105 protein-coding genes, 1 tRNA gene, 2 pseudogenes, 1 riboswitch and 3 other annotated features (2 of these 112 only partly in view) are annotated in these 115343 nt (G+C 37.8%); of the genes and pseudogenes, 98 read left to right on the top strand and 10 right to left on the bottom strand.

What is annotated here, in order from left to right:
- From argH to ACFFIX_RS02295, 7 genes and pseudogenes are all read left to right on the top strand, one after another.
- Positions 1 to 1175: pseudogene (gene argH, locus ACFFIX_RS02325) on the top strand (argininosuccinate lyase) (it extends 203 nt beyond the left edge of the window).
- A 74-nt stretch (positions 1176 to 1249) separates the two neighbouring features.
- Positions 1250 to 1411, top strand: a complete 162-nt coding sequence (locus ACFFIX_RS02320) for a hypothetical protein (RefSeq protein WP_378930081.1) — start codon at positions 1250 to 1252, stop codon at positions 1409 to 1411.
- Positions 1412 to 1714: 303 nt separating this feature from the next.
- Positions 1715 to 2476, top strand: coding sequence for an SDR family oxidoreductase (locus tag ACFFIX_RS02315; protein ID WP_378930079.1), 762 nt, complete (start codon positions 1715 to 1717; stop codon positions 2474 to 2476).
- A gap of 140 nt (positions 2477 to 2616) precedes the next feature.
- Positions 2617 to 3738 carry an alanine dehydrogenase gene (gene ald / locus ACFFIX_RS02310; protein WP_378930077.1) on the top strand — a complete coding sequence of 374 codons (1122 nt, stop codon included), beginning with the start codon at positions 2617 to 2619 and terminating at the stop codon, positions 3736 to 3738.
- Positions 3739 to 3867: 129 nt separating this feature from the next.
- Positions 3868 to 4548 carry a metal-dependent hydrolase gene (locus tag ACFFIX_RS02305; RefSeq protein WP_378930075.1) on the top strand — a complete coding sequence of 227 codons (681 nt, stop codon included), beginning with the start codon at positions 3868 to 3870 and terminating at the stop codon, positions 4546 to 4548.
- A gap of 99 nt (positions 4549 to 4647) precedes the next feature.
- Positions 4648 to 4887 carry a hypothetical protein gene (locus ACFFIX_RS02300; protein WP_378930073.1) on the top strand — a complete coding sequence of 80 codons (240 nt, stop codon included), beginning with the start codon at positions 4648 to 4650 and terminating at the stop codon, positions 4885 to 4887.
- Between the two features lie 128 nt (positions 4888 to 5015).
- Entirely contained in the window at positions 5016 to 6332 is a 1317-nt protein-coding gene (locus ACFFIX_RS02295; RefSeq protein WP_378930071.1) for a DRTGG domain-containing protein, read from the top strand.
- A 76-nt stretch (positions 6333 to 6408) separates the two neighbouring features.
- On the opposite strand, the gene ACFFIX_RS02290 is transcribed toward ACFFIX_RS02295, so the two are convergent.
- Positions 6409 to 6708, bottom strand: coding sequence for a YtpI family protein (locus ACFFIX_RS02290; protein ID WP_378930364.1), 300 nt, complete (start codon positions 6706 to 6708; stop codon positions 6409 to 6411).
- A gap of 146 nt (positions 6709 to 6854) precedes the next feature.
- On the opposite strand from ACFFIX_RS02290, the gene ACFFIX_RS02285 reads away from it, so the two are divergent.
- On the top strand, positions 6855 to 7790 hold the full coding sequence (locus tag ACFFIX_RS02285) for a DHH family phosphoesterase (RefSeq protein ID WP_378930069.1): 936 nt from the start codon (positions 6855 to 6857) through the stop codon (positions 7788 to 7790).
- A gap of 115 nt (positions 7791 to 7905) precedes the next feature.
- On the opposite strand, the gene ACFFIX_RS02280 is transcribed toward ACFFIX_RS02285, so the two are convergent.
- The 3 genes from ACFFIX_RS02280 to ytrH all read right to left on the bottom strand — a co-directional run bounded on the left by ACFFIX_RS02280 (position 7906) and on the right by ytrH (position 9050).
- Positions 7906 to 8097, bottom strand: a complete 192-nt coding sequence (locus ACFFIX_RS02280; protein ID WP_378930067.1) for a YtzJ family protein — start codon at positions 8095 to 8097, stop codon at positions 7906 to 7908.
- Positions 8098 to 8214: 117 nt separating this feature from the next.
- A complete protein-coding gene (ytrI, locus tag ACFFIX_RS02275; RefSeq protein ID WP_378930065.1) occupies positions 8215 to 8718 on the bottom strand; it encodes a sporulation membrane protein YtrI in 504 nt (167 codons plus the stop codon).
- Positions 8715 to 9050 (bottom strand): sporulation membrane protein YtrH, encoded by a 336-nt coding sequence (gene ytrH / locus ACFFIX_RS02270; RefSeq protein ID WP_378930063.1) that lies wholly within the window; start codon positions 9048 to 9050, stop codon positions 8715 to 8717. The genes ytrI and ytrH overlap by 4 nt, the downstream gene beginning before the upstream one ends.
- 184 nt (positions 9051 to 9234) lie before the next feature.
- Here ytrH and dnaE point away from each other — a divergent pair, with 184 nt between their 5' ends.
- From dnaE to ACFFIX_RS02230, 8 genes are all read left to right on the top strand, one after another.
- The gene (gene dnaE, locus ACFFIX_RS02265; protein WP_378930061.1) at positions 9235 to 12603 is read left to right on the top strand and encodes a DNA polymerase III subunit alpha; all 3369 of its coding nucleotides are present in this window, start codon (positions 9235 to 9237) and stop codon (positions 12601 to 12603) included.
- A 134-nt stretch (positions 12604 to 12737) separates the two neighbouring features.
- Complete coding sequence (gene ystJ, locus ACFFIX_RS02260) at positions 12738 to 13973, top strand: NADP-dependent malic enzyme (protein ID WP_378930059.1); 1236 nt, start codon at positions 12738 to 12740, stop codon at positions 13971 to 13973.
- Between the two features lie 12 nt (positions 13974 to 13985).
- On the top strand, positions 13986 to 14606 hold the full coding sequence (locus ACFFIX_RS02255) for a FadR/GntR family transcriptional regulator (protein ID WP_378930057.1): 621 nt from the start codon (positions 13986 to 13988) through the stop codon (positions 14604 to 14606).
- 141 nt (positions 14607 to 14747) lie between these two features.
- Positions 14748 to 15611, top strand: coding sequence for an acetyl-CoA carboxylase, carboxyltransferase subunit beta (gene accD / locus ACFFIX_RS02250; protein WP_378930362.1), 864 nt, complete (start codon positions 14748 to 14750; stop codon positions 15609 to 15611).
- A complete protein-coding gene (gene accA, locus ACFFIX_RS02245; protein ID WP_378930055.1) occupies positions 15605 to 16582 on the top strand; it encodes an acetyl-CoA carboxylase carboxyl transferase subunit alpha in 978 nt (325 codons plus the stop codon). Before accD ends, accA begins: the two co-directional genes overlap by 7 nt.
- Before the next feature lie 210 nt (positions 16583 to 16792).
- Positions 16793 to 17752, top strand: coding sequence for a 6-phosphofructokinase (gene pfkA / locus ACFFIX_RS02240; protein WP_378930053.1), 960 nt, complete (start codon positions 16793 to 16795; stop codon positions 17750 to 17752).
- Between the two features lie 49 nt (positions 17753 to 17801).
- Positions 17802 to 19562: a pyruvate kinase gene (pyk, locus tag ACFFIX_RS02235; protein ID WP_378930051.1), complete on the top strand. Its 1761-nt coding sequence runs from the start codon at positions 17802 to 17804 to the stop codon at positions 19560 to 19562.
- 100 nt (positions 19563 to 19662) lie between these two features.
- Positions 19663 to 20049 (top strand): FxsA family protein, encoded by a 387-nt coding sequence (locus ACFFIX_RS02230; RefSeq protein ID WP_378930049.1) that lies wholly within the window; start codon positions 19663 to 19665, stop codon positions 20047 to 20049.
- A 21-nt stretch (positions 20050 to 20070) separates the two neighbouring features.
- Here the strand turns inward: ACFFIX_RS02230 and ytvI are convergent, their stop codons facing one another.
- A complete protein-coding gene (ytvI, locus tag ACFFIX_RS02225; protein WP_378930047.1) occupies positions 20071 to 21189 on the bottom strand; it encodes a sporulation integral membrane protein YtvI in 1119 nt (372 codons plus the stop codon).
- Between the two features lie 124 nt (positions 21190 to 21313).
- Here ytvI and ACFFIX_RS02220 point away from each other — a divergent pair, with 124 nt between their 5' ends.
- The 26 genes from ACFFIX_RS02220 (at position 21314) to ACFFIX_RS02095 (ending at position 47849) form a co-directional block, all read left to right on the top strand.
- A complete protein-coding gene (locus tag ACFFIX_RS02220; RefSeq protein ID WP_378930045.1) occupies positions 21314 to 21775 on the top strand; it encodes a DUF441 domain-containing protein in 462 nt (153 codons plus the stop codon).
- Positions 21776 to 22147: 372 nt separating this feature from the next.
- Complete coding sequence (gene citZ / locus ACFFIX_RS02215) at positions 22148 to 23269, top strand: citrate synthase (RefSeq protein ID WP_378930043.1); 1122 nt, start codon at positions 22148 to 22150, stop codon at positions 23267 to 23269.
- A gap of 155 nt (positions 23270 to 23424) precedes the next feature.
- On the top strand, positions 23425 to 24696 hold the full coding sequence (gene icd / locus ACFFIX_RS02210; RefSeq protein WP_378930041.1) for an NADP-dependent isocitrate dehydrogenase: 1272 nt from the start codon (positions 23425 to 23427) through the stop codon (positions 24694 to 24696).
- Positions 24697 to 24740: 44 nt separating this feature from the next.
- Positions 24741 to 25679, top strand: a complete 939-nt coding sequence (mdh, locus tag ACFFIX_RS02205) for a malate dehydrogenase (protein WP_378930039.1) — start codon at positions 24741 to 24743, stop codon at positions 25677 to 25679.
- A 91-nt stretch (positions 25680 to 25770) separates the two neighbouring features.
- Positions 25771 to 26247 carry a MaoC/PaaZ C-terminal domain-containing protein gene (locus ACFFIX_RS02200; protein WP_378930037.1) on the top strand — a complete coding sequence of 159 codons (477 nt, stop codon included), beginning with the start codon at positions 25771 to 25773 and terminating at the stop codon, positions 26245 to 26247.
- A 167-nt stretch (positions 26248 to 26414) separates the two neighbouring features.
- Positions 26415 to 27134, top strand: coding sequence for a winged helix-turn-helix domain-containing protein (locus tag ACFFIX_RS02195; RefSeq protein ID WP_378930035.1), 720 nt, complete (start codon positions 26415 to 26417; stop codon positions 27132 to 27134).
- Complete coding sequence (pnpS, locus tag ACFFIX_RS02190; protein ID WP_378930033.1) at positions 27127 to 28881, top strand: two-component system histidine kinase PnpS; 1755 nt, start codon at positions 27127 to 27129, stop codon at positions 28879 to 28881. Before ACFFIX_RS02195 ends, pnpS begins: the two co-directional genes overlap by 8 nt.
- A gap of 327 nt (positions 28882 to 29208) precedes the next feature.
- Positions 29209 to 30177: an FtsH protease activity modulator HflK gene (gene hflK / locus ACFFIX_RS02185; RefSeq protein WP_378930031.1), complete on the top strand. Its 969-nt coding sequence runs from the start codon at positions 29209 to 29211 to the stop codon at positions 30175 to 30177.
- On the top strand, positions 30167 to 31102 hold the full coding sequence (gene hflC / locus ACFFIX_RS02180; protein ID WP_378930029.1) for a protease modulator HflC: 936 nt from the start codon (positions 30167 to 30169) through the stop codon (positions 31100 to 31102). Before hflK ends, hflC begins: the two co-directional genes overlap by 11 nt.
- A gap of 126 nt (positions 31103 to 31228) precedes the next feature.
- Complete coding sequence (polA, locus tag ACFFIX_RS02175) at positions 31229 to 33859, top strand: DNA polymerase I (protein ID WP_378930027.1); 2631 nt, start codon at positions 31229 to 31231, stop codon at positions 33857 to 33859.
- 14 nt (positions 33860 to 33873) lie between these two features.
- Complete coding sequence (gene mutM / locus ACFFIX_RS02170; RefSeq protein WP_378930026.1) at positions 33874 to 34710, top strand: DNA-formamidopyrimidine glycosylase; 837 nt, start codon at positions 33874 to 33876, stop codon at positions 34708 to 34710.
- Positions 34711 to 34878: 168 nt separating this feature from the next.
- Complete coding sequence (gene ytaF / locus ACFFIX_RS02165) at positions 34879 to 35517, top strand: sporulation membrane protein YtaF (protein WP_378930025.1); 639 nt, start codon at positions 34879 to 34881, stop codon at positions 35515 to 35517.
- 27 nt (positions 35518 to 35544) lie between these two features.
- Positions 35545 to 36138: a dephospho-CoA kinase gene (gene coaE, locus ACFFIX_RS02160; RefSeq protein WP_378930024.1), complete on the top strand. Its 594-nt coding sequence runs from the start codon at positions 35545 to 35547 to the stop codon at positions 36136 to 36138.
- A gap of 164 nt (positions 36139 to 36302) precedes the next feature.
- A complete protein-coding gene (locus ACFFIX_RS02155; RefSeq protein ID WP_378930022.1) occupies positions 36303 to 37325 on the top strand; it encodes a glyceraldehyde-3-phosphate dehydrogenase in 1023 nt (340 codons plus the stop codon).
- A 261-nt stretch (positions 37326 to 37586) separates the two neighbouring features.
- On the top strand, positions 37587 to 37967 hold the full coding sequence (gene speD, locus ACFFIX_RS02150) for an adenosylmethionine decarboxylase (protein WP_378930020.1): 381 nt from the start codon (positions 37587 to 37589) through the stop codon (positions 37965 to 37967).
- A gap of 143 nt (positions 37968 to 38110) precedes the next feature.
- Entirely contained in the window at positions 38111 to 38512 is a 402-nt protein-coding gene (locus tag ACFFIX_RS02145) for a cytosolic protein (protein ID WP_378930018.1), read from the top strand.
- Between the two features lie 77 nt (positions 38513 to 38589).
- Positions 38590 to 39048, top strand: coding sequence for a transcriptional regulator NrdR (nrdR, locus tag ACFFIX_RS02140; protein WP_378930360.1), 459 nt, complete (start codon positions 38590 to 38592; stop codon positions 39046 to 39048).
- A 96-nt stretch (positions 39049 to 39144) separates the two neighbouring features.
- Positions 39145 to 40551, top strand: coding sequence for a replication initiation and membrane attachment family protein (locus tag ACFFIX_RS02135; protein ID WP_378930017.1), 1407 nt, complete (start codon positions 39145 to 39147; stop codon positions 40549 to 40551).
- 28 nt (positions 40552 to 40579) lie between these two features.
- Entirely contained in the window at positions 40580 to 41512 is a 933-nt protein-coding gene (gene dnaI / locus ACFFIX_RS02130; protein ID WP_378930358.1) for a primosomal protein DnaI, read from the top strand.
- Positions 41513 to 41784: 272 nt separating this feature from the next.
- Positions 41785 to 42186, top strand: coding sequence for a nuclease-related domain-containing protein (locus ACFFIX_RS02125; protein ID WP_378930015.1), 402 nt, complete (start codon positions 41785 to 41787; stop codon positions 42184 to 42186).
- Between the two features lie 667 nt (positions 42187 to 42853).
- Positions 42854 to 43657: a putative sporulation protein YtxC gene (ytxC, locus tag ACFFIX_RS02120; protein ID WP_378930013.1), complete on the top strand. Its 804-nt coding sequence runs from the start codon at positions 42854 to 42856 to the stop codon at positions 43655 to 43657.
- A gap of 440 nt (positions 43658 to 44097) precedes the next feature.
- A complete protein-coding gene (gene thrS / locus ACFFIX_RS02115) occupies positions 44098 to 46029 on the top strand; it encodes a threonine--tRNA ligase (protein ID WP_378930011.1) in 1932 nt (643 codons plus the stop codon).
- Positions 46030 to 46159: 130 nt separating this feature from the next.
- Positions 46160 to 46295: a sequence feature (ribosomal protein L20 leader region), on the top strand.
- Positions 46296 to 46382: 87 nt separating this feature from the next.
- Positions 46383 to 46901, top strand: a complete 519-nt coding sequence (infC, locus tag ACFFIX_RS02110; protein ID WP_378930356.1) for a translation initiation factor IF-3 — start codon at positions 46383 to 46385, stop codon at positions 46899 to 46901.
- A gap of 22 nt (positions 46902 to 46923) precedes the next feature.
- The gene (gene rpmI, locus ACFFIX_RS02105) at positions 46924 to 47124 is read left to right on the top strand and encodes a 50S ribosomal protein L35 (protein ID WP_378930009.1); all 201 of its coding nucleotides are present in this window, start codon (positions 46924 to 46926) and stop codon (positions 47122 to 47124) included.
- Positions 47125 to 47157: 33 nt separating this feature from the next.
- Positions 47158 to 47517: a 50S ribosomal protein L20 gene (gene rplT / locus ACFFIX_RS02100; RefSeq protein ID WP_378930007.1), complete on the top strand. Its 360-nt coding sequence runs from the start codon at positions 47158 to 47160 to the stop codon at positions 47515 to 47517.
- 62 nt (positions 47518 to 47579) lie between these two features.
- The gene (locus ACFFIX_RS02095; RefSeq protein WP_378930005.1) at positions 47580 to 47849 is read left to right on the top strand and encodes a DUF1294 domain-containing protein; all 270 of its coding nucleotides are present in this window, start codon (positions 47580 to 47582) and stop codon (positions 47847 to 47849) included.
- An 11-nt stretch (positions 47850 to 47860) separates the two neighbouring features.
- On the opposite strand, the gene ACFFIX_RS02090 is transcribed toward ACFFIX_RS02095, so the two are convergent.
- Positions 47861 to 48253, bottom strand: a complete 393-nt coding sequence (locus tag ACFFIX_RS02090) for a sigma-w pathway protein ysdB (protein WP_378930004.1) — start codon at positions 48251 to 48253, stop codon at positions 47861 to 47863.
- Positions 48254 to 48388: 135 nt separating this feature from the next.
- On the opposite strand from ACFFIX_RS02090, the gene ACFFIX_RS02085 reads away from it, so the two are divergent.
- A complete protein-coding gene (locus tag ACFFIX_RS02085; RefSeq protein WP_378930002.1) occupies positions 48389 to 48877 on the top strand; it encodes a dUTP diphosphatase in 489 nt (162 codons plus the stop codon).
- Positions 48878 to 48949: 72 nt separating this feature from the next.
- On the top strand, positions 48950 to 50035 hold the full coding sequence (locus ACFFIX_RS02080) for a M42 family metallopeptidase (protein WP_378930000.1): 1086 nt from the start codon (positions 48950 to 48952) through the stop codon (positions 50033 to 50035).
- Positions 50036 to 50152: 117 nt separating this feature from the next.
- Here ACFFIX_RS02080 and sspI read toward each other — a convergent pair whose 3' ends face one another.
- Complete coding sequence (gene sspI, locus ACFFIX_RS02075; protein WP_378929998.1) at positions 50153 to 50365, bottom strand: small acid-soluble spore protein SspI; 213 nt, start codon at positions 50363 to 50365, stop codon at positions 50153 to 50155.
- Positions 50366 to 50470: 105 nt separating this feature from the next.
- Between sspI and ACFFIX_RS02070 the strand changes: the two genes are divergently transcribed.
- The 6 genes from ACFFIX_RS02070 to ACFFIX_RS02045 all read left to right on the top strand — a co-directional run bounded on the left by ACFFIX_RS02070 (position 50471) and on the right by ACFFIX_RS02045 (position 60193).
- The gene (locus ACFFIX_RS02070; protein ID WP_378929996.1) at positions 50471 to 51223 is read left to right on the top strand and encodes a TrmH family RNA methyltransferase; all 753 of its coding nucleotides are present in this window, start codon (positions 50471 to 50473) and stop codon (positions 51221 to 51223) included.
- 54 nt (positions 51224 to 51277) lie between these two features.
- Positions 51278 to 51523 (top strand) — a binding site (T-box leader).
- A gap of 68 nt (positions 51524 to 51591) precedes the next feature.
- Positions 51592 to 52626 (top strand): phenylalanine--tRNA ligase subunit alpha, encoded by a 1035-nt coding sequence (pheS, locus tag ACFFIX_RS02065; RefSeq protein ID WP_378929994.1) that lies wholly within the window; start codon positions 51592 to 51594, stop codon positions 52624 to 52626.
- Between the two features lie 15 nt (positions 52627 to 52641).
- Complete coding sequence (gene pheT / locus ACFFIX_RS02060; RefSeq protein ID WP_378929992.1) at positions 52642 to 55056, top strand: phenylalanine--tRNA ligase subunit beta; 2415 nt, start codon at positions 52642 to 52644, stop codon at positions 55054 to 55056.
- Positions 55057 to 55602: 546 nt separating this feature from the next.
- Complete coding sequence (gene pbp4b / locus ACFFIX_RS02055) at positions 55603 to 56976, top strand: penicillin binding protein PBP4B (protein WP_378929990.1); 1374 nt, start codon at positions 55603 to 55605, stop codon at positions 56974 to 56976.
- Between the two features lie 21 nt (positions 56977 to 56997).
- Positions 56998 to 58938 carry a glycoside hydrolase family 3 protein gene (locus ACFFIX_RS02050; protein ID WP_378929988.1) on the top strand — a complete coding sequence of 647 codons (1941 nt, stop codon included), beginning with the start codon at positions 56998 to 57000 and terminating at the stop codon, positions 58936 to 58938.
- A 28-nt stretch (positions 58939 to 58966) separates the two neighbouring features.
- A complete protein-coding gene (locus ACFFIX_RS02045) occupies positions 58967 to 60193 on the top strand; it encodes an exo-beta-N-acetylmuramidase NamZ family protein (RefSeq protein ID WP_378930354.1) in 1227 nt (408 codons plus the stop codon).
- Between the two features lie 101 nt (positions 60194 to 60294).
- Here ACFFIX_RS02045 and ACFFIX_RS02040 read toward each other — a convergent pair whose 3' ends face one another.
- Both ACFFIX_RS02040 and rnhC read right to left on the bottom strand, forming a co-directional pair.
- Positions 60295 to 60603 carry a hypothetical protein gene (locus ACFFIX_RS02040; protein WP_378929986.1) on the bottom strand — a complete coding sequence of 103 codons (309 nt, stop codon included), beginning with the start codon at positions 60601 to 60603 and terminating at the stop codon, positions 60295 to 60297.
- A 19-nt stretch (positions 60604 to 60622) separates the two neighbouring features.
- Positions 60623 to 61552 (bottom strand): ribonuclease HIII, encoded by a 930-nt coding sequence (gene rnhC, locus ACFFIX_RS02035; RefSeq protein WP_378929984.1) that lies wholly within the window; start codon positions 61550 to 61552, stop codon positions 60623 to 60625.
- A 192-nt stretch (positions 61553 to 61744) separates the two neighbouring features.
- Here rnhC and zapA point away from each other — a divergent pair, with 192 nt between their 5' ends.
- The 13 genes from zapA to ACFFIX_RS01970 all read left to right on the top strand — a co-directional run bounded on the left by zapA (position 61745) and on the right by ACFFIX_RS01970 (position 77465).
- Positions 61745 to 62002, top strand: a complete 258-nt coding sequence (gene zapA / locus ACFFIX_RS02030) for a cell division protein ZapA (RefSeq protein ID WP_378929982.1) — start codon at positions 61745 to 61747, stop codon at positions 62000 to 62002.
- A 9-nt stretch (positions 62003 to 62011) separates the two neighbouring features.
- Entirely contained in the window at positions 62012 to 62563 is a 552-nt protein-coding gene (locus tag ACFFIX_RS02025) for a CvpA family protein (protein WP_378929980.1), read from the top strand.
- 103 nt (positions 62564 to 62666) lie between these two features.
- A complete protein-coding gene (gene polX / locus ACFFIX_RS02020; RefSeq protein WP_378929978.1) occupies positions 62667 to 64385 on the top strand; it encodes a DNA polymerase/3'-5' exonuclease PolX in 1719 nt (572 codons plus the stop codon).
- A 70-nt stretch (positions 64386 to 64455) separates the two neighbouring features.
- On the top strand, positions 64456 to 66813 hold the full coding sequence (locus ACFFIX_RS02015) for an endonuclease MutS2 (RefSeq protein ID WP_378929976.1): 2358 nt from the start codon (positions 64456 to 64458) through the stop codon (positions 66811 to 66813).
- 16 nt (positions 66814 to 66829) lie between these two features.
- Positions 66830 to 67234, top strand: coding sequence for a DUF350 domain-containing protein (locus tag ACFFIX_RS02010; protein ID WP_378929974.1), 405 nt, complete (start codon positions 66830 to 66832; stop codon positions 67232 to 67234).
- A 273-nt stretch (positions 67235 to 67507) separates the two neighbouring features.
- Positions 67508 to 69196, top strand: a complete 1689-nt coding sequence (locus ACFFIX_RS02005; RefSeq protein WP_378929972.1) for an AMP-binding protein — start codon at positions 67508 to 67510, stop codon at positions 69194 to 69196.
- A gap of 431 nt (positions 69197 to 69627) precedes the next feature.
- Positions 69628 to 70215, top strand: coding sequence for a fatty acid metabolism transcriptional regulator FadR (gene fadR, locus ACFFIX_RS02000; protein ID WP_378929970.1), 588 nt, complete (start codon positions 69628 to 69630; stop codon positions 70213 to 70215).
- A 71-nt stretch (positions 70216 to 70286) separates the two neighbouring features.
- The gene (locus ACFFIX_RS01995) at positions 70287 to 71057 is read left to right on the top strand and encodes an enoyl-CoA hydratase (RefSeq protein WP_378929968.1); all 771 of its coding nucleotides are present in this window, start codon (positions 70287 to 70289) and stop codon (positions 71055 to 71057) included.
- Positions 71058 to 71137: 80 nt separating this feature from the next.
- The gene (locus ACFFIX_RS01990) at positions 71138 to 71911 is read left to right on the top strand and encodes an electron transfer flavoprotein subunit beta/FixA family protein (RefSeq protein ID WP_378929966.1); all 774 of its coding nucleotides are present in this window, start codon (positions 71138 to 71140) and stop codon (positions 71909 to 71911) included.
- Positions 71912 to 71963: 52 nt separating this feature from the next.
- The gene (locus tag ACFFIX_RS01985; protein WP_378929964.1) at positions 71964 to 72941 is read left to right on the top strand and encodes an electron transfer flavoprotein subunit alpha/FixB family protein; all 978 of its coding nucleotides are present in this window, start codon (positions 71964 to 71966) and stop codon (positions 72939 to 72941) included.
- A gap of 322 nt (positions 72942 to 73263) precedes the next feature.
- Complete coding sequence (trxA, locus tag ACFFIX_RS01980) at positions 73264 to 73578, top strand: thioredoxin (RefSeq protein ID WP_378929962.1); 315 nt, start codon at positions 73264 to 73266, stop codon at positions 73576 to 73578.
- A 387-nt stretch (positions 73579 to 73965) separates the two neighbouring features.
- Positions 73966 to 75738 (top strand): excinuclease ABC subunit UvrC, encoded by a 1773-nt coding sequence (uvrC, locus tag ACFFIX_RS01975; RefSeq protein WP_378929960.1) that lies wholly within the window; start codon positions 73966 to 73968, stop codon positions 75736 to 75738.
- A gap of 175 nt (positions 75739 to 75913) precedes the next feature.
- Positions 75914 to 76092, top strand: a riboswitch (Lysine riboswitch).
- A 143-nt stretch (positions 76093 to 76235) separates the two neighbouring features.
- The gene (locus ACFFIX_RS01970; protein WP_378929958.1) at positions 76236 to 77465 is read left to right on the top strand and encodes an aspartate kinase; all 1230 of its coding nucleotides are present in this window, start codon (positions 76236 to 76238) and stop codon (positions 77463 to 77465) included.
- Between the two features lie 115 nt (positions 77466 to 77580).
- Here ACFFIX_RS01970 and ACFFIX_RS01965 read toward each other — a convergent pair whose 3' ends face one another.
- Positions 77581 to 78087, bottom strand: a complete 507-nt coding sequence (locus ACFFIX_RS01965) for a YslB family protein (protein ID WP_378929956.1) — start codon at positions 78085 to 78087, stop codon at positions 77581 to 77583.
- A gap of 289 nt (positions 78088 to 78376) precedes the next feature.
- On the opposite strand from ACFFIX_RS01965, the gene ACFFIX_RS01960 reads away from it, so the two are divergent.
- The 35 genes and pseudogenes from ACFFIX_RS01960 to ACFFIX_RS01790 all read left to right on the top strand — a co-directional run.
- The gene (locus ACFFIX_RS01960; protein WP_378929954.1) at positions 78377 to 78985 is read left to right on the top strand and encodes a succinate dehydrogenase cytochrome b558 subunit; all 609 of its coding nucleotides are present in this window, start codon (positions 78377 to 78379) and stop codon (positions 78983 to 78985) included.
- A 33-nt stretch (positions 78986 to 79018) separates the two neighbouring features.
- On the top strand, positions 79019 to 80779 hold the full coding sequence (sdhA, locus tag ACFFIX_RS01955) for a succinate dehydrogenase flavoprotein subunit (protein ID WP_378929952.1): 1761 nt from the start codon (positions 79019 to 79021) through the stop codon (positions 80777 to 80779).
- A gap of 2 nt (positions 80780 to 80781) precedes the next feature.
- Positions 80782 to 81543 carry a succinate dehydrogenase iron-sulfur subunit gene (gene sdhB, locus ACFFIX_RS01950; RefSeq protein ID WP_378929950.1) on the top strand — a complete coding sequence of 254 codons (762 nt, stop codon included), beginning with the start codon at positions 80782 to 80784 and terminating at the stop codon, positions 81541 to 81543.
- Positions 81544 to 81623: 80 nt separating this feature from the next.
- Positions 81624 to 81782, top strand: a complete 159-nt coding sequence (locus ACFFIX_RS01945; protein WP_378929948.1) for a hypothetical protein — start codon at positions 81624 to 81626, stop codon at positions 81780 to 81782.
- A 211-nt stretch (positions 81783 to 81993) separates the two neighbouring features.
- Positions 81994 to 82218 (top strand): spore germination transcription factor GerE, encoded by a 225-nt coding sequence (gene gerE / locus ACFFIX_RS01940; protein WP_029279253.1) that lies wholly within the window; start codon positions 81994 to 81996, stop codon positions 82216 to 82218.
- A 190-nt stretch (positions 82219 to 82408) separates the two neighbouring features.
- A complete protein-coding gene (locus ACFFIX_RS01935) occupies positions 82409 to 82867 on the top strand; it encodes a MarR family winged helix-turn-helix transcriptional regulator (protein WP_378929945.1) in 459 nt (152 codons plus the stop codon).
- Positions 82868 to 82876: 9 nt separating this feature from the next.
- Positions 82877 to 83677: a glutamate racemase gene (gene racE / locus ACFFIX_RS01930; RefSeq protein WP_378929943.1), complete on the top strand. Its 801-nt coding sequence runs from the start codon at positions 82877 to 82879 to the stop codon at positions 83675 to 83677.
- Positions 83678 to 83803: 126 nt separating this feature from the next.
- On the top strand, positions 83804 to 84895 hold the full coding sequence (locus ACFFIX_RS01925; RefSeq protein ID WP_378929941.1) for a GerMN domain-containing protein: 1092 nt from the start codon (positions 83804 to 83806) through the stop codon (positions 84893 to 84895).
- A 141-nt stretch (positions 84896 to 85036) separates the two neighbouring features.
- Positions 85037 to 85798, top strand: coding sequence for a ribonuclease PH (rph, locus tag ACFFIX_RS01920; protein ID WP_378929939.1), 762 nt, complete (start codon positions 85037 to 85039; stop codon positions 85796 to 85798).
- Between the two features lies 1 nt (position 85799).
- On the top strand, positions 85800 to 86393 hold the full coding sequence (locus tag ACFFIX_RS01915; RefSeq protein ID WP_378929937.1) for an XTP/dITP diphosphatase: 594 nt from the start codon (positions 85800 to 85802) through the stop codon (positions 86391 to 86393).
- A gap of 18 nt (positions 86394 to 86411) precedes the next feature.
- Positions 86412 to 86927, top strand: a complete 516-nt coding sequence (locus ACFFIX_RS01910) for a metallophosphoesterase (protein ID WP_378929935.1) — start codon at positions 86412 to 86414, stop codon at positions 86925 to 86927.
- Positions 86928 to 87050: 123 nt separating this feature from the next.
- Positions 87051 to 87124, top strand: a tRNA-Arg gene (locus ACFFIX_RS01905).
- Positions 87125 to 87536: 412 nt separating this feature from the next.
- Entirely contained in the window at positions 87537 to 88445 is a 909-nt protein-coding gene (ilvE, locus tag ACFFIX_RS01900; protein WP_378929933.1) for a branched-chain-amino-acid transaminase, read from the top strand.
- 31 nt (positions 88446 to 88476) lie between these two features.
- Positions 88477 to 88728, top strand: a binding site (T-box leader).
- 107 nt (positions 88729 to 88835) lie between these two features.
- Positions 88836 to 90554 (top strand): acetolactate synthase large subunit, encoded by a 1719-nt coding sequence (gene ilvB, locus ACFFIX_RS01895; protein ID WP_378929931.1) that lies wholly within the window; start codon positions 88836 to 88838, stop codon positions 90552 to 90554.
- Positions 90551 to 91069 carry an acetolactate synthase small subunit gene (gene ilvN, locus ACFFIX_RS01890; protein ID WP_378929929.1) on the top strand — a complete coding sequence of 173 codons (519 nt, stop codon included), beginning with the start codon at positions 90551 to 90553 and terminating at the stop codon, positions 91067 to 91069. Before ilvB ends, ilvN begins: the two co-directional genes overlap by 4 nt.
- 61 nt (positions 91070 to 91130) lie before the next feature.
- Entirely contained in the window at positions 91131 to 92156 is a 1026-nt protein-coding gene (gene ilvC / locus ACFFIX_RS01885) for a ketol-acid reductoisomerase (RefSeq protein ID WP_378929927.1), read from the top strand.
- Entirely contained in the window at positions 92143 to 93687 is a 1545-nt protein-coding gene (locus tag ACFFIX_RS01880) for a 2-isopropylmalate synthase (protein WP_378929925.1), read from the top strand. The genes ilvC and ACFFIX_RS01880 overlap by 14 nt, the downstream gene beginning before the upstream one ends.
- 84 nt (positions 93688 to 93771) lie before the next feature.
- On the top strand, positions 93772 to 94881 hold the full coding sequence (gene leuB / locus ACFFIX_RS01875; RefSeq protein ID WP_378929923.1) for a 3-isopropylmalate dehydrogenase: 1110 nt from the start codon (positions 93772 to 93774) through the stop codon (positions 94879 to 94881).
- 74 nt (positions 94882 to 94955) lie between these two features.
- Positions 94956 to 96383 (top strand): 3-isopropylmalate dehydratase large subunit, encoded by a 1428-nt coding sequence (gene leuC, locus ACFFIX_RS01870; RefSeq protein WP_378929921.1) that lies wholly within the window; start codon positions 94956 to 94958, stop codon positions 96381 to 96383.
- A 27-nt stretch (positions 96384 to 96410) separates the two neighbouring features.
- Positions 96411 to 97007, top strand: a complete 597-nt coding sequence (gene leuD, locus ACFFIX_RS01865; RefSeq protein ID WP_378929918.1) for a 3-isopropylmalate dehydratase small subunit — start codon at positions 96411 to 96413, stop codon at positions 97005 to 97007.
- A gap of 113 nt (positions 97008 to 97120) precedes the next feature.
- The gene (locus ACFFIX_RS01860) at positions 97121 to 98128 is read left to right on the top strand and encodes a tetratricopeptide repeat protein (protein ID WP_378929916.1); all 1008 of its coding nucleotides are present in this window, start codon (positions 97121 to 97123) and stop codon (positions 98126 to 98128) included.
- Between the two features lie 263 nt (positions 98129 to 98391).
- A complete protein-coding gene (gene tig / locus ACFFIX_RS01855; protein ID WP_378929914.1) occupies positions 98392 to 99681 on the top strand; it encodes a trigger factor in 1290 nt (429 codons plus the stop codon).
- Positions 99682 to 100200: 519 nt separating this feature from the next.
- Positions 100201 to 101466 carry an ATP-dependent protease ATP-binding subunit ClpX gene (gene clpX / locus ACFFIX_RS01850; RefSeq protein ID WP_378929912.1) on the top strand — a complete coding sequence of 422 codons (1266 nt, stop codon included), beginning with the start codon at positions 100201 to 100203 and terminating at the stop codon, positions 101464 to 101466.
- A 322-nt stretch (positions 101467 to 101788) separates the two neighbouring features.
- A pseudogene (lonB, locus tag ACFFIX_RS01845) lies at positions 101789 to 103472 on the top strand (ATP-dependent protease LonB).
- A 403-nt stretch (positions 103473 to 103875) separates the two neighbouring features.
- Positions 103876 to 106200: an endopeptidase La gene (lon, locus tag ACFFIX_RS01840; RefSeq protein WP_378929910.1), complete on the top strand. Its 2325-nt coding sequence runs from the start codon at positions 103876 to 103878 to the stop codon at positions 106198 to 106200.
- Positions 106197 to 106781: a ribosome biogenesis GTP-binding protein YihA/YsxC gene (yihA, locus tag ACFFIX_RS01835; protein WP_378929908.1), complete on the top strand. Its 585-nt coding sequence runs from the start codon at positions 106197 to 106199 to the stop codon at positions 106779 to 106781. The genes lon and yihA overlap by 4 nt, the downstream gene beginning before the upstream one ends.
- A 369-nt stretch (positions 106782 to 107150) precedes the next feature.
- Positions 107151 to 107939, top strand: a complete 789-nt coding sequence (locus ACFFIX_RS01830) for a transporter substrate-binding domain-containing protein (RefSeq protein WP_378929906.1) — start codon at positions 107151 to 107153, stop codon at positions 107937 to 107939.
- 85 nt (positions 107940 to 108024) lie between these two features.
- A complete protein-coding gene (locus ACFFIX_RS01825; protein ID WP_378929904.1) occupies positions 108025 to 108684 on the top strand; it encodes an amino acid ABC transporter permease in 660 nt (219 codons plus the stop codon).
- 18 nt (positions 108685 to 108702) lie between these two features.
- Positions 108703 to 109440, top strand: a complete 738-nt coding sequence (locus ACFFIX_RS01820) for an amino acid ABC transporter ATP-binding protein (protein ID WP_378929902.1) — start codon at positions 108703 to 108705, stop codon at positions 109438 to 109440.
- 353 nt (positions 109441 to 109793) lie between these two features.
- Positions 109794 to 110465, top strand: a complete 672-nt coding sequence (locus ACFFIX_RS01815) for a GntR family transcriptional regulator (protein WP_378929900.1) — start codon at positions 109794 to 109796, stop codon at positions 110463 to 110465.
- Positions 110466 to 110476: 11 nt separating this feature from the next.
- The gene (locus ACFFIX_RS01810; protein WP_378929898.1) at positions 110477 to 111679 is read left to right on the top strand and encodes a CaiB/BaiF CoA transferase family protein; all 1203 of its coding nucleotides are present in this window, start codon (positions 110477 to 110479) and stop codon (positions 111677 to 111679) included.
- Between the two features lie 9 nt (positions 111680 to 111688).
- The gene (locus ACFFIX_RS01805; protein WP_378930352.1) at positions 111689 to 112570 is read left to right on the top strand and encodes a hydroxymethylglutaryl-CoA lyase; all 882 of its coding nucleotides are present in this window, start codon (positions 111689 to 111691) and stop codon (positions 112568 to 112570) included.
- A gap of 14 nt (positions 112571 to 112584) precedes the next feature.
- Complete coding sequence (locus tag ACFFIX_RS01800) at positions 112585 to 113616, top strand: TRAP transporter substrate-binding protein (protein ID WP_378929896.1); 1032 nt, start codon at positions 112585 to 112587, stop codon at positions 113614 to 113616.
- Between the two features lie 15 nt (positions 113617 to 113631).
- Positions 113632 to 114129 (top strand): TRAP transporter small permease, encoded by a 498-nt coding sequence (locus tag ACFFIX_RS01795; RefSeq protein ID WP_378929894.1) that lies wholly within the window; start codon positions 113632 to 113634, stop codon positions 114127 to 114129.
- Positions 114126 to 115343 carry the 5' portion of a TRAP transporter large permease gene (locus ACFFIX_RS01790; protein ID WP_378929892.1) on the top strand. Its footprint extends 57 nt past the window's final position, so 1218 of the gene's 1275 nt are visible here — the first part of the coding sequence; its start codon is at positions 114126 to 114128; its stop codon lies beyond the right edge, outside the window. The genes ACFFIX_RS01795 and ACFFIX_RS01790 overlap by 4 nt, the downstream gene beginning before the upstream one ends.

Raw genomic sequence — 115343 nt, 5'->3', positions numbered from 1 at the left:
AAAAGCAAAACAAAACCAACTAACCTTTAAGATTGAATATGAGGATATTCATTTAAATCTTGAAAAATTACTCATTGACGAAATTGGACCTGTTGGAGGAAAGCTTCATACAGCAAGAAGCCGGAATGATCAGGTTGCAACAGATATGCACTTGTATTTACGGGAGCACGTCCATTCAATTGTTGAGCGAATAGAGGGACTTCAGCAAATTCTTTTAACAAAAGCTGAGAGTCATATCGAAACAATTTTACCCGGATATACTCATTTACAAAGAGCTCAGCCAATCTCATTTGCACACCATTTATTAGCCTACTTCTGGATGCTAAATCGTGATAAACAGCGTTTTACAGAATCATTAAAGCGAATCAATATCTCGCCACTAGGTTGTGGTGCTCTTGCAGGAACCACGTTTCCAATTGATCGCCACTATACGGCAGAACTGCTTAATTTTGAAGGAATTTATGAAAACAGTTTAGATGGTGTAAGTGACCGAGATTTTATTGCAGAATTTCTTAGCAATAGCTCACTCGTTATGATGCACCTTTCGCGTTTTTGCGAGGAACTGATTTTATGGTGTTCACAAGAATTTAAGTTTATTGAATTAGATGACACCTATGCAACGGGAAGTAGCATGATGCCACAAAAGAAAAATCCAGATATGGCAGAGTTAATTCGTGGGAAAACTGGAAGAGTATACGGTAATTTAGTTTCTTTACTTACAATATTAAAAGGACTGCCGTTAGCCTACAACAAAGACCTTCAGGAAGATAAAGAGGGAATGTTCGATACGGTCAAAACGGTAGAGGGAAGCTTGCAAATCTTTACGGGAATGATTGAAACTTTAACGGTAAACAAAGACACGATGAAAAAGGCAACAACAGAGGACTTTTCAAATGCAACCGAATTAGCAGATTACCTTTCTAAAAAGGGTATGCCTTTTCGCGAAGCACATGAGGTGGTCGGAACACTTGTTTATGAATGTATCAAAAAAAGATATGTACTTAAAAGATCTGTCTTTAGCTGAGTACCAGCAAGCATCCTCCTTATTTGAAGAAGACTTATTTGTAGTGATTGATCCGTATGAAGCAGTAAGAAAACGTATGAGTGAAGGTGGCACTGGATTTGAGATGATAGAAGTAGCCATTAAGAAAGCGAAAGCAACTCTTACTAATTAAAAAGTATAAGCTCCTCACTTTAACGAGAAAATAGAAATGAATAAACTTCGCCGTTAAAGAGAGGAGAAAATAATTTGCAAGAAAGAAGAATCAACAGACAAACGTATTACTACGATCATGAGGGCGATATGGAAACCATGCAACAAATCACTGATTCTTATTCAAGTGGAGTAGTTGAACAACAAAACGAGCAAAACTTTCTTCAAGAGCATTTTCAAGTAAGAAAAGATAGTTAGAGTAGACTTACGTTGCTTAAAGAAATGTAAGAGAGGGTGGAAACGATAGGATATAGTCCTTATCGCTTCACCCTTTTTTTGTCGTTTAGATGATCAGGAACTCTGTCAAGTAAAGTATTCATAATGTCCGCCTTTTAAGATGCATTACTCTTATTTTAATTATTTTTAAACAAGTTTATTGTAAATTTGATTTGAAATCAGCACAATAGAAGTAGTGAAAATAATAGATATAGAATATAGATTAAATAGGAATATAAATGTTTTTATTTTATTTTGAGCAAGTAGTTGGGGAGGATCCATATTGTGAGACATGCCTTTATTACGGCAGGTGCAAAGGGATTGGGTAGAAAAGTGACAGAAGAGTTTTTACAAAGGGGATATTCGGTCACAATTAATTACCGAAGTGATTCAGAAACTGTTGAAGAAATGAGAAGCAACTTTTCACAACTTAGTGAACGAATGCTGTTCATCCAGGGAGATGTTACGAAGAAAGAGGACTTAGTCAGAATGATTGATGTGACGATGGAGCGATTTGGACGCATCGATTGCTTAATTAATAATGCAGGACCGTATATTTTTGAGAGAAAAAAACTTTCAGACTACACTGATGAAGAATGGTATGAGATGATCGAGGGTAATTTGAGTTCAGTGTTTCATTTGTTTAAAAAGGTTGTTCCAATCATGCGTTCGCAACATTTTGGCAGAATTATTACATATGGTTTTCAAGGCGCAGAGTCTTCGCCTGGTTGGTTGCATCGATCTGGATTTAGTGCGGCGAAAGTAGGGTTAGTTTCTCTTACTAAATCAATTAGCATTGAAGAAGCAGAATTTGGAATTACTGCAAACATGATCTGCCCAGGAAATATAGTCGGGGAGATGAAAGAAGCAACCATCCAATTATCTAGAGAAATAAGAGATTCACAAACACCAATTGGTCGTTCTGGCACTGGGGAAGATATCGCTAGAACGATAGCCTTTTTATGTGAAGATAATTCAGATATGATTACTGGTTCTGTTATTGAAGTGACAGGGGGAGCGAATGTCATTCACCGATTCCACTCCTAATAAGTGAAATTTTGTTAAAAGTGACCAATAGCCTACATTTTAAGCTTTCCTTCTAACTTAAGTTTTCATAAGATACATTACGGTAATACTGAATGTATTGTGTTTTATCGTAAATGCTAGTTAGAAAAGGAGGTAACAAGATGAAAATCGGTATCCCAAAAGAAATCAAAAATAATGAAAGTCGTGTAGCGATGACTCCAGCAGGCGTCGTTCATTTAGTCAATTCAGGTCACGAGGTTTACATCGAAACAACTGCTGGCCAGGGTTCAGGCTTCACAGATGAGCACTTTGTAGTGGCTGGAGCAAGCATTGTTGAATCTGCCGGACAGGCATGGGCGATGGACATGGTCATGAAAGTAAAAGAGCCTCTAAGAGAAGAATATGACTATTTTCGTGAAGGACTTATTTTGTTTACTTATTTACACCTTGCACCAGAACCAGAACTTACAATTGCACTTATCGAAAAGAAAGTCGTCGCGATTGCATATGAAACAGTGCAGTTACCAAATGGTTCACTGCCACTGTTAACACCAATGAGTGAAGTCGCAGGGCGGATGGCTTCCCAAATTGGCGCACAGTTTCTAGAAAAGCCACAAGGTGGAAAAGGAATCCTTTTATCAGGTGTGCCAGGTGTCAATAGAGGTAAAGTTACGATTATAGGTGGTGGAGTAGCAGGAACTAACGCTGCAAAAATTGCTGTTGGACTTGGTGCAGAAGTAAACATTTTAGATGTTAATCCAGAGCGATTACGTCAATTAGATGATATTTTTGGAAAAGACGTGACAACGTTAATGTCAAATCCGCTAAACATTGCTGAATCGATCATTGACTCAGATCTTGTCATCGGTGCGGTTTTAATTCCGGGAGCAAGGGCACCAAAGCTAGTTACAGAAGAGGTCGTGAAATCGATGACAGATGGATCAGTTATTGTCGATATTGCCATTGATCAAGGTGGAATTTTTGCAACGACCGATCGAATTACAACCCATGATGATCCGACCTATTTAAAATATGGGGTTTTACATTATGCTGTAGCAAATATGCCAGGAGCTGTGCCAAGAACATCAACGTTTGCGCTGACAAATGTGACGGTTCCTTACGCTTTACAAATTGCAAATAAGGGCTACAAACAAGCATGCTTAGAAAATGAAGCACTCTTAAAAGGAATCAATACGCTAGATGGTTTCGTCACCTATAAAGCGGTTGCCGAATCACACGGACTTTCCTACTCAGATGCAAGAAGTCTCTTTCTCGGCGTATAGGTGGGTTGTACCTAAGCATTGTTAGACGTTCATTCTCTATCTTTTCAGCACATTTAAATTGCTTATCCTGTGACAATCTATCTCAATTTTAGTACCATTACTAGTATCAAATGTTGTGGGGTGAGTAAATTGGAAATTTCATATCATGGTCATTCAGTTGTGAAGGTTGAAACAAATGGAAAAACAATTATCTTTGATCCTTTTATCACTGGAAATGGATTAACAGATTTAAAAGCTAACCAACTAAAAGTAGATGTGATTCTATTAACACACGGACATAATGATCATGTCGGGGATACAGTTGAACTTGCTAAAAAGAACAATGCGCTTGTTATTGCACCGTTTGAATTAGCTGCATACCTTGGATGGCAGGGTGTGAACGTTCATCCGATGCATATAGGAGGAGCTCATACATTTGAGTTTGGAACTGTTAAGTTAACTCAAGCTTTTCATGGCTCAAGCTACGAAGAAGAAGGCCAGAAAATTGTCTACACTGGAATGCCCGCAGGAATCCTGTTAAGCAATGAAGGGAAAACGATTTTTCATGCTGGAGACACAGCGCTATTTTCTGATATGAAAATGATTGGAGAACGCAATTCAATTGATATCGCCTTTTTACCAATCGGAGATAATTTTACGATGGGACCAGACGACGCAATTGATGCAGCGAAATGGCTACAGGCAAAGCGAGTGGTGCCGATTCACTTTAATACGTTCCCAGTTATCGAACAAGATCCACGTGCCTTTGTTGACCGGTTGCCAGAGGGAATAGGTAAAGTTCTTGAAGTTGGAGAAAGTATAAAATTATAAAATGGGTATTCGAAGTGAGTGTTTTCATTCGCTTCTTTTTTTTGCCCTCTTAGCATAAAAATAAACTATGGCAAGCTAAACAAAGGAGAGGAAGAAGAAGTGAAAAACTTAGTTTATACGGTACTAGCCATGTTTCTATTATTTTTTGGATTAACAAATCTAACGTTTACTGGCGACACAGCACAAAGTATGTTTATTTTTAGCTGGATAGGATTGGTTATTTTTGTTATTGGAGGAAACTTGGTTCATCATTTGTACTTTAAGAAAAAGCGAGTAGTGAAGCTTAACAATTCTTTTTACCGTTACTCTAAAAAGGAAAAACAACGAGCACTTCATTGATATAAATGAACATCACCCTTATAATTATAATTGGAAATGTGTGTTTGAAAGACTTCAAACACATTAGAATCGCAGCACCCCAACCTAGCGGGGCGCTTGGACGCCATTTTAATAAAGGGTGAAAGAGCTTGACAACAAAACATGAACAAATTCTCCAATATATTCAATCACTACCAGTCGGTGAAAAAATTTCCGTTCGGCTGATAGCAAAAGATATTAATGTAAGTGAAGGAACGGCATACAGAGCAATTAAAGAAGCTGAGAACAAGGGCTATGTTAGTACAATCGAGCGTGTTGGTACGATTCGAATTGAAACAAAGAAAAAGGAAAACATTGAAAAATTAACATACTCCGAAGTTGTAAATATTGTAGACGGACAAGTCCTTGGTGGACGTGGCGGCCTGCATAAGACGTTAAATAAATTTGTCATTGGTGCGATGAAGCTTGAAGCCATGATGAGGTACACAGGTCCAGGGAATCTACTAATCGTTGGTAACCGTACAAATGTTCATCGTTATGCAATTGAGGCGGGCGCTGCTGTACTTATTACAGGTGGCTTTGACACAGATGATTCTGTAAAAAAGCTCGCTGATGAACTAGAGTTGCCAATTATTTCAACAAGCTATGATACCTTTACAGTAGCGACCATGATAAATAGAGCGATATATGATCAATTGATAAAAAAGAAAATTGTTCAAGTAGAGGACATCTTAACTCCTCTCGAGAATACGGTGTGTTTAAATACAACAGATACGGTAGAGAAATGGTTTCAGTACAATACAGAAAGTGGACATGGTCGATTCCCGGTTATTGATCAAAATTTAAAAATACAGGGGATTATAACTTCAAAAGACATCATGGGGTATGACCGTCATACCACGATCGACAAGGTGATGACCAAAAACCCAATTACCGTAAATGGAAAAACATCAGTTGCATCTGCCGCTCAAATGATGGTTTGGGAAGGTATTGAGGTTCTTCCTGTTGTGGATGCTCAAAACCGTCTTGAAGGAATGATCAGTCGCCAAGACGTTCTAAAAGCTTTACAAATGATTCAACGGCAGCCACAAATTGGAGAGAAAATTGACGACATTGTCACAAATCAATTTGTATCGGTTGATGATGAAAGTAACCGTGGTAGCACCTTCCGCTGTGAAGTAACTCCCCAAATGACCAATCATCTCGGGACGATTTCATATGGTGTTTTTACAACACTCGTAACCGAAGCAGTAAATCGTTACCTTCGTTCACAGAAAAAAGGTGACATCTTAGTTGAAAACATTACAATCTATTTTATTAAACCAGTTCAAATGGAAATGATCCTCGAAATTCAACCGAAAATCCTTGAAGTAGGGCGTAAATTCGGAAAAATTGATGTAGAGGCCTACAGCAACGGTACCGTCGTTGGAAAAGCCATGATGATGGTGCAGCTAATTGAAAGATAATACTCTGTAAAGTGAAAACAGACCAGCCTGTGTAAACAAGCTGGTCTGTTTTTTCTTTTAGCAATATAATTCAGTTTCAGTTCTTCTCACTAGCTTCCTTGATTGCAAGTGGTGAATAATGCTTGAATGCACGGTATCCTGCCCAACAGCTACCTATTCCGACTATCACAAAAACAATGCCAATCACTAGCGAGACAGTTGATCGATACATGAACAGCTGATTGAGTCCAAAAAATAACACGAATACACCTAAAGCAATACTCGATTTAGATGAAATCCACTGTTTCTCATACGGTTTTCTGCTTCTATAAAATTTCACTTTATAGTAAAGATAAAAGGATAACGAAAAAATAATCAAAATAACAAAAATAGGCAATGTAAATCCTCCAATCGTCAAAATAACCTCTTTTATTTTACCATGGAAAAATAGAAAAGCGATATACATGCTTAGACATTCTCCCTTTTCTTCATCATATAGTTTGTGCTTTAATAATGAGTAAGAAGTACATAAAGGAGATTACGATGAAAAAACAAATTTTAAGCACAATTCAAGAGTATGATACGATTATTTTGCATCGCCATGTACGACCAGATCCTGATGCTTATGGATCTCAATGTGGATTAGCTGAAATTATTAAGGCAACTTATCCTGAGAAAAATGTCTATGTAGCGGGTAAAGGTGAGCCTTCACTCGAATTTCTCTACAAAATGGACAAGATTTCTGATGAACAGTACGAAGGCAGCCTAGTAATTGTTTGTGATACAGCAAACGTAGATCGTGTCTGTGATCAACGATACACACTCGGGGACAAGATCATAAAAATTGATCATCATCCAAACGAAGATCCTTATGGTGATTTACTTTGGGTTGAAACGTCTGCAAGCTCCGTAAGTGAAATGATTTATGAGTTATATCTTGATGGAAAAGAATCTGGACTCATTCTCCCCCTAAAAGCAGCAGAGCTTTTGTATGCAGGAATTGTTGGAGATACAGGTCGCTTTTTATTCCCTAGTACTACGAACAAAACGTTTCGATATGCTAGTGAATTAATCGCAGAGGGTATCCCATTTACAAAACTCTATGACGAGCTGTATCGGACAAAGGCAAATGTAGCAAAACTTAGCGGATATGTATTACAAAACTTTCATTTAAACTCATCAGGTGCAGCCTCAATGAAGCTATCAAAGCAGCTACTAGAAGAATATGAGGTAACTGCTTCTGAAGCGTCACAGCTTGTTGGTATGCTCGGTAACATAGATGGTGTAAAAGCATGGGTCTTCTTTGTTGAAGAAGAAGACCAAATTCGTGTAAGGCTTCGCTCAAAAGAAATTGTGATTAACGGGTTAGCGAAGGATTACAATGGTGGTGGTCATCCACTAGCAGCAGGAGCATCTGTCTATACCTGGGAGGAAGCCGATATTGTTTTTTCTGAGTTAATCAAACTTTGCGTAGTATAAATGTAGAGGGCTCGTAGCCCTCTATTAGTAAATGAAATAACTTTTGATGGATGTCAGATTGAGGACTTAACATGGAGAGCTTGAAGATAATTACTGAGAAAAGTGATAAAGCACTTTATTCTCTGACCCGATTTGGAATAAACCAAAATCCAAAATCCGTAATATCTTCATGTACATCCAATTTTAATAATTGAATTTCTTTTTTTATTAAATCAGCAAGCTCCGCGGACTCAACATAAGCAGAATAGCCACTTTGAATTCGATCCATTTTTTCTTGTGTAACCCTCCGACGGTTTAAAATATACATGTGGATCCCTCCATCATTCGTTTTTAATCGTAACTTCTTTTTTTTTACATATTCTTATTTTATCGAATGACAGTTAGAAACGCGATCAATTTATGAAAAATTCAAAAAACATTTACATTACTTAGCAAAAGCTACTTCAATTTCGATATAAATGGTTGTAAATAAGACAAACTCAGTAACCTTTACTTTGTATTCTTTAGCATCCATTTTATATATTGTATTCTCAATCGCTTTTTTGATTAATTTTCGATTCGAATAAACACTTTCGATGTCCTTGGCAATCACATCAGATAAATCATCTTTTACCCTTTTTTCAACATTGTATGTCATAAGGGTGTTGAAGTGAAACCGTTCTCCATTCATAAGCTTAACGCGAATATCTTTAACTGTAAGTTTTTCTTCATTTTTTTTATTAAGAAGGTCTACATCTTCCCTCCATATTTTGTTTTGATTTTCAAGAACTTGAATGATGTCTTTTTGCTTTTGAATGGTTTTAACCTGATCCTCCTGTAAGATTCCGAAAATAAATAAAAACACACACCAACTCACAATTGCGCCAATGATCATGCCAGCAAAGAAGCGTTGCCATGTAGGTAATCGGTAGTAAGGTGGTATTCTCATGTTGGATCTTCCTGTGTAAGCCATGAGATGATTAACCATCCAGTTTGAGCCCCACCCATTGCTGAAATAATTAATAAAATTTGTTTGACAACATCTCGTGTTTCACCCTCAAAGATTCCTCGTTCAAAGCTATAAAATGCATCAAAGGTTCCGCCAATCGCAGCAACAAGAGCCCAAATCTTTAGACGGTTGGCAAATAGGTACATTTTTGATAGTGGAGGATCTCCAGCCAAAAAAGCTCCGATTCCACCAATAATTGTCCCACCAAGCAACACACCTAGAGCAATAAAATAACCATTTATGAAAGCAGGCATAAACGCCTCTTTTTCCATCAATATCACCCTTTCTTAACACTATATATATATGGACGAACCCTTACAGATATGTTTTAGAAAAGTACATTCTTTTCAAAGTCTTATTTGTGTCGCTCTAATTCTAGGAATATAATAAAGGATGAATGATATGATAGAGTAAATAAATATAATAGAAATTCTTATAGAAAGGTGGGTGAGAAAAATGCCTTTCGTTCACCTTCAAGTTCAGAGCGCTTATAGTTTGTTAAACAGCGCTGCAAAATTAGACAAGCTCGTTCAAAGAGCGAAGGAACTACAATTTAATGCATTAGCAATTACCGATTTTCATGTAATGTATGGGGCTATCGCGTTTTATAAGCTATGTCAAAAATATGGTGTGAAGCCAGTTATCGGACTTACGGCTTCTATCAAGGGAGATCACGAAGAAAGCACCCCGTCCTATCCACTAATTCTTCTTGCTGAAAACAATCAAGGGTATCAAAATTTATTAAAAATCAGCAGTGTACTGCAAACAAAATCACCTGAAGGTTTACCAGAAAAATGGTTAAAAAGGTATAGTAATGGTTTGGTTGCGATTACGCCCGGAGTAAGTGGTCTAGTCGAACAGTTGCTACTCCAGCGCGAGGAAGAGCAAGCCATTCTTACGATTAAAAATTATCAGTCCATTTTTGGAAGGAATTCTTTTTACGTTGGAATCCAAAATCACCAAAGCAGTGAAGGGAAATTGCTTCTTGATTCACTCGTGCGTATGTCAAAACTGACTGAAGTACCTTTGGTCGTAACAAACGATGTAAAGTATATTGAAAAAGATGACGCATTTGCACATAGATGCGTACTCGCGATTAAAAACGGGACAAAGCTGTCAGAAGACAATCATGATTCGGAGCAGGGAAGTGAATATTATTTAAAGCCTGCAACGGAAATGGTGTCTCTATTTGAAAACTATCCTGATGCACTAGAAAACACGCTGAACATTGCAAAGCGATGTAATGTGACATTAGAGCTTGGTACAACGCATCTCCCAAGCTACCCTACACCTGAAAACACACCCGCAGACGAATATTTAGAAAGACTTTGTTATGACGGATTAAAACAGCGGTTTCAACAACCAGAAGATACATATTATAAGAGACTAACCTATGAACTCGATATTATCAAAAAGATGAAGTTCAGTGATTATTTTTTAATTGTCTGGGATTTTATGAAGTACGCGCATGAGAAAGGTATTTTAACAGGACCAGGTCGAGGCTCTGCTGCAGGATCGCTTATTTCATACATCCTTAAAATTACCGACGTTGATCCGGTGAAACATCGTCTTTTGTTTGAGCGATTCTTAAACCCTGAGCGAATATCGATGCCTGATATTGACATTGATTTTCCTGATAATCGACGAGATGAAGTAATTGACTATGTTGCAAACAAATATGGCAAACTGCATGTTGCACAAATTATTACCTTCGGAACACTTGCTGCGAAAGCTTCGATTCGTGATATTGGTCGTGTGATGGGGGTGTCAGGTAAGGATGCCGACTTCCTATCCAAACAAATTCCATCAAGACCAGGAATAACGCTACAAGAGGCGGTTAAGGAATCAGCCAACTTACGAAAGGCACTAGACGAAAACGAACTACTAGCTAAAATTTTTCATACAGCTATGAAAATTGAAGGATTACCAAGGCATGTTTCAACACATGCAGCAGGTGTTGTTCTTAGTGAGCAGCCGTTAACAGAAGTAATCCCAATTCAAGATGGGCAAAATGGAATTTACCTAACGCAATACTCAATGGATTTTTTAGAAGACATTGGTCTCTTGAAAATGGACTTCTTAGGTTTACGAAACTTAACCTTAATAGATGCGATTAAGCACTCAGTTGAAAAGGCTAAAGGAATTAAAATTGATTTTAGTAAAGAGTCTTATGAAGATTCTAAAACATTCGAACTGCTTTCAAAAGGAGATACGACAGGAGTATTTCAACTCGAATCAGAAGGTATGAGAAGTGTTTTAAGAAGGCTAAAGCCGACAAATTTAGAAGATATTGTCGCAGTTAATGCTCTGTTCAGACCAGGTCCGATGGAAAATATTCCGTCCTTTATAAGTAGAAAACATAAAGAAGAGACTGTTCACTATCTTCATAGTGATTTAGAGCCGATCTTAAAAACAACCCATGGTGTAATTGTTTATCAAGAACAAATAATGGAGATCGCCTCTACAATGGCTGGCTTTTCACTAGGAGAAGCGGACTTACTCAGAAGAGCTGTTGGTAAGAAAAAGAAGGAAATTCTTGATAAGGAACGCGATCATTTTGTGGCAGGGTGTATAGCAAAGGGCTACCGTGAACAAATTGCTCATAATGTGTATGATCTCATTGTCAAATTTGCAAATTATGGTTTTAATCGAAGTCATGCTGTTGCATATAGCATGGTTGCCTATCAGCTCGCCTATTTAAAGGCACACTATCCTTTGTATTTTATGGCTGCTCTCCTTACGAGTGTAAATGGAAATGACGACAAAATCGCTCAATATGTACGAGAAGCAAAACAAATGCAGCTGATTATTCTACCTCCGTCTATTAATGAAAGTGCTTATCCGTTCTTAGTGGAAAAAGAGGCAATTCGATACAGCCTTGCTGCGATAAAAAATGTCGGTGTTGCTGCAATTAAGGAAATCTTTCATGCACGGAAGAACAAGCGCTTTGCTGATTTATTTGATTTTTGTGTACGAGTCTCAACAAAAGCTGTAAATAGAAGAACATTGGAGTCGTTAGTGTTTTCTGGAGCAATGGATGAATTCAATGTTGATCGGGCGACATTGCTTGCAAGTCTTGATGTTGCACTCGAGCATTCAGAATTGTTTTCATCTGATGAAGACAATCAATTTGATTTATTTTTAGAAGAAGAACTTACACTAAAGCCTAAGTATGTAGAGGTAGAAGCATTTAAAATTGAAGATAAGCTTAAGTTTGAAAAAGAAGCATTAGGTTTTTATTTTTCGAGTCACCCAGTTGCTCCGTTAAGACCCGCACTTCAACAGCTTGGTGCTAAATCAATTATTGACCTATCACAACAAATAGCTCGCAAAGTGAAAACAGCTGGCTTTATTACAGCGTTCAAAACAATTCGAACCAAAAAAGGAGAGGTAATGGCCTTTTTAGAGATTGGTGACGAAAGTGGTGAGGTGGAAGCCGTTATTTTTCCTACAACCTACACGAAGCATAGTGAATTATTGAAGCAGGGAGTGATTCTCCTATTTGAAGGGAAAATGGAGAGTCGCGACGATCGGAAGCAGTTAATCATCCAACACGTTCAGCCTCCATCAAATTTAAGTGTGCCTTCGCCTAAAACTAAATTATTTTTAAAGATTGACGAACGCTCTCTTACGGAGGGGAAGCTTCATCAAGTGAAATTGAAGATAAAAGAATTTAAAGGATCCACACCTGTATACCTTTATTATGAGGAAGAAAAGAAAACGGTTCAGCTTCAGGGCGATTATTTAGTTTTTCCAACTACTAATTGTCTAAATCAATTAAAGGACGTACTTGGAGAAGCTAATGTTGTTTTAAAGGAAGAGTAACTGCTTTCACCTCAAACTAGTAGGGAAGTTAAGAAAGGCAAGTCTTTACAATAGTAGGATTTGTGTTATCATTTATTAATGATTATTAGTGGTCAGACCACTGAAATGGTCGATCGTAGAGGAGTGAATTAGATATGTCATTGAGAGAAGAAACATTACATATGCACCGAATTAATAGAGGGAAATTAGAAACCACATCAAAGGTACCTGTCCGAAATTCCGAAGATCTTAGCCTAGCATACTCTCCAGGTGTCGCAGAACCTTGTAAAGATATATATGATGATAAAAATAAAGTCTATGATTATACAATGAAGGGAAATATGGTTGCAGTAGTAACGGATGGAACAGCGGTCCTAGGACTAGGAAACATAGGGCCAGAGGCTGCACTTCCAGTTATGGAGGGAAAAGCTGTTCTCTTTAAGAGTTTTGCTGGAGTTGACGCGTTTCCAATCTGCTTAAATACAACGGATGTAGAAAAAATCATTGAAACAGTTAAGCTACTAGAACCAACATTTGGTGGAGTAAACCTAGAAGATATAGCTGCACCCAATTGCTTTGTCATTGAAGAGCGCTTAAAAAAAGAGACAAACATACCAGTTTTTCACGATGATCAACATGGAACAGCCATTGTGACAGTAGCTGGTCTTGTGAATGCACTAAAATTGGTTGGAAAGAGCATGTCAAATATTCGCGTTGTAGCGAATGGTGCAGGCGCAGCAGGAATTGCCATTATTAAGCTCCTTTACCGTTATGGTGTAAGAGATATTATTATGTGTGATTCAAAGGGAGCAATATTTGAAGGCCGTCCATATGGTATGAACAATGTGAAAACAGAAGTAGCAAAGTTCACAAATCGTGATCTTACTGAGGGCTCACTCGCGGATATTATAAAGAAGTCGGACGTGTTCATTGGTGTTTCTGTTGAGGGAGCACTGACAAAAGAAGTTGTTCAATCAATGAATGAGAATCCAATTATTTTTGCAATGGCGAACCCTGTTCCTGAAATTATGCCTGAAGATGCGAAAGAAGCGGGAGCAATGGTTATAGGAACTGGTCGTTCAGATTTCCCGAACCAAGTGAATAACGTCCTAGCTTTTCCAGGGATTTTCCGTGGCGCTCTAGATGTTAGAGCTACTCATATAAATGAACAAATGAAAATTGCTGCAGTTGAAGCGATTGCTTCCTTAGTGAGCGATACTGATTTAAGTCCTGAGTATGTAATCCCAGGTCCTTTTGATCCACGAGTTGCACCAGCAGTAGCGGCAGCTGTAGCAAAGGCGGCGATGGAAACAGGAGTAGCTAGAATTAAAATGGATCCTGAGGAAATAGCTGAAAAAACAAGACAGCTTGCTACAATTGGTGAAAAGTGAGTGATTCTTTAAGTGACACCTCCACAAACGAAGATTTATGTTGAAATACTTCGCCAAATTCGCGAGATCATCGACCAAGATTCGCTTGTTTCGGGTGATAAAATTCCTTCTGAAAGAGAGCTTGCTGATAGGCTAAATGTCGGAAGGTCTTCAGTGAGGGAGGCTTTACGTGCACTAGAATTCCTAGGGATGATTGAAACAAAACGTGGTGAGGGGACGTATATTAAAGACTTCCGCGAGAACCATCTAGTAGAACTACTAGGTACGTTTATTTTGCAAGATCCCAAAGCTATTGCCGATTTATTCGAGATGAACTCCTTACTCGAAAAGAATGCGTTGCAATTACTACTAGAAAAACAAATCGAAGAAGAATTAAAAATGCTACAAAGTAGGATGGACACGACCACTTTATCACTCAATGAATTCATGGAGGAAATTGTAAGGGTGACTGACAATCATTTGCTGTATCGAATCTGGATGATCATTAATCAATACATGAGTGTTGTTTGTAAACGTGAGCATCAAGAATATCACTCCCAAATAACCTATTTATCTATCCTTCAAGGTCTTTTGGAAAAAGATAGTGAGTCTGTCTTCCGGTTGTATCAACAAATTCGGCTGAAAAAGGATTGAAAATTGTCGAAGAATCCATGACACCTTTTTACAATAAAAACGAAATATTTTCGTTAAACTAGTGAAAGTATTTTGTTTTAAAAGAATAATTTACTCTATTAATAGTAAAGATCAATCTATATGGAAGGGAAGGTACCATTTTTGTTAAAAGACATGTTTAAGAAAAAGATAAAATATGCATCCATTCCTTCAGAGCATGCGAAACAGGATGTCCCTGAAGGGATTATGACCAAGTGCCCAGGTTGTAAAAAAATCATGTATACGAAAGAATTAATCAAAAATTCAAAGGTATGCCTTAATTGTGGACACCACCATCAAATGAATGCTGTGGAGCGAATCAAAAGCTTAATCGACGAACATACCTTTACGGAATATGACAAAGAGATGGTATCGCAAAACCCTCTAAATTTCCCTGGTTACATGGAAAAAGTAGAAAAAGATCGTAAGAAAACAAATCAAAACGAAGCAGTTGTGACAGGAGAAGGAACGATAAACGGCAATCCAACTGTCGTTGCGATTATGGATGCTAGTTTCCGAATGGGAAGTATGGGTTCAGTAGTTGGTGAAAAAATAACAAGAGCGATTGAGCAAGCGAATGAAAAGGGATTGCCATTTATTATTTTTACTGCTTCAGGTGGAGCAAGAATGCAAGAGGGTGTGTTAAGCCTAATGCAAATGGCTAAGACAAGCTCTGCATTGAAGCTTTTTAGCAATAATAGAGGGCTTATTATCTCAATTATGACGCACCCAACAACAGGAGGAGTTTCAGCAAGTTTTGCTTCGTTAGGTGATTATAATTTTGCAGAACCAAAAGCACTTATCGGCTTTGCAGGAAGACGGATCATCGAACAAACGATTCGTGAGGAATTACCTGAAGACTTTCAAACAGCTGAATTCTTGTTAAAACATGGTCAACTTGATGCGGTCATACATCGTCACGAATTAAAAAATACGCTCTCAAACATCCTCGATATTCACCGAAATGGGGTTGGAAAGACATGGTAGGCGAACTAGAATTTGAAAAACCGGTGATTGAGCTTCGCAAGAAAATCACTGAATTAAAAGAGTTTACTCAACAGTCAGATGTGGACTTAACATCTGAAATTGAAAAACTTGAAGCACGTTTAGAAAAGCTAGAAAATGAAATCTATTCGATGTTAAGTCCTTGGAATCGAGTGCAAATTGCCAGACATCCTAGTCGACCAACAACACTTGACTACATTGAACAAATCTTCACCAATTTCTTTGAATGTCATGGTGATCGTTTTTATGGGGATGATGAAGCAATCGTAAGTGGCATTGCAAAATTCCATGGTCTACCAATAACAGTTATTGGTCACCAACGAGGTAAAGATACAAAGGAAAATATACGCCGCAATTTTGGTATGCCTCATCCAGAGGGATATCGAAAAGCATTGCGTTTAATGAACCAAGCAGATAAATTTAATCGACCTATTGTTTGTTTTATTGATACAAAAGGAGCTTACCCTGGAAAAGCAGCGGAAGAACGTGGACAGAGTGAAGCAATCGCACGAAACTTATTCGAAATGGCAGGTCTGTCTGTACCTGTAATCTGCATTGTTATTGGTGAAGGCGGAAGTGGGGGAGCTCTTGCGTTAGGAGTGGGAAATCACATACATATGCTTGAAAACTCAACCTACTCAGTTATCTCCCCCGAAGGTGCTGCGGCACTTCTATGGAAGGATGCTAGTTTAGCAAAAAAAGCAGCCGAATCAATGAAAATCACTGCCCCGGACTTAAAAGAACTAGGTGTAATTGACGAGATTATTACAGAGGTTAAAGGTGGAGCACATCGCGACATCGCACAGCAAGCAAGGAATATCGAAGAAGTGCTTAAATCTTCACTAAGAGAATTGCTAGAAATGGATTCTGATGCACTCATTCAACATCGCTATAATAAATATAAAAGAATCGGACAAGTATCGTTTGCTAAAGATTTACTTGGGGTAAAATAGAGTAACGTGCTATCCTCTTTAGGATACACGTTTTCTTTTGGTTTTTACATATTTCTTTCTCCAAAGTCAACAATTTATTGTATAATGTAAAAGGGAAAGAAAACGTGAATATTCGACAAAAGTCGAGTTCCTTGTTAATAGTTTATCCATATTTTATCTACTACCTGCAAATAATGTAAGACACTATATTGAAATTCGGGGTGAGGAATGATGAAGAGAATTGGGGTTCTAACGAGTGGAGGAGACTCTCCAGGTATGAACGCTGCAGTTCGTGCGGTTGTGCGAAAGGCAATTTATCATGATGTAGAAGTGTACGGAGTTTTCCATGGCTATGCTGGCTTAATTGAAGGACAAATTGAAAAACTTGAATTAGGATCCGTTGGTGACATTATTCATCGTGGTGGTACTAAGCTCTATACAGCACGTTGTCCTGAATTCAAAACAATTGAAGGGCAGAAAAAAGGGATTGAACAGTTAAAAAAGCATGGCATTGAGGGCTTAGTCGTTATTGGTGGTGACGGTTCATATATGGGTGCGAAAAAATTAACTGAGCACGGTTTTCCGTGTGTTGGAGTTCCTGGAACGATAGACAATGACATCCCTGGAACAGACTTTACAATTGGCTTTGATACAGCATTAAACACTGTAATTGACGCCATTGATAAAATTCGAGATACAGCGACATCACATGAGCGTACATATGTAATAGAAGTAATGGGCAGACATGCAGGAGATATTGCCTTATGGTCAGGACTTGCTGGTGGTGCTGAAACGATCTTAATACCGGAAGTTAATTATGACATGGATGATGTTGTCGCACGATTAAACCGCGGACACGATCGTGGGAAAAAGCATAGCATTATTATCGTTGCTGAAGGTGTCGGAAGTGGCGTTGAATTTGGGAAAAAGATTGAGGAAGCAACTTCACTTGAAACCCGAGTTTCGGTACTCGGTCATATCCAACGTGGAGGATCCCCGACTGCTTTTGATCGCGTGTTAGCTAGCCGTTTAGGTGCTTTTGCTGTTGAACTGATTTTACAAGGCAAAGGTGGACGTTGTGTTGGTATTCAAAGTAATCAACTTGTCGATCACGATATTTTAGAAATTCTTGATCGCAAACATACAGTCGATCAGAGCATGTATCAATTATCACAAGAACTATCAATCTAACCAATAGAGAATGGAATTGATTCCATAACTTTTAACTGGAGGAAAAATAATGCGTAAAACTAAAATAGTTTGTACAATTGGACCTGCAAGTGAATCCGTTGAAATACTTACTGAACTTATTGAGTCTGGGATGAATGTTGCGCGACTTAACTTCTCACACGGAGATTTTGAAGAACATGGTGCCAGAATTAAAAATATTCGTGCTGCTGCTGAAAAGTTGAATAAAAATGTAGCGATTCTTTTAGATACAAAAGGACCTGAAATTCGTACGAATACAATGGAAAACGGTGCAATTGAATTGGTTGCTGGTTCGGAAATTATTATTTCGATGACAGAAGTAGTAGGTACACTAGAAAAGTTCTCAATTACATATGAAGGATTAATTGAAGATGTACACCCTGGGTCAATCATTTTATTAGATGACGGATTAATCGGCTTAGAAGTAATTGATATTGACTTTTCTAAAGGTGAGATTAAAACAAAAATCCTAAACAGTGGAACATTAAAAAATAAAAAAGGTGTGAATGTTCCAGGTGTAAGTGTGAAACTTCCTGGAATTACTGAAAAAGATGCAAAAGATATCGTTTTTGGAATTGGGCAAGATGTAGACTTTATCGCTGCATCATTTGTACGTCGTGCAACAGATGTTTTAGAACTTCGTGAGCTTTTAGAAGAACATGGTGCCGCACATATTCAAATCATCCCTAAGATTGAAAATCAAGAAGGGGTAGACAATATTGATTCAATCTTGGAAGTGTCTGATGGCTTGATGGTAGCTCGTGGAGATCTAGGAGTAGAAATTCCAGCCGAAGAGGTTCCGCTTGTTCAAAAGGAATTAATTAAAAAATGTAATGCAGTAGGTAAGCCGGTTATTACTGCTACTCAAATGCTAGATAGTATGCAACGTAACCCACGTCCAACTCGTGCAGAGGCAAGTGATGTTGCAAATGCGATTTTTGATGGAACAGATGCAATTATGCTATCTGGTGAAACTGCTGCAGGTTCATATCCAGTAGAAGCAGTTAAAACGATGAATAACATCGCGGCGCGTGCCGAAACAGCTCTTGATTACAAACAAATTTTATCAAAACGCAGTGAGCAAGCAAATACAACCATTACAGATGCAATCGGTCAGTCTGTTGCACATACAGCTTTAAATTTAGGTGTTGCAGCAATCGTGACTCCAACAGAGAGTGGACATACGGCTCGAATGATCTCAAAATACCGTCCAAAAGCACCAATTGTTGCGGTAACTTCATGTGAATCTGTTTCACGTAAGTTAGGCCTTGTTTGGGGAGTGTATCCTCGTAACGGTCAACCTGCAAACTCAACGGACGAAATGCTCGATCTTTCTGTTCAAGAGGCAATCAACAGTGGACTTGTCACTCATGGTGATTTAGTTGTCATAACAGCAGGAGTTCCTGTGGGTGAAGCTGGTACAACGAACATAATGAAAGTTCATGTAGTAGGTGATGTTATCATTAAAGGCCAGGGTATCGGACGAAAAACGGCTTTTGGTAAAGTTGTCATTGCTAGTACTGGAAAAGACGCACTTGATAAAATGACACAAGGTGCAATCCTTGTATCACAAAGCACGGATCGCGATATGATGGGGGCTCTTGAAATGGCTTCAGCACTTGTAACTGAAGAAGGCGGCCTAACCAGTCATGCAGCAGTTGTCGGCTTAAGCCTTGGAATTCCTGTCATTGTTGGAGTAGAAGATGCGACAACAATCCTTAAGGATGGCCAAGATATCACGGTTGACTCAGTTCGTGGCGTAATTTATGAAGGACACGCTAGCGTACTTTAATCTATAGTATTATGAACAGACTTCGAGGAGGGTTTTCCCTTCTCTTTTCTATTTATATTGAATATACTAAGGTACATGGAAGGTAGAAAGAGGTGGGCTAGTGCGTTTATTACTTTTACTCATTATCGTAGTTCCAGCTTTAGAAATCGGAGTATTAATCCTTTCCGGGAAAACGTTTGGAGTAATTCCAACAATTCTAATAATCATCTTAACTGGAGTTATAGGAGCTTGGCTTGCAAAACAACAAGGCATGGAAACTTTGCGACGAGCACAACAACAAATGCAGTATGGAAGAATACCAGGAGACTCGATTATAGACGGAATTTGTATTCTTGTAGGTGGAGTCCTTCTTTTAACACCTGGATTTTTTACAGACCTTTCCGGGCTTTTGCTTCTACTACCAATTAGTAGAAATAGGATCAAACCGCTTATTCAACGAATCATCCGTAAACTAATTGAACGAAACCAAATAACGATTATTCGATAAATTTTTAGGAGGGACTAATTTCTAGTCCCTCTTTTCAACTATAAAATTCCATGTATCACGATAAACACCTGCTTCATGAAGTGTTTTGAGAACAACTAGTACAACAGGTCCAAGGATTAGCCCAAGAAATCCAATCAATTTGAATCCAATAAATAAGGCGACTAGCGTGGCAAGAGGATCTAAGCCAATGCTTGATGAGAGTACTTTTGGTTCCATAATTTGACGTTGCAGCAGGACGACAATATACAAAACTCCAAGACTAATTGACAATGGGATATTTCCGCTTAATGCTAAATAGATAATCCATGGTAAAAAGATTAAACCTGTCCCTAAATAAGGGAGGAGGTCAACTAAACCGATAATCATGGCAATTGTAATGGCATAGTCGACACGAAGCACGAGAAGTCCTATTAATACGATGATGGCTGTGATGCTTATAAGTGTTGCTTGAGCACGTATGAACCCTATTAATGCTTTCTTTAATTCTTTAAGTACCGTTCTACCACTCTTTTTCGCTTTTGCAGGTAAAACAGTTTGAAGTGCTGCTTTAAATTTATACCAATCTTTACTTATAAAAAAAGTCGCCAACAATGAAAACACGATAACCGTTGCAGCGTCAGGTAACCAACTTATGATGGCTGGAATATTTTCTAAGAAACTTTTTATGAATTCACCAACACTTGAGGCGATTCTTTCTCCTACGTTCTCAATGTTACTCACAATTGATTCTTGTTGATTTGATTCGAGATTGTTAAACATGTTTGTTAATTGATTATATAGTGGGATAATTTGATTAGCGAATAACGTTTCGAGATAAACAATAAGTTTTTCGAAATGACTAGGTACGACTTTTGCTAAGTATGTGGACCCTGAGACAATTTCAGCAATTAAAAGGGTTAATATTCCTGCTATAAGTGAAAATAGAATCGTAATACTTAAGAAAACCGCTAAGCCACGTGGCAATTTTCCTATTCTCTCAAAAGCATTAACAATAGGGTTGATTAGAAAAGCAGTACATATCGCTATAATAAACGGATACGTTAAGGTTGAGAGATAGTAACAAGCTAAGAACCCTAGAAAAACTGACCCCACGATGAATAGAAGTCTTAGAGAGCTATATAAAAAGTGTAAATTAAACATCTTATCCTCCTTTTTACAGGGTCTTTCACACTGTATTATAGAGTTTATTATCAGTAGTCCAAGTTTATGAAAATGAATACAAATTCCTTTTAAGAAAACAATTTTGAAAGGGGGTAGTAGTTATATGTTAAATCAAGCAACTGTTTTTTTACTGATTCTACTCGGAATTGGAATAATTGCTAAAAATCAATCGCTTATCTTTGCGGTTGTTTGTTTAATTGTTATAAAACTAGTCGGTTTAGAGAGTAAGCTGTTTCCTGTTATCGGATCTAAGGGAATTAATTGGGGAGTGACGATTATCACAATCTCCGTTCTTGTTCCAATCGCAACCGGGGAAATAGGATTTAAACAATTAGGAGAAGCGGCAAAATCCTCATATGCATGGATCGCCCTAGGAGCTGGAATTGTAGTCGCATTAATCGCAAAGAATGGACTTACTTTACTAGCAGAAGATCCCCATATTACAACAGCTATTGTATTAGGAACGATTTTAGCTGTTGCTTTATTTAATGGAGTTGCTGTAGGCCCACTAATTGGAGCAGGTATTGCCTACCTAGCAATGAAGTTTATGAACCTATTCAATTAATCTAAAATATCCATAAGTATCACAGATGAACATACATTACTATAACAATTTTAATGAATTGGCATGATATAGTTATATAGCAAGGTGGAAAAAAGAATTGAAATCTTTTAAAAAACACTTTTCTAACAAATTTTTTTTTCGGATTGAGTTCTTTCCATTCACAAAGTTCTGATAATTGTTTATAATAGGTGTAGGGATACTACTATCTAAGCTTGTTCTTTTATAAAAGCCACAAATGATAATAGTTGTGGCTATTCTATTAACTGTAAATGTAAGCATTTACTTTTTGAAGGCTTGCATATGAGCAAGCGCTCAGTTTCTTTAATTTTTACTAGTTAAGCAGAGGAATTATTAATAAAGGAGAGGGTTAGTATGACAGCAACACGCGGGCTTGAAGGGGTAGTAGCTACTACTTCGTCAGTAAGTTCAATCATTGACGATACTCTTACATATGTCGGCTATAACATTGACGACTTAGCAGTACATGCGAGTTTTGAGGAAGTAATTTATTTATTATGGCATCTAAAACTACCTACAAAACAACAATTAGCAGAAGTGAAACAACAACTTGCTGAGAACGCAAAGATTCCACAAGCAGTCATTGAACATTTCAAATCGTATGATATTGATTCAGTGCATCCAATGGCCGCACTTCGAACAGCTGTGTCATTACTTGGTTTATTTGACGAGGAAGCAGATGTGATGAATCCTGATGCGAATTACCGAAAAATGATTCGTCTTCAAGCACAAATCCCTACAATCGTGACAACCTTTGCTCGCGTTCGTAAAGGATTAGATCCAATCACTCCACGAACTGATTTAACAATGGCAGCAAACTTTCTTTATACACTAACCGGGGAAGAGCCTAGCGAGATAGCTGAAGAAGCATTCAACAAAGCACTTGTTCTACATGCTGATCATGAATTGAATGCGTCTACCTTTACTGCCCGTGTTTGTGTGGCCACATTGTCTGATGTTTACTCTGGTGTTACTGCAGCAATCGGTGCACTTAAAGGGCCATTACATGGTGGAGCTAATGAAGCGGTAATGAAGATGCTAACTGAAATAGGAGAAGTTGAAAACGCAGAATCATATATTGGTGAAAAGCTTTCAAATAAAGAAAAAATCATGGGCTTCGGTCACCGCGTCTATCGTAATGGCGACCCAAGAGCTAAACACTTAAAAGAAATGTCTGAAAAACTATCAAAATTAACAGGTGAATCTAAGTGGTATGAAATGTCAGCGAAGGTTGAAGAAATTGTTACTTCTGAAAAACCACTTCCACCAAACGTAGACTTCTATTCTGCGTCTGTTTATCACAGTTTAGGTATTGACCATGACTTATTCACACCAATCTTTGCAGTAAGCCGTGTCTCAGGCTGGTTAGCTCATATTCGTGAACAATATGAAAATAACCGTCTAATTCGCCCACGTGCAGATTACACTGGACCTGATATGCAGGTTTACGTTCCATTAGAACAACGCGGCAAATAAGAGGATATTTTAACGCTATTCTTGCATATTACAAATACTTATGAAAAACTTATAATTGAATGTCTACTTTTCATTATAAAATGTGAAAAGTAGACACATCACCATGACTAAAAACTTAAGTAATAATGGTGAATACATATTCGGGAGGAATAATCATGACACAAGGCGAAAAAATTACAGTTTCAGGTGGAGTATTAAACGTTCCAAACAATCCAATTATCCCATTTATTGAAGGTGACGGAATTGGTCCAGATATTTGGGCTGCCTCGTCTCGCGTTTTAGAAGCTGCTGTTAAAAAGGCATATAACGGTGAAAAATCAATCGTATGGAAAGAAGTATTAGCTGGAGAAAAAGCATTCAATCAAACAGGCGAATGGCTACCAAGTGAAACATTGGATTTAATTCGTGAATATTTTATTGCAATTAAAGGACCTTTAACAACACCTGTTGGTGGTGGAATTCGTTCACTTAATGTTGCACTTCGTCAGGAACTTGACTTGTTTACATGTTTACGTCCAGTTCGTTATTTCACTGGTGTACCTTCTCCAATTAAACGTCCTGAAGATACCGATATGGTTATTTTCCGTGAAAACACTGAAGATATTTATGCAGGAATTGAGTATGCACAAGGATCAGAAGAAGTTCAAAAGCTTATTTCTTTTCTTCAAAATGAAATGGGTGTAACCAACATTCGTTTCCCTGAAACATCTGGAATTGGAATTAAGCCTATTTCTTCAGAAGGAACACAGCGTTTAGTGCGCGCGGCAATTAATTATGCAATTAAAGAAGGCCGTAAATCAGTGACAATCGTTCATAAAGGGAATATTATGAAATTCACTGAAGGTGCCTTCAAAAACTGGGGTTACGAATTAGCTGAAAAAGAATTCGGAGATCAAGTATTTACTTGGGCTGAATATGACAGAATCGTAGAAACAGATGGAAAAGACGTAGCAAATCAAGCACAAGCGGACGCTGAAGCTGCTGGTAAAATCATTATCAAGGATTCCATTGCTGATATCTTCTTACAACAAATTTTAACTCGTCCTCGCGAATTTGATGTAGTGGCAACAATGAACTTGAATGGCGATTATATTTCAGATGCACTTGCTGCACAAGTTGGTGGAATTGGCATAGCTCCAGGAGCAAACATTAACTATGAAACAGGACATGCTATTTTTGAAGCAACTCATGGTACAGCACCAAAGTATGCTGGATTAGATAAAGTGAATCCTTCATCTGTTATCCTTTCTGGTGTATTAATGCTTGAACACTTAGGTTGGAATGAAGCAGCGAAATTGATCACTGATTCAATGGAAAAATCAATAGAATCTAAAGTTGTAACATATGACTTTGCTCGCCTGATGGAAGGTGCAAAAGAAGTAAAATGTTCTCAATTTGCAGATGAATTAATTAAAAACATGGGTTAATCTTCAGTTACTAAACTAGGATACTAACTAAGGGGATGTTAATAATGGGTATGAAACGTAAAAAGGTTTCTGTTATTGGTGGTGGTTTCACTGGAGCAACGACAGCGTTTTTACTAGCTCAAAAAGAACTTTCAGATGTTGTTTTAGTTGATATTCCACAAATGGATAACCCTACTAAAGGGAAAGCATTAGATATGCTCCAAGCAAGTCCTGTTCAAGGGTTTGATGCAAATATTATCGGTACATCTAGCTACGAAGATACTGCAGACTCTGACATCGTTGTCATCACAGCAGGTATTGCGAGAAAGCCTGGTATGAGTCGTGATGATCTTGTCCAAACAAACGCAAAAATTATGAAAAGCGTAACAAGTGAGATTGTAAAATACTCACCAAACAGCATCATTATTGTCTTAACAAATCCTGTAGATGCAATGACTTATACTGTATATAAAGAATCTGGCTTCCCGAAAGAGCGTGTTATTGGACAATCAGGCGTGCTAGATACAGCTCGTTTCCGTACATTTGTTTCTCAGGAACTAAACCTTTCTGTTAAAGATGTAACTGGATTTGTATTAGGTGGACATGGAGATGACATGGTACCACTAGTGCGTTATTCTTATGCAGGAGGAATTCCTCTAGAAACATTAATTCCTAAAGATCGTTTAGATGCGATCGTGGAAAGAACACGTAAAGGCGGCGGGGAAATTGTTAATCTACTAGGAAACGGTAGTGCTTATTATGCACCTGCAGCGTCTTTAGTAGAAATGGCTGAAGCAATTTTAAAAGACCAACGTCGCGTCATTCCTACGATTGCTTACCTAGAAGGTGAGTATGGATATGACGGTATCTATCTAGGTGTTCCTACAGTGTTAGGTGGCAACGGTATAGAGCAAATCATTGAACTAGAACTAACAGAAAACGAGAAAGCTGCTCTTTCTAAGTCAGCAGAATCCGTGAAAAACGTTATGAAAGTTTTATCATAAATTTTAATGAAAGAAAATTGGGGAGCTCCTCAATTTTCTTTTTACTACTAAATGTAACCGTTTTCAACAGTAAAGAAAGGGGTGCACGAAAATGTTGCTAGGAAAAAAGAGAAAGCTCGGAAGGCATATTGAGGAGATATCTGTAGGTGAAAAACTAACACTCACTGAATCGATAGAGGACAAAGATTTATTACTCTATCTTGGCTTAACAAACGATGCAAACCCTTTATATATTCAGCATGACTATGCATCACAAACACCCTATGAAAAGCCAATCGTTCCAAGCATTATGCTAACAGGAATAATTACTTCAGCCATATCGAAGTATTTACCTGGACCGGGAAGTCATATTATTAAGCAAGATTTATCATTTCTTTTACCTGTATGTCATTATAGTGTCATTCAATTCTTCTTTGAAGTTAGTCAAGTTAAAGCAACATCAAACGAAATCGTAGTTGACGTATATGCACGAAATGACAAAGAGGAAACAGTAATTGATGGGAAAATTACTGTATGTCCGCCATGCAAGCTTTCATCAATGGATGGTCAAGCTCTCGAAAATTTTTAATCGCTACATTCAATCATTTTTAATGTAAAAAGCACAAAAGAAAGAACTCTTAGGGGTTCTTTATTCTTTTGTGTTTTTTTATTCCCTCCATATCGTCTATAATAGAATTAAAAGATGAAAAATTTGGCTGTAATAGATGAAGGTAAAATGTAACCTTGGAGGCATATATGAGTAAGAAAATTTTAGTAGTAGATGATGAACAATCAATCGTTACGTTGCTTCAGTATAATCTTATACAGGCAGGGTATGAAGTAATAACCGCTTCGGATGGAGAAGAAGGATTAGCTAGTTGTATCAGTGAAGAGCCTGATTTAATGGTTTTAGATTTAATGTTACCAAAAATGGATGGCATTGAAGTTTGCAAAGAACTTCGACAACGAAAAATTATGGTACCAATTTTAATGCTCACTGCTAAGGACGATGAATTTGATAAAGTACTAGGTCTTGAGCTAGGTGCAGATGATTATATGACAAAGCCTTTTAGTCCTCGCGAAGTTGTTGCTAGGGTAAAAGCAATTTTACGAAGAACAAAAACGTCAAATGAGCTAGATGTTTCAGACGGTGAGTCTTCTGAACGGATTATGATTGCCGACTTAAAAATACTACCAGAACATTATGAGGCTTATTATGGTAGTGAGCGTCTTGACTTGACTCCAAAGGAATTTGAACTACTAGTTTATCTAGCTAAACATAAAGGTCGTGTATTAACACGCGATCAACTCTTAAGCGCAGTATGGAATTATGATTTTTCTGGGGATACAAGAATCGTGGATGTTCATATCAGTCATCTTCGCGAGAAAATTGAAAATAATTCAAGAAAACCTGTTTACATTAAAACAATACGAGGGTTAGGCTACAAGCTAGAGGAGCCAAGGATGGATGAATAGGTTTCGCTCTCGATTACTTTTTGCACTTATTACATTAATAATTGTCGTTCTAGTCGGATTAGGCTTAATATTGGGTCAAATCTTTAATAGTTTCTATATGAATAGCTTTAAAGAACGTATTGAACGTGATGCCCGGTTAACAAATTTATTTATCTCTGAAGAAGGATTAAGTACTTTAGATATCAACGTATTGTTAGAAGATTTGAGTGAGACATTTAAATCTAATATCACGATCCTAAGTCCTGAAGGGAAAATTACCTATCATTCAGGTGATCAAAGTGATTTTGCACTATCAAAAGAAAGCATCGAAAAACACATGGAAAAGAAAAAAGGGTTTCACATTACTGATGCAGAGGAAGAATTAGCCTATTATGGCTTACCAATTTTCGAAAATGGAGAACTAAAAGAAATTGTCGTTTTAAGTGCTCCAATAGATTCATTAAAAAAAGTAAATCAACAAATTTGGGCTTTGCTAGTTGCTAGTTTAGGATTAGCGTTTGTTGTTATATTACTATTAGGAGTAAGAATTACGGCTCAATATACAAGACCAATAGAATCAGCTACAAAAGTGGCCATGGAATTGGCAAAAGGAAACTATAAAGCTAGAACTTATGAAGATCATCTTGATGAAACAGGAATGTTAAGTCAGTCCATAAATATATTAGCTAGAAATCTCCAAGACATGTCACGAGCACAAGAGATGCAGCAAGACCGCTTACAGACATTAATTGAAAATATGGGGAGTGGCCTTATTTTAATTGATGGAAGAGGCTACATCAATCTTGTCAATCGAGGTTATAAGGAACTATTTGAAGTAGAATCTGGTGATTTTCTTTATCACTTGTACTATGATGCCTTCAAGCATAAAGAAGTAATTGATGTTGTTGAAGAAATATTTATGACAGAGGTAAAAGTAAGGAAACAACTACATCTACCACTTAAAATTGAGAGAAGACATTTTGAAGTATATGGTGCTCCAATTATTGGGACGAATGATGAATGGAAAGGAATTGTTCTCGTATTTCATGATATCACCGAGTTAAAGAAACTTGAACAAATGAGAAAAGACTTCGTTGCCAATGTTTCACATGAACTTAAAACACCTATTACATCAATAAAGGGGTTTAGTGAAACCTTATTAGATGGTGCATTGTCAGATCGCCAAACAGCTGAGTACTTTCTTGCGATTATTTTAAAAGAAAGTGATCGCTTGCAGTCCCTCATTCAAGATTTATTGGATTTGTCTAAAATTGAACAACAAGGATTTAAATTATCGATCCAGCCATGTGATGTAGTTGAAATGTTAAATGAAATTATTTTTATGTTAAAATGCAAAGCAGAAGAAAAGGAAGTAGAACTACTGTTAGCCACGCCAGATGAGGAAGTTTACATATTAGGAGATTTAAATCGATTAAAGCAAGTATTTATTAACTTAGTCAATAATGCGTTGACCTATACTCCTAAGGGCGGAAAAGTAAGAGTTGTAGTCGATGACAAAGATGACAGTGCAAATATTATTGTCAATGACACGGGAATTGGTATAAGCGAAGAAGAAATCCCAAGAATTTTCGAACGATTTTATCGCGTAGATAAAGCAAGGGGCAGAAATTCGGGTGGAACAGGCCTAGGGCTAGCAATTGTGAAGCACCTTATTGAAGCGCATAAAGGGCATATAAGCGTAACGAGTAAGGTTGGACAAGGTACTACCTTCACAGTTAAATTTAATAAAAATTATATAGAAAAATAGCTTACTTGTAAGGAAATTATCATTTACTATCTATAAGTTACCTTTATTTAGTTAAAAATTGTCCACCTTTAGGCACTTTTACAATATCTTTACAACTTATTAAAGCTATCTTAATAAACAGTTGGTAAGATAACAAGTGAAAACCCCTTCATCCAAGGAGCCAAACTTTTGGACGAGAGCATTTATGTTCTCGTCCCTTTTTTTGTTTTCGAAATTGGACCTTTTTGAAACCTTTGCCTAATCAGAACCGTATATAAATAAGCATATAACATAAAAGAGTTCGTACATTAGTAAAAGGGTGACTCATTATTACGAGGGGGATATAGCTTGAATTTAAAACGAGTGGGAGCAATCATTGGTTTTTCATTATTAATTGGTGTTTTAGGTCTTGTCGCATTTACAACATGGTACACAGTGGATGAGTCTGAGCAAGCTGTTATGATCACGTTAGGAGAAGTAGAGGATGGAATCAGTGAGCCTGGTCTTCATTTTAAATGGCCGTGGCCGATTCAGTCAGTAGAAGTTCTTTCAAAAGAAACATTTAGCTTACAGTTTGGATATGAAGAGAAAGAAAATGGAGAAATCAAATCGTTTCCTAAAGAAACAAAGATGATTACTGGAGATGAAAATATTGTTCTCGCAGACTTAGTTGTTGGCTGGAAAATTACAGACCCTGGGAAATATTTATTTAACTCAGAAAATCCAGAAGAAATTTTACTTGATGCGACTTCTGCATCGTTACGAAGTATTATCGGAAGATCTAAAATCGATGATGCTTTAACATCTGGAAAAGTTGAAATTGAAACAAATGTGCAGGAATTGCTTACTTCTTTAATGGCAGACTATGACATCGGAATTACAATTATCACGGTAAAGCTACAAGATGTAGATTTGCCTAACGCAGATGTACGTAAAGCATTTACAAATGTAACAGACGCCCGAGAAACTATGAATACAAAAATCAATGAAGCCAATAAATACAGAAATCAACGGACAGAAGAAGCACTTGGTGAAAAAGATGCTCTTATCTCAAGAGCAGAAGGTGACAAAACAGCGCGAACAGAACAAGCACGTGGGGAAGTTGCAAAATTCAACGCTGTTTACAATGAATACTTAAATGCAAAAGGAATTACAGAAAAACGACTGGTCCTAGAAACAATCGAAGAAGTTCTTCCTAATGCTGAGATTTACATTATGAAGGATAACGGCAATACGATGAAATATTTGCCGCTAAAAGATTCAACAAAACCTGTTGCACCGATTGAGCAAGAAGGGAGTGACAAAAATGGACAATGAAAATGTTGTGAATATAAATGAGAAAAGTAAAAAACCTTTTTCACTGCAAAAATATATTCGCGGTGGTCTCTTTCTCTTACTGGCGATCATCCTCTTGATAACATTAATCACGAACCTGTTTATCGTCAAAGAAAATGAATACCGTGTTGTTCGTCAATTTGGAGAAGTTGTGCGAATCATTGAAGAACCAGGTTTGAACGTGAAAGTTCCATTTATACAATCTGTGACAACACTACCTAAGTATCAAATGATCTACGATGTAAAAGAGGCTGAAATTAACACCAAGGATAAGAAACGTATGCTAATTGACAATTTTGCCATCTGGAGAGTTGAAGATCCTAAGAAAATGATTTCTAATGCCCGTACCCTCGTAAATGCAGAAACAAAAGTTGCTGAATTTGTATTTTCTACAGTCAGAGCAGAGTTAGGAAATTTAAATTATGACGAAATCATTAATGATGAGAAATCTTCACGTGGAAGCTTAAATGATCAAGTCACTGGAATCGTAAATGAACTGTTAGAAGGAGCAAATTACGGAATTGTTGTAACAGATGTACGAATTAAGAGGACAGATTTACCGCCTGAAAACGAGCAGTCCGTTTATACTCGAATGATTTCGGAGCGAGAATCAACTGCTCAAGGGTATTTATCAAAAGGTGACGCAGAAAAGAACAGAATAATTGCCAATACTGATCGAGAAGTTAAAGAACTATTAGCAAAAGCAAGTGCAGATGCAGACGTGATCCGCGGTCAAGGGGAGCAGGAAGCTGCTAAAGTGTATAATCAGTCGTATTCAAAGGATCCGGAGTTCTATGAAATGTATCGAACATTAGAATCATATAAGAAAACAATCAAAGATGAAACAGTAATTATCCTGCCATTTGATTCTCCTTATACAAAATTGTTAATGGGAGAAACCGAGTAAGAAAAATTGAAGTAGAAAGGCCGTGGTTTTTCATTCTATTTGTAGTCATGATAGAATAGAAGAAGAAAACTAACGGCCTTTTTTTTGTCTTAAAATTCCAAAAGATACGATAAGGAGGAAAAACCTTTGACTAAAAAACTTGTACTAATCGATGGAAACAGCATTGCCTATCGTGCCTTTTTTGCTCTTCCGTTATTAAATAATGATAAAGGTGTACATACAAACGCAATTTATGGTTTTACCATGATTTTGAAGAAAATCCTTGAGGATGAAAAGCCTACACATCTTTTAGTGGCCTTCGATGCTGGAAAAACGACATTTCGTCATAAAACGTTTAGTGAATATAAAGGAGGACGCCAAAAAACGCCACCAGAGCTTTCTGAGCAATTTCCTTTTATACGAGAATTGTTAGATACATATGGCGTTTCAAGATATGAGTTAGAGAACTATGAAGCAGATGATATTATTGGTACGCTTTCCCAAAAAGCCGAAAGAGACGGATATGAAGTTAAGGTTATTACAGGTGATAAGGATTTAACACAGCTTGCAACAGATAAAATAACGATTGATATTACTAAAAAAGGGATAACCGATGTTGATTCCTACACTCCAGCCTTTATTGAGAAAAAGTACGGATTAACACCAAGCCAAATCGTAGATATGAAAGGACTAATGGGAGATTCCTCAGATAATATCCCAGGAGTACCTGGTGTTGGAGAAAAAACAGCAATTAAACTGTTAAAGGAATTTACCACATTAGAAAATGTTTTGAAATCTATTGATCAAGTTTCAGGTAATAAGTTAAAAGAAAAACTAGAAGAAAACAAACAACAAGCATTAATGAGTAAGGAGCTCGCGACAATTGATTGTGATGCCCCACTTGAAATCACACTCGACGAAGTGCTGTACGAAGGATATGACGTGAATAAGATTGTTCCCCTTTATAAAGAACTAGGCTTTAACTCACTGCTTGATAAGCTCGCTGACGAAATAGAAGTCGAAGAAGAAGAGGTTGAAGACATATCGTTCATTGTTGCTGAGAGTGTGACAGACGAAATGTTATCAGATGAAGCAGTATTATTAGTTGAGGTTATGGAAGAAAGCTACCATAATGCCGATATTATTGGGTTTTCGATCATTAATCAACAGGGCCATTATTACTTGTCAACTGAAATAGCACTACAATCCGACAAATTTAAAGTCTGGGCTGAAGATGAGTCAAAGAAAAAGACGGTTTATGATGGGAAAAAATCGATTGCGTCACTTCGTTGGAAAGAGGTTTATCTTGAAGGTGTCGTGTTTGATGTTTTAATGGCAGCCTATCTATTAAATCCATCTGAAACATATTCCGATATTGCAAGTATCGCAAAAAGTAGCAACATTCATATTGCAAAAACTGATGAAGCTATTTATGGGAAAGGTGCAAAAAGAGCTGTCCCAAACAAAGATGAACTGGCTGAGCATCTTGTGCGAAAGGGTCTTGCTCTATCACACCTAAAAGAGAAACTTGAACAAGATCTTGAAAAAAATGATCAATCTGACTTGTTTTATCAATTAGAATTGCCACTTACGATCGTCTTAGCGGATATGGAAGCAACAGGTGTTAAGGTGGATGTGAATCGTTTAAAAGAAATGGGAAAAGAATTAGCAGAGCATCTTGCTCGGCATGAACAAAATATCCATATGCATGCAGGTGAATCGTTTAACATTAATTCTCCAAAACAGCTAGCTACAATTCTTTTTGAAAAGCTAGGGCTCCCGGCTTTGAAAAAAACAAAAACTGGTTTTTCAACCTCTGCAGAAGTGCTCGAGAAATTAGCGGAAAAACACGAGATTGTTCAAGAAATTCTACATTATCGTCAGCTAGGAAAACTTCAATCAACCTATATTGAAGGTTTGCTAAAAGTTGTTCACAAAGACACAGATAAAATTCATACCCGATATAATCAGACGCTCACACAAACAGGTAGATTGAGTTCTACAGACCCTAATCTTCAGAATATCCCGATTCGACTAGAAGAAGGACGGAAAATTCGTCAAGCATTTGTCGCTTCAAAAAAAGACTGGGTTATTTTCGCAGCTGATTACTCTCAAATTGAGCTACGTGTTTTAGCACATATTGCAAATGACGAAAACTTAGTGGAAGCATTCCGACAGGATCTAGATATCCATACAAAGACAGCTATGGACGTTTTTCATGTGAATAAGGAAGAAGTTACTTCTGATATGAGAAGGCAAGCCAAAGCCGTTAACTTTGGAATCGTCTATGGAATTAGTGACTACGGATTATCTCAAAACCTAGGGATAACCCGTAAAGAAGCTGGTCAGTTTATCACCCGCTATCTTGAAAGCTTTAAAGGTGTACAAGATTACATGGGAGAGTCCGTACAAGAAGCTAGAGACAAAGGCTATGTAAAAACGTTACTTCACAGAAGACGATACATTCCTGAAATTACAAGTAGAAATTTCAACGTACGCAGTTTTGCAGAACGAACAGCAATGAACACGCCAATTCAAGGGAGTGCTGCAGATATCATTAAAAAAGCAATGATTGATATGGCAGAACGATTAGAGGCAGATAATTTGCAGACAAAGATGCTTCTACAAGTACACGATGAATTAATTTTTGAAGCACCTAAAGAGGAAATTGAGATTTTAGAGAAAATTGTACCAGAAGTTATGGAAAATGCTGTGAAACTAAATGTGCCACTAAAAGTAGACTATGCATATGGGACTTCATGGTATGAAGCAAAATAAAAGGAAGTGAGTTAATGCCAGAGTTACCAGAGGTTGAAACTGTAAGGAAAACGTTAGTACAGCTTGTAAAAGGAAAAACCATTGACAATGTAGAGGTTCGCTGGCCAAAAATTATTAAGAAACCTTTGGAAATTGAACAATTCACAGATGCTTTAGTTGGACAAACCATTCTTGATATTGATCGCAGAGGCAAGTTTTTAAAATTCATTTTAACTGATTATGTTCTTGTTTCTCATCTTCGTATGGAAGGGCGCTATGGGGTCCATCAGCCTGACGAACCATTAGACAAGCATACGCATGTTATCTTTACTTTTGAAGACCAATCTCAACTTAGATATCGTGATGTGCGGAAATTTGGTACGATGCATTTATTTAAGAAAGGAGAGGAAGACTCATCGCTCCCTCTCTCTCAGCTTGGAATTGAACCCTTTTCAGAGGAGTTCACACTGAATTATCTTCAAGAGAAGTTGGCAAAGACCAATCGAAAGATAAAAGTTGCTCTTCTCGATCAAGGCATAGTGGTAGGGTTGGGAAATATCTATGTTGACGAAGCTTTGTTCAGATCGGCTATTCATCCTGAACGACTGGCGAAAGAGTTGACAGAAGAGGAATTAACCGTCTTACAAAGAGAAATTGTCTTAACATTATCAGAGGCTGTGGAGCAAGGTGGGAGTACGGTGCGATCCTATGTAAACACACAAGGTCAAATCGGAATGTTTCAAAATCAACTTTTTGTCTACGGTCGAACAAATGAACCTTGTACGAAATGCGGTGTACCATTAACCAAAACAGTTGTTGGTGGAAGAGGCACTCACTATTGTACAAACTGTCAGAAAAGGGATCAGCTCTAGCTGGTTCCTTTTTTGTCGTCAATCACGAGCTTATATTAATAAAATAGCCATATGGACAGCTCAATCCGTATAAACATAAGGTAGGTTACCACTATTGCCCCTCACTTTCACCACTTCTGGGCTATCTTCATATACTGTTTTAGCAATCGGTAGGAAGGGGCTAGGCTAATGGTTCAATATGTTTCACTTATATTATTAGCGTTTGCAGTAAGCTTAGATAGTTTTTCTGTCGGTTTTACGTACGGATTACGTAAAATGAGTATGCCGATGAAGTCAATTTTTATTATTGCCTGTTGTTCAGCTGTTACGTTGTTAGTTGCAATGATGATTGGGAATATTTTAACGATGGTTTTTCCTGTTTATGTGACAGAAAAATTAGGTGGCACGATTCTCGTACTCATCGGTGCTTGGGTATTGTATCAATTTTTCAAACCAGTTAAAGAAGAAATGACGAAGGAAGATACTGAAAAAACCTTGTTGAACCTAGAAATTAAGACATTTGGCATTGTGATCAATATCTTAAGAAAACCTACAACAGCGGATATTGATAAATCTGGTACAATCACAGGAATCGAAGCGTTTTTATTAGGGGTGGCACTTTCACTTGACGCATTTGGAGCTGGGATTGGAGCTGCGCTCTTGGGCTATTCTCCTCTCGTGATGAGCATTCTTGTCGCCTGCATGAGCTCGTTATTTGTCTCAATTGGCATAAAATCAGGTTATATTTTCTCTGAATTTGACTGGATGGACAAATTTTCTTGCCTCCCTGGTATATTACTTATTATTATAGGTATATGGAAACTATAGTCTCCGAAACCAACGGGAGGTCAAATCGTGACAATGGTAATTGGACTTACAGGTGGAATTGCAAGTGGAAAAAGCACAGTCTCCAACATGATAAGAGAACAACAAATTCCTATTGTTGATGCCGATTTAATTTCAAGGCAGGTAGTCGAGGTTGGAAAGCCAGCTTATCACCAAATACAAGAAGCTTTCGGCTCTTCCATTCTAAATGAAGATGAAACAATTAATCGAGAAAAATTAGGCAGCATCATTTTTCAAGATGAGAAAAAACGTTATCTGCTGAATTCAATTGTGCACCCAGCGGTTCGCAAAGAAATGCTTCAGCAAACAGGGATGGCAAAGAGAAACAAAGAACGTGCCGTTGTTTTGGATATCCCACTCCTTTTTGAAAGTAAGCTAACTCAAATGGTCGAAAAAACTCTTCTTATATACGTTGATGAAAACACACAATTAGAACGCTTAATGAACCGAAATAGCTATCTTAAAGAAGAAGCATTAAGTAGAATTCAGTCTCAGATGCCACTTAAGGAAAAAGTAGAGCTAGCTGATGAAGTGATTAACAACAACGGAACCATTAATGAAACTAGACAGCAACTGAATAGGATATTGGAGAAGTGGTTGTAGTAATAGAGGGCATTTTATATGTCCTCTTTTTTGTGCGCTTACTTAACTCAGTATTTTTTTAAATAAATATTTTAATTAATCATTCCATTATTCGGTTAATATGATATACTAATTACATCAAAACACTTAATAAGTATAACACATAGGCTGGAAGGGGTAATATGATGAGGGTCAACATAGCAATTAACGGTTTTGGCCGTATTGGTAGAATGGTTTTTAGAAAAGCAATTTCTGAGGAAAACTTGAATATCGTGGCGATAAATGCAAGCTATCCAGCAGAAACATTAGCGCATTTAATAAAATATGATACAAATCACGGGGCATTTCAAGGGGATGTTATTGCTAAGGATGATCATTTAATTGTAAACGGTAACAAGGTTCTTTTGCTTAACAATCGTGACCCTCGCGCGCTTCCATGGAATGAATTAAATATTGATATTGTCATTGAAGCAACAGGTAAATTTAACTCAAAGGAAAAAGCAATTCTACATGTTGAAGCGGGAGCCAAAAAGGTCATTTTGACGGCCCCAGGTAATAATGAGGATATTACGATTGTAATGGGTGTAAATGATGATGCCTTCGATACTGAAAAGCATACGATTATTTCAAATGCATCTTGTACAACAAACTGTTTAGCACCTGTAGTAAAAGTATTAGATGAGCAATTCGGAATTGAAAATGGACTGATGACAACGATCCACTCCTATACAAATGATCAAAAAAACATTGATAATCCACATAAAGACTTAAGAAGAGCCAGAGCATGTGGGCAATCAATAATTCCAACCTCAACAGGAGCAGCAAAGGCATTATCGCTCGTTTTACCACACTTAAAAGGTAAATTGCATGGTATGGCATTACGCGTTCCAACTCCAAATGTTTCGCTTGTCGACCTAGTTGTTGATTTAAAGAGAGAAGTAACTCTAGAAGAAATTAATAGTGCATTTATAACAGCAACACAAGGATCGTTAAAATCAATCCTAGATTTTTCAACAGAGCCGCTTGTATCAATTGACTATAATTCAAATTCTCACTCAGCAATAATTGATGGATTATCCACAATGGTCATTGAAGGAACAAAAGTAAAAGTTCTAGCATGGTATGACAACGAATGGGGCTACTCATGTCGAGTTGTTGATTTAGCTAGCATGATTTCAACAAAAATGAAGAACTATTCAACTGTATAAACTATGGTAAAAAAATGATGCAAATAATTGCTTCATTTTTTTTTATTTTTTGTTAGTGCTTACATTATTTTTTTTCGAAAAGTGTGTTGCAAAAATAAAGTAAAGGAAGTATACTATTTTTCGTGAACTTCTTATGAAAGTTATGGCAATGTGGCTACTTAAAGGGTTAGGACCTCTCTGGACTAACTTTCCCCCGTGGTAGTTAAACACGACTATAACAAAGAATTCATGTATAAAAATGTTAAAGGGGGATCCATGAATATGGAAACAATGGGACGTCACGTAATTTCAGAATTATGGGAATGCGATTTTGATAAGTTAAATGATATGGATTTTATTGAAAAGACTTTTGTAAATGCAGCTTTAAAATCAGGTGCTGAAGTAAGAGAGGTTGCATTCCACAAGTTTGCTCCACAAGGAGTTAGCGGAGTTGTTATTATCTCTGAATCACATCTAACTATTCACAGCTTTCCAGAGCACGGCTATGCGAGCATTGATGTTTATACATGTGGTGATATGAATCCAAATATTGCTGCAGATTATATAGCAGAAGCTTTAGGTGCACAAACTCGTGAAAATATTGAAATTCCACGTGGAATGGGACCTGTAAAAGTAAAGCAAGCTCAAGTTAAAGCTTTATAAATTCGTAAATATTCTATTAAAAATGCTCGAGGTGCCGATTAATTGATCAGCACCTCTTTTTATTATGTGTAAAACTCTGTATCATAGGAGTATATGCACAATTCGACAAAACTGATCGAATTGTTTAAAAGGAGATCATTAGAATGAGTATGATACGCAATGTACAAGATTTTTTCTCTACCCATCAGGAAACCTCTGAGAACCATCGGGATCCTCAGTTAAGAAGCCATTATTACAAAACGACACCGAAAAAGGCACTGGCTGCTGTTCAAGATATAATTACACAAATACCTGGTTACACAATCACTTCTGTTTCAGAAGACCGCGGCGAGGTTAGTGTAAATATTACCAAACCTCAAAAAGCATTTATGGTAATCACAGTTATATCGATTCGACCATTTGAAACGGCAGTTGATTTTTCAGTCACATCTGACCGGTTATTACCTGCTTCCTTTGGATTAAGCAAAAAGGTTATCATTTCTTTATATAAAAGATTAGACAGCACAAATGAACTAATTGGGACAGGAATGCATTCAAACAAGTAACCCCATCTTATGTGGCCTAAGCTATGATAGAAAAAACGATAAGACAGGGTAAACTCTTCACGATTGGAGCTAGCTATATGAAATGTCCTACATGTCAACATAATGGAACAAGAGTACTTGACTCACGACCAGTAGATGATGGGAGATCAATCCGCCGCCGTCGTGAGTGTGAGCAATGTCAATATCGATTCACAACATTTGAAAAGGTTGAAGAAATTCCGCTAATTGTTGTGAAAAAAGAGGGTACAAGAGAAGAATTCAGCAGAGAAAAGATGCTCAGAGGTCTTATAAAAGCGTGTGAAAAGCGCCCTGTACCATTGCAAAACTTAGAAGACATCGTTCACGATATTGAAAAGGATCTACGAAACCAAGGGTCATCTGAAATAAATAGTGAGCTTATTGGTGAAATGGTAATGGACAGGCTTGCTCGAATTGACGAAGTCGCATACGTCCGCTTCGCCTCTGTGTATCGTCAGTTTAAAGACATAAATGTGTTTATAGAAGAATTAACCGACTTAATTAAAAAAGTTAGGTAAGAGCGTGAAGAATACAGCTTCTAGCTCTTTTTTTTCAATTAAATAGTGTGTAACCTTCTCGATTAAATAGATTGTATGTGAAAGGTTTGAAGTGAAATGGGTCAACATTGGAAGGAACTACTTGCAATTGATCGTTATGTTGTTCGGAGCAACTGCGTCCTTCAAGATTTTGATCGGAAAATATTAACCATGCTCTATCAACCGCTTATTGGATCAATGGCTTATAGTCTTTTTATGACTCTTTGGAGTGAGATGGAGCAGGATCGATTGTGGGGAGAAGAGACCACTCATCATAGCTTGATGGTAATGATGCAAAGTAATTTAAACGGTATTTATCAGGAGCGGCTTAAATTAGAAGGCATCGGTCTCTTAAAAACGTACTTTGAAGACAAAGGCGAATACAAAAGGTATGTCTATGAGTTACAATCCCCACTAAATCCAAATGATTTTTTTCAAGATGGGGTATTAAATATTTATCTCTATAATCGAATTGGCAAAAGTAAATTTCAACAGCTAAAACGTTTTTTCTCTGATCGGCAAGTTGATAAAGAAGTTAAAGAAGTGACTCGTACATTTAATGACGTCTTTCATTCCTTACACCCAGCAGAAATGGCTTCAAGAATGACCGAAGAATCCATTCAAGACATATCGAATACAGCAAACACCCAATATGTTCAGGCGGAAGACCCAGGAGAAATTATCATCAGCTCAACTGAATTCAATTTCGATTTACTGTACAATGGAATCTCAGAAGCAATTATTCCAAAAAAATCAATTACATCAGCAGTTCAAGAAACAATAAAAAAACTCTCTTACTTATATGGAATAGATGCCATTGAGATGAAAAATGTACTGATGAGTGCGATTGAACATGATGATTCCATCAATCTTGAATTGTTAAGAAAGTCTGCAAGAGATTGGTATCAGTTTCAACATGGTGATAAGCTACCAGCATTATCGGAGAAAACGCAGCCAGCTACTTTAAGAACAGTACAAGATAAGAAGGATCGCACGAAAGAAGAAGAATTAATTTATCAATTAGAGACCATCTCACCAAGACGATTTTTAAAAGATGTTTCTGGCGGAATTAATCCTACTGCATCAGACTTGCAAATTATCGAGGAAACAATGTTTCAGCAAAAACTAGAGGCTGGAGTCGTTAATGTTTTAATTTACTATGTTATGCTTAAAACAGATATGAAGCTTTCAAGAGCTTACGTTCAAAAAATCGCAAGTCACTGGTCGAGAAAAGAATTAAAAACGGTTAAAGCAGCTATGGATCTCGCGAAACAAGAACATCGTCAATACCAAGAATGGGCAGAAACGAAAAATAAACCTAAGCCTAAAAAAGCGGCAATTCGAAAAGAACTTCTTCCAGCGTGGCTAAAAGATGAACAAACCGAACCGAAAGAAAAGAAAGTCAATGCTTCTGAGCAAGTAAATTTTGAAGCCGAAAAGCAAAAGCTCGCCGAACGAATACAAAAGTTCAAAAATAATCAATAAACTTCATAGGTGAAGTGAGGTGTATACAGTGGAATATATGAGCAAATCATTTCGTGATTTAATTAAAAGACCAGAGTTCAAAGAACGATATGATCATCAAAAGAAACAAGTGAAAAATGATCCAGAAGTACAAGCTTTTTTAAAAGAGCATGCTTTTGAAATCGAAGAAGGTATGATCGATCGAAGCTTAGTTAAATTATATGAATTTACAACTCAGAGTAAAAATTGTAAGGATTGTCCTACGCTAGCTGAATGCAAAAATCTTCTAGAGGGCTATCATCCGAGGCTTGTAATTCAAGGAAAGTCAATTGACCTTCAATATGATAAATGCCCGAACAAGGAAGCTCATGATGAAAGAAAGAAACATGAATCCCTAATAAAAAGTATGTATATACCTAAAGACATTCTTAAGGCTCAAATTGATAACATCTCACTTGATGAACCAGGTCGTTTGAAAGCTGTCAGCTTAGCACAAGATTTTGTTGAGCTTTACAGTAAAACCAATCATCCTAAAGGAATTTATTTTCACGGTTCGTTTGGCGTTGGTAAGACCTATATCTTAGGGGCAATTGCAAATGAATTAGCAGCCAAGAAGGTTTCATCCATGCTTGTTTACGTACCAGAATTTATGCGCGAGCTAAAAGGCTCCTTCCACGATCATTCAATTGATCAAAAGTTAGAAGCGGTAAAAAAAATCCCAGTTCTCATGCTAGACGATCTTGGTGCCGAAGCAATGTCAAGCTGGATGCGAGACGATATTTTAGGAACAATCCTACAATATCGAATGCTCGAAAACTTGCCAACATTCTTCACATCAAACTTTGGGTTTGATGAACTAAAACATCACCTAGCCTTCACTCAACGAGGGGAAGAAGAGCAAGTAAAAGCGTCACGTATCATGGAACGTATCAAGCATATGGCGATTCCCGTGGAACTAACGGGTAGAAATCGGCGAGATTAAACTGTTTCTTTTTGAAGCAGTTTTTTTTGTGGACAGTAACTGTCGAAATTTAAGTGAAATTGTCGAGAAATCGATATATGTCCCAACTTGATTATAAAAGTAACTAACTTGATGATATATTTCTCAACTTGATCATATAAATGGTCAACTCGTTGATATATTTCGAGAGCTGGAGATTTTTGTCGTATTTTCTGAAGAAATGTCTACTTTTATGCAGGATATTTAACTCTCACCTCGAATTCATAAAACAAACCTACGATTGGAGTGTTTAAATGATTGTAAAAGAACGCAAAGTCCCTCTTTCCATCCTCAAACTACAAGCTTTGGCTCGAAGAACACATCCTGACCACCCGAAATTTCAACTAATAAAGGAAAATCTTGCGAAAAGTTTGGCAGGTTATAAAGGTGAAGCAGCAATTGATTATCCACTTAGCCCCCTCCCTGAAAAAAACTATCTCATTCTGCATGACATGCGCCTACAAAATAAACAACATTATTTCCAAATGGATACACTGCTTTTATCTCAAAGCTATCTATTAATTTTAGAGGTTAAAAATATGTCCGGGACTTTACCCTTTGACAACAAGTTTAAGCAACTAATTAGAACGCTAGATGGTAAGCAAGAGTCATATCCATATCCTTTAGTTCAAATTCAACAACATGAAGACCATTGAGATCTTGGTTAGCAAAAAAAATTTCGCTGGTATCCTCATGCATTCACTAGTTGTAATTAGTAGCCCTTACACATTAATTCAAACAAATGTAGATAAAGACCACCTCAACCAAAAGTAATTCACAAAGAATACCTACCACAGATGCTGAGTCAACTAGAAGTCATTTATCCAAAACAGAGACTCTCTGAAAAGGAATTAAAAAAACTAGCTAAAATTTTAGTTAAGCGGGACACTCCTCTAGATAAACAGATTCTCGAACGTTATCAAATCTCCAAGGATGATTTACGCAAAGGAGTTTATTGCCCAAGATGCGAGACGCTTTCAATTATAAGACTTTATAATACATGGATGTGTCCTAAGTGTTCACTTCCCTTCAAAGATGCACACCTTATTTCCCTATATGACTATTTCCTCCTCATTGGTTCTAAAATTACTAATAAAGAATTAAGAGAATTCCTTGACATTTCTTCACCCGCATTATCAACTAGAATACTCACTTCAATGAATCTCCCCTACAAAGGCGAAAACAAAGGTAGGGTTTACGAGCTCGGCCAGCACCACTTTACTATCACAAAAAAATAAAAACAGAAAATCCCTTCCTGACTTCTAAAAAGTTTTCCCAGCCCATATACATAGAATCAGGTATTTGGAAACAGGGGGGACAAACATGCTTGAGATTTTATTTGAGTCTCCGAGAGAGGCGGAAACGATGGTGTCAATTTTTCGTTCCAAGTCTAAGGGAAATGACTCAGAAATTCGCTTGCTTTATTCGAATGGCGTTCAAATTTGTCAAAAAAAATGGAGCAATGTAATCGAACAAGCTGTAATTCCTAGTCTTGTTCACTACATCCTTGAGTATAAAGAGCATCAAATCATGCTTTCAATCATAAGAGAAAACTATTATTTTATAGAACATGAAGAGCAGCAGCAAATTTTACATATTGCTCAGTCCATTATAGAAGGTGAAAGAAAAGAGATTCCAAGAGTCAATCAGTTCCAACCGAGAGAAGAGTTTATCTTAGAAGCTCTTCGACAGTTTCTAACTCCACCTCTTTCCTTCACATTTCAATCATTTCTACAATTTAGGTTGCAGCACTATGTAAAAAGGTTGCGAGAATATGTAGAAGTGGCAATTGAGGAATATAAGCTAGAACAGGAATATCAAACTTTTATCCAAAGTCTAAGAGACTATATCACAGATCGGGAAAGTAAAATTGACACTTTAACGATTCATCATCAAGAACGGTTTATCCTATATGATGAACAGCTAAATGAAATTTCAGAGCTCGACATAAAAAATTATATTGATCGGACATTTATTTATAAACACCCGATGTACATAGATTCAAATCTTTTAGCACCGATCGTTTCAATTGCTCCTAAAATGATTCATTTATATAGTAATGATCCTGATCATGGCATGATTCAAACCATTCAAAACATCTTTCAAGAACGAGTGAAGATTTATTAGGGAGCATGCTTCATTGACAATTTTTTCAGCCGATCACAATTGCTCAGGAAAAGTTACCTTGATTTTCTAACTGAAACGTTCTATAATACGAGTAAATTTCAAACTTTTAAAGTAATGACGAGGACATGAGCTTGTAATCACGGTTCCCAGAGAGGGAAGGGCTAAGCTGAAACCTTCCTAACATGAATAACAAACTTACCACCTCTAAACTTCAGTTGTGAACAGCTAAGGTAGCTTAGTAATTACTGACGGCCATCCCGTTATCGATCTTGAAGCCATGTCTGTAACTATGCAATTGTTATTTTTTACAGATTTTGACGAATGAAGCTTATCATTCGCCAACATGGGAAATTGGGTGGAACCACGACCAGTTAATTAACTCGTCCCTTTTTTAAGGGGCGAGTTTTATTATTTTCTAAAATAAAAAGGAGTGAACAAGGATGTCAGACGTTGTAAAAGTCACTTTTCCTGACGGAGCTGTAAAGGAGTTTTTAAAAAACACGACAACAGAAGAAATCGCGGCATCCATTAGCCCTGGTTTACGAAAAAAGTCAATTGCAGGTAAGTTGAATGGCAAATTTATTGATTTACGCACGCCGATTATTGAGGACGGTGCGTTTGAAATTGTCACACAAGCTGGGCAGGAGGCATTAGAAATTACACGTCACAGTACAGCTCATCTCTTGGCACAAGCAATTAAGCGGCTATATAAAGATGTGAAGCTGGGTATCGGACCGGTAATTGAAAATGGTTTCTACTATGACATTGATATGGAACATAGTATTTCATCTGAGGATTTTCCAACGATTGAAAAAGAAATGAAAAAGATCGTGAATGAAAACTTAGAAATTATTCGCACAGAAGTTAGCCGTGAAGAAGCAAAACAACGACTTGAAGAACTCGGAGATCCGTTAAAGCTTGAACTTCTCGAGGTAATTCCTGAAGGAGAGAAAGTGTCCATTTACGAACAAGGTGAATTTTTTGACCTGTGCCGTGGTGTTCATCTTCCATCAACAGGTAAGATTAAAGAGTTTAAGCTGTTAAGTATTGCTGGGGCCTACTGGCGCGGTGATAGTAATAATAAAATGTTACAACGAATTTACGGAACAGCTTTCTTTAACAAAGCTGACCTAGATGAGCATTTGCGTTTACTGGAAGAAGCAAAGGAACGCGATCACCGTAAGATTGGTAAAGAGCTTAATTTATTTACTTCCTCTCAGCAAGTTGGGCAAGGCTTTCCACTGTGGCTTCCAAAGGGTGCGACAATCCGCCGTGTTATTGAGCGTTACATTGTTGACAAAGAAGAAAGACTGGGTTACCAACATGTTTACACACCTGTACTAGGTAGTGTTGAGCTTTACAAAACTTCTGGCCACTGGGAGCATTATCAAGATGGAATGTTTCCACCAATGGTTATGGACAACGAAGAACTTGTCCTTCGTCCAATGAACTGTCCACATCATATGATGATTTATAAAAATGATATTCATAGCTACCGTGAGCTACCGATTCGTATTGCTGAATTAGGGATGATGCATCGCTATGAAATGTCTGGAGCACTATCTGGTTTGCAACGTGTTCGAGGAATGACACTAAACGATGCGCATATATTTGTTCGACCTGATCAAATTAAAGAAGAATTTATCCGTGTTGTTCGTTTAGTAGAGGCTGTTTACAAAGATTTTGGAATTCACGATTACTCATTCAGACTGTCTTATCGTGATCCAGAAGATACTGAGAAATATTTTGATGATGACGCTATGTGGGAAAAAGCTCAAAGCATGTTGAAAGATGCGATGGATGAACTAGGTCACGACTATTTCGAAGCAGAGGGTGAAGCGGCATTTTATGGTCCGAAGCTTGATGTTCAAGTTCGTACTGCATTAGGAAAAGACGAAACACTTTCAACTGTTCAATTAGACTTCTTACTTCCAGAGCGCTTTGATTTATCATATGTTGGTGAAGATGGTAAGCAGCATCGTCCAGTCGTTATTCACCGTGGTGTTGTTTCAACAATGGAACGTTTTGTTGCCTTTTTAATCGAAGAATACAAAGGCGCATTTCCAACTTGGATCGCACCTGTGCAGGTTCAAGTGATTCCTGTTTCACCTTCAATTCACCTTGATTATGCGAAAAAAGTTCAAGAACAACTTCAGGATGCTGGACTTCGTGTCGAACTTGATGCTCGTGATGAAAAAATGGGCTACAAAATTCGAGAAGCACAAATGCAGAAAACTCCATACATGCTTGTTGTGGGGGACAATGAAGTAACTGAACAAGCCGTAAATGTCCGTAAGTATGGTGAACAAAAATCAGAAACGGTCTCATTTCAACAGTTTTTAAGTGGAATTCTTGAAGAGGTAAAAAGATAATTTCTGTAAAAATGGTTGCACATGTTCAGGATCTTTGATAGAATACTCTTTGTTGTGAAAAACTTATATCAACTTGCAATAGTTGATTTAGCATGGTATACTTTTTAAGGTGAATTGAATAGTCGTTTCATATAGCAAGCAGAAGCACCCGCTTCTCACCTGATTGACGCATCCGAATGTAGTTAACAGGTCACGATACTTTGTACTTTAATTTATGTATAAAATCGTAGTGTGGGTGCATTGTGCACCCACACTTTTTTATTTTGTTCAGATAAAATAATAAAACCTGTGGATGCGAAAAAGGACTATATAGTGAGATGATTCAATTTTTTAATATACCTTGGAGGTGGCTAATTATTAGCAAAGATATGATGGTAAATGACGGAATTCGTGCTCGTGAGGTTCGTTTGATTGGTGCAAATGGAGATCAGCTTGGAATTCAATCTCGACAAGAGGCGTTAGAAATCGCACAAAGAGCTAACCTTGATTTAGTTATGGTAGCTGCAACAGCGAAGCCTCCTGTATGCCGCATCATGGATTACGGAAAATTCCGTTTTGAACAGCAAAAGAAAGACAAAGAAGCGCGTAAAAATCAAAAGATTATCAATTTAAAAGAAGTTCGCTTAAGCCCAACAATTGATGAACATGACTTTGATACAAAGCTTCGTAATGCTCGCAAGTTCCTTGAAAAAGGCGATAAAGTAAAAGCTTCTATTCGCTTTAAGGGTCGTGCGATTACACATAAAGGAATCGGTCAAAAAGTATTAGATCGTTTCGCACAAGAATGTCTTGACTTGAGTACAATCGAGTCCCACCCAAAAATGGACGGACGTAGCATGTTCTTAGTCTTAGCACCTAAAAACGAAAAGTAATGTACCTAAGGAGGAATACCTTATGCCAAAAATGAAAACTCATCGTGGCGCTGCAAAGCGTTTCAAAAAGACCGGATCTGGTAAACTGAAACGTTCTCACGCTTACACAAGCCATTTATTTGCTAACAAATCTACAAAAGCTAAACGCAAACTACGTAAATCTACTGTAGTAAGTAAAGGCGATTTCAAACGCATTCGTCATTTATTAGACAATCTTAGATAAGTAAAGTAGTTCGTTAAATAGGAGGGAATTTATATGCCAAGAGTAAAAGGCGGTATCGTTTCACGTAAACGTCGTAAAAAGGTACTTAAATTAGCAAAAGGTTATTATGGTTCAAAACATACATTATACAAAGTAGCAAATCAACAGGTAATGAAGTCAGGTAATTATGCTTACCGTGACCGTCGTCAGAAAAAGCGTGACTTCCGTAAATTATGGATCACTCGTATCAATGCAGCTGCGCGTATCAACGGTCTTTCATATAGCCGTTTAATGCACGGATTAAAGCTTGCTGGTATCGAAGTTAACCGTAAAATGCTTGCAGACCTAGCTGTTGCTGATGCAAGTGCATTCGCTCAATTAGCAGATGCTGCTAAAGCAAAACTTGATAAATAATTTATCCACAAAAGGTCATTCTCGATAAAGAGGATGACCTTTTCTGCTATGGGGTGATTTAGTTGTTTTTTCTACTAGGGTTCTATTTACTTATTAACTTATATGGTTTTTTTCTAATGCGCTCTGATAAACAGAAAGCCCAACGTAATCAGTGGAGAATAAGTGAAAATACGCTCTGGGTAGTTGCAGTTATAGGTGGAGCTTTAGGACTTACGGTTGGAATGAATAAGTTCCGCCATAAAACAAAACATGCAAAGTTCAAAATAGGGCTTCCGCTTGTGACGGTTCTACAAATCTGTTTAATCCTTTACTTTTGTTACCTTCTAAGGTAACAAAAAAAGCCCTAATGGGGCTTTTTTTGTAGAAACTCTTTAACAGGACTCTTCCACTCAACTTTTGTATGTGGATAGTGCTCTTTTAGCTTTTCCTCAATATACTTAAAGTCTGAGATATCTAGTCCTTGTAGCTTACTTTCTGTTTTTGTCCAAATGAAAATAGAAATGACTTCAAATGAGCGTTCGGTGGTTCCTAAATATTTTTCTCCTTCAAATAATGCTCCCTTATAGGTAACCAGAAAGTTTTTCCGAACATTGTCTCGATCATCTAGCAAGTAAAATTGTTTTTGCTCATGTGCACGCTCGAGTTTTCGTCTAGGATTAAATAAATATTTAAACGCAGTATACATAAGGAAAACGATAACAGCAATTAATAGAACTCTTAATAGTAGTACAATCATGATTCAACGCCTCCGGACGCAATTTGCTTATATACGTATGAGTAGCAGATAAGGTTTCAACTTTTGTGAAATTTGTTATACTTTTTTTATCACTACATGTTTCGGTAGAAAATTAAGCATAAGAGGGTGTATGAAATGAATTTAAACAATTTATTTGAGATGCAACATGAGCTAGATGCTAAAATCCAGTCACAGCATCATTTAGAAAGTGAATCGTTAATTGACCGCAAAATTCTTGCATTACTAGTTGAGGTAGCTGAACTTGCAAATGAAACACGCTGCTTTAAATTCTGGAGTTTAAAGGAACCGTCAGCCATTGAAGTGATTTTAGAAGAGTATGTTGATGGCATTCATTTCATTCTGTCACTTGGTCTAGAGTTGGAAGTATGCAGAGAACTACAGATTAAACCTGAGCTGATTGACTGTAATTTGAATGAACAATTTTTAACAGTCTTTCAAACGATCACTATTTTCCAATCAAATATATCATTAGAAAATTATCGTCAAGTAATTATAGAATATTTACTTTTAGGAAAATTGTTAGGTTTTTCAGAGGAAGATATCGAATCTGCTTATGTATCTAAAAATGAAATTAATCATGAAAGACAGCAACAAGGATATTAGATTTTCAATTTTGTGAATGACGGATTCGTTTAGTATAATGAACATAGATGTTAAATCAAGGGGGCAAATGGAATGACAAAGTTAGATGAAACATTAACGATGCTAAAAGACTTAACAGATGCAAAAGGGATTCCAGGGAATGAACGCGAAGTACGTGAAGTCATGAAGAAATACATAACTGAATACTCAGATGAAGTTTACACAGATGGATTAGGAAGCTTAATTGCTAAAAAAGTTGGCGATGAAAATGGACCTAAAATTATGGTTGCAGGCCATTTAGATGAAGTTGGCTTCATGGTTACTCAGATTGATGATAAAGGCTTTATTCGCTTTCAACCAGTGGGTGGCTGGTGGTCACAGGTTATGCTTGCACAACGTGTGACAATTGTAACGAACAAAGGAGATGTAACAGGCGTAATTGGATCAAAACCACCACACATCCTCCCGCTTGAAGCTCGAAAAAAACCTGTTGAAATTAAGGATATGTTTGTTGATATTGGTGCCTCAAGTCGCGTGGAAGCAATGGAGTTTGGTGTAAAGCCAGGAGATCAAATTGTTCCGTATTTTGAGTTCACGGTAATGAAAAATGAAAAAATGCTCCTAGCGAAAGCCTGGGATAACAGAATAGGCTGTGCGATTGCGATTGACGTATTAAAACAACTAAAAGACGAAAGCCACCCTAACGTAGTTTACGGTGTTGGAACCGTTCAAGAAGAAGTAGGCTTACGTGGTGCACGTACGTCAGCAAATCTTATTGAGCCAGATATCGCATTTGGTTTAGATGTCGGGATAGCAGGCGATACACCAGGGGTTTCTGAAAAAGAGGCAATGGGTAAAATGGGAGACGGACCTCAAATTATTCTTTATGACGCGTCAATGGTTTCGCATAAAGGACTAAGAGATTTTGTTACAGACGTAGCGGATGAGCTAGAAATTCCTTATCAATATGATTCATTAGCAGGTGGCGGAACAGACTCAGGAGCGATTCATATTTCTGCAAATGGTGTCCCAGCTTTATCAGTTACAATAGCAACACGTTACATTCATTCACATGCAGCAATGCTACATCGTGATGATTACGAAAATACAGTGAAATTGATTACTGAAGTTATTAAACGTTTAGATAGTGAAGCGGTTAAAACACTAACTTTTAATTAGAAAAGCGCAAGGCGCCTGGAGCTAGACACAACAACTATAATCATCCCGTTGTCTTAGTTTCCAGCTCTAAATTCTAATATAACTAAAAAAACGGCTTGGCACTTAGTGCCGAGCCGTTTACTGTTTCTTTAATCCATTTTCTAATGTATCTAACATTTCTTGCTTTTCTTGCTCATCCGCATTTTGCCAAATGACTTCAAAGAGAACGCCTAGTCCTGGTAGCATTTTTTCTTCACCGCTGTGAATTGCGTCAACAATCGTGTCTTGTAGTTGATCTTGAGTGTTTCCTGTCACATTTGTGATAACTGCATTTCGTAAATTTAAATCCATTTTTTCCACTCCTTCATAATTAACGAACATAGTTATAGTATTTGTTAAATACACGCTTATTATGTATGATGTGAAGGGAATAATGTAAGTAAAGGAGTACGTAACATGAATCGAATAGAATCTGTTAAAAATACAAAAGTGAAACAGTGGCGCAAACTACATACAAAAAAAGAACGAGAAGCAACAGGTACCTTTCTTATTGAAGGCTTTCATCTAGTGGAAGAGGCTCTCAAACGTAAAGAGATTATCCGAGAATTAATCGTATCGGAAGAAGTAAGCTTGCCTTCTTCTTGGAATGTTGATGATTTAACAATGACGATCGTGACTACTGAAGTCATGAAGGCGATAAGTGATACGGAAACACCTCAAGGAGTTGCAGCCATTTGTGAAGAACTAATTCCAACAAACATTGATTCTTGGCAAAAATTATTGTTTGTTGACGCTCTTCAAGACCCTGGGAATCTTGGAACGATTATTCGTACAGCAGATGCAGCGGGCATTGATGGAGTCGTTTTAGGTAAAGGAACAGTAGACTTATACAACCCAAAGGTCGTGCGTTCTAGCCAAGGATCTATTTTTCACTTAGCGATAAAAAAGGCGAACCTACAAGAAATGCTTCACATATATAAAGAAAAAGGATTCCCTATTTATGGAACTTCATTACAAAATGGAGTATCCTATAAGGAAATAAAACCTTCGACCTCTTTTGTCCTAATCATGGGAAATGAAGGTTCAGGCGTTGGTCAGGATTTGTTAGCGAAAACAGATCAAAATCTTTATATTCCAATCTATGGTGGAGCCGAATCTCTTAATGTAGGGATAGCTACTGGAATTTTACTTTATCATTTACGTGGATAACCTTGCGAGAACGAAATCTATTTATTATAATAAACTACAGTTAGTTACATATGAAAAGAAACGATGATAGAGAGTAGTAATTTACCAAAATCGCCATCTTAGGGAGAAAGTGTCGTGACTGCAAGCACTTTTATGGTTGACCGTAAATGAATTCACCTCTGGAGTTGACACTAGGACCATGCTGGTAAAATGGCATCTAAAGGTGTTCCGGTTTTTACCGTTATTGAAATGAAGTGAGCAATACACGATTCTTTTGTATTGTTAACAAGGGTGGTAACGCGATATCAACTCGTCCCTTTTTGGGGGCGAGTTTTTTGTTTTTCAAAAAATAGATCTACCATTTAAGATCCGATGAAGGAGGAAATCTCATGCAAGAGCAATTAAAACAGCTTCAACTAGAAGCATTGGAGAAAGTAGAGCAGGCCTCTAATTTGAAGGAGCTAAATGACATTCGTGTCGCTTACTTAGGTAAGAAGGGTCCTATTACAGAAGTACTTAGAGGGATGGGTAAATTATCAGCTGAAGAAAGACCCGTCATGGGAGCGTTGGTAAACGATGTTCGTGAAAGCATTGCAGGTTCGATTACGAGTAAACAGGAAAATCTTGAACTAGCAGCTGTCGAAGAGAAATTATCCTCTGAGACAATTGATGTGACGTTACCTGGTAGAACTGTAAAAGTCGGAAATCACCATCCAATCACAGCTGTTGTTGAAGAAATTGAAGACTTATTTCTAGGGATGGGCTATAGCATTGCTGAAGGACCAGAGGTTGAAACAGATTATTATAATTTTGAAGCACTAAACCTTCCAAAAGGTCATCCTGCCCGAGATATGCAAGATTCTTTTTACATTACGGAAGAGCTGCTGCTTCGTACTCATACATCACCAGTCCAGGCAAGGACTCTTGGCATGTTTAATGGTCAAGGACCAGTTAAAATTATTTGTCCTGGTAAGGTGTATCGCCGTGATAATGATGATGCGACACATTCACATCAGTTCACACAAATTGAAGGACTTGTCGTGGATGAAAACATTTCAATGAGTGATTTAAAAGGAACGCTTGAAGTTTTTGCGAAGAAAATGTTCGGTGACGAGCGTGAAATCCGTTTACGCCCAAGTTTCTTCCCGTTTACCGAGCCTTCTGTTGAAGTTGATGTGTCATGCTTCTCATGTGGTGGTAAGGGATGTAGCGTTTGCAAAAGAACAGGATGGATCGAGATTTTAGGAGCTGGTATGGTACATCCGAATGTACTTGAGATGGCTGGATTTGATTCGAAGAAATACCGTGGTTTCGCTTTTGGTATGGGTCCAGAAAGAATTGCAATGTTAAAGTACGGAATCGATGATATTCGTCATTTTTACACAGATGACCTACGTTTCTTAAAACAATTTAAACGAGCTTAATAGGAGGGCTACTTCATGTATGTTTCATATAAATGGTTACAGCAATATGTAGATGTTTCAGATATTACTCCTTCAGATCTTGCAGAAAAAATAACGCGCAGTGGGATCGAAGTAGAAGGTGTTGACGTTCTAAACGAAGGTATTTCAGGTGTAGTGGTTGGTCATGTTTTAGAGCGTGAGCAACATCAAAACGCAGACAAACTAAATAAATGCTTAGTTGATCTTGGAAATGGTGAAACCGTTCAAATTATTTGTGGAGCTGCGAATGTTGACAAAGGGCAAAAGGTAGCAGTTGCAACGGTTGGAGCGGTTCTACCAGGTAATTTTAAAATTAAAAAAGCAAAGCTTCGTGGAGAAGAGTCACACGGAATGATTTGCTCTCTTCAAGAGCTTGGAATAGAATCTAAACTTGTTTCTAAGGAATATTCTGAAGGTATTTTTGTATTTCCTAATGATGTTGAAGTGGGAGCAGACGCATTAGCACAACTGAATCTTAATGATTCAATATTAGAGCTAGGTTTAACGCCGAACCGCTCTGATTGTTTAAGTATGCTAGGTGTCGCGCATGAGGTAGCAGCTATTTTAGGAACATCTGTAACATATCCAGAGGTTTCGTATGAGACTGTAAGTGAAAAAGCATCGGAAGCGATTTCCCTTACCATTGAAGCGAAGCAAGACAATCCATTGTATATTGCAAAAGTAATTAAAAATGTAAAAATTGCTCCATCACCTCTTTGGATGCAAACACGATTAATGGCTGCTGGGATTCGCCCTCATAACAATGTTGTTGATATAACAAACTTTGTTTTGCTAGAGTACGGCCAGCCTCTACATGCTTTTGATTACGATCGTTTAGGGTCAAAAGAAATTCTGGTTCGTCGTGCAAAAGCTGGTGAAAAAATTGTTACACTAGATGATCAAGAACGTACATTAACAGAAGAACATTTAGTGATTACAAATGGAACAGAGCCAGTTGCATTAGCTGGTGTAATGGGTGGTGCAAATTCAGAAGTTCATTCAGATACAACGACGATCTTACTTGAATCTGCTTTATTTGATGGTGGAACAATTCGAACATCTTCAAAAGATCATGGACTACGAAGTGAAGCAAGTGCACGTTTTGAAAAAGGTGTTGATCACAACCGTGTTCGTGCAGCAGCAGAACGAGCAGCACAGCTTATTGCACAGTATGCGGGTGGTGAAGTTTTACAAGGATCTGCCATATTTGATGAAGTGAACAAAGAGCAGGCAGTTATTTCAACAACCGTTGAGAAAATCAATGCTGTACTCGGGATGAATATCTCTTCAGAAGAAATAAAAGCAATTTTTGACCGTCTTCAATTCGAGGTTACTAGTGATAACGGGACGATCACTGTCACTGTGCCATCGAGACGAGGAGACATTACTATTGAGGAAGATTTAGTTGAAGAGGTTGCAAGACTTTATGGGTATGATAATATCCCAACAACGTTACCAGTTGGGGCATCAATTCCTGGGAAATTAACCGAATACCAAGCAAAACGTCGTAAAGTCCGCCGTTACTTAGAAGGTGTTGGTTTATGTCAAGCAATTACTTACTCATTAACAAGCACTGAAAAAGCTACAAAGTTCGCGCTAGAACAGTCTGAAGTTACTCGACTATCGCTTCCAATGAGTGAAGAGCGAAGTGCGCTAAGACTAAGCTTAATTCCGCATCTATTAGAAACATTAAAATACAATATTGCGAGACAAATTGATCAAGTAAGTCTTTATGAAACGGGATCTGTTTTCATATCAAATGGAGAAGGAAAGCAGCCTACTGAAAAAGAACGGTTATCAGGTGCAATTACTGGACTTTGGCATGTTCACGCATGGCAAGGTGAGAAAAAGCCTGTAGATTTTTATGTTGTAAAAGGGATTTTGGATGGTTTATTTGATGTACTAGGTTTAACAGATGTTATCTCCTATAAACAAGCGAAGCGTGAAGGGATGCATCCAGGAAGAACGGCTGAAGTGTTTGTAGCAGACAATCTCGTAGGATATGTAGGTCAAGCTCATCCTGTTGTTCAAAAAGAACTAGATCTATCAGAAACATTTGTATTTGAGCTTTCATTAGTCGATTTATTAACAGTAAATCTCGAGGAAGTTCGTTTTGCAAGTATTCCTCGCCATCCTTCTAGCACGCGAGACATTGCCCTTGTTGTAAACAGTGAGGTCATTGCCGGCGATATCAAAGTAGCAATCATTGAAGCTGGTGGTAAATGGTTACAAGACGTTGAGGTTTTCGACGTCTATCAAGGAGATCGTTTAGAAGAAAATAAAAAATCTGTCGCATACTCACTGCGTTATTTTGACCCAGAGCGTACGTTAACAGATGAAGATGTTACAAAGGCACATGAAAAAGTGTTAAAAGCTGTGGAAGAGAAATTCGGAGCTGTACTTAGAGGATAGTAATGAGCAGAACTAAATTAGCAGAAGCTTCTCAGGCAAAAGTAAACCAATAAAATATCTATACAGAGAAATGCCCTATTCATACTATTGAATGGGGTATTTCTCTGTATAAAAAGCAGTTTAATATGTTTGAATGCAAAGTTAATCTTATATAACTATTATTCATAAATATATTTGAAATATTTGTACCGATTTAACTAATGATAAGTTCAAACTCAGATGTTAGTAGGTCATTCAGACTATTGAGTGATTGCGAATTGGTACCGGTGTAATTAAATGGAGTTTTCAAATGTTAAAACCATTTGGTAGAAAAGCACTATCGTTAAATATTATTTGAAACGATATTTTAAATATATTTTAAAAAAAATGAAATTTAGTCCGTAAAATAATATACTGAATATTGTGAAATCATAAATTAGCCACGGTTGACATTTCGTATGAATCGTTAAAGAAAGGAGGAAGACTAGTATACGTAGGAGCTAAGATGATGATTTACATGTAATAGACTAATAGTTCTTTTAAATAAGCTAACAAAGGGGAAAAATGATGAATAAATGGACAAGATGTATGATAGGTACTGTACTTACTCTCTCTTTGCTCATACCTTCAGTAGCTTTAGCTCAAACAAATGGTGACCATAATGCTACTGCAGTGAAGAAAGAATCAATTACCAAGTACCCTGTTTTATCGAAAGCAAAAAAACCAGAAGAAGTAGGGTTTTCTTCCGAAAAACTTAAAAAAGTGGATCAGCTGATTGAAAAAGAAGTTGCTGCCGGCTTTCCAGGAGCTGCCTTAATTGTTATAAAGGACGGAAAAATCGTTAAAAATGATAGCTATGGCTATAAGCAAAAGTTTGATGGACATTTACCGCTTAGAAAGTTTCTGAAAATGGAAAACGACACGCTGTTTGATCTTGCTTCAAATACAAAAATGTATGCAGTAAATTTTGCACTTCAAAAGCTTGTTAGTGAAGGTAAACTTGATATTCATGCAAAGGTTCAGCAGTATATTCCTGAATTTAAAGATACTGAATCAGATGTCATAAAAGGAAAAGATACACTGCGTATCATTGATGTTCTCCACCATACGGCTGGATTTAAGCCAGATCCACAATATCATAATCCAAGTGTTTCAAAGGAGCTATACTCGCAGGAAAAAACGAAAACGATTGAGTTTATTTCAAAAACACCACTTACGTATGAACCTGGTACAAAAAATGTCTACAGCGATGTTGATTACATGCTTCTTGGAGCAATTATTGAGCGTATTACGGGTCAGCAGTTGGACACATATGTTGAAAATGAAATATATAAACCCCTTCATTTAAAAGATACAAAGTTCAACCCACTTCAAAAAGGATTTAAGCCCAAGAATATTGCTGCAACTGAGCTGCTTGGAAATACGAGAGATGGCGTAATTGATTTTCCAAATATTCGAACGTATACACTTCAAGGAGAAGTTCATGATGAAAAAGCGTTTTATTCCATGGAGGGTGTTTCTGGTCATGCAGGTCTTTTCTCCACAACCGGTGATCTAGCTGTTCTACTACAGGCGATGATAAATGGCGGAGGATATGGAAAACATACCCTATTTGATCAAGAAACAATCGACGAATTTGTAGCACCATCTGAAATGAATTCGACTTATGGACTTGGTTGGAGACGAAATGGTAATGAGAGCATGGAGTGGATGTTTGGTCCCCACGCAAGTGAAAACGCTTACGGTCATACGGGATGGACAGGAACTGTGACGATTATTGATCCTGAATTAGATTTAGGTATCGTGCTGCTCACGAACAAAAAACATTCTCCTCTTGTAAATCCGGAAGTTAACTCTAATCAATTCTTTGGTGACCTTTTCAGTACAGGCAGCTATGGAAGTGTCGTAACTACTATTTATGATGCTTTAGAGACTAAATAGAAAAGCGAGGGGGAAGGAAGAATGAATAAAAGGAAATGGGTATCCGCTGTTTTAGCTGGAGTCCTGGTACTATCAGCGATTCCGGGCTTTAAGTCAGAGACAGCATCCGCCGAAACCATTGATGTGCAAACAATTGTAACTAACATGTCGATTGATGAGAAGGTCGGGCAAATGCTAATGCCGGATTTCCGAAATTGGAAAAAAGCTGATGAGAGCAAGGCGACAGGATTTACAGTCATGAACGATGAAGTCGCAAGTATCATTAAAAAATATCATTTAGGCGGTGTTATTTTATTCGCTGAAAATGTGGTAGAGACAGAGCAAACAGTCCGTCTTGTTGATGGATTGCAACAGGCAAGCCCAGAGATTCCGCTGTTTATGACAATTGATCAAGAAGGCGGGATCGTGACACGCCTTCAAACTGGGACTAACCTTCCAGGAAACATGGCACTTGGAGCAACCCGAAGCGAAAAATACGCCTATCAAACTGGCGAAATCATCGGGAGTGAGCTATCGTCACTTGGCATTAATGTGAATTTCGGTCCTGCGGTTGATGTGAATAATAACCCTGGAAATCCTGTCATAGGTGTACGTTCTTTCAGTTCGAATCCTGAGTTGGTCTCGAAGCTTGGCATTCAAACAATCAAAGGATTACAAAGTCAGAATATGGCAGCAACGACAAAGCATTTCCCAGGACATGGGGATACAGCTGTTGATAGTCATTACGGTCTTCCACTTGTTTCACATGATAAAGAACGACTGCGTGCTGTCGAGCTCGTTCCTTTTCAAAAGGCAATCGATGCTGGCGTAGATATGATGATGACTGCACACGTTCAATTCCCTGCATTTGATGATACAACCTATATCAGCAAAAAAGACGGACAAGAAATCATGGTCCCCGCCACACTTTCAAAAAAGGTTATTACAGGTCTATTGCGAGAAGAAATGGGATTTGACGGGGTTGTCGCAACAGATGCATTAAACATGAAAGCAATTGCTGACAATTTTGGTCAAGAGGATGCAGTCGTTTTAGCCCTAAAATCAGGAGTAGATATCGCGCTAATGCCTGCACAGGTTAATTCTCTACAAATGGAAGAGAATTTAAGCTCCGTTTTTAATGCAGTAAAGGCCGCAATAGAAAATGGAGAATTACCGATGGAGCAAGTCGATCAATCTGTTGAAAGAATCCTAGAGCTGAAGGTGAAACGAGGCATTTTTAAGCCAAGTGAAGAAGTTGATCAAACTCCGATTGATGAAAAGGTTGAAAATGCTGTTAAAGTAGTTGGAAACAAAGATCATCTCAAAAAGGAAAAGGAAATGGCAGAGGATGCCGTTACTCTTCTGAAAAATGAAGATAAAACATTACCTTTCAAACCAAAGAAGGATGAAACGATACTCGTCCTAGCTCCATTTGCAGATCAAGTTGAATCAATGACTAGAACCATAAATGAATTAGCGGATAAGAGGAAAATGAAGAACGTAACTGTAACAGGGTATAGCTTTTCAGGAAAATCATTTAACGATGAAGTTGCTGGGCTTATTGATGAAGCCGACTATATCATAACAGGGTCATACGTGGTTAAAAACGATCCTGCTGTAAATGATGGCGTGATTGATGACAGTATCCAAGATTCAAGCAAGTGGGCGACAGCTTTTCCAAGGGCTGTCATGAAGGATGCACAGACTAAGGATAAAGAATTTGTCTTAATGAGCTTGCGAAACCCTTACGATGCAGCTAATTTTGAAGAAGCAAAAGCAGTTCTCGCAGTATACGGATTTAAAGGCTATTCAAACGGCCGCTACAGACAGCCGAATATACCAGCCGGAATACAAACCATTTTCGGTGAATCCAGACCAAAAGGGAAACTACCTGTCGATATCCCTTCCGTAACAAATCCGAATCAGGTTCTATATCAATTTGGCTATGGTTTAGACATTCGAACAGGAAAACAACTTAATTAACGGGGGAATCATCTTGAAACGTATTCTAATGTTAATGATCATTTTTATGATAGCTTTAAGCACCATCTCTAGTGGAGGAGAAGTCTCAGCCGATAAAGAAAAGAACAAGAACAAGGTTACTCCAGGAGTTGAAGTCCTCTTAGGAGATCAAAAAGAGTTGCTTAAAGGAAAAAAAGTGGGATTAATCACAAATCCAACAGGGATCGATTCGGGTTTAAGAAGTATTGTTGACCTGTTCAATGATGATCCTGATATTGAATTAACCGCTTTGTACGGTCCTGAGCACGGAGTCCGTGGAGATGCACAGGCTGGAGCTGGCGTTGAATTTTACATCGATGAAAAAACAGGTCTACCTGTGTACAGTTTGTACGGAAAAACAAAAAAACCAACTCCAGAAATGTTGAAAAATGTCGACATTCTCGTCTTTGATATTCAAGATGTCGGTACACGGTACTACACGTATATCTATACAATGGCTTATGCAATGGAGGCCGCAAAAGAAAATAACATTCCGTTTATTGTGCTTGACCGTCCGAATCCACAAGGTGGTTTATCAGTAGATGGACCAGTGCTTGATCCCGAATTCTCTTCTTTTGTAGGATTGTACCCAATCCCGTTAAAGCATGGAATGACGGTAGGGGAGCTTGCTTCTTTTTTCAATAAAGAGTTCAAAATAGGAGCTGACTTAGAGGTGGTCAAAATGAAAGGATGGAAACGTTCGATGGATTTTGATGATACGGGTCTACCATTCGTTTTGGCTTCTCCAAACATGCCAACTGTTTCAACAACTTTTGTTTACCCAGCAACAGGATTAATTGAGGGTACTAATGTGTCTGAAGGTAGAGGAACTACAAAACCATTTGAATTGATTGGAGCACCTTACATCAACAGCACTGACCTTTCTGAAAAACTAAACGAATTAAATTTACCTGGTGTAAAATTTAGAGCGGCTTCCTTTACACCCACTTTTTCAAAACATGCTGGCAAACTTAGTCATGGTGTCGAAATTTACGTAACAGATCGTGATAAATTTGAGGCAGTCCCAACTGGGCTTCACATCATTAAAACGATTCATGACATGTATCCAAATGACTTTCAATTTCTTGCTGCAAATAATTTCAGTTTATTAGTCGGTAATGATTGGGTAAGAACAATGATCTTAGAAGGTGCCTCTGTTAGTGAAATTATAAGCGAATATCAGACTGAACTTAATGATTTTAAAAAGGTGAGAAAAGGTTATTTGATGTATAAATAAAGTTTAGCTTATATAGGTAGCAAAAGGCAGGTTACTAAAAATGTAACCTGCCTTTTTGATATAGCTTAAAGCAAGAGCAGAGATGGTCATGTTTTGTTTTTTTACCCGCTGTTATTTTCCCTCTTTTGAGCTAGTTTTATCTCTTGGTAAATTTCAATAAATTCAAAGGGTCTTGTTTTTATATAGAAAGAGAAGACTCCTTGTATCGTATGTAGATAAAGAATGCCTTTATTATCACTCATAGGTTTATAAGACATATCCCAAACATCTTTAAAAGAAAAAATATGAGAGTTTGTTCTAATTACTTCTTCTGATAATTGTAACCGATACTCTGATTCTACATAAAGCTGCTCATTCCAATGGATGGATCGATCTGTAATATAATAGGTCTGCGTTGCAAGTATATCCATTTTAATCCTCCAACCTTATTCAACGTGAGAGTCGAATTGCTTTTTCTGTATTAGCAAAATGCTTTTTTGTAAGAGTTGTTAAAAAATCGATTCCTTTTAATCGGATGATTTCGGCGGCTACTTGATCTACTTTTGCGCCAGCTCCCTTTGGTATCGTTACACCTGCTGTTAGTGAAAGTTTATCAAACTCTTTCACAAAAGAGTAGCGAGCAATGATTGAAGCGGCAGCGACTGCTAAGTGAATACCCTCCGCTTTTGTAGAGAAGTAGGTGTGCTCTGTTTGAAATGTTTTACCTTGTAGATGCTTAAAATAAATAGCCGGGTCAACGAATTGATCAATGAGCATGCCTTCTGGTTTTTCTGGATCGAGCTTTTTTAGTAGATGCTGAATGGCTTGATTATGTAGTAAAGCCTTCATTTTCCCTTGTGACATTCCTTTTTGTTGTAGCTGATTATATTTTTCGTTATTCAAGACAAGTAAACTATAGGGGATAGTATGAATGAGATTTTCAGCAATTTTAATAATCTGAGGGTCTTTTAAATGCTTTGAATCTTTAACCCCAAGTTCTTGTAGCAATAAAAGCTGTTCTTTTTTTACATAAGCAGCAACAACCGTAATCGGCCCAAAAAAGTCGCCAGTCCCCACTTCATCGGATCCGATAATCGACATAGTTGCGATGTTTGTTGGGGGCTGGTAACGAGAAAACGTTTGTTTTTGTAGAGCCTTCTTCTGTGGCTCTTCTTTTTGAGTGCCCCACTTACCAGATTCTATTTCAGCTGCCTGACCTTGAAATAGAACTTTCCCTGAACGATAGGCAGTAATCGTGCAACCCGTTAACTTAGCTGTAAACACCGCTCCTGGTGGTACTTTAACACTCAGAAATGAAGCGTATTGCTTTTCCATTTTTTTTATTGTCGAATTATCTACCTTAATAACTGCATGACCCAAACCAATCAACCCTCTTTTTTAGTATTTTTATTTTTCTCAAGGCTTAATAAACCGTACTATTCTAAAACTAAATTTAAATCAGTCACGGGACGTAACAACGCTACCCAAAAATAGACCGTGTTTTTTCAGCAAAGCTGAAAAACTTATGGTATTATGTATTTTAAAGGATTTGCAGGGAATGGAGGATTTTCAGTGTCAAATCGCCCAAAAACGAAAACGACAGTCAATATATATGGACAGCAATTCTCAGTTATAGGGACGGAAAGCACTAGCCATGTTCGTATGGTTGCTTCCATTGTTGATGATAAAATGAGAGACCTAAATAGTAAGAATTCTAGCCTCGATATAAATAAACTGGCAGTATTAACTGCTGTAAATGTTGTGCATGATTATCTGAAACTAAAAGAAGATTACGAGAAGTTAGAGAGACAATTTACAGAAAAGGATTGAAGTAAAGAAATGCTAGATTTAGTAATTATTATCATTCTATTATTTGGAATACTAGTTGGACTTAAACGCGGTTTTATTCTTCAATTCGTTCATTTAACCGGATTTATTATTGCTTATATTGTAGCATATCAATATTATGAGACGTTAGCCCCGAAGTTAAAGCTGTGGATTCCCTATCCTTCTACTAGCGATGGTCCAGCTGTGCTGTCGATTTTGAGTGGAGATGATTTAGAAGGTTCCTTTTACCGAGCAGTGGCATTTGTGCTATTATTCATTGGGACAAAAATTGTTATGCAAATTATTGGGTCCATGCTAGATTTTGTTGCCTTATTGCCAATTTTAAAACAGCTTAATAAATGGGCAGGCTCTATATTAGGTTTTGTAGAAATCTACTTAATTGTATTTATTTTACTTTTCATCGGTGCTTTAATGCCAATAGGGCCGTTACAAAGTGCGATGGAACAATCTATGTTAGCAGACTTAATTGTCAATCATACTCCTTATTTCTCAGACAAAGTAAATGAGCTTTGGATTCAATATACGAACGTAACTTCTCTATAGAAATAGAGAAGTTTTTTCATTCTTAACTATTGTACTTTTCAAGCATTTATTTGTATCATTTTTATAGAAGGTTTACGTAAGTCATTAACTAGAGGTGAGTCGTTTGGAACTACATAAAAAAGACGTGATAAAGCTGTTAGAAAAGATTGCTATTTACATGGAGCTTAAGGGTGATAATCCATTTAAAATTTCAGCTTTTCGTAAAGCGGCAAATGCACTTGAATTGGATGATCGAAGTCTTGCAACAATTGATGACTTTACAAAGATTGCAGGAATCGGAAAAGGAACTTCCTCGGTTATTGAGGAATATTTAAAAACAGGCCAATCAGAGATGCTAAATCAACTACAAGAGCAAGTGCCAACAGGATTACTGCCTCTTCTTAAACTACCAGGCTTAGGTGGTAAAAAAATAGCAAAGCTATATAAAGAATTAAAAATAGATAGTCTAGATGCATTAAAGCAGGCATGTGACGACAATAAAATTCAAGATCTTGCTGGTTTTGGAAAAAAATCCGAAGAAAAAATTCTAGCAGCTATTGAAGAAGTGGGAAAGCGTCCTGAGAGACTTCCACTAAGCTTTATGCTACCAATTGCAGATGAAATTGAAGCTTATTTAAAAACGTGTAATGGAATTCTTTCTTTTTCAAGAGCGGGTAGTCTACGTAGAATGAGAGAGACGATTAAAGATCTAGATTTTATTATCGCTACAGATAACTATGAAATAGTACAAAAACAATTGCTTGAAATTCCACATGTTTCTGACGTAATTGCAAACGGTGAAACAAAAATTTCACTTCAGCTTAGCTATGAATACGAAGTGAGCGTCGATTTTCGTATCGTTCGTGCAGCTGAGTTTGCAACAACACTTCATCATTTTACAGGATCAAAAAATCATAATGTGAGAATGCGTCAGCTTGCAAAAGAACGTGGAGAAAAAATTAGTGAATATGGTGTCGAAAACAATGAAACGTCTGAAGTTAAAACGTTTGAAACCGAAGAAGCTTTTTACGCATATTTTGACTTACCGCACTTCCCTCCAGAATCGAGGGAAGCTGGGGATGAAGTCGATTTAATAAAAAAAGACAACAAACTGATTCAATTAGGGGATATTAAAGGCGACTTACATATGCACTCAACATGGAGTGATGGAGCCTTCACAATTAGAGAAATGGCTGAAGCTTGCCGAGAAAAAGGGTACAGCTATATGGCGATTACCGATCATTCACACTACTTAAAGGTTGCGAATGGATTAACACCGGAAAGACTACGTGCACAAAAAGAAGAAGTGAAAGCATTGAACGAAGAATTTGAGGACTTTACGATCTTAACAGGTGTTGAGATGGACATTCTACCTGACGGAACTCTTGATTACGACGATGAGCTGTTAGGAGAGATGGATCTTGTCATTGCTTCAATTCATTCTAGCTTTTCACAACCAAGAGAAGTGATCATGGAGCGGTTAAAAAATGCACTCGAGAATCATCATGTGGATATCATTGCCCATCCAACAGGGCGCTTGATAGGTCGCCGAGCAGGCTATGACGTTGACATTGATCTGCTGATCCAGCTTGCAAAGGAGACGGATACTGCACTTGAGTTAAATGCAAATCCAAATCGACTAGATCTAAGTGCTGAACATATTCGAAAAGCACATCAAGCGGGTGTTAAAATTGTTATAAACACAGACGCACATAACAAAGAAATGCTCGGTCACATGCCAATTGGCGTTTCAACTGCAATTAAAGGTTGGGTTGAAAGCGAAAACGTTATTAATACTTGGGAGCTCGAGAAGGTAAAAAGTTTTTTGAATCGACATCATTAAATCTGATTTTATAAAGAAATAGCAGGAAAACCCCTTCATTGGAAGGTTCCTATACAGGAGGTTTTATTCATTGCAACAAAAAGTAATGAGAGTGTTAGAATTTGAAAAAGTAAAGGAACAGTTACTAAAGCACGCCTCGTCCTCTTTAGGAAAAGAGAAGGTGGAAAAGCTTGTTCCATCAACAGATTATCAAGAAGTGAAAAGGCAACATGAACAAACAGATGAAGCCGCCAATGTACTAAGATTAAAGGGTCACGCTCCACTTGGAGGTTTAGTTGACGTTCGTGCGAATATCAAAAGAGCGCAAATCGGTGGCATGTTAAGCAGTTTCGAGTTAATTGAAGTTGCAGGGACATTATATGCTGCAAGAAATATGAAAAAGTTTATCGTAGATATGATTGAAAGTGGGATTGAGCTTGTCCATCTTCCATTGCTGGCTGAACGAATTGTCGTTTTGCAAGAACTTGAAAGAAAAATTAATCAATGTATTGATGACAATGGAAATATGCTCGATAGTGCTAGTGATACGCTAAAGAATATAAGACAGCAACTACGCACAACTGAAGCGAGAGTTCGTGACAAGCTAGAATCGATGATTCGCTCATCCTCTGCCGGGAAAATGCTCTCAGATGCCCTGATTACAATTCGGAATGATCGGTTTGTACTTCCCGTAAAGCAGGAATATCGTTCAGCTTACGGCGGGATCATTCATGACCAATCAAGTTCAGGTGCAACTCTTTTTATTGAACCCCAGGTGATTGTGGACTTAAACAACACATTACAGCAGGCAAAGATGAAGGAAAAAGTTGAAATAGACCGAATTTTACGAGCATTAACAGAAGAAGTTGCCCTACACGCTGAAGAAATACTAGAAAATGTTGTTTGCCTTGCCGAGATGGATTTTATGTTTACAAAAGCAAAGTATGCAAAGCAAATTAAAGGCACGAAACCGGCCATTAACAATCAAGGTATTGTGAAAATTTTTAAAGGCCGCCACCCCTTGTTACCTGATGAGGTTGTAGTAGCTAATGATATCGAGCTCGGAATGGATTTTTCGACGATTGTGATAACAGGTCCAAATACTGGGGGAAAAACAGTTGCGTTGAAAACCTTGGGATTATTCACACTTATGGCACAGTCAGGCTTGCAAATTCCTGCACTCGACGGATCTGAAATGGCTGTTTTTAATTCGGTGTACGCCGATATTGGAGATGAACAATCGATCGAACAAAGTTTGAGTACGTTTTCATCACATATGGTAAACATTGTGGATATACTTGAGCGGGTAGATGACAACAGCCTTGTTTTATTTGATGAACTTGGTGCAGGAACAGATCCTCAGGAAGGTGCAGCCTTAGCTATTTCTATTTTAGATGAAGTGCACCAAAGAGGTGCTAGAGTTGTCGCTACTACACATTACCCGGAATTAAAAGCCTACGGATACAACCGACCAGGAGTTATTAATGCTAGTGTGGAGTTCGATATCAATACACTAAGCCCAACTTATAAACTATTAATAGGAATACCGGGACGAAGCAATGCATTCGAAATTTCGAAGCGATTAGGCCTTCGGGAAGAAGTTATCCAACGTGCTAAATCTGAAATGAGTTCTGAAAGTAATGAAGTTGACACAATGATTGCTTCCTTGGAAACCACTCAAAAACGTGTTGAGAGCGAAAGAAGTAAAGCGGAAACCATTCGTAAAGAAGCCGAGCAGCTACACCTTGAGCTGCAACAGCAAATTCTTGAGTTTAACGAACAGCGCGATAAACTATACGAAAAGGCTGAAAAACTTGCCGAAGAAAAAGTGGATCAAGCAAAGGAAGAAGCCGAAGAAGTCATTCGTGAGCTAAGGAAATTGAGAAAAGAGCAACATGCCAACGTGAAAGAGCATGAGTTAATTGACGCAAGAAAAAGGCTAGAAGAAGCTGTTCCAGCTTTTGAAAAAAGTAAGAAGGCTGAGAAAAAAACGGTTAATCACCAGGTTCTCTCACCTGGAGACGAAGTCAAAGTGATAAGCTTTGATCAAAAAGGTCATTTGATTGAAAAAGCGAACGAGAAAGAATGGCAAGTGCAAATTGGAATCATGAAAATGAAGGTCAAGGAAAAGGATTTGCTTTATCTAGGTAAGCCTAAACAAGTTGAAACGAAGCCGCTCGCGACTATAAAGGGAAGAGACTACCATGTTTCCTTAGAGTTAGATCTCCGCGGTGAACGTTTTGAAGCCGCTCTCCTAAAGGTTGAAAAATACTTAGATGACGCAGTATTAGCAGGATATCCGAGAGTTTCAATTATTCATGGAAAAGGAACAGGTGCATTAAGACAGGGTGTAAAAGAATTCCTTAAAAACCACCGCAGTGTTAAGAATACTCGTTTTGGTGAAGCAGGTGAAGGCGGAAATGGTGTAACCGTAGTCGAATTAAAGTAAGCTAAAGGAGACAAGTATGAACCAATTTTGGGAAAATGAACTCGTTCAGACGGCAGCGTATTATAGTGTCGTCATTCTGTGTATTGTTGTATTTTTAACCATCTTTGAACTCGTAACCAAGTACAAAAATTGGGAAGAAATACAAAAAGGCAATATGTCTGTGGCAATGACGACAGGAGGAAAAATCTTCGGGATTGCAAACATTTTTCGTTTTTCGATTGGCCAACACGACAGCTTGCTTCAGATGATTGGTTGGGGATTATACGGTTTTATCCTCCTTCTACTTGGCTATTTCATCTATGAATTTCTAACACCAAAGTTCAAAATTGATGATGAAATTCAAAAAGACAATCGTGCGGTCGGTTTCATTTCAATGGTCATCTCAATTGGTCTTTCATTTGTCATTGGTGCTGGTATATAAGGAGAGAGAAAACTGTGGAAACGTTAGCAAAAGTATTACTTGGATTTTGTGGAGTATTTATTTTGATTGGCATCATTTATTTAATGTTTTTTTAAAAGATGGATGAAGAAAAAGGAATCTAATGAGAGCTGTTAGATTCTTTTTTTGTCTTTTATAAAATATAAATAATTTATAAAAACCGAAAATACTTATATTTCTGAATATAATTCTGCTATACTCTTTTTATAAAGGATAAGTCAAAAGTCTTATACTCGGTCAAAGGAGGAATCAGAAATGGAAACACAAAAACCTTGGCTACAACATTACCCAGAAGATCTGCCTCATCATCTTAGCTTCGAAAACAAACCGCTCCAACAGTATTTAAAAGAAGCCGCATCAGAATTCCCATCAAAATCAGCGATTAATTTCCTGGGCAAAGAGATTACGTTTTCAGAGCTTTACACGCAATCTTTGAAGCTTGCAAGCTACTTGCAGAGTATTGGTGTGCAAAAGGGAGATCGCGTCTCAATTATGCTACCTAATTGCCCACAAGCTGTAATCGCCTACTATGGTGTTCTTTTTTCAGGAGGAATTGTTGTGCAAACAAATCCTTTATATATGGAACGAGAGCTTGAGTACCAGTTGAAAGATAGTGGATCGGAGTACATTTTAACGTTGGACTTACTCTATCCTCGTGTTTCAAAAATGAAAGCGTTAACAGGATTAAAACATGTCATTGTAACAAGTATAAAGGACTATTTGCCTTTTCCGAAAAATGTTCTTTATCCGTTCGTACAAAAAAAACAAAACCAGCTAGTTGTCAAAGTTGAACACGGTGGTGACAACCATCTGTTTAAAGAGATTTTAAAACGTGCGCAACCAGAGGTAAAAGAAGTTGAAGTTAATACAAAAGAAGACATTGCTCTTTTGCAATATACAGGTGGCACGACTGGTTTTCCTAAAGGGGTCATGCTGACACATGAAAATCTAGTTGCTAATACAACGATGTGTTCCGCATGGATGTATAAAAGTAAAAGAGGCGAAGAAGTGGTTCTAGGAATAATACCGTTTTTCCATGTGTATGGAATGACAACGGTTATGAATTTATCGGTGATGCAAGGATTTAAAATGATTCTTCTTCCAAAGTTTGATGCAACCGATACATTGAAAGCCATTCAAAAACATAAGCCAACACTTTTTCCAGGAGCACCAACCATTTATATTGCCCTTTTAAATCATCCTGATTTGAAGGATTATGATCTGTCTTCTATTGATGCTTGTCTTAGTGGTTCTGCTCCCCTTCCGGTTGAGGTCCAAGAACGCTTTGAACGAGAAACAGGTGGCCGTTTAGTTGAAGGATATGGTTTATCAGAAACTTCACCCGTTACCCATTCGAATTTCCTATGGGGAGAACGCAGAAAAGGTAGTGTAGGAGTACCTTGGCCAAATACAGAATCTGTTATTTTTTCAATGGAAAATGGTGGAATTGCATCAACGAATGAGCTCGGAGAAATAGCCATTCGTGGTCCACAGGTAATGAAGGGCTATTGGAATAAACAAGACGAAACAAACGCTGTTTTAAAGGATGGTTGGCTCCTAACTGGAGATATAGGCTATATGGATGAAGATGGCTATTTCTATATCGCTGATCGCAAAAAAGATTTGATTATCGCTGGTGGTTTCAATATTTACCCACGAGAAATTGAAGAAATTCTATATGAAAATGAAAAAGTTAAAGAAGTCGTTGTCGCTGGAATTCCAGATCCATATCGCGGAGAAACAGTAAAAGCATATATCGTCTTAAGAGACGGCCAAACGGCAACTGAAGAAGAGATGAATGAGTTTACACGTAAACATTTAGCGGCCTATAAAGTTCCTAGAATTTACGAATTTAGAGAAGAATTGCCAAAAACAGCAGTCGGAAAAATACTTAGACGTGCACTTGTTGATGAAGAAAAAGAAAAATTAAAAAATGCAAACTAAGTAGTTCACTATAATCGAAAGTTTGTTTGAACCAGAGCCGCCTAGTGGTAAGGTGGCTCTGGTTTTCCATACACCAGAATTTATATAAATTTTAAACTCAGTATGCGTTTCTGAATCCAGCTCCAGCGCCTAGCCCCGACGCACAGGATGTGCTAGTGCAGTCAATGCGACAGGACGTCGCGTTCTTGACTGCCTCGAGGTCATAAGTCAATTATAAATTGAAGGCAAAAAACGCCTTCTATTTATAATCGTCTTATGCTTGTCAGGGCTGACCAAGGCGCTTGCGCTTTTCCACCATAGTTTGAGAGCTTTCTAACTTTTAATGTTATAATGTTTTAAATTAACGTAATAGGCTTGACATCATTCAAAGAAAATCTTATGATTAATTTATGAATGATTATTCATTCATTTTTTGAAGGGAAGAGTATGAATTGAAACATAAAAAACCAAAATACAGACAAATTATTGATGCGGCTGTCATTGTTATCGCTGAAAATGGCTACCATCAAGCACAAGTTTCGAAGATTGCTAAGCAAGCAGGTGTAGCAGACGGGACAATTTATCTCTATTTCAAGAATAAAGAAGACATTCTCGTTTCTTTATTTCAAGAGAAAATGGGAACGTTCATTGAAAAAATTGAAGAAGAAATAGCAGGAAAAGAAACAGCTTCGGAGAAGTTATATATGTTGATAGAAAAACATTTTGCATTACTTGCTGCAGATGATCACCTTGCCATCGTAACCCAGCTAGAGTTAAGACAATCTCACAAGGAATTGCGATTAAGAATTAATGAAGTGCTGAAAGGTTACTTAAATGTTGTAGACAAGATTGTTATAACAGGAAAGCAAACCGGAGAATTCCGAGATAACTTAGATCTTCGACTTGCTAGGCAAATGATCTTTGGCACGATTGATGAAACAGTTACGACATGGGTAATGAACGAACATCGGTTTAATTTACAAGAACTAGCTAGTCAAGTTCATGAACTCATTATTTATGGGTGTGGAAGGCCTGCATAAAAGGCCTTTTCGATCCTACTCGTCAAACCTGATCAGCAAATGCTTGTAAGTGAATATGTGGAGGGTCGATTATGAACTTTTTAAAAGTAACGAGAGAAGACTATGTAGCAATTATCACTATTCAACATGGACCAGCAAACGCATTATCGTCTTCTGTTTTGAAAGAGCTTTCATTGCAGCTAGATCAACTAGAACATGATTCAGCAGTAAGGGCGATTATCCTCCATGGTGAAGGACGTTTCTTCTCAGCAGGTGCTGATATTAAAGAATTTGTCAGCATACCTAATGGAGAGGAATTTGCTTTATTAGCTGAGAGTGGACAACAACTTTTTGAACGAATAGAAACATTCAATAAGCCTGTGATTGCTGCCATTCATGGAGCCGCACTTGGTGGAGGTTTAGAGCTTGCGATGTCCTGTCATTTAAGAATTGTAACAGAGGACGCTAAGCTCGGTCTACCTGAATTACAATTAGGCTTAGTACCTGGATTTGCAGGAACACAGCGCCTGCCAAAATACGTAGGCACTGCAAGAGCGCTTGAAATGCTATTAACAAGTGAACCGATTACAGGTTTAGAAGCTGTGCAATTTGGACTTGCTAACCACGCCTATACAAATGAAACAATTCTTGAAGAAACATTGAAGCTAGCGAAAAAATTTGCACAAAAAAGCCCGATTTCAGTTAAAGCAACCATTTCACTCTTAAATGCTTCAAAAACTCCATCGTATCATCAAGGGGTTGCAGCCGAAGCTAAATGGTTTGGTGATGTGTTTGAAAGCTCTGATGCGAAAGAAGGTATTTCAGCTTTCCTTGAAAAGCGTAAGCCTCAATTTAAAGGTTAATAACGATTTTCATTTTTTTATGGTGAATTATTATACTATTCGAAACTGATAAAAATTAAAATGAACTTGGAGGATTGAACATGAACATTTACGTAATTATGAAAAGAACATTTGACACTGAAGAAAAGCTTACTGTTCGAAATGGCCAAATAAACGAAGATGGTGCTGAATTCATCATCAACCCTTACGATGAGTATGCAATTGAAGAAGCGATTACACTTCGTGATGCAAACAGCGGGGAAGTAACAGTTGTAACCATTGGTGGGGAAGAATCGCAAAAAGAATTAAGAACAGCATTAGCAATGGGCTGTGATAAAGCGGTTTTAATTAATACAGAAGATGATCTTGAAGAAGGAGATCAATATACAACTGCAAGAATTTTAGCACAGTACTTTAAAAAACAAAAAGTCGATATCATTCTAGGTGGTAATGTTGCAATTGATGGTGGTTCAGGACAAGTTGGACCACGATTAGCAGAACTATTAGACATTGCTTATGTAACAACCATTACAAAACTAGAAGTTAATGGCGAAACTGTAATCGTTACACGTGATGTTGAAGGAGATTCTGAAGTAATTGAGACATCTTTCCCACTATTAGTCACTGCACAACAAGGGTTAAATGAACCACGCTACCCATCACTACCAGGAATTATGAAGGCTAAGAAAAAACCACTTGAAGAATTAGAGCTTGATGATTTAGATTTAGAAGAAGATGAAGTAGAACCGAAAACAAAAACAATCGAAATTTATTTACCTCCCAAAAAAGAGGCAGGGAAAGTTCTTCAAGGTGATTTAGCAGATCAAGTAAAAGAACTAGTAACGCTTCTTCGTACAGAAGCAAAAGTGATCTAACAACAGGAGAAATTAACTGAACTTAAAATTAAGAGAACTGGGGGAACATATAATGGCAAGAAAAGTTTTAGTTCTAGGAGAAGTTCGTGAAGGAACTCTACGTAATGTATCATTTGAAGCAATCGCAGCAGGTAAAACGATTTCTGAAGGTGGAGAAATCGTAGCTGTATTAATAGGTGATAAAGTTGCAACTCTGTCAAACGAACTCATTCAATACGGTGCAGACCGTGTAGTCACTGTAGAAAATGAAAAATTGAAAGCGTATACTCCCGATGGCTTTTCACAAGCTGTTTTAGCTGTTGTTGATAGCGAAAAACCAGAAGGAATTATTTTTGGGCACACTGCACTTGGAAAAGATTTATCACCGAAACTTGCAGCACGCTTAAATTCTGGATTAATTTCGGATGCAACTGATGTTGAAGTGGCTGGAGGAAATGTCGTATTCACTCGTCCAATCTACTCTGGTAAAGCGTTTGAAAAGAAAATTGTAACAGATGGAACAATTTTTGCTACTATTCGTCCAAATAACATCGCTCCACTTGATAAAGATGAAGCAAAAAGTGGAGAAACTAGTTCACTATCAGTTGAAATTAAGGATCTGCGTACAATTGTGAAAGAGGTCGTTCGTAAAGCAACAGAAGGTGTCGATCTTTCTGAAGCAAAGGTCGTTGTTGCAGGTGGTCGTGGTGTTAAAAGTGAAGATGGCTTCAACCCTTTAAAAGAACTATCAGACGTTCTAGGCGGAGCTGTTGGAGCATCGCGGGGAGCATGTGATGCAGAATACTGTGACTATTCGCTACAAATTGGTCAAACTGGTAAAGTTGTAACTCCAGACTTGTATATCGCTTGTGGAATTTCAGGTGCTATCCAGCATTTAGCAGGGATGTCCAACTCTAAAATCATCGTTGCAATTAACAAAGACCCAGAAGCAAACATCTTCAAAGTAGCTGACTATGGAATCGTAGGAGACCTTTTCGAAGTAGTCCCACTGCTAACAGAAGAATTTAAAAAATTAAAAGTACATTCATAAGATAAAGCACGCCAAAGGCGTGCTTTACCCTTGCTCTTAAATAATCTTCTGGATTCTAATTGTAGCTGTTAAAATGAACTACTAACTGCTCCTCAAAGCAAATCCAAAAAGAGGGATGGAATGAACGAACAAAGTAGTTAGTAAAAAATACTTTTACACTACGAACGAAGTAATACATAAAAAGCCCTCTTTTATTTTCTTTCCTGCATGTTTTTTGCAGGAAAGAAAGGGGAAAGTAATATTGAGGCATATTGTTAGCTAGTTTGTTTCCTTAGGTGCTATACTTTAAACATAATTTAAAGCTTAATTAGGAGGAATTTCAATGGCAATTACAACTGTAACAGACCAAAATTTTTCAACAGAAACAAACGAAGGTGTTGTACTAGTAGACTTCTGGGCACCTTGGTGTGGACCTTGTAAAATGATCGCTCCAGTATTAGAAGAGCTAGATGCTGATATGGGTGATAAAATAAAAATCGCTAAATTAGATGTTGATGAAAACCAAGAAACCGCTGGGAAATACGGTGTAATGAGTATTCCAACACTACTTGTCTTTAAAAATGGTGAAGTTGTCGATAAAGCAGTAGGTTTCCAACCTAAAGAAGCTTTAGAAGACCTACTAAATAAACACGCTTAATCTAAAAAGCTGACTTAATGTCAGCTTTTTATTTTGCCATCAGCAGAATTTATATGAATTTTAAACTCAGTATGCGTTTCTGAATCCAGCTCCAGCGCCTAGCCCCGACGCACAGGATGTGCTAGTGCAGTCAATGCGACAGGACGTCGCGTTCTTGACTGCCTCGAGCTCATAAGTCAATTATAAATTGAAAGAACGCCTTCTATTTATAATCGTCTTATGCTTGTCGGGGCTGAACAAGGCGCTTGCGCTTATTTTGCCAACATTAGACAGAATAGTACAATTATTGCTTAGGAAATGATTGTGGTAACTTCGAGTTTTTGACAAAGGACGAAAGTGTTCTTAAGTGATACAATGACAGTATCATATTATTTGGAGTGTCTGCAGATGAAAGGGATTATTAAAGAAAAGCTTGCACTTCTTCCTGATCAGCCTGGCTGTTATATTATGAAGGATCGCCAAGGGACAATTATCTATATAGGCAAAGCGAAGGTGCTTAAAAATCGAGTGCGTTCGTATTTTACAGGATCACATGATGGAAAAACGCTGCGTTTAGTAAATGAAATTACAGACTTTGAATATATCGTTACATCTTCTAATATTGAAGCACTCATTTTAGAATTAAACTTAATTAAAAAGCATGATCCAAAATATAATGTCATGTTAAAAGATGATAAAACCTATCCTTTTATCAAAATTACAAATGAACGTCATCCTCGTTTAATTGTTACTCGTCAAGTGAAAAAAGATAAAAGCAAGTATTTTGGACCCTATCCTAATGTACAGGCTGCACGGGAAACGATTAAGCTGTTAGATCGCTTATATCCACTACGAAAATGCTCTACATTGCCAGATCGCGTTTGTCTTTATTACCACATGGGTCAATGTTTAGCACCATGTGTGAAAGATGTTTCGAACGAGACGAATCGTCAAATGGTAGAGGAAATTACTCGTTTTTTAAATGGTGGCTTTAAAAAGATTAAAGAAGATTTATCCGAGAAAATGAGTAAATCCTCTGAAGAGCTTGATTTTGAACGGGCAAAGGAATACCGGGATCAAATTGTTCATATTGAAGCAACAATGGAAAAGCAAAAGATGACAATGAATGACTTTGTTGATCGAGACGTTTTTGCTTATGCGTATGATAAAGGCTGGATGTGTGTTCAAGTTTTCTTCATTCGTCAAGGAAAGCTAATTGAACGTGATGTCTCAACATTTCCTATTTACGACACTCCTGACGAGGAATTTCTCACTTATCTAGGTCAATTTTACTCAAAAAACAATCATTTTCTTCCAAAAGAAATTCTCATTCCAGACAGTGTTGAACATGAGCTAGTGGAACAATTATTACAAGTCTCTACCATCCAGCCAAAGCGTGGTAAAAAGAAAGACCTTCTTTTATTAGCACATAAAAATGCAAAGATTGCCCTAAAGGAAAAGTTCTCTTTAATTGAACGAGATGAAGAACGGACAATTAAGGCAATTGAAAACATTGGGGAAAAGTTGAGTATTCACACACCACTTCGTATAGAAGCATTCGATAATTCGAATATCCAAGGAACGGATCCAGTTTCTGCAATGGTTGTATTTATTGACGGAAAGCCAGCAAAAAAAGACTACCGGAAGTATAAAATTAAGAGCGTTCAAGGACCCGATGATTATGAATCCATGCGCGAGGTCGTTAGAAGAAGATATAGCCGTGCTCTAAAGGAATCCTTGCCCCTACCTGACTTAATTATTATCGACGGAGGGAAAGGTCATCTAGCAGCTGCACAGGACGTATTGGAAAATGAATTAGCTCTAGAAATACCTGTTACAGGATTAGTTAAAGATGATAAACATCGAACTTCTGAGTTGTTGATTGGTAACCCACCAGTTATTGTTCAATTAGAACGAAATAGCCAAGAATTTTATTTATTACAAAGAATACAAGACGAAGTTCATCGTTTTGCGATAACGTTTCATCGACAAATACGTGGTAAAACAGCCTTTCAATCCATATTGGATGATATCCCTGGTATTGGTGAGAACAGGAAAAAAATGCTCCTGAAACATTTTGGTTCCGTTAAAAAAATGAAGGATGCTACCTTAGATGAGCTGAGGGAAGCGGGTATCCCTCCAAAAACGGCTCAAGCCTTACTAGAAAAATTAAAAGAATAAGCTATTGTTATTTCTAGATTACTTACGGAATTTTTATATTTTAAAGAATAAGTGTGCGTTTCTGAATCCAGCGCCTAGCCCCTCGAGGTCATAAGGCTGAACAAGGCGCTTGCGCTTTTTTTATTTATTTGATACAATTTTTACTAATTTCATATTTGATCGTTTCAAGTTCGTTAATGATGGTAGAGGTGCGAGCTTCAATAGTAAACAGTTAGAGGAGATTGGACTCCGAAGAAGACTGTTGAAAGGGAAGTTTCGCCGAAGTGATAAAGTTCCATTTCCTTTATTGCTGGTTTTGCACTGAAAAAGTGTAAGATTGTCAAGGATATTTATTCTTGGAGAGCTATCTCATTGTGTGAACGAAAATATTTTTTTCGTTTAGTAAGCAATGGGATAAGTAAATCTCATTGCTTTTTTGTATTTCATAAAAAAGTCAGGGACTAGTCCGAATCATAACAGTTCGATCTATGATAAAAAGGTGAAGGGTGAGGTTGTCGTTGGGAATTATCGTTCAAAAATTTGGTGGTACATCAGTAGGTTCTCCTGAAAAAATAGGTAACGTAGCGAGTCGAGTTATTCAAGAGAAACAAAACGGTCACGATATTGTCGTTGTGGTTTCAGCCATGGGGAAAACGACAGACCATCTTGTATCTCTTGCAAAAGAAATTACAGATCGCCCAAACAAACGAGAAATGGATATGTTACTTACAACAGGTGAACAAGTCACAGTTGCTTTGTTATCAATGGCGCTAACTGAAAAAGGATACGATGCCATTTCATTTACTGGTTGGCAAGCTGGCATTCAAACAGAATCAGTTCATAGCAATGCTAGAATTACACATATTGATTCAAATCAAGTACAACAGCAACTAAACAATGGAAAAATTGTAGTTGTTGCTGGATTCCAAGGTGCTTCAATCGAACAGCAAATTACGACATTAGGTCGAGGAGGCTCTGACACAACTGCAGTTGCACTTGCAGCAGCACTAAAAGCCGATAAATGTGATATTTATACGGATGTAACAGGAGTTTTTACAACCGACCCTCGGTTTATTAAAGGTGCTAGAAAGCTCTCAGCGATATCCTATGATGAAATGCTTGAGCTAGCGAATTTAGGTGCAGGAGTTTTACATCCAAGAGCTGTTGAATTTGCGAAGAATTACCAAGTTCCACTAGAGGTACGTTCAAGCATGGAGAATGAACGAGGGACAATTATTGAGGAGGAAACATCAATGGAACAAAACCTTGTAGTAAGAGGAATTGCATTTGAAGATCAAGTAACAAGAGTATCCATCTTGGGTCTTCCAAACGAATTAACAACGCTTTCGACTATTTTTTCCACATTAGCAAAACATAGTATTAACGTTGATATTATCATTCAAAGTACAACAAGTAGAGAGACAACGTCAATTTCTTTCTCGGTTAAAACTAGTGATCTAGAGGATACGATAAAAGTCCTAGAACAATACAAACAACAACTTAACTACAAAAAAATCGAATCTGAAAGTGGATTATCGAAAGTTTCAATTGTAGGTTCTGGGATGATTTCAAATCCAGGCGTAGCAGCAGAGATGTTTGATGTACTAGCAAATAAAGGGATATCAGTGAAAATGGTCAGTACGTCAGAAATTAAAGTTTCAACTGTCGTTTCACAGGAGCATATGGTACAAGCAGTTGAAGCACTACATGAAGCGTTTCAACTATCTAAACAAGAAGCAACAGTATAAAAAGTTTTCTTATTCAGGATAAAATAATTGCAGATAAAATGCGTATTAAAGAGGGTCTGACTGTATTAATGTCAGACCCATAAGCGTGCGATAAATCACAAAAAAACAGACGATATTATCTTTGACTTCTTTTTCCAAAAACAGCTACAGGTGAGGCGATCTCATCTTTTTGATCCCATTTAACAGTGAAAACAACTTTGTTTGCTCGTTTTTTTACTTGCTCGTATGTTTCGGTAATATGATTGTTCATTTGCTGTAATTGTTCGGCAACAAAGCCTGCTTCTAGCTGAAACGAAATTTCGTTTGATTTTTTAATGCGGAGTTGAATCATATCACTGCTTAATTCAAATTCCATTTCGTTCTTTTTATTTTGAACTAAATCCAAGTTTCCCCAGCCAGCAGCCAAGAAAAAGGAGATGAGCTCTTCTGTAGTTTGAACAGGGTATTTCCGCGCCAAGCTTTTACCCGCCCAATACAGCATTTGTGGATAATCTTGCCCTAGAATATCAGGAAGTAAAACTTCACGTAGAAGTTCATACCCAAATGCAGGCATTTGCAAATCCTTTAATTCTTGATAATCAGCCAAATAAGAATGTTTTTTCACGTTTTTCCCCTCTTTCATGAAGTATTATATAACAAGTACCGATGAGAAAAACATGAAATATAAGTAAAAAATGAAAATATAGATTAACTTTCTATCAATATATTGATAAAATAAAAATTAATAGGAACTACTATAATTATGATTTTTCTAAAAATTATAATTTATGAACACGTTTTCTTGACGCTTATTCAGGATGAGAGTAGAATATATTTGTCACATTTTATCAGTTTAAAGACTTTGGGGCTGGAAAATGGAGAAATAGAGTCCTAATGTTGAGCGCATTATTGATACTAGGGGGTAATTTTAAATGGCTGGAAACAAAGAGTTTATGAATCGCAGGCTACACTCATTACTAGGAGTAATTCCGGTTGGGCTCTTCTTAATTCAGCATCTCGTTGTGAACAACTTCGCAACTAGGGGCGAAGAAGCATTTAACAATGCTGCACATTTCATGGAAGCCCTTCCATTCAGGATTGTACTAGAAACGTTTATCATTTTCTTACCGCTCTTATATCATGCTATTTACGGAGTGTATATTGCATTCACCGCAAAAAACAATGTGAGTAACTATGGGTATCTGCGAAATTGGTTGTTCGTACTACAGCGTGTAACTGGAGTTATTACATTTGTATTCGTTGTTTGGCACGTATGGGAAACGGGAATTGCAGCAGCACTTGGTGCAGAAGTGAATTATGACATGATGGCATCCATCTTAAGTAGTCCATTTATGCTAGCATTCTATTTAATTGGTGTCATCTCAACCGTTTTCCACTTTGCAAATGGTTTATGGTCTTTCGCTGTAAGCTGGGGAATTACTGTAACACCTCGCTCACAATTAATTTCAACGTATGTAACACTAGGGATTTTTGTAGCCCTTTCATTCGTTGGCGTACGCACAATTTTTGCTTTCGTCTAATCCAGAAAACGTACTATAAAGGGAGTGGGCTAATTGAGTAACAGAATTATCGTTGTCGGCGGAGGTCTAGCCGGTTTAATGGCAACAATTAAAGCCGCAGAAGAAGGCGTTCAAGTAGATTTATTCTCATTAGTACCTGTTAAACGTTCTCACTCTGTGTGTGCACAGGGTGGCATTAACGGTGCTGTAAATACAAAAGGTGAAGGGGATTCACCTTGGGAACATTTTGATGACACAGTATACGGAGGAGATTTCCTAGCGAATCAACCTCCAGTAAAAGCAATGTGTGACGCTGCTCCATCAATCATCCATCTATTAGATCGTATGGGTGTTATGTTTAACCGTACACCTGAAGGATTACTAGATTTCCGTCGCTTTGGAGGAACTCAGCATCACCGGACAGCATTTGCTGGAGCAACGACAGGTCAGCAGTTGTTGTATGCTTTAGATGAACAGGTGCGTCGTTATGAAGTTGCAGGCCTTGTAACGAAGTACGAAGGCTGGGAGTTCCTAGGAGCAGTAATTGATGAAGAGGGTGTGTGTCGCGGAATTACTGGACAAGATTTAAAATCAATGGAAATCAAATCATTCCGTGCTGATGCAGTTATAATGGCAACTGGTGGACCTGGAATCGTATTTGGTAAATCAACCAATTCAGTTATTAACACTGGTTCGGCTGCATCAATTGTTTACCAACAAGGTGCTCATTATGCAAACGGTGAGTTCATTCAGATTCATCCTACGGCAATTCCTGGAGATGACAAACTTCGTCTAATGAGTGAATCTGCTCGTGGTGAAGGTGGACGAGTATGGACATATAAAGATGGAAAGCCATGGTATTTCCTTGAAGAAAAGTACCCTGCATACGGAAACTTAGTACCGCGTGACATTGCAACACGTGAAATCTTCCATGTATGTGTAGACTTAAAGCTAGGAATTAATGGCGAAAACATGGTGTATTTAGATCTTTCTCATAAAGATCCGAAAGAACTAGATGTTAAGCTTGGTGGAATCATTGAAATCTATGAAAAGTTCATGGGTGATGATCCTCGTAAAGTACCAATGAAAATCTTCCCAGCTGTTCACTATTCAATGGGCGGGTTATGGGTAGATTACAATCAAATGACAAATATTCCTGGTTTATTCGCAGCTGGTGAATGTGACTATTCTATGCACGGAGCCAATCGCTTAGGAGCTAACTCCTTATTATCGGCGATATACGGTGGAATGGTTGCTGGACCTAAAGCAGCTAGTTATATAAATGAACTTGAAAAAAGAGCTGAAGATTTACCTGCTACTATTTTTGAAGATCATGTGAAACAAGAAGAAGAAAAATGGTCAAACATCATGAAGCTTGATGGTGATGAGAATGCATACGTTCTTCATAAGGAATTAGGAGAATGGATGACAGACAACGTTACAGTTGTTCGTTACAACGAAAAGCTTTTAAAAACAGATGAAAAAATTCAAGAGTTACTTGAACGATATGAAAATATTAATATTCATGATACAGCAAAGTGGAGCAATCAAGGTGCTGCCTTTACACGTCAATTAAAAAATATGCTTCAGTTGGCACGCGTAGTTACCCTTGGTGCATACAATCGAAATGAAAGCCGTGGAGCCCATTATAAACCCGACTTTCCAGAGCGTAATGACGAGGAATTCTTAAAAACTACAGTTGCAAAATTTGCTGGTGAAAAAGCTGCACCAAAGTTCCATTACGAAGAAATTGACGTTTCATTGATTGCACCGCGTAAGCGTGATTATTCTAAAAAGAAAAAGGGGGATAATTAATAATGAGCGAGAATAAAGTTGTTCGTTTTATTATTACAAGACAAGAAACACCTGAGCAAACCCCTTATCAGGAAGAATTTGAAATCCCTTATCGCCCAAATATGAATGTAATTTCTGCTCTTATGGAAATTAGACGTAATCCAGTAAACTCTAAGGGAAAAGACACGACACCAATCAACTGGGATATGAACTGCTTAGAGGAGGTATGTGGAGCCTGTTCGATGGTCATTAACGGCAAACCACGCCAATCCTGTACGGCTCTTGTTGACAAGCTTGAGCAACCAATTCGTCTTGAGCCAATGAGAACATTCCCTGTCGTTCGTGATCTACAAGTTGATCGTAGTCGTATGTTTGACTCATTGAAAAAAGTAAAGGCTTGGATCCCAATTGATGGAACACATGATTTAGGTCCAGGACCACGTATGCCTGAAAAGAAACGCCAATGGGCTTATGAGCTTTCTAAATGTATGACATGTGGAGTATGTCTTGAAGCATGTCCTAACGTAAATAGTAAATCAAACTTTATTGGACCGGCACCACTTTCGCAGGTTCGTCTTTTCAATGCTCATCCAACAGGTGCTTTGAACAAAGCAGAGCGTCTTGAGGGAATCATGGGTGATGGCGGATTAGCAAACTGTGGAAACTCACAAAACTGTGTTCAATCTTGTCCAAAAGGAATTCCTTTGACAACATCGATTGCTGCATTAAACCGTGATACAACGATTCAATCATTCCGAAACTTCTTTGGAAGCGACCAAGTATAACTACAAAAACACCTTTTCCTTATGGGAAAGGTGTTTTAGTTATATAAATTTGTTTGCTGAAAGTGATCTTTTTTAGACATATGAACAAAACCACAGTTCCAACATACTTTGAAGAAGGAAGGACAGAATTAGTTGAAAAAGTAAATACAGTAGGAAATTCATCGATTAAATTTCTCTACTTAGCTTTAAACCAATCTGGAGAGAGTCTGTTTGAGGGGCATCATTATCCAAATTTCTAAGCACACTGGCAGAAGCATTACATGGGCTATAGAAGATAAAGCGACATTACTTGAAAAAGTTGAACTCACAATTTAAAAATAGACTTAGGTAAAACACCTTTTCCTTCATAATTGCTGTCACCGGTAACCTTGGAAACACATACAATAAGTTGACTAATACTATACCTAACCGTTAGTTCAGCTCTCACCTTAGCAAGGAGGGTTACAATACTTGAAGGAGAAAGAGTTTCAATCAAAACCTTTACTCACCAAAAGAGAGAGAGAAGTATTCGAATTGTTAGTTCAAGATAAAACAACAAAAGAAATAGCAGGCGAGCTCTTTATTAGCGAAAAAACGGTTCGGAACCACATCTCGAATGCGATGCAAAAGCTTGGAGTCAAGGGGCGTTCTCAAGCGGTTGTTGAGCTCCTTCGAATGGGTGAACTTGAGCTTTAAAAAGTACCGGTCGACCTTGTAATGAGGATGGCCGGTTATTATTTTTTGTAGCGGCTATTCCATATTGCTTTAAAGCGCTAGAGGACAGCCACCACTTTTTAACTTGCAATTTTGACAAAAAACGTGGAAAATATGGAGTAATATACACGTTTATACACGTGTAATCTTATATTTTAGCGAGGGTTTGTCGATGACAAAAGACCAGCAAGAAATGATGATGAATGTCCAGACCGTAGCGGATCTTGAAAAATCGCTACGTCATATATCGGGTATTATAAAGCAAAAAGGTAGAGAAATTCTAAGTCAATATACCATTACACCTCCACAATTTGTCGCTTTGCAGTGGTTGCTTGAGCATGGAGATTTAACAATAGGTGAGCTTTCAAACAAAATGTATCTAGCCTTTAGCACGACAACTGATTTAGTTGATAGAATGGAAAAAAACGAACTCGTCCTTAGAGTGAAGGACCCAAAAGATAGAAGAGTTGTTCGTATTCATCTACTAAGCGAAGGCGAACGAATTATCGCAGAGGTCATTGAAAAAAGACAAAATTATTTAAGAGATACACTCATCAATTTCGAAGAAGACGAATTACTTTCTTTGGAAAAATCTTTAAAAAAGTTACAGCGTGAAATGAAAGAAGAATGAGGCGATTTTTTGAAAAGACCTATCGGTGTCATTGATTCTGGAGTCGGCGGTCTAACTGTTGCGAAAGAAATTATGAGACAATTACCTAAAGAAGAGATTATTTATCTAGGAGATACAGCTAGATGTCCATATGGACCACGACCGATTGATGAGGTTAGAAGGTTCACTTGGGAGTTGACGGAGTACTTATTAACAAACCATCATATTAAAATGCTTGTAATCGCCTGCAATACTGCGACCGCTATTGCTTTACAAGAAATCCAAGAAGCAGTTGATATTCCTGTTATTGGGGTTGTTTTTCCAGGTGCACGAACTGCTATCAAGGTAACGAAAAATGACCGAATCGGTGTAATTGGAACATTTAATACAATCGAAAGTGGTGCATACGATACTGCGCTAAAAACAATTAAAAACTCTGTTTTTGTTGAAAGTTTAGCATGTCCAAGCTTCGTTCCACTTGTAGAGAGTGGTGAATTTGAAGGAGAACATGCTGCTCAGATTGTCAAGGAAGCACTCTTACCTTTCCGCGGAAGTACTATTGACACTCTTATTTTAGGATGCACCCATTATCCTATTCTTCGAATGTTAATTGAAAAACAAATGGGACAAGCAGTGAAGATTATTTCTTCTGGTGATGAAACTGCACGGGAAGCTAGTACAATTTTATCTTATAAAAATGCTTTAAATCAGTCACCTGAGGTTAAGCATCATCATTTTTTAACAACAGGTCCTCAAGAGCTTTTCCAAAAAATTGCTTCCAAGCTATTTCAACAAACAGCTTTTAATGTAAAAACGATTACACTGCATTAAATATTCTATAAAATGGACACGGCTATCATCTGAATAGCCGTGTTTTTTTGTGTATTACAAAAAAGCGGTCTAAAAAAGAAAAGAGCTCGTATACATAGTAGTACAAACTGCCTTGGAGGGATTTGAATGTCTAAAAACACGAATAAAAAGGTTGCAGTAGTTGTAATCGCATCATCCATGTTACTCTCTGGTTGTGGTTTATTTGGTGGAGAACAAACAGCAAAAGAAATGGATCCTCCTCAAGATGTGACATATACAGAGGATGGAGAACAAGTAACAGGTGAAGAGGTTTCAGAGGAAAAAGGCACAGAAGGCATTGATGGTGGAAAAGCAACTGAAACGATGACAAGTCAATTGTTTTTAATTGATAAAAATGGCTTAGTTGTACCTTATGCAATGGAGCTTCCAAAAACGGACAGTCGCGCAAAACAGTCACTGGAGTACTTAGTAGAGGGTGGACCCGTTTCAAATGAGCTTCCTGACGGCTTTAGAGCTGTGATTCCTCAAGATACACAGGTATTAGGTGTAAATATTAAAGAAGATGGCACAGCGGTTGCTGATTTCTCGAAAGAATTTACTAGCTACAACAAAGAAGATGAAGCAAAAATTCTTCAAGCCATTACCTGGACTCTGACTCAATTTGATTCTGTAAAGACAGTGAAAATTTGGGTTAACGGACATGAGCAAAAAGAAATGCCTGTAAATGGTACACCGATCCAAGATGGTGTGAGCCGAGCAGATGGTATAAATTTTGACTCAGGTGATGTGGTTGATTTTACTAACACACATCCATTAACAGTGTATTATATGGCACAAGAAGATGATCAAGTGTATTATGTGCCTGTCACAAAACGGGTTAGTAATGAAGAAACAGATCCGATTGTAGCAACGGTTAACGAACTTGTTACAGGTCCTTCAATGTCTAGTGGGTTGTTATCAGAATTCCAGGATGGTGTAGAATTATTAAGTGCTCCAGAATACGAAGACGGTAAAGTTACCTTAGACTTTAACGACTCAATTTATGGCAGCTTTGATGAAGAAGAGAAGCAGATTTCAACAAGTGTTCTTCAGTCGCTTGTACTGTCGTTAACAGAGCAACAAGGAATTGAGAGTGTCGCGATTAAAGTAAATGGAAAAACAGATCTTGTAAATGAAAAAGGTGAAAAATTAACTGAACCAGTGACGAGACCAGAGAATGTGAACACAGATAGTTTTTAATCTTTTAGTTTTTGATATACTAAATAGTGGGTATTGATAAGGGGTATGCTTTTAAAGCTACCTCTTATTTATTTTCTATATAAGATTAAAAATTACATATGGAACAAAAAAGAATACGAAATTTATATTGGAGGGAACAAAATGAGGCATGATGGACGCACAAATGATCAATTAAGAAACGTAGAAATGATAACAGACTTTGTTATACATCCAGAGGGGTCTGTTCTTATTTCGGTAGGAAACACAAAAGTAATCTGTAACGCAAGTGCGGAAGACCGTGTCCCCCCATTTATGAGAGGGGAAGGGAAAGGATGGATTACTGCTGAATACTCTATGCTTCCCCGAGCAACTGAGCAACGAACAATTCGTGAATCGTCTAAAGGAAAAATCACTGGAAGAACGATGGAAATTCAACGGTTAATTGGACGTGCATTGCGAGCGGTCGTTGATTTAAATAGCTTGGGAGAAAGAACGATCTGGATTGACTGTGACGTTATTCAAGCAGATGGCGGAACAAGAACTGCTTCAATTACCGGGGCGTTTGTTGCGATGACTCTGGCACTTGGGAAGCTAGTCGAAGGTGGAAAGCTGAAAAAACTACCAATCACAGATTTTCTAGCAGCTACTTCTGTCGGGATAAATTCCGATCATGGTGAGATTCTTGATTTAAACTATATAGAAGATTCATCTGCAAAAGTAGACATGAATGTCATTATGACCTCGAACGGCTCTCTAGTAGAAATACAAGGCACAGGAGAAGAAGCAACATTTTCTAGAAATCAGTTAAATGAAATGCTTGACTTAGCTGAAAAAGGAATATTTTCTCTGATTGAAACACAAAAACAAGCGTTGGGTGATCTTGCTTTATTAGTAATGGACACGATTGAAAAGAAGAATGCATAAAATGAAAGAGATCATCATTGCAACGAAAAATAAAGGAAAAGTCAATGAGTTTAAAGAAATGTTAAATGGAAGTGGCTATCAGGTTACGTCTCTTTTAGATTACCCTGACTCTGTTGATGTGGAAGAATCAGGTGTAACCTTTGTGGAAAATGCAATTTTAAAAGCAGAAGCAATTTCTAAACACTATCGAAAAATAACTATTGCTGATGATTCGGGTTTATCCATTGATTATTTAAACGGTGCACCAGGGGTTTTTTCTGCACGTTACGCAGGGGAAGAGAAAAATGATGCGGCAAACCTCAGCAAAGTCCTCACTGAGCTCAAAGGAGTTCCTGAAGCAAAGAGAAGTGCTAGATTTCATTGTGCTCTAGCAATTGCGTCGCCTGAAAAAGAGACGTTCACAGTTGAGGGAATATGTGAAGGGATGATAACCGAGAAAATGGAGGGTGAAAATGGCTTTGGGTATGACCCGATTTTTAAACCCAGAGGTAGAGAAGTAACGATGGCTCAGTTGCCGAAAGAAGAGAAAAATACAATTAGTCACCGAGCAGATGCCCTGAAAAAATTAGAAAAGGGAATTGCACAGTACTTTTAACAATGGGAGTTTTGAGGAATGAATGTTTTAATTATTAGCGATAGTCACGGTTTAACGGAAGAAATTCTAAAAATTCAGGCTCGACATGCAGATCACATTGATGCAATGATTCACTGTGGCGATTCTGAATTAGCTTCTGACCACGAAAGTCTTTCTGGCTTTCATACTGTAAGAGGTAACTGTGATTATGATTCTAAACTTCCAAAGGAGATTATTACGGAAGTGGAGAGTGTGAAATTTTATATTACCCATGGCCACCTTCACAATATCAAAACAACCTTAATGAATGTAAAATATAGAGCATTAGAATGTAATGCGGATATTGTTTGTTTCGGACATTCACACATTGCTGGAGCAGAGATGATTGATAACATTCTTTTTATTAATCCGGGCAGTATACGCCTTCCAAGAATGCGCAAGGAACGGACTTATGCTATACTAAGCGTAGAAAACTTTGTAGCGACGCTGACCTTTTATGAGGTTGATGGTACTGTGGTTAATGACTTATCGGCTACATTTAATTTTGATCGTTAATTTGGAGGGAGACTTCTCCCTCTAAATTTTAAAAAAAGTTTTAGGTTTTGTATTGACATTTCAGGCTACAATTTATATAATAAAAAATGTCGCTAAGAGATGAATGGCTAATTTAATAATCATGTCCCAGTAGCTCAGCTGGATAGAGCAACGCCCTTCTAAGGCGTCGGTCGGGAGTTCGAATCTCTCCTGGGACGTCAAACTTAGTAAAACCTTTCGTTAATCGAAAGGTTTTTTTGTTTTTTTTATAGTTCCCCATTTCCTTTCCTAAGTCTATTTTTGAGTGGAAAAGACATTAGCTCCGAAACGTTTGATTTAGATCACCAGCCTTTTTTTAAAAAAAATAAAAAAAGTTCTAGAGGACTGCCTTTCCGTTTATATCAATCATGTAAGCGTATACAAATTAATCGACTAATCTAAATTATCAAATAATTCACTAAAATGCTGTTGACACTTGTTATTTATGAGCGTAATATAAGCTCAAATAAGTTACACGAACATGTGAGGTTTAGCAGAGTAAACCATAATTAAATTCAAATATGGGAATTTTTTTAGCCTAAGTGTTCAGTAGTTTAAAGTGTTTTGACTTTAAAGGGAAGGTGTGCTCTTATGGGTGACCAGTGGATCTTTCTTAATAATGAATTTGTGAAAAAAGAAGATGCGAAAATTTCTGTATATGATCATGGTTTTCTGTATGGTGACGGAATTTTTGAAGGAATTCGAGTTTACAGCGGTAATATTTTTCGAATGGAAGATCATATGGATCGCCTTTACCAATCCGCCAAATCAATTTTATTAACGATACCTTATTCACAAGCTGAGCTTTCTGAATTAGTTGTGAAGACGGTGGATAAAAATGAACTCAGTGATGCATACATTCGATTAGTCGTTTCAAGAGGGGTAGGAGACTTAGGGTTAGACCCATATAAGTGTAAGCAAGCGAGTTTGGTCATCATTGTTGAACCACTTGTTATATTCCCTAAGCATTTATATGAAACTGGCATTGATATCGTAACTGTTGCAACGAGAAGAAATCGACCTGATGTCCTTAGTCCAATGGTAAAATCATTAAACTATTTAAACAATGTGCTTGTTCGAATAGAGGCTCACTTAGCAAATGTAAGTGAAGCATTAATGTTGAATGACCAGGGCTATGTTGCAGAAGGAAGTGCTGATAATGTTTTTATCTTAAAAGGTAGTAAACTACTTACCCCACCAGGCTATATTGGGGCATTAGAAGGTATTACAAGAAATGCAATAATTGAAATTGCCGCTGATCTTGGCTATGACGTAAGAGAAGAGCCTTTCACTAGGCATGATGTTTACACGGCAGATGAAGTCTTTCTCACTGGAACAGCAGCAGAAGTAATTGCAGTTGTAAAAGTAGACGGACGTGTGATCGGAGAAGGAGTGCCGGGACATCACACGAAAAAGTTACTTGTAGAGTTCCGGAAAAAGGTTGTCACTGATGGTGTGAAAGTTTCAAGTGCTGACCACAGTTTACATGATGTTAGCTAAAATACTTTAAATGTTTGTAATAAAAAAAATAAAGAAAACGTTGATGAGGATAAGTAGTCTTTTGGAAAAGTATCTACAGAGAGCCGGGATAGCTGGAAGCCGGTGATACTCCCAAATAGATGAACTCGCCTCTGAGTGTCAATCTGAATCAAGTAAGATTGACCGAGTCCCATTCTTCGGTACTCGTTATCAAAGAGAACAGAATTTTTGTTCGCAAGGTGATCATACGGTCACGAAGAAGGGTGGTACCGCGAAAAAGTGTTGTAACCTTTTCGCCCCTTTGACACACGAGAAGTGGGTCTTATGAGGGGTGGAGAGGTTTTTTATATGTCAAAAAAATCTAAAACGCAACGCGAACGGCTTAATGAGCCAATTAAAGGAGGAAAGAAGATGAGCACAAAAGTACAATTGGGTGAACAAACAGCCAAATGTACGGACATAATGTCGGGAGCCATGATGCTAATTGAATCCCTTAAAAAAGAGAATGTCGAAGTTATTTTTGGTTATCCAGGAGGAGCCGTTCTACCGATTTACGACAAACTCTATGATTCTGGGATGTTCCATATTTTAACTCGTCATGAACAAGGTGGCATCCATGCAGCAGAGGGATATGCAAGAATCTCAGGGAAACCGGGTGTCGTTATTGCAACATCTGGGCCTGGTGCAACCAATTTAGTGACTGGTTTAACCGACGCGATGATCGATTCGCTTCCATTAGTTGTTTTCACTGGTCAAGTTGCTACTTCTGTGATTGGATCGGATGCTTTTCAAGAAGCTGACGTCCTTGGAATCACAATGCCAATCACAAAGCACAGCTTTCAAGTTCGTGATGTGACCGATTTACCACGAATTATCAAAGAAGCTTTTCATATTGCAACCACAGGAAGACCTGGCCCTGTTCTAATTGATGTACCTAAAGATGTTGCCATTGCGGAAGGTATTTTCACCTATGATGTTCCTATTAATTTACCAGGCTATCAACCGAAGACAGAGCCTAACTACTTACAAATACGTAAGCTAGTAGAAGCAGTTAGCAATGCAAAAAAACTGGTTATTTTAGCAGGTGCAGGAGTCTTACATGCCAAAGCATCGGAAGAATTAAGAATATTTGTAGATCAACAGAAAATCCCAGTAGCCAATACCCTTCTTGGATTAGGGTCGTTTCCAGCAGATCACCCTCTTTTTCTCGGAATGGCAGGGATGCATGGAACGTATACAGCAAACATGGCACTCTATGATTGTGATTTATTGATTAGCGTAGGTGCAAGGTTTGATGACCGTGTCACTGGAAACTTAGAGCATTTTGCTAAAAAGGCTGTTGTTGCACATATTGATATTGACCCAGCTGAAATCGGCAAAAACATTCATACGCATATACCACTAGTTGGCGATGCAAAAAACGTTTTACAAAAGTTAATCGAACAGCAAGGTAAGCAAGGTGAACATGAAGAATGGAATGAAAAGCAAACTGAAAATAAGCAAAACTATCCATATTGGTACCAAGATAGCAGCGAAGAATTAAAGCCACAGAAAATCCTTGAATACATTCATGAATGGACAAAAGGAGAAGCAATCGTCACAACAGATGTTGGACAGCATCAAATGTGGGCTGCTCAATATTATCGATTGACAAAACCAAATCGCTGGGTAACTTCAGGTGGACTAGGGACAATGGGCTTTGGATTACCAGCAGCAATAGGCGCACAACTCGCAGATCGGAAAGCCAACGTTGTAGCTATCATAGGTGATGGCGGCTTTCAAATGACTCTGCAAGAACTTTCGGTGGTGCATGAATTAAATTTACCGATAAAAATTGTCATTCTAAATAATGGTGCACTAGGAATGGTGAGACAATGGCAAGAGATATTCTATGAAGAACGCTACTCACACTCCAAATTTATCACACAGCCAGACTTCATCAAACTAGCTGAAGCTTATGGTATTAAAGGGGTTAGCATCAAAAGTGAACAACAACTAGATGAGTTAAAGGATGCTATTACATCAAATGAACCAGTTTTGATTGATGTGTCTGTCTGCCAAAATGAAAATGTCTATCCAATGATCGCACCTGGAAAAGGTTTGCATGAAATGGTAGGTGTTAAAAAATGAGGCGAATTATTACACTAACTGTTAATAATCAATCAGGAGTCCTCAACCGGATCACAGGCTTATTTACAAAAAGGCATTATAATATTGAAAGCATTACAGTCGGTCATACAGAGGTTGAAGGAATTTCAAGAATGACCTTTGTTGTAAATGTTCAAGAAGAAAAAGAGGTTGAACAAATTACCAAGCAATTGAACAAACAAATTGATGTGTTAAAAGTAAACGATATTACCAATCAATCAATTGTTGCACGGGAATTAGCACTGATAAAAGTAGCCTCTACTCCTACGAACCGAATTGAGTTGCAAGGCATAATCGAACCATTCCGAGCTTCAATTATTGACGTAAGCAAGGAAAGTGTCGTTGTCCAAGTAACAGGAGAGTCAGACAAAATAGAAGCATTAATCGATTTATTAAAGCCTTATGGCATAAAAGAAATTGCAAGAACTGGGACGACTGCATTCACAAGAGGTACGCAAAGAGGTACAAATTCCGCAAAGTCGTTTTCACTTGTATAAGTCAACTTCTAAGCATAATTTTTTAAAAAGTTAACTAAAAACTCAAAGGGAGAGATTTAAAATGACAAAAGTATATTATAACGGCGACGTAAACGAAGTAGCATTAAAAGGGAAAAAAGTAGCGGTCATTGGATATGGATCTCAAGGTCATGCACATGCATTAAATTTAAAAGAGAGTGGTGTAGACGTAGTTGTTGGTGTACGTCAAGGTAAATCCTTTCAAAAGGCTGTAGAAGATGGTCATCAAGTTGTTTCAGTTGCAGAAGCTGCAGAACAGGCAGAGGTAATCATGGTCCTTCTTCCTGACGAGCAACAGCAAAAAGTGTACGAAGAAGAAATCCGCGATGCATTAAAGGATGGAGATTCACTGGCTTTTGCTCACGGTTTTAATATTCATTTTAATCAAGTAGTAGCTCCTGAAAATGTCGATGTTTTTCTTGTAGCACCAAAGGGACCTGGTCATCTTGTCAGAAGAACATTTGAAGATGGAGCAGGAGTACCAGCTCTATTCGCTATCTATCAAGATGTTTCAGGAGAAGCAAAAGACACAGCTCTTGCTTATGCAAAAGCAATCGGTTCGGCACGTGCTGGTGTATTAGAAACAACGTTCAAGGAAGAAACGGAAACTGATTTATTCGGAGAGCAAGCAGTCCTTTGTGGTGGATTAACCTCTCTTGTAAAAGCCGGTTTTGAGACATTGGTAGAAGCAGGCTATCAGCCAGAAGTTGCCTATTTTGAATGTTTACATGAATTGAAGTTAATCGTTGACCTTATGTATGAAGATGGAATGGCTGGAATGAGGTATTCAATCTCAGATACAGCGCAATGGGGAGATTTCGTCTCAGGGCCACGTGTTGTTGATGAAAGAGTCAAACAATCTATGAAGGAAATTCTAACAGATATCCAATCAGGAAAATTCGCTAAAGAATGGATCTTAGAAAACAAAGCGAATCGTCCACAGTTTAACGCAATTAACAACAGTGAAAAAGAACACCAAATCGAAGAAGTAGGAAAAAAATTACGTGACATGATGCCATTTGTGAAACGTAAACAGAAAGAAGTGGTGAGTGCTAGTGCGAAAAATTAACCTTTTTGATACAACGCTCCGTGACGGTGAACAATCTCCAGGTGTGAATTTAAATGTTAAAGAAAAGCTTGAGATTGCAAAACAACTAGAAAAACTCGGTATGGACGTTATAGAAGCTGGCTTTCCAGCTTCATCAAAAGGTGATTTACTGGCAGTACAAGAAATTGCAAATGAAATCAAAAACAGTTCAGTCACAGGGCTAGCAAGATCAAAAAAAGAGGACATTGATGCTGCCTGGGAAGCATTAAAATCCTCAGAGGAGCCAAGAATTCACGTATTCTTGGCAACTTCTCCTATTCACATGAAATACAAGTTAAAGCAAACACCAGAACAAGTAATTGAAACTGCAGTCGAGTCAGTGAAATATGCTTCAACGTTTTTCCCGGTTATTCAGTGGTCTGCTGAGGATGCTTGTCGGTCGGACTTACCTTTTTTAGCAAGCATTGTTGAAAAAGTGATTAAAGCTGGCGCGAAAATTATTAACATTCCAGATACAGTTGGCTATATTACGCCTAAAGAGTACGGAGAGATTTTTACCTACTTACTAGAGAATGTTAAGGGGATTGAAAACGTCATTTTGTCTGCTCATTGCCACGATGATTTAGGCATGGCTGTTGCAAACTCCCTATCAGCTATTGAACATGGTGCCGGTCAAATTGAGGGTACTATTAATGGAATTGGTGAACGAGCGGGCAATGCTTCTTTAGAGGAAGTAGCAGTAGCCCTTCATATCCGCAATGATTATTACAAAGCTAGCTCTGGTTTATTTTTAAAAGAAATTAAGAAAACAAGTGACCTTGTAAGCAATCTTACTGGTATGGTTGTACCAGCAAATAAAGCAGTTGTCGGAAAAAATGCTTTTGCGCATGAAGCAGGCATCCACCAAGATGGTGTCTTAAAAGAAAAAACAACCTATGAAATTATCTCACCAGAGCTTGTTGGTGTTTCAACAAATTCAATGGTACTTGGCAAACATTCAGGACGACATGCTTTTAAAGCACGACTTCAAGAATTGGGGTTTGTCGTAACAGATGAAGAACTGAACAAATTATTCCGATCCTTCAAGGATTTATCGGAGAAAAAGAAAGAACTCACAGATGATGACATTAAAGCACTATTAATTGAAGAAAAAGTAGCAAATCGAGAAGATGTATATGAATTACAATCACTACAAGTTCAATATGGTACATCACAAATACCAACAGCGACTATCACATTGAAAAATAGACAAAACGAAATTATCCAAGAAGCTGCGACAGGAGCTGGAAGTGTTGAAGCGATTTACAACACGTTGGAAAGATGTATGGATACAGAAATTAAATTACTCGATTACCGAATTCAATCAAACGGTAGTGGACGTGATGCACTAGCACAAGTATTCGTTAACATTCAAATTGGTACACAGAAAGCAAGTGGAAGAGGTATGGCACATGATGTGCTTGAAGCATCAGCAAAAGCGTATATCAATGCAGCCAATCGCATTGTGAATTCTGCTCCTGTTGAAGAAATTACCTTAAAGGCATTAATTTAATAAAAAAAGCGGAAACGCCCGTTTAGAGACCTATGGACTATGACGGCTCCGTATGAGATTAATAAAAAAATGGGGGGAAAGGAAATGAAAAAGACGATTGCATTGTTACCAGGAGATGGAATTGGAAGAGAAGTCATCGAAGTCACTGTCGATGTACTAAAAACAATTGAAGAGCATTATCATCATCAGTTTCAGTTTCAATATGGGTTAATTGGTGGGGATGCGATCGATCAAACCGGAAATCCCCTTCCAAAGGAAACCATTGAAACGTGTAGACAAGCGGATGCAGTATTGCTAGGAGCAGTTGGTGGACCTAAATGGGAAAGTAATCCTGTTTTCCTCCGACCAGAACGAGGGTTGTTAGCAATTCGAAAAGAACTTGATCTTTTTGCTAATCTACGACCAATCAAAGCATTTGATAGTTTATTAGATTCTTCTCCTTTAAAGCCGGAGTATGTAAGAGGTGTGGACTTTGTAATTGTCCGTGAATTAACAGGTGGATTATACTTTGGCAAACCGAGTGAGCGCACGACTCAAGACGGTGAAGAAGGAGCAGTTGATACTCTTTTTTATAAAAGAAGTGAAATCAAACGAATCCTTGTTTCAGCGTTTGAGCTAGCAATGACACGGAAAAAACAAGTTACATCTGTTGATAAAGCAAATGTACTAGAATCGAGCCGTTTATGGCGTGAAGTTGCTGAAGAAGTGGCAAAGGAATACCCTGAAGTCACGCTAAAACATATGCTTGTCGACAATGCCGCAATGCAGCTAATTTCTTCACCAAACCAATTTGATGTGATCGTAACTGAAAATTTATTTGGAGATATTTTAAGTGATGAAGCTTCCATGATCACAGGCTCGCTTGGCATGTTACCTTCAGCTAGTCTTTCGTCCAGTGGCCTTCATTTATACGAACCAGTTCACGGCTCTGCACCTGATATCGAGGGTAAAAATGTTGCAAATCCGATTGCAGCTATTCTATCAGCAGCAATGATGCTTCGTCATTCTTTTGGTCTAGAGGAAGAAGCTGGTGCGATTGAAAATGCAGTCAAGCATGTACTGGGTTCAGGAAAAAGAACAGCTGACCTTGCGAAGGGCGGTCCATACGTCTCAACCAAATTAATGACAGAAGAAATAAAAGCCGCGTTAGCAGATGACCATGCGATTTTAAATATTATGGAAGCATATGCGTGAATTATTGATTAAGAGGCTGACGTGGTAAAGAGTCAGCCTCTCCTTTATATCATTTTTCAGAAAGGAGTCGTGTTATGAAGCCAAGAACGATCATTGAAAAGATATGGGATGAGCATGTTGTTTTAGAGGAAACGGGGAAGCCTGACTTACTCTATATCGATTTACATTTAATTCATGAAGTCACTTCTCCTCAAGCGTTTGAGGGACTACGAGAAAAAAATCGAAAAGTACGAAAGCCTGAGAGAACCTTTGCAACAATGGACCATAACATCCCAACAGTCAATCGCTTTGTTATTAAAGACGAAGTTGCGAAATTACAAGTAAATGCCTTAGAAAAAAATTGCCTTGAATTCGGTATTCCGTTAGCAAACTTAGAAAGCGAGGATCAGGGCATTGTCCATGTGATTGGTCCAGAATTAGGGTTAACACTTCCCGGTAAAACGATTGTCTGTGGAGATAGTCACACCTCTACTCATGGTGCATTTGGTGCCCTAGCTTTTGGAATTGGCACAAGTGAAGTTGAACATGTATTCGCTACACAAACACTATGGCGTCAGCGTCCCAAAACACTAAATATCCATGTGTCAGGTAAGCTTCAGCAGGGTGTAGGAGCGAAGGATGTTATTTTAGCTATTATTGGAAAATACGGAATCAAGTTTGGAACTGGATACGTAATCGAATATACTGGCGAAGTAATTGAGAATCTGACGATGGATGAGCGAATGACGATTTGTAATATGTCAATAGAAGGTGGAGCGAGAGCAGGTCTAATTGCACCAGATGAGGTTACCTTTGCTTACATTAAAGACCGGAAATACGCACCAAAGGGGAAGGATTTTGATGAAGCAGTAGAATACTGGCGATCACTGAAGTCTGATAAAAAAGCGAAGTATGACTCATTTTTGTCAATAAAAGGTGAAGATCTTGCACCAATGGTTACATGGGGCACTAATCCTGGTATGGCGGTAGCTGTTGATGAACAAACTCCTGATCTAGCGGGTTATGAGAATGAAGAAGGTCGCATGGAAGCGGAACGAGCATTTTCTTATATGGGGCTTAAGCCTAATACGAAAATAGAAGAAATTAAAATTGATCACGTGTTTATTGGATCATGTACAAATTCTCGTTTAACTGATTTGCGTCAAGCAGCAGAAGTTGTTCGTGGGAACACTGTTGCAAAATCAGTGAGAGCAATCGTTGTTCCGGGTTCTCAAGCCGTTAAAAAGGCAGCTGAAGAAGAAGGCTTAGACAGTATTTTCAAAAATGCAGGTTTTGAGTGGAGAGAATCTGGTTGTAGCATGTGCTTAAGCATGAATGACGATATTGTGCCAGAGGGTGAACGATGTGCATCTACGTCAAATCGTAACTTTGAAGGCAGACAAGGTAAGGGTGCAAGAACTCATCTCGTAAGTCCGACAATGGCAGCAGCAGCAGCATTGTACGGTCATTTCGTTGACGTAAGAAAACTGAATAAAGTAGATTACACTTTGGAAGTCAATTAAAAAACTACTCATACAAAAGGAGGAGCTATGAAACCTTTCAAAACACACTCAGGTAAAGTTGCCGTGTTAAATCGTTCAAACGTTGACACAGATCAAATCATTCCAAAGCAATTTTTAAAGCGTATCGAAAAAACAGGTTACGGCCGCTACGCCTTCTTTGATTGGCGGTATTTACCAGATGGGTCAAGCAATCCTAATTTTGAATTAAATCTCGAACAAAACAAGGATGCGACAATCTTGTTAACCGGAGAAAACTTTGGATGTGGTTCATCTAGAGAACATGCACCATGGGCTCTATCTGATTATGGGTTCAAGGTAATTATCGCTGAATCATTTGCAGATATTTTCCATCAAAACTGCTTGAAAAACGGTTTACTACCTATTCAACTAGAATCTAAATCAATTGAAAGCTTACGCTTAAAAGCAGAAGACCCTAATTTCCAACTACAAGTGGCTCTTGAAGACCAAATCTTAACAGATAATACTGGATTCACTTTTTCTTTTGACATTGAACCATATTGGAAAGACATGCTTTTGCATGGTAGAGACGAGATCGATCTTACATTACTTTGCGAGGAAAAAATAGATCAATATGAGCAGGAACGGAGAGCTACATTTCTATGAGTGTAGCTTTTTTTTATAAGGATGAAACATGTTTTTCCAACCTTCTTGTATTCTACACCATGACTTGGTAAACTTGATGTCAAATGCTAGGTTTCTGGAGTTGGTACAAGTTTATGCGTGAAAAGAATCGTACAAATGTTATTCCCTTCCCAAATTTAAAAGATCGCTTATTAGAAAAAGGCATGGATGCTTTAAAAGGAAAAAACTATCAAGAAGCACTAAAAATGTTCTCTGATGCGAAGAAGTTTGATCAAGATCAAGCGGAAATTCATCTAGGAATTGCCCTATGTTTGATGGAGCTTGGCGAGCTGGAAGATGCTAAAAAGGTTTGTAAAAGAATGTTGCTAGAAGATATTGGCCATTATTTCACCGTTCTTCAAGTGTATTTAACAATTCTCATTCAGCTTCGTCAATATGAAGAAGTTCAAACAACCATCGAAGCAGTTTTAGAAGAAAATCACTTGCCAGCTGAGAGCGCCGAACATTTTTATAAATTGCTAGAATTTAGTCGTAAGATGAACCATTCGGAAGATCTCGAAGAAGCAGAAGTGTACGTTGAGGAAGAACAGACCTATATTGAGGATTTGTTTGAAAATGAAACGCAACAAATTGCGTTCATTGAATCACTAAAAGACCGGAATATAGTCAGACACTTATCAGCCCTAAGGAAGATCTTAGAAAATCCACAAGGTCATCCTGTTATAAAATCAATGATTCTTCAATTAATGAAGGAACATGAAATTGAGAAGGAAATTACCATACATAAGTTTGGAGAAGCAGTAACCATAAAGCCTGCAGAATTAGTAGATTTATCAGAAATGCCGTTTACAAAAAAGGTATTAAACATATTAGATGATACGCTTGGAAATGAAAATCCAACTTTATTTGAAGCAGTAAAGGAATTATGGATTCGACATCTTTTTGTGCTTTTTCCATTTCTTCCAGAGCCGAGTGATGCAACACTTTGGGCTGCAGCACTTCATTTAGTTGGGTACGAAATGCATGGAATCACATTAGAATCTGAAGAAGTTATCGAGACATATAATGTAGAAATTGTAATTTTAGGTGATGCAGTCAAGCGGATTTATCAAATAGAAGAAATTTCTTATTTGCAAATCTAAGGCTATCTGTTGAAAGGGATTTTTTCTGTGTTATAATTAAATGGTTGCAAAATAGTGATTTATCGTATTTAAGGTCTTTAAATGTTTGATGATAGACCTTTATTTTTTATGCGAAATCATATGCATGTAGAGCATTCGGTTTTCATTCACCTACATAAAGAAGGTATAACAAGGAAGTACTATGTTTAAAATGGACAAAGCACCCATTTGTTGTACCTATCACTGATTAGCACACTATCTATAGATTTTTGGAGGGAACACATATGTCAGTAAAATGGGAAAAACTAGAAGGTAACGAAGGCGTTCTTACGGTTGAAGTTGCTGCTGAGGACTTTAACAACGCGATAGACGAAGCATTTAAAAAGGTATCAAAACAGGTTTCTATTCCTGGGTTCCGTAAAGGTAAAATACCACGTAGCATGTTCGAAAAGCGTTTTGGTTTAGAATCACTTTATCAAGATGCATTAGATATCATTCTTCCAGTTGAATACCCAAAAGCTTTAGACGAAGCTGGAATTGACCCAGTTGACCGCCCTGAAATCGATATCGAGCAATTAGAGCAAGGTAAAAACCTAATCTTCACTGCAAAAGTAACAGTTAAACCAGAAGTGAAATTAGGCGAGTATAAAGGGTTAGAAGTTGAAAAATTAAATGCGACTGTTACAGACGAAGATGTAGATAACGAAATTAAACAACTTCAAGAGCGTAATGCTGAACTCGTGATTAAAGAAGAAGGAACAATCGAAAACGGTGATACAGCTGTTCTTGATTTTGATGGATATGTTGATGGAGAAGCTTTCGAAGGTGGTCAAGCTGAAAACTATACACTTGAAATCGGTTCTGGCTCATTCATCCCAGGTTTTGAAGAGCAATTAGTTGGCTTAGGAGCTGGTGCCGAAAAGGACGTAGAAGTAACGTTCCCTGAAGAATACCATGCCGAAAACCTTGCTGGTAAGCCTGCAGTCTTCAAAGTGAAAATTCACGAAATCAAAGCAAAAGAATTACCAGCTTTGGATGACGAATTTGCAAAAGATGTGAACGAAGAAGTCGAAACACTTGAAGAACTAAAAGCACAAACAAAAGCGCGCTTAGAAGAAACTAAAAAGACTGAAGCAGAAAACAATTTGCGTGATGCATTGGTTGAAAAAGCTGCTGAAAATGCAGAAGTTGATATTCCACAAGCTATGATAAACACTGAAGTTGATCGTATGATGAAGGAATTTGAACAACGCTTACAAATGCAAGGCATGAATCTTGAGCTTTACTTCCAGTTCTCTGGTCAAGACGAAGCTGCATTAAAAGAACAAATGAACGAAGATGCTGCAAAGCGTGTTAAGTTTAACTTAACTCTTGAAGCGATCGTACTTGCAGAAAATATTGAAGTATCTGACGAAGAAGTTGGCGCTGAAATGACCAAAATGGCTGAAATGTACAATATGCCAGCTGAAAATGTTAAGGCAGCACTCGGCGGATCTGATGAAGGTCTAAAAGAAGATTTGAAAATTCGCAAAGCAATTGATTTTCTTGTAGAAAATAGCAAAGATGTTGCATAATAATAAATAAGGAAACAAGGCGCGAATCTCTCGTGCCTTGTTTTCTACAATCGATTAATTTTTTTAGTTCCTTTGGGAACGATATAACTGTCATTCACTTACATACATATTAAGTAATAGTATTGCTCTAATGGATCAAACATAAGCCAATATTTATAGGGTTAGTAAATGAGCATTTAGGGGAATAAATAACAAAAGCAAGCAATTTGGTTACATACGTGGCGAATTTTTCAGGGGAAGTAATAGCCTCCGAAGAAGAACGTTATGACTTAGCAAGTTATTAATTAGGTTTAACCTGAAATTCACAACTGTTAAAGTTCGCAGAGGGGTTTTATTAGCTGTACAGTTAGCAAGTATGATAAAATGCAGTCAGTACATACCTGTTTTAATTGTCCGCATTTTTAAATTTTTCAGTTCATTTTTGTACTGTGATGTCTTGATAACAATACTAAAGCAAGCATTGGTGCAAAGATGGGGAATTGGATAGCAGATTGAGATAAAGATACAAGGGGTGAAACGATGATTAAGTTTAATGACGAAAAAGGCCAACTAAAATGTTCGTTTTGTGGAAAAACCCAAGATCAAGTACGTAAACTAGTGGCCGGTCCTGGTGTATATATATGTGATGAGTGTATTGAACTCTGCACAGAAATTGTTGAGGAAGAACTCGGTACTGAAGAAGAAGTAGAGTTCAAAGACGTACCAAAGCCAAAAGAGATTGATGAAATTTTGAATGAGTATGTAATCGGCCAGGATCAAGCAAAGAAATCGCTTGCAGTAGCAGTTTACAATCATTACAAACGTATCAATTCAAATAGTAAAATTGATGATGTTGAGCTTTCAAAAAGTAACATAGCGATGATTGGGCCAACTGGTAGTGGTAAAACATTGCTTGCCCAAACACTAGCTCGAATTCTAAATGTTCCTTTTGCAATCGCAGACGCAACTTCATTAACTGAAGCCGGTTATGTTGGAGAAGATGTTGAAAATATCTTACTTAAACTAATTCAAGCAGCTGATTATGATGTTGAAAAAGCTGAAAAGGGTATTATTTATATCGATGAAATTGATAAAGTAGCACGTAAATCAGAAAATCCATCGATCACACGTGATGTATCGGGTGAAGGTGTTCAACAAGCATTATTGAAAATTCTTGAAGGTACAGTTGCAAGCGTGCCACCACAAGGCGGCAGAAAACATCCACATCAAGAGTTTATTCAAATTGATACGACAAATGTATTATTCATTTGTGGTGGAGCGTTTGATGGAATCGAACAAATTATCAAACGTCGTCTTGGTAATAAGGTTATTGGATTTGGTAACAATAACAAACACGAAGAGCTTGATAAAAAAGTGTTGCTTTCAAAAGTTTTACCGGAAGATTTATTGAAATTCGGATTAATTCCTGAGTTCATTGGTCGTCTTCCAGTTATTGCTAGCTTAGAGCCTTTAGACGAAGATGCACTTGTTGAAATTTTAACAAAACCTAAAAATGCATTAGTAAAACAATATCAAAAAATGTTAGATCTTGATGGAGTAGAACTAGAGTTTGAAGAAGGAGCACTAGTCGAGATCTCTAAAAAAGCCATCGAACGAAAAACAGGTGCTCGTGGTCTTCGATCAATAATCGAAGGCATTATGCTCGACGTGATGTTTGACTTACCATCACGAGATGACATCTCAAAATGTATCATCTCAGCAGAAACGGTAACTGAAAAAATACCACCTAAACTCGTCTTAAACGATGGTACTGTAATTGAACAAGATACTAAAACATCTGCATAATAAGCTTAAATAAAAGCTGGCACATTATTCCTGTGCCAGCTTTTATTTAACTTTTGTGGTGCCTTCACCCCAGTGCTTTAACAGACTGAGGGAGCAGGCACCATTTTTATATTTTACGTTTATTCCACAACATGCTAGGAGATACTAGCATATAAGTAACCGCTTCTAAACAATCTATTCTGATTTCACATATCTTTGCTTTTGTTAGGCGAGCATTACCGCTTGCCTTTTGTCAACTTCACAGCTTAAAAATGTGTGAGAAAAAAGATACATATTATAATATTTAGCGGTAACAAAGACATCATTGCTGGAGGGGACTTCGATGAGTTGGACAAGTATTGCTTTATTTATTCAGTTGTTTTTTGGGATCATCATTGGTTTGTATTTTTGGAACCTACTGAAAAATCAGCGCACTCAGAAAGTATCAATCGATCGTGAGTCAAAAAAAGAAATGGAACAGCTTCGAAAGATGAGAGCAATAAAACTTACAGAGCCGTTAGCAGAAAGAGTTAGACCAAGAAGCTTTCAAGATATCGTCGGACAAGAAGATGGAATTAAGTCTTTAAAAGCTGCCATATGTAGCCCGAATCCACAACATGTTATTGTTTACGGTCCTCCTGGAGTAGGGAAAACTGCTGCAGCAAGACTTGTGCTTGAAGAAGCAAAAAAGAACGGAAAATCTCCATTCAAAAAAAATGCTGTATTTATAGAGTTAGATGCAACGACAGCAAGATTTGATGAACGAGGAATTGCAGACCCTTTAATTGGCTCTGTTCATGACCCGATTTATCAAGGTGCAGGTGCGATGGGGCAAGCGGGGATTCCGCAGCCTAAACAAGGAGCAGTCACACATGCTCATGGTGGTGTTCTTTTTATTGATGAAATTGGGGAACTACATCCTATCCAAATGAACAAGCTCTTAAAAGTACTTGAAGATCGTAAGGTTTTTTTTAGAAAGTGCTTATTATAATGAAGAAAATACGCAAATCCCAAACCACATTCATGATATATTTCAAAATGGATTGCCAGCTGATTTTCGTTTGATTGGGGCTACAACAAGACCACCAAGTGAAATTTCACCAGCCATCCGATCACGTTGTCTTGAGGTATTTTTCCGAGATCTAGAACAAGAGGAACTGGCTATTGTTGCGAAGAAAGCTGCTCAGAAGGTGAACATGATTGTCTCAGAAAAGGCAATATATGTACTTACTTCCTACGTCCGCAATGGCCGAGAAGTTGTAAACATGATGCAAATTGCAGCTGGTATGGCAATGACTGAAGATCGCAACGAAATTACGGTGGAGGATATTGAATGGGTCATACATTCAAGTCAACTTTCCCCACGCTATGATAAAAAAATCAACCAAAAAGCGAAGGTCGGCTTAGTAAATGGGTTAGCTGTGTATGGGCCTAATACAGGCGCACTTCTAGAAATTGAGGTGATGGTAAACTCGGCTCATAATGAAAAAGGTACGATTAATATTACTGGTATTATTGAAGAAGAGAGTATTGGAGACCGTGGGAAATCAGTAAGAAGAAAAAGTATGGCAAAAGGGTCGACTGAAAATGTTATGACAGTATTACGATCGATGGGAATCAAAGCGTCTGATTATGATATACACGTTAACTTCCCAGGTGGTACACCAATTGATGGTCCCTCAGCGGGTATCGCGATGGCAACAGGTATTTTTTCGGCAATTCATAGAATTCCAATAGACAATACAGTTGCGATGACAGGTGAAATCAGTATCCACGGTAATGTCAAACCAATCGGTGGAGTAATAGCAAAAATAAAAGCCGCCAAAAATGCTGGTGTTAAAACCGTTATTATTCCTGCAGAAAACATGCAATCAATATTAAAAGAAGTTGAAGGTATTCTAATCGTGCCTGTCACCAATCTACAAGAGGTGTTTGACTTAGCGCTACTTAATCCACCTACAGAAAAGGTTAATCCAATTGTCCCTGGAGTAGGCGTACATCATCTTCCACAGCAAGAGTCAGTTTAGAACCTCATCAGGATGGGGTTCTTTTTTCGTTGTGTAGGAAATTATAAAATTTTTGAACTGTGGATAACGTTTCTGTATCCAGCTCCGACGCACAGGACGTGCTAGTGCAATGCGACAGGACGTCGCGTCTTTGACTGCCAGCGCCTAGCCCCTCGAGGTCATAAGTCAATTCTAAATTGAAGGCAAAGAACGCCTTCTATTTAGAATCGCCTTATGCTTGTCGGGGCTGACCAGGCGCTTGCGCTTTTGTTCTTCGTTAGTACCTTTTTTTACTTTTTCTTAACTCAATCTTCACTGTAAAGGGTATACTAGCAAAGAGCAGATAGGTGTTTCAAATAGACACTTGTTTAAGAATAGGATAGAATTGTACAAGAACTTATTAATGTCATGGAGGTGTTGACGCATGGCGAAAAAAGATAGTAAAATTGTCCCCCTCTTACCATTAAGAGGATTGTTGGTATACCCATCAATGGTCCTGCATCTAGATGTAGGCAGGGATAAATCTGTGCAGGCGTTAGAGAAAGCAATGATGGAAGATCACAACATCTTTTTGTCAACTCAAAAAGAAATTTCCATAGATGAACCTTCTATAGAAGATATTTATTCAATTGGAACTTTAACAAAAATCAAACAAATGTTAAAGCTGCCAAATGGAACAATTCGAGTGCTCGTTGAGGGGCTTGAACGCGGGGAAATCCAAAGCTTTATAGATGATGAAGACAACTATGCAGTAGAAATTACAACCTTCAAGGAACGTACGGACAAAGATGTAGAAGAAGAAGCGTTAATGAGAACGATGTTGGAATACTTTGAACAATACATAAAGCTTTCCAAAAAGATATCTGCAGAAACATATGCAACGGTTTCAGACATTGATGAACCTGGTAGAATGGCTGATATCATTTCATCTCATTTACCACTTAAGTTAAAAGAAAAGCAAGAAATCCTTGAAACAATTGATGTGAAAGAGCGTGTGAATCGAGTTATTGCCATCATTCATAATGAAAAAGAAGTTCTCCAACTAGAAAAGAAAATTGGTCAGCGTGTTAAACGATCAATGGAGCGTACACAAAAGGAATATTATTTGCGTGAACAAATGAAGGCCATCCAAAAAGAACTTGGAGATAAAGAAGGAAAAAGTGGCGAAGTTGCCACACTTGGTGAAAAGATAGAGAAATCTGGTATGACAGATCATGTCAAGACCATAGCACTAAAAGAACTTGAACGCTATGAAAAAGTACCAACCAGTTCAGCTGAAAGTGGCGTTATTCGAAATTATATCGAATGGCTCATATCATTACCTTGGACCCAGTCAACTGAAGATCGCCTTGATATCAACATCGCGGAGGAAATTCTAGATGAAGATCATTATGGTCTTGAAAAGGTAAAAGAGCGGGTGCTAGAGTATTTAGCGGTTCAACAACTAACGAATTCTTTAAAAGGGCCTATTCTATGTTTAGCTGGACCACCTGGTGTAGGGAAAACGTCCCTTGCCCGTTCAGTTGCTAAGGCTCTCAACCGTCACTTTGTTCGAATTTCACTTGGTGGAGTACGAGATGAGTCGGAAATACGCGGTCACCGTCGAACTTATGTTGGTGCGATGCCAGGACGAATCATTCAAGGAATGAAAAAAGCAGGGACAATCAACCCGGTCTTCTTATTAGATGAAGTTGATAAACTATCGAGTGACTATAGAGGAGATCCTTCTTCAGCATTGCTAGAAGTACTAGATCCGGAACAAAATTACAATTTTAGTGATCATTATATTGAAGAAACGTATGATCTCTCAAAGGTTATGTTTATTGCAACAGCCAATAATTTATCAACCATTCCTGGTCCGCTTCGTGACCGAATGGAGATCATTACAATTGCAGGCTATACAGAATTAGAAAAGTTGCATATCGCAAAAGATCACTTGCTTCACAAACAAATGAAAGATCATGGGTTGAAAAAATCACAATTGCAGCTACGCGACGATTCAATTCAAAGTATTATTCGCTATTATACACGCGAAGCTGGTGTACGTGGTCTAGAACGTCAAATTGCCACTGTATGTAGAAAAGCTGCAAGATTAATCGTAAAAGAACAACGTAAAAAAATAATCATTACAGATAAAAATATCGAGGATTATTTAGGCAAGCGTCAATTTCGATATGGTCAAGCAGAATTAGAAGATCAGATTGGTATGGCTACTGGACTTGCTTATACAACAGTTGGTGGAGATACATTATCAATTGAAGTTTCCCTTTCACCAGGAAAAGGAAAGCTCATCTTAACTGGTAAGCTAGGTGATGTGATGAAGGAATCAGCACAAGCAGCGTTTAGCTATATTCGTTCACGTGCAGAAACGCTTCAAATTGATGAGAATTTTCATGAGAAAAATGATATTCATATTCATGTTCCAGAAGGAGCTGTCCCAAAAGATGGTCCTTCAGCAGGTATTACAATGGCAACTGCCTTAGTTTCTGCCTTAACAGGACGTCCGGTCAGAAAAGAGGTAGGAATGACAGGTGAAATCACACTTCGTGGTAGAGTCCTACCAATCGGTGGACTGAAGGAAAAAGCATTAAGTGCACATCGTGCCGGTTTAACAAAAATTATCATACCAAAGGATAATGAAAAGGATTTAGATGACATACCAGCAAGTGTTAGAAAGGATCTCACTTTTGTACTGGTTTCTCATCTAGATGAAGTGCTAAAAGCAGCATTAGTAGGGGAGAAAAAATGAAAGTTACAAGCTCAGATATCGTTACAAGTGCAGTAAAACCAGATCAGTACCCAAATGAGCAATTTCCAGAAATTGCTCTGGCTGGTCGATCGAATGTTGGAAAATCTTCGTTCATCAATAAGCTATTAAATCGCAAGAGTTTGGCTAGAATTTCATCAAAACCCGGAAAGACACAAACATTGAATTTCTACTTAATCAATGAAATGCTTTCATTTGTAGATGTTCCAGGGTATGGATTTGCAAAGGTATCCAAATCAGAGAGAGCAGCCTGGGGGAAAATGATTGAAACATATTTAACGACTCGTGAACAATTACGTGCAGCTGTTTTAATCATTGATCTTCGTCATGCACCATCCAAAGATGATGTGTTGATGTACGACTTTTTAAAGCATCACCAAATTCCAACTATACTTATTGCAACTAAATGCGATAAAATTCCAAAAGGAAAATGGCAAAAGCATTTAAAAGTTGTCAAAGAAACCTTAAACAAAGACCCTGATGATCCAATTGTGGTTTTCTCCTCCGAAACTGGACAAGGAAAAGAGGAAGCATGGAGAGTTATTAGGGAATTCACGTCATAAAATGAAAAGTGAAACGTATCAAAGCTAGTGGATAAACTCCGCTAGCTTTTTTTATTGTTTTTAGAAACTGTGAATAGCGTTTCGGCTTCTGGCTCCAACGCATAAATTCTGAGCCATCTGTCATATTTGTAGGTAAAACCCATATAAAATAATAAATTACTATTGTACTAGTTTTTATTAATATTCTTAAGGTTGAGGAGGATATAAAAGGATATGTAAGGATGTGTTCCATATATTACTCTCACCCTAGAATTATGGGTGATAAGGAAAGATAATCAAGTTCAGTCACTTTTGTTATAAAAACTTATCAATAGTACAATAGTAAATGGTTACAAAATTCTGATAAATAAAAACTAGGGGGACATACTCATGAAAAAAGGGATCATGTATTTAGTTGTTCTACTTTTAACCACTAGTGTTTTAGCAGCTTGTGGTTCTGAGGAAACAACAGATGGAGATGGAATGAAGCTAGTAAAGGATGGTACATTTACATATGCCTCATCAGGTGAATTCAAACCGTTCAGTGTCGCAAGTGGAAGTGGAGAAATGACAGGGTTTGATATTGATGTTGCAGAAGCAGTTGCGAAAGAGCTTGGTTTAGAGCCTGCTCAAAACAAGTTTAAATTTGCTGGAATTGTTGAAGGTGTTAAAACAGGTCGTTTTGATGTAGCTGTTGCAAGTCACACAATAACAGAAGAAAGACTTGAGCAAGTCAGCTTCTCAACACCTTACTACTATTCAGGACCTCAAGTTTTTGTTCGTCCGGACAGTGAATTTGAGACGTTCGACGACTTAAAAGACAAAGAAATTGCGGTTGCAAAAGGGTCAACATACGCAACAAGTGCTGAGGAACAAACAGAAAACATTATTTTATATGATAGTGATGTCACCGCTTTAGAAGCATTAAACAACGGGAAACACGACGCAGTGATAACCGATTTTGCGACTGGTGCCGAAGCAATGAAAGCGGGCTTGAAAATTGAAGCAAAAGAAAGACTTGGAAACAGTGACCAAGCAATCGCAGTTGCCAAAGAAAATGAAGCGCTCTTAGATGAAATTAATAAGGCACTTGAAACGTTAAGAGAAAATGGGACCTTAAAGGAAATCAGTGATAAGTACTTTGAAGAAGATATCACAGTCGATCCAGACGGAGAATAGTCCGCTTAACCGACATGCAGCTTTTTAAAGAATGTGCGCTTTTTATGGTACATTCTTTCTATTTCAAAAGAAGGAGTTGAATACAATGCCAAATTTTCTTCATGTCTTACAACAATTTATCGGTACGTTTGACATCTTCATAGACGGGATGCTACTTACCCTTCAAGTAACGGCCATTTCCTTACTTATTGCAATTGTAATCGGACTTTTTATTGCATTTTTAAAAATTTCAGGTATTAAAGTTTTATCAATTATCGCAGATATCTACATATACATTGTTCGAGGTACACCTCTTATCGTTCAAATTTTTGTGTTTTATTTTGGACTAACCTCCCTCCACATATCTGGATTTTGGTCTGTCGCATTAGGACTAGCCTTTCATAATGGTGCCTACATTGCAGAGATCTTTAGGGGCACCATTCAATCAATTGATAAAGGTCAAATGGAAGCAGGTCGTTCGTTAGGAATGAGCCAAACGCTAACGATGAGAAGAATTATTTTACCTCAGGCATTCCGTAGAGCGCTTCCTCCATTGGGTAACCAATTTATCATTGCATTAAAAGACTCATCACTCACGGCATTTGTGGGCTTATATGAGTTATTTAATGTTGCAACTACAGAGGGCGCTAACAATTTTGATAACATGACTTATTTACTCATCGTTGCTGTCTACTACTTATTCCTCGTATTGTTATTAACAATGCTTGTCAGCTATGTTGAGAAAAAACTCGCAGTAAGTGATTGATAATCAGGAGGGATGAACATGTCAAAGCGGACTATGATACGTGTTGAAAAGCTCAATAAATCGTTTGGTGATTTACATGTTTTAAAAGATATTGACTTTACGGTAAAAGAAAGTGATGTTGTTTGCTTAATCGGTGCAAGTGGATCGGGAAAAAGTACCTTGCTCCGATGTCTCAACTATTTAGAACTAAAAGACAGTGGAACTGTTATTCTGGAAGATGAAGAAATAAAAAAAGAAACACATGACTTTAATAAAGTGAGACAAAAAGTAGGCATGGTGTTTCAGCATTTCCATCTATTTCCACATAAAACGGTAATTGGAAATATTATAGAAGCACCTATTCAAGTAAAAGGGCAAAATAAAGAAGAAGCACTAGAAGAAGGTCGTGCACTTTTGAAAAAAGTAGGCTTAGAAGACAAAGAAAATGTTTACCCTTCTAAGCTATCAGGCGGACAAAAGCAGCGAGTGGCAATTGCAAGGGCCCTTGCGATGAAGCCAGATGTCATGTTATTTGATGAGCCCACCTCTGCGCTCGACCCTGAACTTGTAGGTGAAGTACTCGCTACAATGAAGGAGCTTGCAAAGGACGGGATGACAATGGTCGTTGTGACACACGAAATGGGCTTTGCAAAAGAAGTAGCTGACTGGGTTGTTTATTTGCATGACGGCAAAATTGTCGAAGTTGGACACCCGGACGAGCTTTTCGATCACCCAAAAGAAAAACGAACACAGGAGTTTTTGAACTCGGTTTTATAGACTTGGATTATTTATCATTGCGGGATATCACGCAGATGACCATAGAGCTTGGTATCCTAATCAACAATTCCAGAATTAATCAACACTTGGAAAAACGGTCATGAAGCAACTCCAACGAGCGAACGACAACATAAGAAAAGCTGGAAATATTAAGTGAATTATAAACAAAAATCCCTTGCCGAGTAGGCAAGGGATTTTTAAGCATTTTTTTTAAACTGCAGAGACATGCTCAAGAACATTAGGAATAGGTAAAACACAACAAATAAAATACTTCAAAAAGAAGGTTGACTACTGAGAAAATTTTGACTATTCTAATAAAGAAGCAAACAGTATACGGTCGACGAAAAAAGAGGGTGATTCGAATCGTTCAGGTTGTTAAAAAACGAGCTACTTTAAAAACACAGGTATATAACTTTTTAAGGGAACAAATTATCATGGGGGCGGTTAAACCTGGTGAAAGATTGATAGAGGGAAAAATTTCCGAAGAGCTAGAGGTTAGTCGCAGCCCAATTCGTGAAGCTATTAGCATGCTTGTAAAAGACGGATTATTACTTGTTAATATTTCTGGAGGAGTAACAGTTGTTCAGCCAACTATCAAGGATTTTCAACATTTATATGAATGTCGAGTTGAAATGGAGCCACTCGCCTCCTATTATGCTGCACAACGCCGTTCTCAGGAACAGCTTGAAACCATACAAGCCTACCTATTACAAATGGGAAAGATTACAGAAACGAATAATTTAAAAAAAGTCCACGATGCAAACGTGAACTTCCATGAAGCAATCGTAGGTGCGAGTGTTAATCCATTTCTGGTTTCCATGATTGCACAGCTTCATGGGGTGAATAGTTTTTACCGAAAATCGTTTTTGGAAGAAAAGCCGCTTCACGTAGAAAAAGCAATGCATGAACACCAAAGAATATTTCAAGCAATTGTAGATCAAGACGCGGATGAAGCTAAGCTCTTAATGAAAGAACATATTGAAAACGATTACATTTTGTTCGTGAGATTTAGTAATCAATTGTAGGAGGGTGAGAAATGTCAAAAAAAAAGCCACTTGAAGGAGTCAAAATTCTTGAATTAGGTAATTTAGTTGCTGCTCCATTTGCTGGAAAGTTATTGGCCGAGTTTGGGGCTGAAGTGATTAAGGTGGAAGAGCCAACGAAAGGAGACCCTCTTAGAAATTGGCGGGTCATGCATAATGATACATCGGTATGGTGGTACGTCCAATCACGGAATAAAAAATCCATTACGGTAAATATGCGAGATGAACAAGGCCAGAAGATCATTAAACAATTGGTTGGAAAAGTGGATGTAGTTCTTGAAAATTTTAAACCTGGAACTTTAGAGAGATGGGGGCTGGGTTTAGAAGATTTACGTGAAGTAAATCCGTCTATCATCATGACGAGAGTTTCTGGATATGGACAAACAGGTCCTTATAGTCAGAAACCTGGATTTGGAAGTGTAGCTGAGGCAATTGGCGGTCTTCGATATTTAACAGGTTATCCTGATTTACCGCCTGTGAGAGTAGGTATTGCGATTGGTGACTTAATTGCAGGGTTATATGCAGTAATCGGTACGCTACTTGCACTACGTGCAAGAGATCAAAGCCCTGACAAACAGGGACAACTTGTTGATGTAGCACTCTATGAATCTGTATTTAGTTTACTTGAGGGTATTCTTCCTGAATACGACTTGACAGGAGTAGTGAGAGAGCGGACAGGATGTACGTTACCAGGAATTGCACCCTCGAATACATACGAGTGTGCGGATGGGAAACATCTAGTGATTGGAGGGAATGGAGATAAAATATTCCAGCGATTAATGACAGCAATAGGTAGAGAAGATTTAGCGAATGATCCTATTTATTCTACAAACCAAGGTAGAGCTGACAATGTGAAATTCATCGATCACACAATTGAACAATGGACGAAACAGTTTCCATTAAAAGAAGCCCAGCGAATATTGGATGAAGTATCTGTTCCAGTCGGACCTATCTATGGAATTAAAGAAATCGTTACAGATGAGCAATACAAAGCAAGAGACATGCTGAAGGAAATAGAATTGCCGGATGGAAAGAAGGTGTTGGTTCCTGGAATTGTACCAAAATTATCTGAAACACCAGGAGAAATAAAATGGAATGGTCCAAGTCTAGGTGAACACAACGAAGAAATTTATACAGAATATATGAATTTCTCTATTGAAGACTTCAAAAAATTGAAAGAACAAGGAGTCATATAATTGGCAGATGTGAAATTTATCGACGTCAGTCCAAGAGATGGTTTACAAAATGAACCGATGCTCATTCCGACAAATGAAAAAGAAAAACTAGTGAAGCTACTACTCCTAGCAGGCGTACGAACAATTGAAGTTACTGCATTTGTTCACCCCGAAAAAGTACCACAAATGGCAGATGCTTCTAACGTTTTAAAAGCGGTTACATCTTTTGAGAATCTTGAGGCAATTGCTTTAGTACCTAATTTAAAAGGGTATGAAAGAGCTAAAGAACATTTACTTTCTGAAGTGAATTGGGTGAGTTCAGCTACTGAGACATTCAACCAAAAAAACATTGGCTTAACTATAGATGAAAACTTTAAACAATTTGAATCACTCGTCATACAAGCTAAAAAAGATGGCATTAAAACGTGCTTTTCAATCGCAGTAAGTTTTGGCTGTCCATATGAAGGTGAAGTGTCAGAAGAGCAGGTATTGAATCTCGTAAAACGTGCGAAAGATGCTGGAGCTGAGCGTATTGGTATTGCTGACACAATAGGTATTGCTACACCAGATCAAGTCGAAAGATTAATGAAAAGCGTTTTAGAAATAGCTGGTGAAATACCAGTCGCCATTCATTTGCATGATACGAGGGGATTGGGGTCAGCAAATGCTTATGCGGCTTATCGAGTGGGAGTTCGCATCTTTGAAACAGCTGTATCTGGTATAGGTGGCTGTCCGTTTGCACCGGGAGCAGCAGGCAATTTAGCAACTGAAGATTTAGTGTATTTATTCCATAGAATGAACATTGATACAGGATTGGATTTTGAAAAACTGCTCGAAGCTGCAGATCATGCTGCGAGTCTTTCTACTAAAAATCCATTAGGGCGCATCAGGCACGTAGAAAGAAAACAATAAAGGGGGAAATGGGTATGAAAAAGTGGATAAAAGCTATTACTTTTATAATGGTGTTGACACTCATATTGGCAGCGTGTAACACATCAAAACCTCAAACGAGTGGTGCTAGTGTAAGTGGGGATGGCTATGAAGAGACAACGATTCGTTTAGCTTACAATTTACCTCAGGATCATCACATTTCAAAAGGTATAGAACAATTTGCAAAAGATGTTACCGATAAGTCCGATGGAGCAGTAAAAGTTCAAGTGTATCCTGCAGGCCAATTACTAAGTGATAAAGACATGAACCAATCCATATTGTCTGGTGGTGTTGAGATGGGTGTAAATTCCGCAACATTATGGGCAAGTACAGTACCGGCTATGGGAATTTTCGATGTTCCTTATGTATTTACAACTTATGAAGAAGCTGGTGAAGCTTTAAACGGTGAATTTGGCGATAAATTACGTACAGCAATGGAGGAAAAAGGTGCAAAAGTATTATTGTTTGCAGACTACGGTTATGCACAATTTGCAAATAACAAGCGCCCTTTGAAATCGCCTTCTGACTTTGAAGGACTAAAGATTCGCAGTATTGGTGATATCCCTTCAGAAATGATTAAAGCGTATGGTGCTTCACCAGTATTCATGGGTGGTGGAGAAGTATACATGGCGCTTCAACGTAATACTGTAGATGGTGCTACTTCTGGAACAACAGCGATGTTACAACGAAAATATGACGAAGTAACGAAGTATTTGACAATTAATAACTATGCATACCTGGAATTCATCTTAGCGGTAAACCAAGATTATTGGAATGGTTTACCAGAGAAGACACAGACACTATTAACTGAAACTGCAAAGGAAACAGAGGATTGGATTCGTTTACAAGCGGAAGCAGAGGATAAGTTAACAGCAAAACAGTTAGAAGAAAAAGGTATGGAAGTATACGTAGTCCCTGAGGAAGATCTACTAGAGTGGAAAGAGGCTGCAAAACCGGCATGGGATGCATTCTCTAAAAATGCAGGAGATTTAGGAAATAAGCTGTTAGAAATGGTTGATAAGAAGTAAGGGGGAAAATCCTATATGAAGGTGCTTTACAGAATATCCGATCTGCTCATTAGAATGGGAGCCTTTTTATCAGGGTTCTCCATCATTCTAACAACTTTTATGATTTTCTTTGAAGTCATTTCGCGAGCGTTTTTTAATCAACCGACAATTTGGGCGACTGAGTTATCTATTTATGCGATTATCGGAAGCTGTTTTTTAGGAAGTGCCTATGCGGTGCGGACATACTCACACATTACCGTAGATATACTTATAACTAATGTGAATGATCGAATTAAAACGATTCTTGCTTACTTGTCGAATGCTTTAGGGTTAGTGTTTAGCATCATTTTTACTTTTTATGGTTTTCATCACTCGATGAAAACCATGGAACTGGGTGTCACTTCTGCATCGTTATTGCGAGTCCCGATGTACTTGCCGGAATTATTACTTCCGGTGGGTGGTGTGTTAATGTGCTTGGCCTTTATATTGCAAATTGTAGACGGCGGAGTCCATAAGGGAGGCGAGCATATATGAATATATTTTTCGTTGGCGGATTGAGCACTTTTTTATTAATTGGACTGCCAGTAGCATTTTCACTCGCTTTATTAGCTGTAGCGGGTATGTACTTCTTTAACGGTGGAACATTTGCCTTCATGCAAATTCCTATTATCTCTTATAAATCGCTTGACGACTTCTCATTAACTGCATTACCGATGTATGTGTTAATGAGTCAAATCTTACTAGTTAGTGGTGTAGGTCGTGACCTGTACGAAATGGCGAGTCGGTGGTTTAGACATTTCCCTGGCGGACTCGCGATTGCGACACTCTTTTGCTGTACTATTTTTGCTGCAATATCAGGTTCAAGTGTCGCAACCGCATTAACAGTTGGTTCCGTTGCACTACCAGAAATGGTACGTCGAGGTTATAATAAAAGACACGTCTTGGGACTACTCGCAGCTGGCGGGACTTTAGGGATTTTAATCCCTCCAAGTGTTCCTATGATTATTTATGGATCTGTGACGGGGGAGTCTATTGGGAAATTGTTTATAGCAGGTATCGTTCCAGGACTCATTTTGACAATTGCATTTATGATATTTGCTTCTTATCAAACAAGACATATTAGAGATGTACCTGCAACTTGGAAGGAGCGAATGGAAGCTTCCAAAACAGCTATTTGGGGACTCATGTTGCCAGTTATCGTTATTGGAGGTATATATAGTGGTTTATTCACTCCAACTGAAGCTGCAGCAGTAGGGGTTGTTCTGAGTTTTGCTATTTCTGCCTTCGTATATCGTAATCTGAACATGGATAACTTCAAGCAAATTATTTTCTCCACTGTCAAAACAAATGCTATGATTTTACTCATTATAGTGGGCGCGATGTTACTTGGCTACATAATGACTGTATTACAAATCCCACAAACGATTACTAATTACGCGACAGAACAAGATATTTCTCCTTGGGTTATCTTTATTCTAATAAATGTTGCCCTATTGATTTTAGGAATGTTCTTAGAAACAGTCTCGATTTTGGTTATTACCCTACCAATTTTGTATCCAATCATTGTTGCTCTAGGATTTGATCCGATTTGGTTTGCGATTATCATGGTTATCAATATGGAATTAGCATTAATATCACCACCTGTTGGATTAAACTTGTTCGTTCTAAAAGGAATTGATCGATCAAATACCATCAATGAAATAGTAAGAGGGGTTATTCCATACGCCATAATTATGGTACTCTTCATT

The organism is Metabacillus herbersteinensis (assembly GCF_042433335.1).
GTDB lineage: Bacteria > Bacillota > Bacilli > Bacillales > Bacillaceae > Metabacillus > Metabacillus herbersteinensis.
The sequence above is the reverse complement of the archived record's forward strand: the minus strand, read 5'-3'. Positions and strand labels throughout refer to the sequence as shown.

Coding starts and splice junctions, on each gene's coding strand:
- ald (WP_378930077.1), top strand. CDS start 2,617: ATGAAAATCGGTATCCCAAAAGAAATCAAAAATAATGAAAGTCGTGTA.
- ACFFIX_RS02285 (WP_378930069.1), top strand. CDS start 6,855: ATGAAAAAACAAATTTTAAGCACAATTCAAGAGTATGATACGATTATT.
- ACFFIX_RS02280 (WP_378930067.1), bottom strand. CDS start 8,097: ATGTATATTTTAAACCGTCGGAGGGTTACACAAGAAAAAATGGATCGA.
- ytrI (WP_378930065.1), bottom strand. CDS start 8,718: ATGAGAATACCACCTTACTACCGATTACCTACATGGCAACGCTTCTTT.
- ytrH (WP_378930063.1), bottom strand. CDS start 9,050: ATGGAAAAAGAGGCGTTTATGCCTGCTTTCATAAATGGTTATTTTATT.
- dnaE (WP_378930061.1), top strand. CDS start 9,235: ATGCCTTTCGTTCACCTTCAAGTTCAGAGCGCTTATAGTTTGTTAAAC.
- ystJ (WP_378930059.1), top strand. CDS start 12,738: ATGTCATTGAGAGAAGAAACATTACATATGCACCGAATTAATAGAGGG.
- accA (WP_378930055.1), top strand. CDS start 15,605: ATGGTAGGCGAACTAGAATTTGAAAAACCGGTGATTGAGCTTCGCAAG.
- pfkA (WP_378930053.1), top strand. CDS start 16,793: ATGAAGAGAATTGGGGTTCTAACGAGTGGAGGAGACTCTCCAGGTATG.
- pyk (WP_378930051.1), top strand. CDS start 17,802: ATGCGTAAAACTAAAATAGTTTGTACAATTGGACCTGCAAGTGAATCC.
- ytvI (WP_378930047.1), bottom strand. CDS start 21,189: ATGTTTAATTTACACTTTTTATATAGCTCTCTAAGACTTCTATTCATC.
- ACFFIX_RS02220 (WP_378930045.1), top strand. CDS start 21,314: ATGTTAAATCAAGCAACTGTTTTTTTACTGATTCTACTCGGAATTGGA.
- citZ (WP_378930043.1), top strand. CDS start 22,148: ATGACAGCAACACGCGGGCTTGAAGGGGTAGTAGCTACTACTTCGTCA.
- icd (WP_378930041.1), top strand. CDS start 23,425: ATGACACAAGGCGAAAAAATTACAGTTTCAGGTGGAGTATTAAACGTT.
- mdh (WP_378930039.1), top strand. CDS start 24,741: ATGGGTATGAAACGTAAAAAGGTTTCTGTTATTGGTGGTGGTTTCACT.
- ACFFIX_RS02200 (WP_378930037.1), top strand. CDS start 25,771: ATGTTGCTAGGAAAAAAGAGAAAGCTCGGAAGGCATATTGAGGAGATA.
- ACFFIX_RS02195 (WP_378930035.1), top strand. CDS start 26,415: ATGAGTAAGAAAATTTTAGTAGTAGATGATGAACAATCAATCGTTACG.
- pnpS (WP_378930033.1), top strand. CDS start 27,127: ATGAATAGGTTTCGCTCTCGATTACTTTTTGCACTTATTACATTAATA.
- hflC (WP_378930029.1), top strand. CDS start 30,167: ATGGACAATGAAAATGTTGTGAATATAAATGAGAAAAGTAAAAAACCT.
- mutM (WP_378930026.1), top strand. CDS start 33,874: ATGCCAGAGTTACCAGAGGTTGAAACTGTAAGGAAAACGTTAGTACAG.
- ytaF (WP_378930025.1), top strand. CDS start 34,879: ATGGTTCAATATGTTTCACTTATATTATTAGCGTTTGCAGTAAGCTTA.
- ACFFIX_RS02155 (WP_378930022.1), top strand. CDS start 36,303: ATGAGGGTCAACATAGCAATTAACGGTTTTGGCCGTATTGGTAGAATG.
- speD (WP_378930020.1), top strand. CDS start 37,587: ATGGAAACAATGGGACGTCACGTAATTTCAGAATTATGGGAATGCGAT.
- ACFFIX_RS02145 (WP_378930018.1), top strand. CDS start 38,111: ATGAGTATGATACGCAATGTACAAGATTTTTTCTCTACCCATCAGGAA.
- nrdR (WP_378930360.1), top strand. CDS start 38,590: ATGAAATGTCCTACATGTCAACATAATGGAACAAGAGTACTTGACTCA.
- ACFFIX_RS02135 (WP_378930017.1), top strand. CDS start 39,145: ATGGGTCAACATTGGAAGGAACTACTTGCAATTGATCGTTATGTTGTT.
- ACFFIX_RS02125 (WP_378930015.1), top strand. CDS start 41,785: ATGATTGTAAAAGAACGCAAAGTCCCTCTTTCCATCCTCAAACTACAA.
- ytxC (WP_378930013.1), top strand. CDS start 42,854: ATGCTTGAGATTTTATTTGAGTCTCCGAGAGAGGCGGAAACGATGGTG.
- thrS (WP_378930011.1), top strand. CDS start 44,098: ATGTCAGACGTTGTAAAAGTCACTTTTCCTGACGGAGCTGTAAAGGAG.
- rpmI (WP_378930009.1), top strand. CDS start 46,924: ATGCCAAAAATGAAAACTCATCGTGGCGCTGCAAAGCGTTTCAAAAAG.
- rplT (WP_378930007.1), top strand. CDS start 47,158: ATGCCAAGAGTAAAAGGCGGTATCGTTTCACGTAAACGTCGTAAAAAG.
- ACFFIX_RS02090 (WP_378930004.1), bottom strand. CDS start 48,253: ATGATTGTACTACTATTAAGAGTTCTATTAATTGCTGTTATCGTTTTC.
- ACFFIX_RS02085 (WP_378930002.1), top strand. CDS start 48,389: ATGAATTTAAACAATTTATTTGAGATGCAACATGAGCTAGATGCTAAA.
- ACFFIX_RS02080 (WP_378930000.1), top strand. CDS start 48,950: ATGACAAAGTTAGATGAAACATTAACGATGCTAAAAGACTTAACAGAT.
- sspI (WP_378929998.1), bottom strand. CDS start 50,365: ATGGATTTAAATTTACGAAATGCAGTTATCACAAATGTGACAGGAAAC.
- ACFFIX_RS02070 (WP_378929996.1), top strand. CDS start 50,471: ATGAATCGAATAGAATCTGTTAAAAATACAAAAGTGAAACAGTGGCGC.
- pheS (WP_378929994.1), top strand. CDS start 51,592: ATGCAAGAGCAATTAAAACAGCTTCAACTAGAAGCATTGGAGAAAGTA.
- pheT (WP_378929992.1), top strand. CDS start 52,642: ATGTATGTTTCATATAAATGGTTACAGCAATATGTAGATGTTTCAGAT.
- pbp4b (WP_378929990.1), top strand. CDS start 55,603: ATGAATAAATGGACAAGATGTATGATAGGTACTGTACTTACTCTCTCT.
- ACFFIX_RS02050 (WP_378929988.1), top strand. CDS start 56,998: ATGAATAAAAGGAAATGGGTATCCGCTGTTTTAGCTGGAGTCCTGGTA.
- ACFFIX_RS02045 (WP_378930354.1), top strand. CDS start 58,967: ATGTTAATGATCATTTTTATGATAGCTTTAAGCACCATCTCTAGTGGA.
- ACFFIX_RS02040 (WP_378929986.1), bottom strand. CDS start 60,603: ATGGATATACTTGCAACGCAGACCTATTATATTACAGATCGATCCATC.
- ACFFIX_RS02025 (WP_378929980.1), top strand. CDS start 62,012: ATGCTAGATTTAGTAATTATTATCATTCTATTATTTGGAATACTAGTT.
- ACFFIX_RS02010 (WP_378929974.1), top strand. CDS start 66,830: ATGAACCAATTTTGGGAAAATGAACTCGTTCAGACGGCAGCGTATTAT.
- ACFFIX_RS02005 (WP_378929972.1), top strand. CDS start 67,508: ATGGAAACACAAAAACCTTGGCTACAACATTACCCAGAAGATCTGCCT.
- ACFFIX_RS01995 (WP_378929968.1), top strand. CDS start 70,287: ATGAACTTTTTAAAAGTAACGAGAGAAGACTATGTAGCAATTATCACT.
- ACFFIX_RS01990 (WP_378929966.1), top strand. CDS start 71,138: ATGAACATTTACGTAATTATGAAAAGAACATTTGACACTGAAGAAAAG.
- ACFFIX_RS01985 (WP_378929964.1), top strand. CDS start 71,964: ATGGCAAGAAAAGTTTTAGTTCTAGGAGAAGTTCGTGAAGGAACTCTA.
- trxA (WP_378929962.1), top strand. CDS start 73,264: ATGGCAATTACAACTGTAACAGACCAAAATTTTTCAACAGAAACAAAC.
- uvrC (WP_378929960.1), top strand. CDS start 73,966: ATGAAAGGGATTATTAAAGAAAAGCTTGCACTTCTTCCTGATCAGCCT.
- ACFFIX_RS01965 (WP_378929956.1), bottom strand. CDS start 78,087: ATGAAAGAGGGGAAAAACGTGAAAAAACATTCTTATTTGGCTGATTAT.
- ACFFIX_RS01960 (WP_378929954.1), top strand. CDS start 78,377: ATGGCTGGAAACAAAGAGTTTATGAATCGCAGGCTACACTCATTACTA.
- sdhB (WP_378929950.1), top strand. CDS start 80,782: ATGAGCGAGAATAAAGTTGTTCGTTTTATTATTACAAGACAAGAAACA.
- ACFFIX_RS01945 (WP_378929948.1), top strand. CDS start 81,624: ATGAACAAAACCACAGTTCCAACATACTTTGAAGAAGGAAGGACAGAA.
- ACFFIX_RS01935 (WP_378929945.1), top strand. CDS start 82,409: ATGACAAAAGACCAGCAAGAAATGATGATGAATGTCCAGACCGTAGCG.
- ACFFIX_RS01925 (WP_378929941.1), top strand. CDS start 83,804: ATGTCTAAAAACACGAATAAAAAGGTTGCAGTAGTTGTAATCGCATCA.
- rph (WP_378929939.1), top strand. CDS start 85,037: ATGAGGCATGATGGACGCACAAATGATCAATTAAGAAACGTAGAAATG.
- ACFFIX_RS01915 (WP_378929937.1), top strand. CDS start 85,800: ATGAAAGAGATCATCATTGCAACGAAAAATAAAGGAAAAGTCAATGAG.
- ACFFIX_RS01910 (WP_378929935.1), top strand. CDS start 86,412: ATGAATGTTTTAATTATTAGCGATAGTCACGGTTTAACGGAAGAAATT.
- ilvE (WP_378929933.1), top strand. CDS start 87,537: ATGGGTGACCAGTGGATCTTTCTTAATAATGAATTTGTGAAAAAAGAA.
- ilvB (WP_378929931.1), top strand. CDS start 88,836: ATGAGCACAAAAGTACAATTGGGTGAACAAACAGCCAAATGTACGGAC.
- ilvN (WP_378929929.1), top strand. CDS start 90,551: ATGAGGCGAATTATTACACTAACTGTTAATAATCAATCAGGAGTCCTC.
- ilvC (WP_378929927.1), top strand. CDS start 91,131: ATGACAAAAGTATATTATAACGGCGACGTAAACGAAGTAGCATTAAAA.
- leuB (WP_378929923.1), top strand. CDS start 93,772: ATGAAAAAGACGATTGCATTGTTACCAGGAGATGGAATTGGAAGAGAA.
- leuC (WP_378929921.1), top strand. CDS start 94,956: ATGAAGCCAAGAACGATCATTGAAAAGATATGGGATGAGCATGTTGTT.
- leuD (WP_378929918.1), top strand. CDS start 96,411: ATGAAACCTTTCAAAACACACTCAGGTAAAGTTGCCGTGTTAAATCGT.
- ACFFIX_RS01860 (WP_378929916.1), top strand. CDS start 97,121: ATGCGTGAAAAGAATCGTACAAATGTTATTCCCTTCCCAAATTTAAAA.
- tig (WP_378929914.1), top strand. CDS start 98,392: ATGTCAGTAAAATGGGAAAAACTAGAAGGTAACGAAGGCGTTCTTACG.
- clpX (WP_378929912.1), top strand. CDS start 100,201: ATGATTAAGTTTAATGACGAAAAAGGCCAACTAAAATGTTCGTTTTGT.
- lon (WP_378929910.1), top strand. CDS start 103,876: ATGGCGAAAAAAGATAGTAAAATTGTCCCCCTCTTACCATTAAGAGGA.
- yihA (WP_378929908.1), top strand. CDS start 106,197: ATGAAAGTTACAAGCTCAGATATCGTTACAAGTGCAGTAAAACCAGAT.
- ACFFIX_RS01830 (WP_378929906.1), top strand. CDS start 107,151: ATGAAAAAAGGGATCATGTATTTAGTTGTTCTACTTTTAACCACTAGT.
- ACFFIX_RS01825 (WP_378929904.1), top strand. CDS start 108,025: ATGCCAAATTTTCTTCATGTCTTACAACAATTTATCGGTACGTTTGAC.
- ACFFIX_RS01820 (WP_378929902.1), top strand. CDS start 108,703: ATGTCAAAGCGGACTATGATACGTGTTGAAAAGCTCAATAAATCGTTT.
- ACFFIX_RS01810 (WP_378929898.1), top strand. CDS start 110,477: ATGTCAAAAAAAAAGCCACTTGAAGGAGTCAAAATTCTTGAATTAGGT.
- ACFFIX_RS01800 (WP_378929896.1), top strand. CDS start 112,585: ATGAAAAAGTGGATAAAAGCTATTACTTTTATAATGGTGTTGACACTC.
- ACFFIX_RS01795 (WP_378929894.1), top strand. CDS start 113,632: ATGAAGGTGCTTTACAGAATATCCGATCTGCTCATTAGAATGGGAGCC.